Below are 112,921 nucleotides of genomic sequence, written 5' to 3'. Positions count from 1 at the left end.
ATATCGGATCTGTCGGCCTGGTATGCCTCCATCAAGATCACCGCGACGATGCCTGAATGAGACTTGCGATCCAGCGTCAAAATCGCCACATGCGATAGATAACGTTTACGCGAGGCGCTTGGATACCATGGCAGAGACCGTCACCGTCGAGATCCCCCACCGTTTGACGAAGCTTGAGGCACGCCAGCGCCTGGAAGGCGGTCTGCAGCGTGTTCACGAGCAGGTGGCCGGTCGCGCCGTGAATGTCGAGCAGGAGTGGTCCGGCGATCATCTCGATTTTAAGGCCGGCATGATGGGCCAGACGATTTCGGGGCGGCTCGATGTCGAGGACAACGTCGTCAAGCTCGAGCTCGACCTGCCATGGCTGCTCGCCTCGCTCGCAACCACCATCAAGGGCCGGCTTCAGAAGGAGGGCACGCTGCTTCTCGAAAAGAAGTAGCGCTCGCCTTTTCCAGCTGATTTACCGCCAGGGGTTGTACCCCATGGCCGCTTCCTGCAGTCTCGCGCCCGATTTCAGGCCAGACAGCGAGGAAGACCTTATGATCGACCAGATGTCGACGCCCACTTCGGCAATCGATACGGCAAACGCGCAAACGGACATTACGCCCCACGGCTTTACACTGACCGACCCTGATCTCTATCGCGACCGCTCCTTCATCGGCGGTCGATGGGTCAACGGCCAGGACGGTGCCACGCTGGATGTGCGCAACCCTGCCGACGGATCGACCATCGCCACCTTCCAGGTTCTGGGACCGGATGGCGCGCGCGCAGCTGTCGATGCCGCAGACGCTGCCTTCGATGCATGGGCCGACCTTCTTCCGCAGGACCGCATGGCGATCCTGCGGCGCTGGTACGACCTCGTCCTGGCGAACAAGGAAGACCTCGCCCGCATCATGGTGCTGGAACAGGGAAAGCCGATTTCTGAGGCCCGAGGCGAAATCGATTACGGCGCATCCTTCATCGAGTTTTTTGCCGAGGAAGCCCGACGCCCCGACATCATGAGCGTGACCTCGCATCTACCCTCGGCAGAAGTCGAGGTCTGGCGCGAGCCGGTCGGTGTGGCAGCACTCGTCACGCCATGGAATTTCCCCATCGCCATGATCACCCGCAAGGCCGCTGCTGCACTCTCGGTCGGTTGCACAGTGGTTATCCACCCCTCCAAGGAAACGCCGATCTCGGCCTTGGCGCTCGCCGTTCTGGCAGAGCGCGCCGGCTTCCCGGCAGGCGTGTTCAACATTGCCATCGGCGAGCCGGCACCGATCGTCGGAACCTGGACGAGCGACGCGCGGGTCAGAGCGCTGTCCTTTACGGGATCGACCGAAATCGGCCGGTTGCTCTATGAGCAGAGCGCGCCGACCATCAAGCGGCTGAGCCTGGAACTTGGCGGGCACGCGCCGTTCATCGTCTTCGCCGATGCCGATCTGGACAAGGCTGTCGACGAGGCGATCAAGGCCAAATTCGCGACATCCGGACAGGATTGCCTCGGTGCCAACCGCTTCTATGTCGAACGCCCGGTCTATGACGCATTCTGCGAGCGCTTTGCCGAACGTACTAAGTCGCTGACCGTCGGCTTAGGCATGGACGATCCCGACATCGGGCCGCTGATGAACGAGGCCGCAATCGACAAGCAGGTCGAACAGGTCGAAGACGCCCGTATCAAAGGCGCGAAAGTGTTGTGCGGGGGCCAAAAACACGAAGCCGGTCCCCGCTTCTTCGAGCCGACCGTGCTCGCTGACGTGCCGGCCGATGCCAAGATCATGAGCGAGGAAACCTTTGGCCCGGTCGCCGCCATCACGGCATTCGACAGCGAGGACGAAGTGGTTCGGGCGGCAAACGCCACGGAATACGGGCTGATCGCCTATGTCCACACGATGAAGCCTGCCCGCATCTACCGGCTCTCGCGCAAGCTTCAATACGGCATGATCGGCGTGAACAGAACCAAAGTGACCGGCGCGCCAATTCCATTTGGCGGCATGAAACAATCCGGCCTCGGCCGCGAAGGTTCACGCCATGGCATCGAGGCGTTCTCCGACGTCAAATATGTCTGCCGCGACTGGTCCTAACCACCAGCGACTTCCCATTTGTCGAGAAAGTCTTCGATGTCGAGCGTCTGCATGTCCGCAATGGCGGCGTGCAGGCGTTCATCCGGCCAGTCCCACCAGGCGAGAGCCAGCAGCCGATCGATGATCGCTTTCTCGAACCGTGTCCGGAGCGGCTTGGCAGGCATGCCGGCGACGATGGTATAGGGGTCGACGTCGCGCGTGACGACGGCGTTTGCGCCGACCACGGCACCGGTTCCGATCGTGACGCCAGGCATCACCACGGCCCCGTGACCGATCCACACGTCATGGCCGATCGTCACACGCTTCGAGCGGCGACGATCGCGAAACTCATAATCAATGCCGTGAAAGCGGAAGAACTCGTTCGGGCGATAGGTCACCTTGTGCGTGGTCACCCGCTCCATCGGATGTTCGAGCGCATTGATCCGAACATTGGCGGCGATCGAACAAAACCGCCCGACATCGGTGTAGATCGCTTCGCCATGACGCTCGAAATAGGAGTAGTTGCCTACGGTCACATCGCGCATCACGACGCGTTCTCCGATCACCACGAACCGGCCGAACGTGCAGTCCTGCACGGTGGCACTGCCGTGCACCTTGGGTGTCGGGTCCTTGAGGAGGTCATCGTGATCGTCCATGGCCGGCCTTTATTTGCTTCACCGAGCATCGGCAAGAGCACCCCGTCTGGCGCGTCACCGCAAGCCGCGCTAATCTACCGTTATGGATGGAGCCAACATCAACAATCGCGTGCTGATCATCGCGATCGCACTCTCGGCGGTGATGACCGGCGCAGCCTTCGCCGGCTGGTCGGCCTATGGCACGGACATGTTCGTTGCGATGGTGCAGAACGGTCTCGCATGGTGCCTATAGCGCGGTTGTGAACGGCTGCGCCCATTTATCCTACTGACATTGCAGGGATCTGCCTTTAGATCAGGCTCGAAACAAAGCCGCTGAAGGCATCGACGCGCATGGTTTTCTTCCGCACTGCCCTATGGGCACTGGTCATCATCTTCGCCGGCGTTCTCGCTTGGGTGAGCTATCAGTTCACCCGCAGCGCCGGGCCGGGCGGCGAGGAGCCCTATGGCGTGGACTTCGCGCTCGTGGACGCATCGGGCCAGGAGATCACTGAGGAAGCTTTCCGTGGTCAGCCGACGGCCCTCTTCTTCGGCTTCACCCACTGCCCAGACGTGTGCCCGACGACGCTGTTCGAACTCGATGGCTGGATGCAGCAGGTCGACCCAGAGGGTGACGACCTCAACGCCTACATGGTGACAGTCGATCCGGAACGGGATACTCCGGAGCTTCTCTCCGGCTATCTCTCCAACGTTTCGGATCGCATCGGCGGCATCACCGGCGAGCCGGGCGCGGTCGCCGAGATGGTGCAGGGCTTCAACGTCTACGCGCGCAAGGTCCCGCTCGACGAGAACGATCCAGAGGGCGACTACACGATGGACCATACGGCGTCGGTATTCCTGCTGGACGAAAACGGCCGCTTCCGCTCCACCATCGCCTATGGCGAAAATGCCGACACGGCTGTACAGAAACTGCGCAATCTCATCGGCGGCTGAGCTGAAAAAGCGACGCCCGGACGCAGGATCTTCATGTCGCAAAAGCGCCTCTTCGTGAAAACGAGCGAAACTGAAGCTTCGCGCATCCTCGACATTCTCTCAAACGCCTTCGAAGAGGATGGCTTTCCCGTCGCCACGTCGGAAATCGATGAGAAGGCAGATGTCTGGGAAGCATCGATCTACGCTGACGAGAGCGAGATCGCGGATTTGCGCGAACGGGTGGCTGCGGTGCTCGAGCCCGACTTCGGCGCGTTGGCGATCGAATACGAAGACGTTCCAGATATCGACTGGGTCAGCAAGTCTCTGGAGGGCTTGAAGCCCGTGCGCGCCGGTCGTTTCCTGGTGCATGGCTCGCATGACCGCGCCGCGATCAGGCCCGGTGACCTGCCGATCGAGATCGATGCCGGCCAGGCTTTCGGCACGGGCCATCATGGCACCACGTCCGGTTGCCTGGAAATGATCGACGAGGTGGTGCGACGGAGCAAGCCGAAGCGCGCGCTCGATCTCGGGACCGGCAGCGGCGTTCTCGCCATAGCCGTCGCGCAGCTATGCAACGCGCGCGTCGTCGCGACCGATATCGACCCGATTGCAGTGAAGATCGCGGCAGAAAATGCCGCGCTGAACGAAGTCGGTGCACGCATCAAGATGCGCACGGCGCCCGGCTTCCAATCCCGGATCTTTAAGGACGAAGGCCCGTTCGACCTGATCGTCGCCAACATTCTGGCGAGACCGCTGATTTCAATGGCGCCCGAACTCGTGCGCCATCTCGCGCCCGGCGGCAGCGTCATCCTGTCGGGCATTCTTGCAGAGCAGCGCTGGAAAGTGCTGTCCGCCTATAACGGCCAAGCCCTCGCCCACAGAAAGACCTTGTGGCGCGAGGGCTGGGTCACTTTGCATTTGAGCTGAGGCCTGCCGGAGGCTCCGCTTTCACCATCCAAAGATTAGAACGGGAAAGAAGAAGAGCCTTCGCGAACCATGTCTTCGCGGCGGCGACCGAGCGTCTTCAGCGTTTCGTCGTCGAACGACAGCAGAGCGCCGTTGACGTAGCGGCGCACCTGGCGCTCACGAGCTTCGATGACGCGATCGAATGCAGTACGGAAAATGTTCTTGGCCATTTGTCGGTGTCCTTTGGTCCGGCGTTGCTTGGCCTCCCATGCTTCTCAAGATAGAGATTCGTTTCGGGAGTGGCAGGGCCCGAGGCGCATGGGAGCCTTGCATTTATCGCAACTGCGAAGCCGTCATGCTGCAACGCAATATTAACGATGGCCCGTTTTGCCAGCAGGCGGGTGCCATCTCAGGTCGAAGGTTGGACCATGTTTCAGAATTTCTCTGTGCTCTCGTCGCCGGAAACAGGAAAAGATCGCGTCGCGAGACTGCGCGGAAAATTCGACGAGCACGGCATCGGCGCCTTCATCATTCCGCGCGCCGATGAATTCCAGGGCGAATATGTGCCGGCATCAGCTGCGCGCCTGCAATGGCTCACGGGCTTCACCGGCTCCGCCGGCGCCTGCGTGGTGACCCCGAATGAAGCCTTCATCTTCGTCGATGGCCGCTACACGACCCAGGTTCGAATTCAGACCGACATGGACGTCTTCCAGCCCATGGACCTCGTGGACAATCCGCCGCCGGAATGGATCACCGGCAACGCGCCGGCCGGCATGCGCATCGGCTACGACCCATGGCTTCACACGACGGGCGAAGTCGCACGCCTGGAAAAGGCGGCGAAATCGGCAGGCGCCACGCTCGTTGCCGTGTCTTCCAATCCGCTCGATGCGGTCTGGGACGATCGCCCAGCCTCGCCTGTCGGCCGAGTGTCGATCCAGTCGCGCGATCATGCCGGCAAGCTCGCGCATGACAAGATCGCCGAGATCGATGCGGCGGTGACGGCCAAGAAGGCCGATGCCTTCGTCATGACCGATCCGTCCTCCGTCGCCTGGGCCTTCAATATCCGCGGCGCCGACGTACCGCACACGCCGCATCCCCTCGCCCGCGCGATCTTCCAGCCTGGACAGCGCCCGCAGCTCTTCATCGAGGACGCTAAGCTCGGTATCGAGGAGAAGGCCTATCTCACGCAACTGTCGGACCTGAAGGCGCCGGAGGGCTTTGCCGCTGCACTCAACAGCCTTGGCAAGAATGCCGCCAAGGTACTCGTCGACCCTGCTCTGACGCCAAAGGCAATCGCCACGGCCATCACCGCGGCCGGTGGCAGGCTTGTGGAGGATATCGACCCTGCCCGCCTGCCCCGCGCCGTGAAGAACGCCGTGGAGATTGCCGGATCACAGCGCGCGCATCTGGTCGATGGCGCGGCAATGGTGACGTTCCTTGCCTGGCTCGACCGCCAGCAGCCAGGCTCGCTCGATGAGATCACGGTGGCGAAGACACTCGAAGCGACCCGTAGCCGGATCGGCCAGAGCCACCAGCTGCCGCTCAAGGATGTCTCGTTCGAAACGATCTCGGGTGCGGGGCCGAACGGCGCGATCATCCACTACCGCGTCAACGAGCAGACCAATCGCAAGCTCCAGGCCGGCGAACTGTTCCTGCTCGATTCCGGCGGGCAATATGTGTCAGGCACGACCGACATTACCCGCACCGTGGCGATCGGTACGCCGACGGATGAGATGCGGCGCTTCTTCACGCTGGTGTTGAAGGGCATGATCGCGATCTCGGTGGCGCGTTTTCCCGAAAACACCAAGGGCAGTGAGCTCGATCCACTTGCCCGTATCGCGCTCTGGAAGGCAGGCGCGGATTTCGGCCATGGCACCGGCCACGGCGTCGGGTCGTATCTGTCGGTGCATGAAGGCCCGCAATCGATCTCGCGGCGTGGCACGCAGGCCCTTCTACCTGGCATGATCTTGTCCAACGAGCCCGGCTACTACCGCGAGGGCGCGTTCGGCATCCGCATCGAGAACCTGATCTACGTCCACGAGCCTCGCGCGATCGAGGGCGGCGACAAGCCGATGCTCGGCTTCGAAACGCTGACACTTTGCCCCATCGACCGCAGGCTCGTCGAACCAACGCTCCTGACGGAAGAGGAGCACGCCTGGCTGAATGCCTACCACGCCCGCGTTCGCCACGAACTCACGCCGATGCTGGAAAGCGCGGAAGACCGGGCCTGGCTCGACGCTGCGACAGCGCCGCTCTGATCAGCCGATCAAAGCGTTTCCAGGTGAAGTGGATACCGGTTCACCGTTCGGAAACGCGCCAGATCAGAAACTTGATGTCATTGAGCTTATCAAGGATAAGCGAAATCACATTAAGGCGCGCAGTGCCACCACGATCGCCGTGCCGATGAAGACGGTCGCCAGCATCGGCAGGCCCAGTCCGATGAGGATCGCGGCCGCCATGGTCAGGGCCTCTGCCGTGCCGTTGAAGACCGCGGCCGGCGCAAAGAGCGTCGTGAGAACGGCTGCCGGAACCGCATTGAGCGCTGCCTCGACGCGCGGATGCAGCCGTTCGAACCGCGACAGGATCAGATGACCGCCGATCCGCGTCGCATAGGTCGCGAGCGCGGCTGCGAGGATGATCCAGACATTGACGCTGAAGCCGTCCATCACCGGGAAGCCTCGCTGCCGACGGGGGCTTTGACGTTCTGAGGCGGCCTCGTATCCGCGATGATCGCGGCGACGGCGATGCCGATGATCGCGCCGATCGAGACGTGCCAGGGCGAGCCGATGAAATGGAAGCCGGCGATCGATCCGAGCCCGCTGGCAAGCACCACCGGCAGCCAGTTCTTGCGCGAGCGGAACCCAAGCACGAGAGCCATGAAGTAAAGCGGCAGCAGGAAGTCGATGCCGAATTCTTCGGGGTTTTCGATCAAGCCGCCGAAGACGGCGCCGAGATAGCCCTCCGCCACCCAGGACAGATAGACCGGCAGGCCGATCCCGAGATACCAGGCGAAGGTCATCGACTTGCCCGCTTCGCTGCGCCGCTCGGTTTCAGCATAGACCGGATCGATGAGCAGGAAGAACGCAACCGCCTTCTGCCACAGCGAGAAGTGGCTGATACGACGTCCGACCGCTGCCGAATACAGAACGTGGCGGAAGTTGACCGCGAAGATCGACAGAACGATCAGCCAGGGCGCGGCCGATCCATTGAAGAGATCGATGCCGACCATCTGGCTGGCGCCCGCATAGATCGTCGCGCTCATCAGCACCGCCTCGCCGACGGTCAAACCGTTGTCGACGGCAAGCGCTCCGAACAGGAGGCCGAAGGGTGCGGCGGCTACCACCACCGGAACGCATTGACGCATACCGGCGAGGAAATCGCGCTTGAACGAGACGGTCATGATGGTCCGATCGAGAGTATCAGCAGAGGCGAAGTTTCATCGGTGAAACCCCGAAACGGCGCATGGCCGTGAGCATGCGCACTATCTTTCCGTCGCCATGGTCAAGTCAAATGAAAAGGCCTGACGCTCGCTTGCATATTGCTGATGCTAACGATGCCAGTTCTCAGGCGCCGATCAGCGTGAACCAGCCATCCTCGTCGGTCGTCTCTACGCCCAGTTCCTGCGCCTTTTTCAGCTTCGATCCAGCGCCCAGGCCCGCCACCAGAAGATCGGTTTTCGCGGAAACCGACCCGGCGACTTTCGCGCCGAGCCGCTCGGCCATCGCCTTGGCCTCATCGCGCGTCATCCGCTCCAGCGCACCCGTGAAGACCACTGTCTTGCCGGCAACAGGAGAATCGCTTTGCGGCTTCTCGGCCTCCTCCACGGTGAGTTCCGCGACGAGCGCGTCGACCATCGCGACATTGTGCGCCTCGCCGAAAAAGCGCCCGACGGCGTCGATGACGGCGGGGCCGATATCGTCCAGAGCGTCCATCTCTTCGCGTGCCTGCGCGTCCCCTGCCGCAACCGCGTGCGCGGCCTGCTGGAACCCGTCCCAGTTTCCGTAAGCGCGCGCGAGCGTCTTCGCGGTCGATTCCCCCACATGCCGGATGCCGAGCGAGAAGATCAGCCGCTCGAGCGGCACCGTGCGGCGCGCTTCGATCGCATCGAACAGCTTCTGCGCCGAGGTGGCTCCATAGCCTTCACGGTTCTTGAGCTTGCGCAGATCTTCGACAGCATCACGCGCCTTCAGCGTGAAGATGTCCGCAGGCTGGCGAACGAAGAGCGTCTCGTCGTCGAAGAAATACTCGATCTGCTTCTCGCCGAGGCCATCGATGTCGAACGCCTTGCGCGACACGAAGTGCTTCAGATGCTCCTTGCGCTGATAGGGACAGGCAAATTCGCCCGAACACCGGCGCACCACGCCCTCGACGCCGCCAGCCGTCTCTTCGCGCACGATCGGCGTCTTCAGGTGACAGGGGCAAATGGTCGGAAACTCGAATGCCACCGCGTCTTCCGGGCTCTTCTCGACCCGCAACACCTGCGGGATGACGTCGCCGGCCCGTTGGATCTCGACCGTGTCGCCGATCTTGACGCCGAGCCGGGCGATCTCTTCCGCATTGTGGAGCGTCGCGTTTGTCACGACCACGCCGCCGACGGTGACCGGTTCCAACCGTGCGACCGGCGTCAGCGCGCCGGTGCGGCCGACCTGGATGTCGATGGCGTTGAGGATCGTGAAGGCCTTCTCGGCCGGAAATTTGTGCGCGATCGCCCAGCGCGGCGAGCGTGACACGAAGCCAAGCCGCTGTTGCAGCGCGATCTCGTCCACCTTGTAGACGACGCCGTCGATGTCATAGGGCAGTTCGGCGCGCACCCGCTCTATGGCGTGATAGTGCTCCAGCAGGTCCTCGACGGTGGAGAGCCGTCGCATCAGATCGTTGGTGTGGAAGCCATAGTCGGCCAGTGTTTCGACCATGGCATACTGGGTATCGGCTGGCAGACCGGGCAGCACTTCGCCCCAGGCATAGGCGAAGAATTTGAGCGAGCGCTCGGCCGTCAGCGACGCATCGAGCTGGCGTAGCGACCCGGCAGCCGTGTTGCGCGGATTGACGTAGGTCTGCTTTCCGAGTTCCGCTTGGCGCTGGTTGAGCGCGACGAAATCTTCGCGCGTCATATAGACCTCACCACGCACTTCGAGCACGGCCGGCGCGCCCTTCGGCAGCGTTGTCGGAATATCCTTGATCGTGCGGGCATTGGGCGTGACGTTTTCGCCAACGGCACCGTTGCCGCGGGTGGCCGCCGTGACCAATTCGCCGTCTTCGTAGCGCAGGGAGAGCGACAGGCCATCGATCTTCGGCTCGGCCGTGAAAGCCAGTTCGGTGTCGGAGCCGATCCGCAGGAATCGCCGCACCCGCTCGACGAAATCGGACACATCCTCATCGGAAAACGCATTGTCGAGCGACAGCATGCCGACGCGGTGGACCACCTTGCCGAAACCCGTTGCCGCTTCCGCGCCAACCTTGTCGGACGGCGCCTCGGCGGGCTTCAAATGCGGGAAATGGGCTTCGATCGCGAGATAGCGCTGCTTCAGCGCATCGTAATCTGCATCCGAGATGACCGGAGCGTCTTCCTGGTGGTAGCGCTTGTCATGCTCGGCAAGTTCCGCCGAGATGCTTTGTAGAAGTTCGGCGGCCTCGGTTTCGTCCATCTTGTCGATCGGGGTCTTGCGGACATTCGGATCGAACGAGGTCGGCATCTGCTGGCGCTCCAGTGACTGGTCTAAACGCCCATTCCATATGGCAGGTCAGGCCGCGAAAACAGCCCTCATCGGCTCAAGCCTCAGGCGTTTTCCGACAGCAGGCGTGCTGCTGCCGCCCGCGCCTCTGTCGTCACGGTCGCGCCGGCCAACATGCGGGCAATCTCTTCTTGGCGGCCATCGGCGTCGATTTCGGTGACACGCGTTGCAATGGCGTTGGAATCGTTCGGCCCCTTGGCGATCAGAAGATGCGTCGAGGCACGTGCGGCCACCTGCGGCGCGTGCGTCACCGAAAGCACCTGCACCTGACCCGCCAGCCTGCGCAAACGCTGGCCGATCGCATCGGCGACCGCACCGCCCACACCGGTGTCGATTTCATCGAAGACCAGCGTCGGTGCCGATCCCCGATCGGCAAGCGCCACCTTCAGCGCAAGCAGGAAGCGCGAAAGCTCGCCACCGGAGGCAACCTTCATGATCGGACCGGCGCGCGTGCCCGGGTTGGTGCGCACCTGGAACTCGACCCGATCGATCCCGTCAGCCGTCGGCTTCTCCGGATCGCTGTCGACTTCGATGAGGAATTCGGCCCGCTCCAGCTTCAGGGCCGGCAGTTCGGCCATCACGGCAGCGGCAAGCGCCTTGGCCGTATGACCGCGCTTGTCTGACAGCGAGCGCGCGGCCGCATCGAAATGCGCGCGGGTTTCCCCTACGGCTGCTTCGAGATGCTGCAGCTTTTCCTCGCCTGCATCGAGATCGGCGAGATCGTCCATCATGCGCTGGGCGAGCGCGGGCAGTTCGGAGACGGGAACGTTGTGCTTGCGGGCGGCGGCACGCAGCGCGAACAGCCGCTCTTCCGTCCGCTCCAGTTCGGCCGGATCGTAATCGGCCTTCCGCATGGCAGCCTCGATCGCCATCTGAGCCTCGCCAAGGGCTGCAAGCGCCGCATCGAGTGCCAGCACAGTTTCCTCAAGCAGCCCCGGGGCTTCCTGGGACTTGCGCTCAAGGCGCCGCACGAGCGAACTCAGGAGCGGCACGGGAGACCCCTGCCCGGAAAGCACGTCCTCGGCTTCCTTGATGTCGCTGGCGATGCGCTCGGATTTCATCATGTCTGCCCGGCGACCGGCCAATTCGTCCTCCTCGCCGTCGAGAGGCGACAACTGATCGAGCTCGGCAAAGGCCGCGCGCAAATAATCGGCTTCGCGTGCCGCGGCATCGACCTTGGCGCGATGGATATCGAGCGCCCGGACGGCATCGCGCCAACGCCGATAGAGACCGGCAAGCGCTTCGGCCTCGCCGGTCAGTCCGCCAAAGGCATCGAGAAGAAGCCGGTGCCCGTCCGTGTCGATCAGGGCGCGATCATCGTGTTGGCCATGGATCTCGACGAGCAACCGGCCGATGTCACGCATGGTGGCGACGCTGGTCGGCTGGTCGTTGACAAAAACCCGCGTGCGGCCGTCGGCACTTTGGATGCGCCGCAGGATCAGGTCGCCATCGTCATCGAGACCATTTTGACGCAGGAGCTGGCGCGCTGGATGATCCTGCCCGACATCGAAGACGGCCGTCACTTGGCCGCGTTCGGCACCCTGGCGCACAAGGCTGCCATCGCCGCGCGCGCCGAGTGCGAGCGAAAGGGAGTCGAGAAGAATGGACTTCCCTGCGCCGGTTTCCCCGGTCAGCACGGACAGGCCGCGCTCGAAGTTCAGGTCGAGCCGCTCGATCAGAACGATATCGCGAATCGACAGCTGTGCCAGCATGAACCTTCGCTCGGAGAGTCGGCAAAAACGGATGAACGATCAGCAGACGAAGAACCCACCAAACCCTTCTTGGGCCGGTGGGTTCCGAAGATCAAGCATCCGGGCCGATAAGGGCTGCGCCGGCCCGTGAAATCCAGGAGCCGGTGTTTTCACGCGGCTGCAGCCCGCCGGTCTGCAGCAATGCGTAGGAATCCGCATACCACTGGCTGTCCGGATAGTTATGGCCAAGCACCGCAGCAGCCGTCTGCGCTTCGTCAGTCAGGCCGAGCGCGTAATTCGCTTCGACGAGACGGGCGAGCGCTTCCTCGACCTGGCGCGTGTTCGGATAGCGCTCGACGACGTTGCGGAAGCGGTTGATGGCGGCGACATATTCGCGACGCTCGAGATAGTAGCGGCCGACCTGCATTTCCTTGCCGGCGAGCTGGTCGCGGGCGAAACGGATCTTGGCCTGTGCGTCCTCGACATATTCGGAGTCGGGATAGCGATCGACGACGGCCTGCATGGCCTGAATGGCGCGGGCCGAATCGCGCTGATCCTGCGTCACGTCGCGGATCTGCCGGAAATAGGACAGGCCGATGATGTACTGCGCGTAAGCAGCATCTTCGTCGCCCGGATAAAGGCTGAGATAGCGGCTCGCACCATTCACCGCTTCGTCGTAGTCACCCTGGCGATACTTGACGAAAGCGTTCATGACGAGCGCACGCCGGGCAAACTCCGAATAGGGATGCTGGCGATCGATCGCTTCGAACTTGCGCGCAGCCTCGGTCAGGCGCCCGCCCTGCAGGTTCGCCAGGCCCTGGTTGTAGAGAACATCCGGCGGATCGATGTCGCTCGCAAGAGCGGTGATATCGATATCGGGTTCCGTCTGGCAGCCTGCAGCGACGCCCGCGACGGCGACCAGAAGACCAAGCGCCGCGCTTCTCGCAAGCGAGCTCCCGGACTGTTGCCGAACCTTGACTGTCATGCGCGCCAAAACCCTTTCAAGATGTCCAATGCGAACCTTGGCCTTCTAGCGGCATTCGCCGCTGGCCTCAATGCCTGAGCCGGCCCGTAACTGTGCCGATATTGGCGCATTTTTGTGACGGCAGCGGTTTGGCGCTACGACTAATGCGCCCATGGAGTAAATGAGGGCGATACCGCAACCAGATCCGCCCTGCGAAAGCGCTGAGCCCCGGCCGACGGCGCTTCGACGATATCGTAGGCGGATAGATCGTCGAGCAGCGCTTTCAGCGCGATGGCGTTCAGCTTGTGCCCGCCGCGATAGGAGCGGAAGCACCCGATGATCGGCGCGCCGGCGAGTGCCAGATCACCGACGGCATCGAGCGTCTTGTGGCGCACGAACTCGTCGGAGTAGCGCAAACCCTCGGCGTTGATGACGCTGTCATCGTCGGAGACGACCACGGCGTTTTCGAGCGATGCGCCGAGCGCAAAGCCGGCGGCCCACAGCTTTTCCACGTCGCGCATGAAGCCGAACGTGCGCGAACGGGCGAGTTCGGAACGAAACACGCCAGCGGTGACGTCCCCTGCCCACACCTGACGGCCGATCGCGGCGCTGTCGAAGTCGATCGTGACCTCATAGCGCGTCGTTCCATGCGGCAGAAATTCGCCCCAGGACCCGCCCATCTCGACACGCACGGGCTTGCGCACGCGAATGAAGCGGCGGCGTGCCTCCAGTTGGACGATCCCAGCCTCGTCGATGGCTTCGACGAACGCCCGGGCCGAGCCGTCCATGATCGGCATCTCGGCGCCGTCGACTTCGATAATAATGTTGTCCACGTCGAGAGCGGCGATGGCTGCCATCACATGCTCGATCGTGCCGATGGTCGCGCCGCTGACGCTGCCGATGACGGTGCAGAGATCCGTCGCGACGACCTTCGACGACACCGCACGAATGTCTTCTCGGCGGCCGTCGGCAAAGACGCGGCGGAAGATCACGCCGCTGTCGATGTCACCCGGGTGAAGACGAACGGTCACTTCGGCACCACTATGAACACCGATGCCGGAAAGCGAGACGTGGTGCGCAATGGTGGTCTGGTTGCCGGAAGAAATTGAAATCATAAAATTGCCCGCTGCGTTGTCGCGATCGATCCCTTCGCGGTTCGATCGTCTGTAGTCCCAAGGGCATTCACGCAGTTCGAACGTTCGCCAGCCCCAGCCTCCCGGTGGATGCGGAAGATACGGGCGAGGCTCAGGCCGGCAAAATCACGGATTGTTTCGAAATCTTGCAACCCGTCTTGTCGGAATTCTAAAGCATTTACAATGACTTGCGAGATGGAGACCTTCCGGCAGCATCAGAGAAGGATGCTGCCGGAAGGCGATACTGTGGCGCGACTCAGTTGGCCTGACGGCGCAGGAAGGCCGGAATTTCCAGCTGGTCGTCGTCCTGGGAAACGCGCTTGGCCTGAACCGCGCGGCCCTGGTCGTCGAGCTGTCCACGACGCGGCGCGTAGAGGCTCGCCTCTGGCGAGAGGCTGCGACGCTCCTCTGCGGCCGGCGCACGGGGCGCTGCACGCGGTGCTTCTTCCTCGTCGCGACGGCCAAGGCTGTTCGACAGGCGCTTCAGAAGGCCCATCGGGCCACGCTCGTCGGCAGCAGGCTCGGTCCGCGGAGCCTGGCGATGCTCCATCTCGGCCTGAACGACCGGCGGGAAGTCTTCGACCCGCGGCATGCGTGCCGGCTCGACCGGAGCCATCGCCTGCGGAGCCGGAGCCTCGACAGGACGCGGCGTCGGCGGAACATGATAGCCAGCCATCGGACGCGGTGCCGGAGCTTCCGGCTGCGGTGCGTTTGCAAAGAGGCGGCTCTGCGGCACGAAATCGTCGGCCTGTGCGATCGGCTCGATGCGCAGTTCGCGCTCGATTTCCGCTTCGGCAGACTTCAGCGAGGCTGCAAGCGTCTGCTCGGACACCACTTCGCGAACCGGTGCGGGCTGATGCTGGACCGGCGCAGGGGCAACCGCACGCGGAGCAGCCGGCTGGGCAGCCTGAGGTGCGGCAACGCGCTGGGCGGGACGCACTTCCTGACGCTGCTGTCCGGCCTGAGCACCGCCGATTTCGGCTGCAGCCTTGTCGATGCCGGTGGCAACGACCGACACGCGAATGAGGCCTTCGAGTTCTTCGTCGAACGTCGCGCCGAGGATGATGTTGGCATCCGGGTCGACTTCTTCGCGAATGCGGGTCGCTGCTTCGTCCACTTCGAACAGCGTCATGTCACGGCCGCCGGTGATCGAGATCAGCAGCCCTTGTGCGCCCTTCATGGAGGTTTCGTCGAGCAGCGGGTTGGCGATTGCAGCTTCGGCAGCGGCCATGGCGCGGCCTTCGCCGGATGCTTCGCCCGTACCCATCATCGCCTTGCCCATCTCACGCATCACCGAACGAACGTCGGCGAAATCGAGGTTGATGAGGCCTTCCTTGACCATGAGGTCGGTGATGCAGGCGACGCCCGAATACAGCACCTGGTCGGCCATGCCGAAGGCGTCGGCGAATGTCGTCTTCTCGTTGGCGATCCGGAACAGGTTCTGGTTCGGGATGACGATCAGCGTATCGACGCAAGCCTGCAGCTCTTCGATGCCGGCATCGGCAACGCGCATGCGGCGGCCGCCTTCGAAGTGGAACGGCTTGGTGACGACGCCGACCGTCAGAATACCCTTCTGACGGGCTGCCTGCGCGACGACCGGAGCAGCACCGGTGCCGGTGCCGCCGCCCATGCCGGCGGTGACGAAGCACATATGCGTGCCGTTCAGGTGATCGACGATCTCGTCGATGCACTCTTCGGCGGCAGCGCGGCCGACTTCCGGACGCGAACCGGCGCCGAGGCCTTCGGTGACTGCAACGCCCATCTGGATGATGCGCGTGGCCTTGGTCATCGACAGCGCCTGCGCGTCGGTGTTGGCGACAACGAAGTCGACGCCTTCAAGGCCTGCATTGATCATGTTGTTGACGGCATTGCCGCCGCCGCCGCCGACACCGAAAACGGTGATCCGTGGCTTCAGCTCGGTGATGTCCGGCTTCTGCAATTTGATGGTCATGGCACCCGATCCTTTCCGTTTTCGGCCAAACGCCGCTTTGGCCAAAGCCCTGATTAAAAACTCTCTTTAAGCCACCGCCCCATACGGGCGATCGTACCTGTTCCTTCGCCGACAAAGCCGGCCCTGCCGGAAGCATGGTCTTCGAGACCTGCAACCTGCGGATAGATCATCAGCCCCACCGCGGTGGAGAAGGCCGGGCCCTTGGCTGCTGCAGGAAGACCCGCGACACCCATGGGACGGCCGATACGCACGTTGCGGGCGAGGATACGCCTGGCGACGTCCGCCATTCCCGTCAGTTGGCTTGCGCCGCCTGTCAGGACGATGCGCTTGCCGACCGCGCCGCTGTGGCCGGATTTCTGCAGGCGATCGCGAATCATTTCCAAGGTTTCCTCTACCCGTGCGCGGACGATCTTGACGACTAGAGCACGCGGAACCTGCGTGGGCATGTCGCGTTCGTCGTCGCCGATCGGAGGAATGCTCACCACGTCACGGTCGTCGGTGGAGGTTGTGACGGCCGAGCCGTGCACGACCTTCAGACGTTCTGCATCTTCGACCCGCGTGGAAAGGCCGCGCGCAAGGTCCATCGTCACGTGATGGCCACCGAGCGCGATCGCATCGACATGCACGAGCCGGCCTTCGGAAAAAAGTGAAATGGTGGTCGTGCCGCCGCCAAGATCGATCGTGACGCAGCCCATCTCGGCCTCGTCGTCGACCAGCGCGGCAAGCCCGCTCGCATAGGGCGTCGCGACCATGGCTTCGACGGAGAGATGAGCCCGGTTGATGCAGAGCTCCAGATTGCGCAGCGGCGCGCGTTCGGCCGACAGAATGTGCATGTCGACCGACAGACGATCGCCGAACATGCCCGTCGGATCTTCGATGCCGCGCTCGCCATCGAGCGTGAAGAGGGTCGGGAGCGAATGGATGACGCCGCGATCGGCAAGCGCCGACTTCTGCGCCGCTGCCGAGAGCACCTTCCGCAGATCGGCGGAATTGACTTCGTGCCCGCCGAGATCGATCGAGCCCGAGTAGGTGTCGCTCTTCAGTCGGCCCGCCGAAACGTTAACGATCAGCGATTCGACCGTCAGCCCGGCCATGCGCTCGGCCGCGTCGACCGCCAGCCGCACTGCGCCTTCGACCGCGTCGAGATCGGCGATGACGCCGGCCTTCATGCCGCGGGACTTCTGATGGCCGATGCCGACAATTTCGATCCGGTGCGTACGGCCTGGCAGAAGCTGGCTTTCCGTGCGTGGCGTCAGCCGGCCGATCATGCACACGACCTTGGATGATCCGATGTCGAGCACCGAGACCGTGGTCGTGCGCTTGGCCGAGAGCGGACGCATGCGCGGGACGCCGAAGGAGCTGGACCCGAAGATGCTCATGTACGCCGCTCCATCGCCTTCAATGCCTTGCTGCGCTCTTCCCACGCTGCCTGCCGGCGCTCGAGCGCATCCGGCGTCAGGCGGATGGCGATGCGGTCGGAAAGCCTCAGATCCACCGCAGCGATGTCGCGCGACAGGATTTCTTCGGTACGGTCGAGTTCGGCAAGCGTCGCCAGAGCTTCCTTGGTGCCGCGCTCGGGCAGCCGAGCCACGATGCCGTTGCGGAAATAGAGGTCCCAGCGGCGCTCCGCGACGCGGACGGCGGCGCGCATGCGCCGCTGCAGATCGGGATGCTCGGAAAGCATCTTGTCGAAGCCGGCAGCACCTGAATCGGCGCCGAGCCCGACGAACAGCGGCAGCATGTTGAAGCGGGCATCGTTCATCGGGGTGATGATGTTGCCGTTCCGCTCGATCAGGAACAGGTCCTTGCCGTTCTGCCAGATCCCGAAGGCCTGCCGTTCCTTGACTTCGACCGTCACGCCGTCCGGATAGACCTTGCGAACCTGGGCGTCGCGGACCCAGGGAAGCTCAAGCAGAGCATTCCGCGCATCAGCCGCATTCATCGCCATGACGGACGTCGCGCCATCAAGGCCGAGCGTCGTCAGAATATCGATTTCGGACGTCTGGACATTGCCCTCGACGGTGACGTTATCGATCGCAAAGCCGAGCGCGGCCGTGCCGTCATTGACGACTGCGGGGCCGTGCCCGCCGACGACGGTGCCATAGACGAGCGTGGAACCGAGGAACACCAGCGCGAGAACCGATCCCAGGTGACGGGGGATCGCAAGTTCTTCAAGCGCAGGCGATTCGAGATAGCGCACTACCCGGCGAAAGGGGCGCGGCAGTACCGGAACGACACGGGCCGACGCAGCCGCAACCGCCGCCGAACTCCTCCACGCACGTTTACCGATCAACGCAAACAAGATGCGTCCTCCACCATCCAAGCCAAGAATTCGCCGAAGTCATGCCCTGCATGCTGGGCGAGTTCGGGCACCAGCGAGGTTGGTGTCATGCCAGGCTGAGTGTTGACCTCCAGCCAGATGACCTCGCCCTCTTCGGAAAATCGGTCGTCGTAACGGAAGTCTGATCGACTGACGCCGCGACACCCGATTGCCCTGTGTGCCTTGAGCGCCAATGTCTGTATTTTTTGGTAAATATTTGGTGAAATTTTTGCGGGGTATTCGTGTTTTGATCCGCCGGGTACGTATTTGGAATCAAAATCATAGAAGGTGTGGCCCTGCGGGATGATTTCGATCACCCCAAGCGCCACATCGCCCATCACGGCGCAGGTCAATTCACGGCCTTCGATGAATCGCTCCACCATGATTCGGTCGCCATATTTCCACTCCGACGAACCGATGACCTGCGGAGGATGGGTCTGCCCCTCGCGCACGATGACGACCCCGAAGCTCGACCCTTCATTGACCGGCTTCACCACATAGGGCGGCTTCATCGGATGGTTCGAGCCAATGTCGTGGCGATCCATCACGCGGGATTCGGCAACCGGCACGCCGCCGGCCTTGGCGACCTTCTTGGCTTGATCCTTGTCCATGGCGAGCGCGGAAGCGAGCACGCCGGAATGGGTATAGGGAATCTGCAGATATTCGAGGATGCCTTGGATCGTTCCGTCTTCGCCGAACGGCCCGTGCAGGGCATTGAAGACGACGTCGGGCTTCAACTCGTGAAGAACGCTTGCGACATTGCGATCGACATCGATGCGGGTCACGCGATAGCCGACGCCTTCGAGCGCATCCGCACAGGCGGCACCCGACGACAGGCTGACCGGTCGCTCCGAGGAGAACCCGCCCATAAGAACGGCCACGTGGCCTTTCGACATACTGATCCCCTCTGATCATCCCTCAAAGCACAGGACGCACCGAAACCGCGCGCGACAAGGCAGCCGGCCCCGGACCAGCAAACCTTGGCGACGTCATGCCGCGACTCAGTGACGAATGTGCTTGATCCCAAGGAATCAGAACGGGGATTCCGTGACAACCCCACATGGACTCCCTTGGAATCACATGTGATTTCAAAGGCGCGTCGGTCGAATGTTCAAGCGTGGAAAATCGAGGACCTACTCGGCGCCGAGAAAGGGCTGTACCACCCGGCCATCAGCGAACTCACCGAGACGGCGGATTTCCCAATGCAGGCGAACGCCACTCGCTTGCGCAACGCGTGCGCGAACGGTCTCGCCGAGAAACTCCAGGTCGTAGCCGCTCGCCTGCCCCGTATTGATCATGAAGTTGCAGTGCATCGGCGACATCTGCGCGCCGCCGATCGTCAGACCACGACAACCTGCCCGGTCGATTTCCTTCCAGGCCGACGAATCCGGCGGGTTCTTGAAGGTCGAGCCACCGGTCTTTTCGCGGATCGGCTGCACCGTCTCACGGTGATGCTGGACCGCGTCCATCTCCGAACGGATCACTGCCTGATCGGCCGCGTAGCCCTCGAAGATCGCATGGGTGAAGATCAGATCGTCGGCCGCCCCGCTGTGGCGGTAGCTGTAGCCCATGTCGGCATTGCTCAGCACATGGACATTGCCCCGCCGATCGAGCGCGTGCACTTCGACGACACGATCCTTCGTCTCCACGCCGTTCGCGCCGGCATTCATCCGAAGCGCACCGCCGATGCCGCCCGGGATGCCGTGGTAGAAATGCAGGCCACCGATCGAGGCGTCGAGTGCCGCTGCCGCGACACGCTTGTCGGGCGCGGCCGCACCCGCCTTCAGCCGCGTCTCGCCCACCTGTTCGATGTCACCGAAGCCCTTGGCAGACAGTCGCACGACGGCGCCGCGAATGCCGCCATCGCGCACCAGAAGGTTCGAGCCGATACCGACGACCATCAGCGGCACATCTTCGGGGAGCGCCTTCAGGAATGCGGCAAGATCATCCCGGTCGGCCGGCTGAAACAAAAGATCGGCCGTACCCCCCGCCCGAAACCAGGTGATCTTGTCCATAGGCGCATCGGGGGTCACGCGGCCGCGAAGGCCGTCGAAAACCGAGCCAAGGGAGTCCAGAAGCCGCGCACCGTGCTGGGGATGCTGCATCATGCGTCTCCGGACAATGCTGCGAGCTCACCTCCGAGCGCAGCCGCCCAATAGGTGATTGAGCCCGCGCCAAGGCACACCACGTAATCGCCTTTCGAGGCCGTCGCAGCCACGATGGCTGCCAGTTCCCCCGGCGCCTCGATCAGGCGCACGTCGCGGTGCCCGCCGGCCTTCATGCGCTGTGCCAGATGGGCGGAATCGATGCCCTCGATCGGCTGCTCACCTGCCGTGTAGACCGGAGCGAGGATGACCGTGTCGGCATCGTTGAAACATGCGGCGAAATCGTCGAACAGGCTCGCCAGTCGCGTAAAGCGGTGCGGCTGGACGATGGCGACGATGCGACCGTCACAGGCGTCTCTTGCGGCTCTGAGCACCGCCTTGATCTCGACCGGGTGATGCCCGTAATCGTCAAAAATCTCCACGCCCTTCCAGCTGCCCACATGGGTGAAGCGCCGCTTCACGCCGCCGAAGGAACCAAGGCCGGTCTTGATCTGCTCCGGCGTCACACCGAGTTCGATCGCGACGGCGATCGCCGCCGTGGCATTGGACACATTGTGACGGCCAGGCATCGGAAGACGCAGGTCGCGGATGTCGATCGTCTCGCCGGTCTTGCGGCGGCGGATCAGAACGTCGAACACCGAGACCGGGCCGTCCATGCGGTGGTTGAGGAAGCGCACGTCGGCTTGAGGGTTCTCGCCATAGGTGACGACGCGGCGATCCTCGATCTTTCCGACGAGCGACTGCACTTCCGGATGATCCAGGCACATGACGCCGAAGCCATAGAACGGCACGTTCTCGACAAACTGCGCGAAGGCCGCGCGAACCGCCTCGAACGATCCGTAATGATCGAGATGTTCGGGATCGATATTCGTAACCACAGCGACGTCGGCGGGCAGCTTCAGGAACGTGCCATCGCTCTCGTCGGCTTCCACCACCATCCAGTCGCCTGCCCCCATGCGGGCGTTGGTCCCATAGGCGTTGATGATGCCGCCATTGATGACGGTCGGGTCGAGATTGCCGGCGTCGAGCAAGGCGGCGACCATGGAGGTCGTCGTGGTCTTGCCATGCGTGCCGCCGATCGCGACTGCGTTGCGGAAGCGCATCAGCTCGGCAAGCATTTCGGCGCGGCGAACGATCGGCAGCAGCTTTTCGCGCGCCGCAACCAGTTCCGGATTGTCCTTCCGGATCGCCGTCGACACCACCAGCACCTCGGCATCGCCCAGATTTTCGGCCGCGTGACCGACGCTGACCGGGATACCCTTCTTGCGCAGGCGCTCCACATTGGCGCTTTCCGACTGGTCGGAGCCCTGTACGCTGTAGCCGAGCGTATGAAGCGCTTCGGCAATACCGCTCATGCCAATGCCGCCGATGCCGACGAAATGGACGAGGCCGATGGTCTGCGGCATCTTCATGCGCGGTTTTCCTTGAATTTTCCGATGCTCATGCGGCCCGCAATAGCCTCTGCAAGATCGGCGAGCAAGGCGGCGGCATTCGGCCGGCCGGTCGCCTTGGCGCTGGCAGCCGTGGCCGCAAGCCTGGCAGGCTCGCTCATGGCATTTGCGATCAGGCCGGTCAGCCGCGGCTGGTCGAGTGCCGATTGCTGGATGACCTCGGCGCCGCCCTTCGCCATGAGGGCCGCCGCGTTGGCGGCCTGGTCATGGTCGAGTGCGTGCGGATACGGAACGAGGATGGCCGGTCGACCGATGACGGCGAGCTCCGACACCGTCGACGCGCCAGAGCGGCTGATGACGAGATGCGCGGCAGCGATCCGCGCCGCCATGTCGGAAAAGAACGGCGACACTTCCGCGGTGATACCAAGCGCGCGGTAAGCCGCGACGACCTTGTCCGCATCCTCCGCCCGCGCCTGTTGTGTGATGGTCAGCCGAGCGCGCAGATCCGGCGCGAGCTTCTCGATGGCGGCCGGCAGCGCCTCACCGAAGAAGCTGGCGCCCTGGCTGCCGCCGAAAATAACGAGATTGAAGGGCTCATCAAGCGCAGACGGTCGGTATGGCACCTGCGAAGCGTCGATCACGGCGGGGCGGACGGGATTGCCGGTCGTGACGGTTCGCGCCGAATGCGGCCCCTCTTCCGGCAGGAAGCCGCCTGCGATCGCATCGACCCGCGGCGCGAGCAGCCGGTTCGCCCGGCCCATCACCGCGTTTTGTTCGTGGATCAGGGTCGGTGCACCGAGCCGCGTCGCGGCGTATACCGGCGGCAGCGTCGGGTATCCGCCAAAGCCGATCACGGCCGCGGGTTTCAGCCGGTTGATCAGGCGCTTGGCCTCGCCGACGCCCTTGACCAGTGTGATCACCGACTTCGCGACGGCGACCGGGTTGCGCGAACCGATCGTTGCGGAGCGAACCACATGCACCGCATCGGCCGGGAACTGTCCGGCGAACCGCTCGGCGCGGGTGTCGGTCACGAGGTCGACCCGGTGGCCGCGGCGTCTCAGCTCATGAGCCAGCGCCTCGGCCGGAAAAAGATGGCCCCCGGTTCCCCCGGCCGAAAGCAGAAACAGTTTGCTCAAGAAGCGATCCCTTCAGGTCTTTGCTATTCGGCCGGCACGCGGAAGCCGAAATCGCCGAACAGGCTGCGTTCCGACGAGCGCTTTTCCGGCCTGCGCCGCGTCAGCGCCAGAAGGAAGCCGACGGAGATCGCCACCGCGATCATCGACGAGCCGCCATAGGAGATCAGCGGCAGGGTCATGCCCTTGGCAGGCGCGAGTTCGAGATTGACCGAGATGTTGATCAGCGACTGCAGCCCGATCAGAAGCACGAGGCCGGAGATGGCGAGCCGGGTGAAATCGTCACGCTCGCGGCTGGCATGGGTGAGACCGCGCAGCACGATGAAGGCGAAGATGACGACGAGTGCCATGCAGAAGATGATGCCGAACTCTTCCGCCGCCACCGCGAAGATGAAGTCCGTATGGCTGTCGGGCAGGATTCGCTTGATCGTGCCTTCGCCCGGACCACGGCCGAACCAGTCGCCGCGAATGATGGCTTCGCGGGCGGTGTCGACCTGATAGGTGTCGCCCTCGCCGGTCAGGAAGCGATCGATACGGCCCTGCACGTGCGGGAATGCCGTGTAAGCGCCCAGAATGCCGCCGACGCCGACGACGCCGAACAGAATGATCCAGAACCAGGGCATGCCGGCCATGAAGAACATGCCGCCCCAGATCGCCGCCACCAGAACGGTCTGTCCAAGGTCGGGCTGGGCGAGCAGCAGGGCCGAGATGATGACGAAGAGGATGATCGCGAAGAGGTTGCCGGGGATTTCTGGCTGACGGCTATGCTCGGAAAAGAGCCACGCACACAGAATGACGAAGGCCGGCTTCATGAACTCCGACGGCTGGATGGAGATACCCGCAAGGGCGATCCAGCGCCGCGAGCCCTTCACTTCCACGCCGATAAAGAGTGCGAGCACCATCAGCAGCGTCGATAGGCCGAAGATGAAGAGTGCCGCCCGTCGAACCTGCCTCGGCGTTAAAAACGATACGCCGATCATCACGACCAGCGTGGGCAGCAAAAATACCGCATGGCGCTTCACGAAATAGAAGCTGTCGAGCCCGATGCGCTCGGCAACGGCCGGGCTGGCGGCGAAAGACAGCATGAATCCGAGCGCCATCAGGAGAACGAACGCGATCAGGAACACGCGGTCGATCGTCCAGAACCAGTCGGCAACAAGTCCCCGTTCCGCTCGGCTTACCATCTCAGTCGCTCTCCTTGGCGAAAGGCACCAGCATCTCGACACCGTCGAGACCAGCTACGGCCGCGACGAACGCATCGCCGCGCACCTCGAAATTCCTGTACTGATCGAAACTTGCGCAGGCCGGGCTGAGCAGCACGACCGGCGCGCCGGCGGCGCTCTCACCAGCGTCGCGCGCGGCATGAACGACGGCGAGGTCGAGTGTGCCCGAGATTTCGTAAGGCACGGCCTCACCCAGGGTGGCGGCGAAATCGGGCGCGGCCTCACCGATCAGATAGGCTTTGGATATCCGGCCGAAGAACGGCTGCAGCGACGTGATGCCGCCCGCTTTCGGCAGGCCACCGAGGATCCAATGGATATCGGTGAAGCTCGACAGCGCCGGCGCCGCCGCATCCGCATTGGTCGCCTTGGAGTCGTTGACGAAGACGACCGCGCCGCGACGGCCGACCGGCTGCATGCGGTGCTTCAGGCCCGGGAAAGTGCGGATGCCGGCTTCGATCTCTGCCTCGGTCAGGCCGACGGCGAGGCAAGCGGCAATGGCAGCCGCCGTGTTCTGGGCATTGTGAGCGCCCTTCAACGTCGGGTGACCGGCGAGATCGACGACCGTGCGTTCCCCGGCGCTGCCCGCCTGCACGATGCGGCTCGATTGCGCAAACAGGCCATCGGCGAGCACACGCTCCTTCGAGATCCGCACCAGCTTTGCCTTGGACGTCCCGATCCGCTCTGCGATGGCCGTCGAGAAATCGTCGTCGACACCGACAATTGCAACGTTGGAACCGGCCACGAGCCGTTCCTTGATCGCCGCGTAGTTTTCCATGCCGCCATGTCGATCGAGATGATCCGGTGACAGGTTGAGAAGGATACCAGCGGTTGGATCGAGGCTCGGTGCCAGATCGATCTGATAGGAAGAGCATTCGACGACGTAAAAGCGCTCCGGCGCTGGCGGATCGAGCGACAGCACGGCCGTGCCGATATTTCCGCCAAGTTGCGTGTCGCGGCCGCTTGAAGCGAGAATATGCGCGATCAGGGCCGTCGTGGTGGATTTGCCGTTGGTACCGGTGATGGCAACGAACGGCGCATTCGATTGGCCTGCGCGGCGTTCGCGGCAGAAGATTTCAATATCGCCGATGATCTCCACCCCTGCCTGGCGGGCGAGGTCGACGCTCCAGTGCGGCTTCGGATGGGTGAGCGGAACGCCGGGCGAGAGCACGAAGGAAGCGATTTCGGACCAATCGATCTCGCGCAGATCATGCGTGACGATGCCCTCATCGCGTGCCCGCTGCACCGATTCCGGATTGTCGTCCCACGCAACGAGGATCGCGCCGCCGGCAACGAGGGCGCGGGCGGTGACGATGCCCGAACCGCCGAGACCGAACAGCGCGACCTTTTGACCGTTGAATGTGGTGGCCGCGATCATGGCTCAGCGCAGCTTCAGCGTTGCAAGGCCGACGAGGGCCAGAATGATGGCGATGATCCAGAACCGGACGACGACCTGGCTTTCCGTCCAGCCCTTCTTCTCGAAGTGATGGTGGATCGGCGCCATGAGGAAGACGCGCTTGCCGGTAAGCTTGAAGACGCCCACCTGGATCATGACCGACAGGGCCTCCATGACGAAAAGGCCACCGATGATCGCCATGACGATCTCGTGTTTGGTGGCGACGGCAACGGTGCCGATCAATCCGCCAAGCGCGAGCGATCCCGTGTCGCCCATGAAAATGGCGGCGGGCGGCGCGTTGAACCAGAGAAAGCCGAGCCCTGCCCCAATGACGGCGCCAAGCACGACGGCAAGCTCGCCAGTGCCGGGCACGAAATTGATCTGCAGATAGTCCGAAAAAAGCGCGTTGCCGGTGAGATACGCGATCACGCCAAAGGCGCCTGCAGCGATCATCACCGGGCCTATGGCAAGACCGTCGAGACCATCGGTCAGGTTCACCGCGTTGCCGGCGCCCACGATCACGAACGCACCGAAGACGACGAAGAAGAGTCCGAGATCGAGGAAGAAATCCTTGAAGAACGGAAAGGCCAGCGAAGACCCGAAGGTCAGGCTATCGGCGGCGGTCGATGCGAGCGTCGTGCGCATGATGAAGTAGACCGCAATGCCGGCGATGACAAACTCGATGCCGAGACGCGCCTTGCCCGAAAACCCCATATGCGACTGCTTGGTCACCTTGAGATAGTCGTCGTAAAAGCCGATCGCGCCAAAGCCGATCGTCACGATCAATGTGACGAGCACGTAGATCGACGACAGGTCTGCCCAAAGCAGCGACGCACCAATGATGCCCGACAAGATCATCAACCCGCCCATGGTGGGCGTGCCGGCTTTCTTGAAGTGGGTCTGGGGCCCATCGGCACGGATCGGCTGGCCGCGACCCTGGCGGATGCGCAGCGAGGCGATGATTCGGGGTCCGAACAGGAAGACGATCAGGGCCGAGGTGAAGAGCGATCCACCCGTTCTGAACGTTATGTAGCGGAAAAGATTGAAGACTTGCAGTTCATCCGCCAGTCCTACAAGCCACATCAGCATGGGTGTGTCGTCCTTTGCCTCTTCAATCGCCTGAATCGGCTTCCGGCACGGCCGGAAACTTGTCAAGCAAGGCGGAAACGACCGCGCCGAAGCCGATCCCGAGTGATGATTTGACCATGATGGCATCGCCCGCATGGACGGCCTTGGTCACGAGAGGCACGAGTGACGCGGTAGTCTCGCGATACTCGCATGCGATTTCAGGCGGCAGCGCCTGTTCCAGCGCCTTCATTTCCGCCCCGGCAAGATAGACCCGATCGATCTTCGCCTTCTTCAGCGGCTCGACGAGTTCCTCGTGGAGCTTGGGAGAAAAGCGGCCAAGCTCCAGCATATCACCGAGTACGGCGATCCGCCGCCCGTTCGGACCGAGCGTCGCGTGGGCGAGCAGCGCGATCGCCGCCCGCATGGAAGCGGGATTGGCGTTGTAGCTCTCGTCGATCAGCGTGAAGTTGCCCGACCCGTTCTTCAGCCGGTACTGTGCGCCACGCCCCTTCTCTGCCCGGAAGTCGGCCAATGCGCCCGCAACCTTCGCCAGATCGGCACCGACGAGATAGGCAGCGCCGAGCACGGCCAGAGCATTTTCGACGACGTGCCGACCGGGGGTGCCGATTTTCACGGCGACATCCTCGTCGCCGATCCGCGCTGTCAGGCAGGAGCAGGTCGCATGAAGCTGGACCCGTTCAAGCCGGAAGTCTGCCTTCCGGCTTTCGCCGAAGCTGTGAATATGCGCGATACCGGCTGCGTCGGCCGCGTCCTGCAAAACCCCGAACTTCTCGTTGTCGCGGTTGAGAATGGCATGGCCATCCGGATCGACGCCGAGGAAGATTTCCGCCTTGGCAGCGGCAATCTCGTCGAGGCTCTTGAAGTTACCGAGATGGGCGGCGGCAATCGTCGTGATGATCGCCACATGCGGGCGGACCATCTTGACGAGTGGCGTGATCTCGCCCGGATGGTTCATGCCGATCTCGAACACGCCGAAGCGGCAGTCGGCCGGCATGCGCGCAAGCGTCAGTGGCACGCCCCAGTGATTGTTGAAGGATGCAACGGCCGCATGGGTCGATCCCACGGCCGAGAGGCAATGCTTCAGCATGCCCTTGGTCGTCGTCTTCCCGACGGAACCGGTGACGGCGATGATCTTCGCCTTGCTGCGCGCCCTTGCAGCCTCGCCGAGGCGACGAAGCGCATCGAGCACGTCGTCCACCACCACCATCGGCGCCTGAATGTGCCCCAAGGCCGGCAGCTTGTCCTCGCCGACGACCAGCACGGCGGCACCATTGGCAACAGCTGCGCTGACGAAGTCGTGCCCGTCGAACCGGTCGCCCTTGATCGCGAAGAACGCGTCGCCCGAGCCTGCCGTCCGGCTATCGATGGAAATGCCGGTGATGCCGCTCGGCATGTCGCCGACAGGGCGTCCATTCGTTGCTTCGATGAAAGTTTTGAGCGTCCAGAGCGGTGTCATTGCGCATGCGCTGCGAGTGCAGCCCTTACCTGTTCGTGATCGGAGAATGGCAGTGTCTTGTCGCCGATCGTCTGGCCGTTCTCGTGGCCTTTGCCGGCGACGATGAGCGTGTCGCCCTTCCTGAGGAGGCCGACAGCTGCGCGGATCGCCTCTGCCCGGTCGCCGATCTCGGTTGCGCCAGGAGCAGCAGCCAGGATCTCGGCACGGATTTCGGCAGGCACTTCCGAGCGCGGATTGTCGTCCGTGACGATCACCACATCGGCAAGCCGGGTTGCGATTTCGCCCATGATCGGGCGCTTGCCGCGGTCTCGGTCCCCGCCACAGCCGAAAACGACGACGATGCGGCCCGTTGTGAACGGCCGCACTGCTTTCAAGACATTTTCCAAGGCTTCCGGCTTGTGAGCATAGTCCACATAAGCGGGCGCGCCTTCCTGTGTGGTGCCGACAAGCTCCAGTCGCCCCGAAGCGCCTTCAAGTCGCTCCAATGCCGCCATCGCCTGCTCTGGCGCAACGCCTGTCGAGATTGCAAGACCGGCCGCAACCAACGCGTTCGACAATTGAAAATCGCCGGCGAGCGGCAGGTCGATCTCGTAGATCTTGCCGGCATGGTGGACTTCGGCGAGCTGCCGCTGGCGCTGATGCTCGACACGCTTCAGAGCAAGGAAATTGCCGCCCCGGCCAACGGTGCGCACATCGAGCCCGGCATCGCGCGCGGCAGAAATGACCGGATCGGAATAGGCGTCGTCGGAGAAGATGATCGCGGGCGCGCCCTTCGGCAAGAGAGCCGTGAACAGGCGCAGCTTGGCGTTCAGATAGTCCGTGATGTCGGCATGATAATCGAGATGGTCGCGGCCGAGATTGGTGAAGCCGCCGGCCTGCAGCGTCACGCCGTCCAGCCGGTGCTGGTCGAGTCCGTGGCTCGAAGCCTCCATCGATGCATGCGTCACACCTTCGGCGGCAAGCTCCGCCAAAAGGCGATGCAACTCGACCGGATCCGGCGTGGTGAGTGAGCCATAATCATTGCGGGATGGCGACACGATACCTGTCGTTCCGATCATCGCGGCCGGCAATCCAACGCTCGCCCAGATCTGGCGCGTGAAGGATGCAACGGACGTCTTGCCTGCCGTCCCTGTGACGGCAACCATCGTCTTCGGCTGAGCGCCTGCGAAGCGTGCCGCAGTCCTTGCCAGAAACGCACGTGGTTCCTTCACGCGGATTGTCGGTGCCGTTACGGTCAGGGCTGCATCGTCAGCGGCGACGATGGCAACAGCGCCCCGCGCCAGCGCATCCGCGACATAGAGCGCGCCATCGGCCTTGGAGCCGGCAAGCGCCGCAAAGAGATAGCCGGGCTGAACCTTGCGGCTATCTGAAGCGATGCCCGCAACCTCCGGATTCCCGTCCATCCCCTCCGGCGTCTCGATACGCGCTTGCGCGTCGATGCCGACGAGTTCGTGAAGTCTCATAGCCCACGTCCACTGGTTGCCGCCCCGCTCGATGCGCGCCGCGATCCGCGCGACGGGGCGTAAGTCTTGAAAGATCTGACCGCTTGAAGCCGTCAGATCATGTACGCGTCAGGGCGCCGTTCATTGGCGCTCAATAAGACACCAGCATGGCAGAGCCATCCCGTCCGTATTTGGGCTGCACGCCGAGCAACGACGCCGAGCGGCGAATGATTGCCGACACGGTCGGCGCGGCATTCAAGCCGGCGGTTGCCGCGTGCTGGCCTTCCTCAGGCTTCGGTTCGTCGATGACGACCAGGACCACATATTGCGGCGCATCCATCGGGAACGCGGCGAGATAGGCGTTGAAACGCACGTCGCTGGAATAGCGGCCGTTGACCACCTTTTCCGCCGTGCCTGTCTTGCCACCCACCCGGAAGCCTTCAACGTCGGCGCGCCGGCCTGAGCCTTCGAGCGAATTCAGGCGGAAGAGTTCGCGCATGTCGGCGCTGGTCTGCGGACTGACAACCTGCACGGCGTGGGCCGCCGCCTGTTCTTCCGTGCGCGGAAGGAACGTCGGAGGAATGAGCTCGCCGCCGTTCATCAATGCCGCGGCCGCGACCGCCGTCTGCAACGGCGTCGTCGTAACGCCATGTCCGAAGGAAATCGTGATCGAGTGAATCTGCTTCCAGTCGCGCGGCTGGAGCGGCATCGCCACTTCCGGCAGTTCGGTCTGCATACGGGTCAACAGGCCGAGACGGGTCAAAAACTCCCGGTGGCCAGCCACACCAACCGCTTCTGCCATCTTCGCAGTGCCGATGTTCGACGAGTAGATGAAGATTTCAGGCACACTCAGCACGCGGTGCTTGCCGTGGAAGTCGCTGATGGTGTGGCCGCCGATACGGATCGGACGCGACGCATCGAAGCTGTCGCCCATCCGCACCCGGCCGCTATCGAGCGCCATCGCCGTGGTGAAGGTCTTGAAGGTCGAGCCCATTTCGTATGTGCCCGCCGACATGCGGTTCATACGATCCTTCTCGAGAGCCTGAGACGGGATGTTCGGATTGTAGTCGGGCAGCGACGACATGGCGATGACTTCGCCGGTATGAATATCGAGCACCACGGCGCCGGCCGCAATTGCATCGTACCGTTCCATCGCAGCAGCCAACTCGTCGCGCACGATGTGCTGAACGCGCAGATCGACCGACAGCGCGACCGGCTCCATCTCCTCGTCGACCGTCATGCCGAGGTCGAAGAGATCGGCAAGCCCCTGGCTGTCGAGATACTTTTCCATACCGGCAATGCCGCGATTGTCGACATTGACGTGGCCGACGATATGCGAGGCTGTCGTTCCACCTGGATAAAAGCGGCGCTTCTCGGGACGGAAGCCAATGCCCGGAATGCCGAGCGCCATGATATCGGCCTGCTGCTTCGGCGTAAGCTGACGACGCAGCCACTGAAAGCCCGAATCCGACGACAGCTTGCGATGCGTCGTGCGGATATCGAGATCCGGCAGCACGGTCTGCAGTCGTTCGATCGCCTCGTCGGCATCGACGATGCGGCGCGGTTCGGCATAGAGCGAGACGGTGCGGATGTCGGTTGCAAGGATTTCGCCATTGCGATCGACAAGGTCCGGGCGCGATGCAAGCAGCATGTCCGCCCGCGGAATGCTCGCGGTCGCCTGATCGTCAGCCATGCCATATTGCACAAGCCGGCCGCCGATGACGACATAGAAGGCGCAGAAGCAGAACATCGCGATCATGACGCGCGACTTCGCCTCGCGGCCGCTGCCCTTGCGCGCCGTCAATGCCGCCTGACGGCGCTTTTCCAGCATGCGGTTGAAGATGTCGGGCTTCTTCATCAGCGCACCACCGAGCCTGTGATCGTGGGATCTGCGAAATCGTCGAAATCCTGCGCGATGAGTTCTTCGATCTGCAGCAGTTTCTGCGGCAGCTCGTTCGGCTGCGCAATCTGCGGCGGATCGATGTTGCCAAGCTGCAGGTCTTCCTGGAACCGCGCGACGAGCTGCTCGAGCCGGACCGGCTGGTTCAGCAGGCTCCAATCGGCTTCGAGCAGATCGATCGTCTGCCGCTCGAGCTGGATCTGCGCCTGCAGTGCACGGACTTCACCTAGCTTCTCCTCGGCACGATGCTTGATCTGATAGGTAACGGTCGCCGCCCCGATCATCGCCACCACCAGGAAAAAGTTGAAGGGCTTCAGCATCGTCTCATCCACCAATCGCATTAAGTTCGGCAAGGTCCGGCAGGCCAAACACGGACATGTCCGCGCGCTGCGCTTGCGCCTCGGTCCGTTGACCGCTTCTCAATTTCGCCGAGCGCGCGCGGGGGTTATCCGACAGTTCCTCGTCACCCGGCGTGACCAACCCTTTGCCCACGGGCACGAAGGTTGCCGCAATCAGTTCGACCTGCGGCAGATGGCGCGAGCCGCCGGCCTTGCCGCTGCGTTCGGCAAAGAATCGCTTCACGATCCGGTCTTCCAGCGAGTGAAACGTCACGACCGCGAGCCGCCCACCGGGTTTCAGCGCGCGTTCCGCAGCGATGAGCGCCGCGACGAGTTCGCCAAGCTCGTCGTTGACGTAGATGCGCAGCGCCTGGAACACGCGGGTTGCTGGGTGGATTTTGTCCTTGGCCTTGCGCGGCGTAACGGTTTCGATCAGTCGGGCGAGATCGCGCGTGGTGCTGAACGGTTCTTCGACGCGCCGTTTTTCGATGGCGCGGGCAATGCGCCCGGCTTGGCGCTCTTCCCCGAGGAACCCGAAGATACGCGCGAGATCGCCGGCCTTCAGGCGGTTGACGACATCAGCCGCTGAAACGCCCGCGCGCTCCATGCGCATGTCGAGTGGACCATCCTTCTGGAAGGAGAAGCCGCGATCGGCCTCGTCGATCTGCATGGAAGACACGCCGATATCGAGAACGACGCCGTCCAGGCCACCCTTTGGCGCGAATTGGTCGAGAAGCGAGAACCGGGACTGGTGAAGTGACAGCTTGCCTTTCCAGGCATCGACCAGCGGCTGGCCACCCGCAACCGCACCAGGATCACGATCGAGCGCGATGACATCGGCGCCGCGCTCGAGCAACGCCGTGGTGTAGCCGCCTGCCCCGAACGTGCCATCCAGGATCACCTTCCCGGCTCCGGGTTGCAGCGCATCGAGCACTTCCTGAAGAAGAACCGGGGTGTGACGGGCCGGTCCGCCATCAGCGTCCGGCCGGCCGTGGCCGGCGAAATCGCCTGTGCCCGCCATCACCCCGTAGCTCCCGCCGATGCGATCTGCGCCCGCGCCGCATCCTGCATGCGCTGGAAAGCCGACGGCTCCCACAGCTGGAAATGATCCGACCGCCCGACGAAGGTGACCTCGTCTGAAAGATTGGCATAGTCGCGAATAAGGTCCGTGATCATCAGTCGCCCTTCCCCATCCAGTCGAAAGAACGAACCGCCGCCGTGAATGAGCAGCGACAATTGCTGTGCCCGCGGAGAGAAAGGATCGAGCGTCGAGATCTGCCGCTCGTAGCGGTCGAGAATATCCGGCCCGCCGAAGCAGAACGCCGGATAGAGAAAATCCTGAAAGCCGTAGAGATCCTCGATCGACTGCCGCGCCATGACCGTGCGGAAAATCGCCGGCACGGACACCCGCCCCTTCGCGTCGATCTTCTTGGTCTGGCTGGACAAGAACCGGTTCATCGCTTGCCGCGTTCATGTCCTGCTGCACGGCCCATGCCATAAGTCCCCCGAAACGCCGACGATGACACACGCAAACGACACCACCCGAGACACTCGCAAGCCCCGGCCGCCCCAACGCATCCGTACGGAATATGAACAATGATCGGGCAGCGACGCGCCCTTCAAAACTGTGCATTTGGGATAACATGGGACATTTTGGGCGTCAATGGGAACGCTCCTTGAAGTGGCGACGCAACAGCACGGATTCCGGCATTCGCGATGATGCGAAAACATGCTTAAGGAACGGTTACGAAGAGCCGGCAAACCGTTGCTCCGACGACGTTTGCCGCCGAAGTCGGACCGCTTACGCGCTCTGTTTTGCAGGGAATTTGCCAGTCGGCCTGTAAGCCGGGTTCTGTATGGCCCGACGCCCGTTGGGACGCCGAACGCGGCAGCCATTCATCTGGGACGGAACTCGCGTTCCGCCTCGCGCAACCCACCCGGATGACCGGCCCGGAAACGGGCTGGCTGCCCTCGCGGGCGGCCGCGTCATCCCTATTCGGTCTTGCTCCCGGTGGGGTTTACCGTGCCGTCCCTGTCGCCAGCGACGCGGTGGGCTCTTACCCCACCCTTTCACCCTTACCTCGCCTGAGCGAGGCGGTTTGCTTTCTGTGGCACTTTCCCTAGGGTCGCCCCCGCCGGACGTTATCCGGCACCGTGTTTCCGTGGAGCCCGGACTTTCCTCACCCCGCGGCCTTTCGACCTTTTGCGGAGCGCGGCTGCCCGGCCGACTGGCGGCTCCTGATAGCCTTGAAAGCCATCTCCGGTCCAGCGCGTTCCGACCGTTCGGGCTGCAAAAACGGAACCGGGCCCCTCCGTGAGGAGAGACCCGGCCTGTTGCCCCAGACATCCGAGCGCGAAGCGGTTAAGCCTCGCGCCCGAATTCGGGTATCGAAAATCCGTCAGAGATCACTGAAGAAGTGCACTCACCTTGCTGCAATAGCGCGCCGAAACCGGGTTCATACGCTTGGCACCATGGCCGGCATTATACTTCAAGATCGTTCCGCAGGTCGAGCCGTCGCTGAGGCTCTGTGCCTTTGCGAGGTAGCGCATTCCGTACTTGATGTTGGTTTCCGGATCGTAAAGAGCGCTGCGCGAGCCGGAGTAGCCCATCATCCGTGCCGTCGACAGTTTCAGTTGCATGAGGCCGATCTCGCCAGCCGCTCCGGTCGCGTCCGAACGGAAGTTGCTTTCGACGCGAACCACGGCGTGTGCGAGGCTCTCCGAGATGCCATGCGCTTCAGCATAGCTCGAAATCAGGCTGCCATACGGATTGGCAGCGTAACCGGAAACGCGGGTCTGCTCCTGGATCGGCTTCTCGGTCGTTTCAGTTGTTGCGCCCTGGCTGGATGCAGCTTCCGTCGCCGCATCGGCTTCTCCAGCATCTCCGCTTTCAGCGGCTTCCTGCCCAGGCTCGGCGGCGGGACGAGTCGGACGTTCGACATAGCTGTCCATGACGGGTCCGTGCTGCGACTGGTGGAACATCGGCTTGACCGCCCGTGCCTCGGATGACGCCGCTGCGGCTGTTTCTCTCGCTTCGCCAGCTGCATCGGTCTCTGCCAATGCCCAGCCTGCGACAAGCACGTTCAAAAGGGCTGCCGACGTCGCCGTCAGTACAAATTTCATCAGTAATATACTCCACAGAACAGGAACGAGCCTGCCCTATGGCAATAGGCAACGCCCCCGAAACACCCAGTTCAGACCAGTCACAACCACGATGCCCCGAGGTCTCGTGACCGGCCACGACAATGGCGAGGGATGTATAGGGCTCTGGAGGGCGAGTTTATGACCCGCCAAATAACAACATGTTGCAGAATGTTAAATCGCCTATTGTGCATATGACGATGCAGCGAATTTATCTGTATTTTGGCAATGCCTGAAGCAAGCGATGCAATGTATCTATCGTTGAGCTGTCGGCAATTCCGTCAACCAGAGCGGGCCGGAAATGGCGCTGGAACGCTTTGGTTACCTGCTCGGTCGCGATGCCGAACACGCCATCGATTTCAACGCTGTAGCCATAAAGAGCGAGCATTGACTGATAGGCCTCGATCGGCGCACCGGCATCGCCACGCTGAAAGAAGCGCCCGCCGGTGATGGGCGCCGGCTCGACATAATGCCCGATGCCTGCCCGAAACAATTCGGCCCAGGGAAATTTTTCGCCAGGATCCTGTTTTCGGGATGGCGCGACGTCGCTGTGGGCCAGAATCCGCTCAGCAGGAATGTGGCGACGCCGGCCACAGTCGATGGCAAGCGCCTTGATCGTCTCGATCTGGGGCGCGGCAAATTCGGGATATCCGAAATCATGCCCGGAATTAGCGATCTCAACGCCGATCGACCGGCTGTTGATGTCGGGCACACCATGCCACGCGCTGATGCCCGCATGCCAGGCGCGCTTGTCCTCCGGCACGAACTGCAACAGCGTGCCATCGAGCTTCACGAAGTAATGGCAGGAGACGGAGCTTTCGGCGATCGTCAGCCGCTTGATGGCGGCATCTTCATCTTCCATCCCGGTATAATGCAGGAGCAAGACGTCGATCGGACCGCCATCCACACGATCGTTGAAATTCGCGGCAGGGTGCACCGCGCTGACAAGATCGCAGTCGGGGGAGAAGGGTTCCAAATGACTTTCACTCATGCAGCGATGCGGTCTCGCTCGATCGCTTCGAAGGCTGCGTTGAGCTTCGCGGTGCGGTCCGTGGCGATGGTGATGAACTCTTCCGGAACGCCGCGTGCCAAGAGCCTGTCAGGATGGTTTTCTGCGACAGCGCGGCGATAGCGCCTCTTGATCTCGGCGAGGTCGGTGTCTCGTGTGACGCCAAGGATCAGATAAGGATCGAAGCCATCGACATGGACGTGCCGCGCCATGATGCGGGCGAACTGGTCTTCATCAATGCCGAAGATCTCGGCGACCCGCTGCAAGAACCCAAGCTCGCGCTCGTGGATGGCGCCGTCGGCCTTGGCGATGTGGAACAACCCGTCGAGAATGTCCTCGAGAATGAGACAGCGCTCTTCGCCGCCTTCGCAGAGCCCGCGCAGCCGTCGCGCATAGTGCTCAAAGCCCGCAACGTCCTGCTTGGCGAGGTTGTAAAGCCGCGCGACGTTCTCTTCTTCCTGCTGAGGGATCGAGAATATGTCCCTGAAGGCCTGCACTTCAGCATTGCTGACAACGCCGTCGGCCTTCGCCATCTTGGCGGACAGCGCGATCATCGCCACGGAAAAGGCGACACGGCGGCGCGTCTCCGGATCTCCTTCGAACAGCGTGCGCACAGCTTCGATGACGCGAGAAATGGCGTCAGAAGCGGCGTCGCCGACGAGTTCGATGAGTCTGGCCCAGAAAGACATCGCCAGAAACTATTCGATTTGAGGGGACGAATCGAGATGGAAAGTTGCCTCACCTGCCGCATCGCAGCAGAGCGCGGAAGAACACAAAAAAGGCCGGCGCAAACGCCGGCCTATCTTGGCTATCCGCCGAAGCGGAAAGCGAAGGGTATTACTGTACCGGTGCCGGTGTAACGGCCGGATCGTCAGCCGGTGCGGCCGGGGCTGCAGGCTGTTCCATCGGCGCCGTGTTGTCGACAGAACCCGTTGCATTTTCGTCGACGTTGTCGCTGCAGGCCGCAAGGCCCAGCGTGGAAACGACAAGCGCGGCAGAGATCAGAAACTTACGCATTTTATTGCTCCTTTTTCTGTATTCGATAGCGCTACAACGACAGATGTAGTGATGCGTTCCCTTGAAAACAGACGGCGTCACAACAACAGAGGTTACGCATCGAAATATTACCCTAAGTAATATCGCGTGAGGCTACCGACGCGGAAACGCACCGCTGGACAGGCGCAGCATGGCGGGGCATCACAAGCAAAACAGGGAACGCGGGACAACGAGCTTATGCAGGCTGAGTGGGACTTCTGGATCGATCGCGGCGGCACCTTCACGGACATCATCGGGCGATCGCCGGACGGCATGCTGGTGCAGAAGAAGCTGCTTTCGGAAAATCCCGGCGCTTATGCTGATGCCGCGATCGAAGGCATTCGCCAATTGCTGGGTCTTGAAGCCGGTACACCGCTGGCAGCCGACCGCATCGGCCGGGTCAAGATGGGCACAACCGTTGCGACCAATGCCCTATTGGAGCGCAAGGGCGACCGCACGGCTCTTGTCATTACCAAGGGGTTCCGCGATGCGTTGCGCATCGCCTATCAGGCGCGGCCGGATATCTTTGCCAAGGAGATCATCCTGCCCGAGCAACTCTACGCCCGCGTGATCGAGGTCGACGAGCGCGTTCGCGCCGACGGCACTGTCGAGCGTGTGTTCGATCCCGCATCGCTCGAGGCCGAGTTGCAGGCGGTGCGAGACGACGGGATCGATGCGGTCGCGATCGTCTTCATGCATGCCTGGAACTTTCCGGCGCACGAAGCGGCGGCAGAAGAACTTGCGCAGTCGATCGGCTTTTCGCAGATCTCGGTCAGTCACAAGGTCTCGCCGCTCGCGAAACTCGTTGGCCGTGGCGATACCACGGTGGTCGATGCTTACCTTTCGCCGATCCTGCGCCGCTATGTCGACCGCGTCGCAGGCGAGATTGCCGCCGGAAACGGCGCCGAATTCGACCGCATGCGCCTGCAGTTCATGATGTCTTCCGGTGGGCTCGCCGCAGCCGATTTCTTCCAGGGCAAGGATGCAATACTGTCCGGGCCGGCAGGCGGCGTCGTCGGCATGGTCGAAACCGCGAAAGTCGCTGGCTTCCGGCGGGTGATCGGCTTCGACATGGGCGGCACCTCCACCGACGTCGCTCATTATGATGGAGAATATGAGCGGACCTTCGATACGGAAGTGGCCGGTGTGCGCGTGCGCGCGCCGATGATGCGCATCCATACCGTCGCCGCAGGCGGCGGATCGATCCTGCATTTCGAGGCTGGCCGTCTTCGCGTCGGCCCGGATTCGGCGGGTGCCGACCCGGGGCCGGCCTGCTATCGCCGCGGCGGCCCGCTGGCCGTCACTGACGCCAATGTCATGCTTGGCAAGCTCCAGCCTGATCATTTCCCGTCGATCTTCGGCCCGAACCAGAACGAGCCGCTGGACGTGGATATCGTCGCCGCCCGCTTCGGGGAACTGGCCGACAAGATCGAGCAAGTGACGGGCGAACGCCGGTCGCCGGAACAGATCGCCGATGGCTTCGTCAAGATCGCGGTCGAGAACATGGCCAACGCGATCAAGAAGATCTCGGTCCAGCGCGGTTACGACGTGACGCGCTACCTGCTCAATTGTTTCGGCGGCGCCGGCGGCCAGCACGCCTGCCTCGTTGCCGATGCGCTCGGCATGGAATCGATCCTCATCCACCCTTTCTCGGGGCTTCTCTCTGCCTATGGCATCGGCCAGGCGACGCTGTTTGCCTCGCGCGAGCAGGCGCTGATCGTTCCTCTTAAGGCTGAAAGCGTCGATCGCACCACGCAGGAGATCGAACGCCTCTCGGCCGAGGCCACCAGGGAAATGATCGCGCAAGGCGCGACGGACGCCAGGATCGAGACGCGCGCTCTGCTGCATCTTCGTTATGATGGCACCGACACCGCGCTGCCGGTCGTCTTTTCGGGCGACATCGATGCTGCGCGCAAAGAGTTCGAGCAAGCGCACAAGGCGCAGTTCGGCTTCATCTACCCCGACAAACCGGTGATCATCGAGGCGGTCGCCGTCGAAGCAAGCGAGCGCCCGGCGGTCGCAACGACGACAGAGGCATCCGCCGCAACGACGCGTGGTGTCGGCGATGGCCCCACGCGCCGGCTCTATTCCGCGGGCGCGTGGCATGACGCCCGCATCGTTCGGCGCGAGGAACTCGCTCCCGGCGCCAGCCTGCGCGGCCCAGCACTTCTGATCGAGCCCAACCAGACGATCATCATCGAGGACGGCTGGAGCGCGACCGTGACGCCCGGCAACGACGTTCTGCTCTCGCGGCACGAGAAGATGCAGCGCGCCAACGCGATCGGAACCGAAAAGGCCGATCCGGTCATGCTCGAAGTGTTCAACAACCTCTTCATGGCGATCGCTGAAGAGATGGGCATCACGCTTCAGAACACGGCCTATTCCGTCAACATCAAGGAACGGCTCGATTTCTCCTGCGCCATCTTCGACCGCAGCGGCGCCCTCGTCGCCAACGCCCCGCACATGCCGGTGCATCTCGGCTCGATGGACCGGTCCGTCGAGACGATCATCCGGCTGAACGGCAGCGCGATGCGCCCGGGCGACGTCTTCGCGCTCAACGCTCCGTATAATGGCGGCACCCACCTGCCGGACATCACCGTCGTGACGCCTGTGTTCGACGACGCGGGCGAAGAGATCCTCTTCTATGCAGCGTCGCGCGGCCACCATGCCGATGTCGGCGGGTCGGCGCCGGGCTCCATGACGCCTCTGGCCACGACAGTGGACGAGGAAGGCGTGCTGATCGACAATTTCAAGCTCGTGGATCAGGGGCGCTTCTGCGAGGACGAGCTCGTCGAACTTCTGACGGAGCACCCCTACCCGGTCCGCAACGTCCACCAGAACGTCGCCGACCTGAAGGCGCAAATCGCCGCCAACGAGAAGGGCGTCGCCGACCTGCGCCGGATGATCGCCAATTTCGGGCTGGATGTCGTGGAAGCCTATATGGGCCACGTCCAGGACAATGCCGCCGAAAGCGTGCGCCGCGTGATCGAGGCCCTCTCCGACAGCGAATACGAGTACCCGACCGATACCGGCCAGGTGATCAAGGTCAGGATCAGCGTCGATCGGGAGAAGCGGGAAGCGACGGTCGATTTCACCGGCACGTCTCCGGTCATGGCCAACAACTTCAATGCGCCGGAACCCGTGACGCGGGCTGCCGTCCTCTATTGCTTCAGGGTGATGGTCGAGGGTTCGATCCCAATGAATGCGGGGTGCCTGCGGCCGATCAACATCATCATCCCTGATGGCTGCATGCTGAAGCCCACCTACCCGGCCGCCGTCGTTGCCGGCAACGTGGAGACGTCGCAGCACGTGACGAATGCGATCTTCGGGGCTTTGGGCGCCTTGTCCAACAGCCAGGGCACGATGAACAATCTGACCTTCGGCAATGAGACCTACCAGTACTACGAGACGATCTGCTCCGGCTCGTCCGCCGGTTACCGCGCAGACGGCAAGGGTTTCAACGGAACATCCGGCGTCCATACGCACATGACCAATTCGCGCCTGACGGACCCCGAGATCCTGGAAATGCGCTTCCCGGTGCTGCTCGAGGATTTCCACATCCGCGCGGGTTCCGGCGGCAAAGGCGCGTTCCATGCGGGCGACGGCACCAAGCGGACCCTGCGCTTCCTGGAGCAGATGGACTGCGCGATCCTCTCCTCGCACCGGAAGAACCCGCCACGCGGCATCAAGGGCGGCGGCGACGGCGAATGCGGCAAGACCGAAGTGCGCCGCAAGGACGGATCCACCGAAACGCTGCGCGCCTGCGACCAGACAGTACTACAGCCTGGCGAAGCCGTGATCGTCACGACACCGACAGCAGGCGGCGCAGGCAGCACGGCATAAGCCGGCAGAACCATAGTTCGCCACGGGCTCGCTACGCGATGCCCGTGGCCATGATCGATAGATCTCAGGTTTGCAACTGGAGTTCGGCTAACCAGCCAAAAGAGCTTCTGATCAGGCCTGATAGCGCTTGGGAAGCTTGACGATGGCGGCGCTGGCGGCAGCAGCGGGCGATGCATCGTTTTTGCGTTGCCGATGGCGCGTCTCGGCAATGACGGACGGCACCTGGTCCACGGGTACGGGCCTTGAGAACAGGAATCCCTGGACATCGCCGGCGCCTGCCTTGCGGATGAATTCCAGTTGGCTTTCGGTTTCGACGCCCTCCACCGTGGTGGAGATATCGAAGGCCTGCGATAGCTTCATGATGACGCCGACAAGTTCCGCCTCGCGCTCGTCCGTCAGCATGGATTCGGTGAACGACCGATCGATCTTCAGCGTGTCGAGCGGGAAGCATCGCAAGTGGCTGATGGACGAAAAGCCGGTGCCGAAATCATCGAGCGCCAGCTTCACGCCGAGCGCTCTGAGGCGGGAAAGACTGCCGCGCACCAGATCCACGTCGACACTGAAGAGAGATTCGGTGAATTCGATGGTGAGCCGCCGCGCATCGAGGCCGGTTTCGGCGAGCGTCCTCTCCACCATCGCCACAAAGCCCACATCCTTGAACTGCTCGCCCGCAACGTTCACCGACACGCCGACATCGGCAGGCCACAGGCTTGCATGGCGGCAGGCTTCCGCAAGCACCCATTTGCCAAGCGGCACGATCAGGCCCGATTTCTCGGCGACGGGAATGAACATGTCGGGACGAACGACGAGGTCGCCGCGCTGCCACCGCACCAGCGCCTCGAAGCCTTTGACCCGGCCGGTCTCCAGATGGACGATCGGCTGATATTCGAGGAAGAAATGCTGCTCCTCGATGGCGAGCCGCAGGTCCTTTTCCATCATCATGCGCTGCTCGGCCTCGTAGGCGAGCGTGCTATCGTATAGAACGAAATGACTGCCGGGCACTTCCTTTGCGCGGTAAAGTGCCAGATCGGCGCGGCGCAACACATCCGACATGGTCTTGTCGTCGGGGCCGAGCCACGTCACGCCGATGCTGCCGCCGGTCGCAAGCCGCAGGTCTCCCAGTTCGAACGGAAACGAGATCAGCGAAACGAGCGCATCGCAGAACGCATTGATGACCTTGGCAGACGGTCCACCACTCCATAGAATGACGAATTCGTCGCCTCCGAGCCGGTAGATGCCCTGCTCCGGACCGCTGGCCGCCCGCAGCCGATCGGACAGCGCAAGCAGGATCGCATCGCCGACATTGTGCCCCATCGTGTCATTGATGAACTTGAACTTGTCGAGATCGAGCAGCATCAGCGCCGGGCGATTGTTCGGCCCGACACCCTCGGCGATCCGATCGAGAACGTCGCACTCCAGCGCGTGCCTGTTCTTCAGCGATGTCAGGGAATCGTGAAACGCATTGTGCTCGAGCGTGTGTTCGGCTTCGATGCGGCGCTCCAGCTCGGCAACCAGCCGTGCGCGGGATTCGCCGACCTTGAAGAAAGTGTAGCCCATCATCGCCGGGAAGAGCGCCACGGCCGTGTAGACGGGATTGGTCTGGACCAGCGACGTGAAAGGCTCAGCGCTCTGGATCACCGCTGCATCGTAGGCGAAGGCCGCTGACGTGAAAATCGAGCCGAAAGCCGTGCCAGCAAAGGCATAGCGCGCTCTTATGCTCGTAATAACGTCTGAAAGCATCCACCATCCCGATCTTCATGATCCCGATCGTGAAAAAGCTACCATTTCAAGCATTAAGCATTGGTTAGCGTAGAAACTGGATAAAGTTTGATGAAGTGTTAAAGCAAGCCTCGAAATTTTAGAGGATGCTTGGACACATCATCGACTTCCGTCGCGCCCGGCTGCGCCGTCACAGGGCTGTAATGTCGCCCCGCTAGGCAGTTTTCCCATCGAAGCGCGAGGGAGAATCGCCTGCCATGACCGGTATCACGCGAGGCCTGCCCGGCCGGAAGACCCGCCATATCCGCGACGCCGTGTTGCGTCACTCGCCGATCAGCAAAGCCGGTCTTTCCGAGCGCCTCTTTGCCTTCGTGTTTTCGGGTCTCGTCTATCCCCAGATCTGGGAGGACCCGGAGGTCGACATGCAGGCCATGGCCCTGACGGCGGAAAGCCGCATCGTCACCATCGGTTCGGGCGGCTGCAACGTTCTGTCCTATCTCACACGGGCACCGGCGCGAATAGACGTGGTCGATCTGAACCGCGCGCATATCGCCTTGAACAAGTTGAAGCTCGCCAGTGTCGCGCATCTTCCGAGCCAGAGCGACTTCTTCCGCTTCTTCGCAGGCACGCACCAGTCACACAACAGCCTTGCCTACCACCAGTTCGTCGCACCGCATCTGGATGCGCAAAGCCGCGCCTACTGGGAAGGTCGCGGGCTCAACGGGCGGAAACGCGTCACGATTTTCGACCGCAATTTCTACCGAAGCGGGCTTCTCGGTCTCTTCATTTCCGCCGGCCATCTGGCCGCACGGCTCCATGGCGTGAACCCCGCAGAGATCATGCAGACGCGCTCCATGCGCGAGCAGAGACACTTCTTCGACGAGCAGCTCGCGCCGCTCTTCGACAAGCCGCTGATCCGCCTGCTGACGCGCAGCAAGGCATCGCTGTTCGGGCTCGGCATTCCGCCCGCTCAATATGAAGAGCTGGCTGCGGCCGATGCGGAAATGCGCGTGACAAACGTCTTGCGGACACGCCTCGAAAAACTCACCTGCCAGTTTCCTCTAGAAAACAATTACTTCGCCTGGCAAGCATTTGCCCGGCATTACCCCGAGCCGGACGAAGGCTCGCTGCCGCCCTACCTGCAAGCCCAGCATCATGCGCCACTGCGAGAGAACGCCGGTCGCGTCTTCGTCCACCACCAAAGCTTCACGGCGCTGCTCGCCGACAAGCCTGCGTCGTCGGTCGATCGTTACGTCCTGCTCGACGCTCAGGACTGGATGAGCGACGCGCAGCTGAACGCGCTCTGGACGGAAATCTGCCGGACGGCCGCACCAGGTGCGCGTGTGATCTTCCGCACGGCCGGCGAACCGTCCATTCTTCCAGGCCGTCTCCTGCCCGTCCTTCTCGACCAGTGGAATTACAATGAAGCCGCCAGCGCGGAAGGCTACGCGAGCGATCGATCCGCCATCTATGGCGGCTTCCATGTGTATGAGCGCAAAGGCGCATGATGGGGCTGGAACGCGCGCAATCCGCCGAGCACGCGGTGTTGATGGACGGCGTCTACCGCTATCAGCGCCACATCTACGATTTGACGCGCAAATACTACCTGCTTGGACGGGACCAGATGCTAGACGCGTTGGCAGCCCCGACCGGTGGCACGGTGCTGGAGCTCGGCTGCGGCACCGGACGCAACCTCCTGGCCGCCGCGAAGCGCTATCCCGATGCGCGCTATTACGGCATCGACATATCGCCGCAGATGCTGGAGACCGCGCGAGGCAACATCAATCGGTCCGCACACTTCCGAAAGATCATCGTCGCAGAAGGCGATGCGACAGATTTCGACTGCCAGGCGCTCTTCGGCTTCGACAAGGCCGACCGCGTGTTCATCTCCTACGCCGTCTCGATGATCCCGAGCTGGCAGCAGGCGATTGCCGCAGCACTCAAGGCCACCAAACCCGGTGGCTCCGTCCACATCGTCGATTTCGGCCAGCAGGTTGAATTGCCGCCGGCATTTCGCCGACTGTTGAAGGCGTGGCTGGCGCGGTTCCACGTCACGCCGCGCGCCGATCTTTTCGACGCTGCCAAACTGGCTGCGGCCGGCGAAGGCGCGCATGTGGAAGCCCGAACCCTCTTCCGCGACTATGCGAGGATCGTCGTCATCACGCGGTCGAATGGTCGCTGAGCTGCCGCTTTAGTCGGCGGATACGAGCCGTTAGGAAGGGAGCGATGATTCCCCTCCTGATTCGCGGAGCCTAGATGATAAGACGCGCCGGCATTCTCCTGATCCTGGTCATGACGGCCGCTCTTTCAGCCTGCAGCACCACCGCTACCGATATCCTGAACATCTCTCCGGTCAACGCTCCCCGCTTCGGCGACAACGACCCGCAAGATTTTGCCCGGTCGCCGTCGACCTATGCGGTCCACGGCATTGACGTGTCGAAATATCAGGGCACGATCGATTGGAACACGGCCAGCGCCGCGGGGGTCTCCTTCGCCTTCATCAAGGCAACAGAGGGCGGCGACATGTTCGACCCGAAGTTTGAGGAATACTGGGCAGGCAGTCGCGCAGCCGGCATTCCGCGCAGCGCCTACCACTTCTTCTATTTCTGCCGTCCGGCGATCGAACAGGTGCAGTGGTACATCCGCAACGTTCCACGCGAGCGCGATGCCCTGCCGCCCGTGCTCGACATGGAGTGGAACCACCTGTCGCCCACATGCCGCCTGCGCCCGCCGCCTGAAAAAGTGCGCAGCGAAATGCAGGTGTTCCTGAACGCGCTCGAGCGGCACTACGGCAAGCGCCCGATCATCTATACGACAATCGACTTTCACCGGGAGAACATCGAGGGCCACTTCCTCGACTACCCGATGTGGCTGCGCGCCGTCGCGGAGCATCCCGATACGCTCTACCCCGGACATTCCTGGACGTTCTGGCAGTATACGGGCACGGGCATCGTGCCGGGCATCACAGGCAACACCGACATCAACGTCTTCAACGGTACCATCGAGCAATGGCGGCGTTGGCTGTCCAATGCGACGAGCTGAGGCAAAGCGAACGACCTGCCACAACTGAGCCAATATCCGCCTGCATTGCGAGCGCGGGACATCGACGGATACCAGCTGGGGAACCAAGCCTATGACGATCACGACATCTGCCAGGAAGAGCCTTCTCGGCATCGGAACCGGACTTCTCGCAACGCTCATGGCAACGAGCGCCTTCGCCCAGCAGTGTGGCGGAGATTTCGGGCAGTTCCTGCAGGGCGTACGCGCCGAAGCGGTCGCTCAGGGCCTATCGCCGGAAGCAGCGGATCGGGTGCTTGGCAGCGCGCGCCAGGATCAGCAGGTGCTGAACCACGATCGCAGCCAAAGCGTCTTCCGCATGAACTTCATCGAGTTTTCGCAGCGGATCATCAGCAACAATCGCATGCAGCAGGGCCAGGCCATGCTGCAGCGCCATGCCTCCGTCTTCGCGCGCGCAGAACAGGAATTTGGTGTACCCGGACCGGTTATTGCCGCCTTCTGGGGCCTGGAAACCGATTTCGGTGCCGTTCAGGGCGACATCAACACCGTCAATGCGCTTGCGACGCTTGCACATGATTGCCGTCGTCCCGCGCTCTTCCGTCCGCAGCTGATCGGCGCCATTGCCATGGCCGAACGCGGTGACCTCGACCCCGCGACGATGACGGGCGCCTGGGCCGGCGAGATCGGACAGGTCCAGATGCTGCCGGCCGACATCATCCAATTCGGCGTCGACGGCGATGGCGATGGCCATGTGAACGTCAAGACGAGCAGTGCCGACGCGATCCTGACGGGCGCCAACTTCATCCGCAGCCTCGGATGGCGCGCTGGCGAACCTTGGCTCCAGGAAGTCACCATTCCGCAAAGCTTGCCTTGGGAGCGCACCGGTCTTTCCGGCGGCGCGACCGTCGGCGAATGGCAGTCGCTCGGCGTTTCCGCGCGCAACGGCTCCCTGCCGGATGCCAGCATGCAGGCGCGTCTGATCATGCCGCAGGGTCGCTTCGGGCCAGTCTTCCTGGCCTACCCGAATTTCGACGTCTATCTCGAGTGGAACCAATCCTTCATCTACACGACCTCGGCGGCCTATTTTGGCACCCGCCTTGCTGGAGCCGATCGCTATGCATCCGGCAATCCCCCGGCTGGCTTGAGCCCGGAACAGATGATGGACCTGCAGCGCCGCCTTCAAGCGCGTGGTTACAATGTCGGCGACATTGACGGCATTCTCGGTGCGGGCACCCGCGATGCGGTGCGCGCCGAACAGCTTCGCCTCGGCATGCCCGCAGACGCATGGCCGACGCCGGAACTGCTCGCTCAGCTCTGACGGAGCGTCATTCCATCTCAAGCAACAGCGGCCGGTGGTCTGAAACCTCCGGCCGTTCGACCACGTCGAAGCTAACAACCTTCACCGCGCTATTGGTGAGCATGTAGTCGGCAAAGCGCACGTCCTTCGAATAATGGGAGGTGCGCGTGTCGGTAAATCCTCTCGCGGTTACCAGATCGGCAAGCCCAGCCTCGCTGAGGATCTCGAAGGTGCGGCTGTCCGGCAAGACGTTGAAATCGCCGCATACGATCAGCGGTTCACCCTCCGCCCACACCTGCCGGATCAGACGCAAAAGCGATCGCGCCTGCGCATCGCGTTCTTCCGTATCGGACTTGCCGGCCAGATCGCGCAGGCCATGCATATGGCAGACGGTGAGCGTGCGGCCGCCCGCCGCCTCGTAGAGCCGCACGCAATGGGCGTTGCGCGGCCTCGGATGAGCACCGAACCCCTCGGCCGAAAACGAGCCGTGAACGAAATCGGTGGCTTGTCCGACCACGGCCAACGTTCGGCGCACGAAGGTTGCAAGCCCGAAGAAGGTCGGAACCCGATCGACACCGACGAAGAGGTCGCCGGTCGCGTTTGGTGCAAAGAAGGCATCGTGCTCGGGCAGCGCCGCGCGGATCTCCTCAAGGAGGTTCGTGCGCTGGGCAAGTTCGTGAGCGCCGTCGCGATAGGCGGACCATTGGGACATCGTCGAAGCCGGATCTCGCACGATCTCCTGCAGACAATAGATATCGGCGTTACATGCAGCGAGATAGTCGAGAAGCGGCCGGTGGAGCCGGCCGCCCCAGGCGTTGAGCGAGACGATCCGCAGCGCCATGGCTCAAGAGGCCATCGTTTCCAGGCTGGCGAAGCCTTCCGGCGCGCCCTCGTCGCCGAACGCGGTCGTGACCTCCACGAAATCGTCCGGATAGAAGCCGTTAAAGCGCGTGCGCAGCGACAGCGAATAGGCGCCGATATGGCCGATCTCGATCCAGTCGCCCGTGTCCACCGTTTCCGGCAACCAGAACGGCCGCGAAAGGATGTCGACACTGTCGCAGGTGGCGCCGCAGACCTTGAACGGCACGACGTTTTCCGGATCGCCATTGCGTGATTTGCGGGCAGGATCCGGGATGAAACGGGCCGGCAGCGTGATCTTGCCGGTCCAGCTGTCAGACAGCGACGCCCAGATGCCGTCATTGATATAGAGCCGCCGGCCCTTGCGCAGCAAAACCCTCACGACCAGCGAAAACGACCGCGCGACGATGGCTCTGCCGGGTTCGGCGACAAGCGGCAGCGTCTTGAAGCCCCATTCCGTCAGAATGAGATCAAGCCGCTCCAGAAGTTCGTCGATGGTCGGGATATCAGGCTTCTTGCGGTTGGGATCATGGCCGTATTCGGCGGGAAAGCCGCCGCCGACATCGAGGCCGGCGAGAGAAACGCCAGCGCGACTGCGCACCCAATCGGCCGATGCCAGCGCGCGTTCATAGGATTCCGATTCGGCGATCTGGCTGCCCACATGGAAGCAGAGACCGACCTTGAAGCCGATGCGATCCAAACGCTGAACCAGTTCCACCGCATGGCCGGGTGCTGCGCCGAATTTCTTGGAGAGTTCGTAGGCCGCGTGGCCCTTCGTCTGAAGCCGGACGAAGATGGTGAAATCCGCAGGGTCAAGGTCCAGCGCGCGCACGATGCGCAGCACCTTGGCGATCTCGTCCTCATGATCGAGCGACATCACCCGTATGCCGTAGGTCTCGAGCGCAAGGCGGATGTCCGACTGCGCCTTGACCGGATGCATGTAGAGCATCTCGGCATCCTTGGAGGCGGCGCGCACGGCCGCGAATTCGGCGGGGGAAGCGACGTCGAAGGTCTTTACGCCAGCCTTGACCAAAGTTTCCAGCACCATCGGCTCGCCGTTGGTCTTCACCGCATAGGCCGTCTCACCCGGAAATTGCCGCATGAAACGTTGCGCATCCTCGATGAGAACCTTCGGCCGGAAACAGTAGAGCGGCGCATCTGGTCTCAGCGAGAGCGCCGCCTCGGTTCCGGTGGTGAATCGCTGCATGGGTCGGCTCCTGATGATGGCGGACGCTATCAGTTTGTCGCTGAGGGTAAAGATCGGCATGCGCGTTGCGGCCCGCACGACGCAGCGCGGAAAGATTATCCACTCTTCCTACGCCGGCGACGATGGCAACAAGATGAAAACAAAACAGCGCCCTAGCGGTGAAAATGAAATCATTCGTATCGTGCGCTCTCGCACTGCAGCAACGAATTCCCTTTTCGCGATACGTGTTAACACCTATTATCAGGAGGTTAACTGCGAGGAGGTGACCATGAGACTGACGCAACAGTTCAATGTTGTCATGATCTGTGCCGCGTTCGCCTTCATCGGGAGCATGCTCTTCATCTGAAGGGACATTCACCTGAAGGGACCAGGGCCCGAAAGCGCCTTCATTACGTAGACCCAGCAAGAATAGGAAAAGGGGATCGTCTCGTCGGCGATCCCCTTTTTCCATTGTGAAGTAGGCGTCCGATGACGCCTTCTTAGCCTACGATCAGGCCGCGGCCACGGCCTTGTCCTCCGCCTGCGGCGCACGGCCGCGAAGACCGAGGAGATGGCAGATCGCATAGACGAGCTGGGCCCGGTTCATCGTGTAGAAATGAAAATCGTGGACGCCGCGCTCGACGAGATCCATCACCTGATCGGCCGCGAGTGCGGCTGCGATCAGCGAGCGGGTCTGGGCGTCGTCTTCCAACCCTTCGAATCGCTCGGCCAGCCATGTCGGGATCGACGCACCGCACATGCCGGCAAACCGAGCGACCTGCCCGAAATTGTGGATCGGCAGAATACCCGGGACGATCGGGATGTAGATCCCTGCCCGGCGGACACGCTCAACGTAGCGCTCATAGGTGTCGTTATCGAAGAAGAACTGCGTGATCGCCCGCGTCGCGCCATTGTCGACCTTGCGCTTCAGCATGTCGATGTCGGTCATGAAATCCGGGCTCTCCGGATGCTTCTCCGGGTAAGCGGACACCGAAATCTCGAAATCGGCAAACGCCTTCAGGCCTGCCACCAGCTCTGCGGCATTGGCATAGCCATCCGCGTGCGGCTTGAAGCGCGTGCCGATGCCACCCGACGGATCGCCGCGCAGGGCCACGAAATGACGCACGCCGACATCCCAGAACTCGCGAACGACCGCATCGACCTCTTCGCGGCTGGCATCGACGCAGGTCAGATGCGCCGCAGTCGACAACGTGGTCTCGCGGTGGATGCGGCTGACGGTGTTCAGCGTCGGCTGCTTGGTCGATCCGCCTGCCCCATAGGTCACCGAAACGAAATCCGGATTGAAAGGCGCGAGCTTCGACACGCTTTCGAAAAGCTGCGTCTCCATGTCCCCAGTCTTCGGCGGGAAGAACTCGAAGGAGACATTGATCCGGTCGGCGCTGAGCGAAGGGCTTGATCTTCTAAGGAGCGACATGGTCAGGCAAGTCCCTTGGTGACATCGGCGCTCTCGTCGCCGGCAATGAGAAGACGCGGATCGCGTGCGAGCCAAATGGTGACGGTCAGCGTTTCGCTGCCCTCCTCTTCCGGCTCAAGATCGACGATCCGTTCGATGGACAGACCGGCCGAGCGCAGCGCCTCGCCGATCGTCTGGTGCGCAAATCCGAGACGCACATGGGCATGCTCTTCCCGCAACCGCTCCAGTTCGTGCGGCGCGAAGTCGACGATGATCAGCCGCCCACCGGGCCGCAGCATGCGCGCTGCCTCCGCGATCGCGTCGTCTGGTGACTGCAGGTAGTGCAGGACCTGATGGATCGTCACGAGATCGAAGGTCTCGCGGTCGAGCGGCAGGTTGAAAATGTCGCCATGGCGCACCGAGGCGTGGCTGAGCCCGTTGCGATCGAGATTGGCACGCGCGACGGCCAGCATGTCACGGCTTGCATCCACGCCGATGCCACGCCGATAGAGCCCTTGGAAAAGCTGGAGAATGCGGCCCGTACCGGTGCCAAGATCGAGCATCGAATCGAAAGGCGTCGTGCCGACCAGTTCCGTCAGCGCCGCCTCGACGCGATCGTCGCTCACATGCAGCGAACGCAGGTCGTCCCAGCTTTCGGCATTGCGCGAGAAGTAGGACTGCGCCTTTTCCGCCCGCACCTTCTGAACTGCGCGAAGGCGTTCCGCGTCGCGCGCCAGGATGGCATCATTGGCCGAGATGGCATCGATCAAAAGGCGCGCAAGGGCAGCCGCCCGCCCTTCGCTGGTCAGCCTGAAATAGGCCCAGGCACCCTCCTGGTAGCGCTCGATGAGGCCGGCTTCGCCGAGAAGCTTGAGATGGCGCGAAATGCGGGGCTGCGATTGACCGAGAATATCAGTAAGATCGGTTACTGTGAGGTCGCTCGTCGCCAGCAGCCAGAGCAGCCGCATGCGCGTCTGCTCACCTGCAGCCTTCAACAGGTCGACGATTTCGTCGAGACCGAGCTTGTAGTGATCGAGCATTCGCAACATCCAAAAACGATATAAAGATATCTTTATATGTTTCTGGGCGCTGTTGCAAGCCGCTCGGGATGCCTGATTGCAGCGACACCTGTCAGCCGCGATAGATCCACTGCTCCGGCACGTGAACCTTCACGCTCTCGCCAACACTGATCCGCCCGGGCTTTTCGACCCAGGCAACCAGCCCCCGGCGACGCTTGGCGGCGTCCTTGAAAGACAGCGCGAGTGCGGTGTGATCGTGATCGGGAAAATGATCCGCGATCGAGTTGCCGGACAGCCGGCAAGGCGCGTTTTGCCCGTCGATCTTCAAGGTGACACCGTTTGCGAAGAATAGCAGTGTGCGCGGCGGCAGCATCGAAAGCTGCGGAACACCGTCGAGCAAGAGATTGGCACCGATCCATTCAGGCCGGATGCGATCGACGCCCATATCGACTGCCGCCATCGCCAGCTCGTCCGCGGCGACGATGCTGAGCTGACGCTCGTTGCGCATCTCGGTACCGCGGGGATACCATGGCTCACGTCCACCGGAGCGCCGAGTGGCACCCGCATGAAAATCGCCGACGATGCCGTCGAAGGTGAGGTCGAGTGACGACACCGGCCCGCTGATGAAATCGTCGCCCGTGGCCGCGAAAAGCCCACCAACGGTCGCGGAAAGACGGCGTCCAGAGGTAATCTCGGTCGGAAGGTCGAACATCTGCCCCTGTACGCTCACGGATAGTCCTCCTGCTTGCAATGGATCCTGTGACAGCCCTGCGACCGCTCACCAGGCAACTTCGCTACCGTTATAAGCAAAGAATCGACCGGTTCGCTCAAGATCGAGCGTTTGGGCCAGCTGCAGGATCCCGCGGGCGCTTGTCTCAGCGTCAATATCCGCGCCTGCGCCACCCATGTCCGTTCGGACCCAGCCGGGATGGACGGCAGCAACGGCAACGCCCTGTGGCTTAAGATCGGTTGCGACCCCTTGCAGCACCTTGTTCAACGCAGCCTTCGAGGCGCGATAGGCGATGTGGTCTGATTTGGCGTAGGACAGCGACCCCATCCGGCTGGAAAGGACCAGGATGCGACCGCGTTCTGCAGCGAGGATCCTCGGCAGGAACGTTTGAATGACCCGAAGCGGAGCCATCACATTAACAGCCATGGTCTGCTCGAAGCCAACGAAATCCATGTCGAGCGTCGACTGGCGCTCAGGACCGATAATGCCGGCGTTGTGGATCAATACATCGATCGGAAAGCTTATAGCGGCTGCGACCGCTTCGATGGCTTTCCCGTCCGTAACATCGAACACGACAGGTTCGAAGCGGTCTCCGAGTTCTGCCTTGAGTTCCTCGGCGCGCTCAGGCGAGCGGACCGATCCGATCACGCGGTTCCCGCGCGCCAAAGCCTGGCGCGCGAGTTCGTAGCCAATCCCACGACCGACGCCGGTGATGAGACAGTTCGGCATCGTCCTAGCGCGTCAGGCGCTTGTAGGTCATGCGGCGCGGATTGACGCTTTCGACGCCGAGACGACGGACCTTGTCCTTCTCGTAGTCTTCGAAATTGCCTTCGAACCACTCGACGTGGCTGTCGCCTTCGAACGCCAGGATGTGGGTCGCAAGCCGGTCGAGGAACATGCGATCGTGGCTGATGATGACGGCGCAGCCGGCGTAGCTTTCCAGCGCATCTTCGAGCGCAGCCAGCGTTTCGGTGTCGAGGTCGTTCGTCGGTTCGTCGAGCAGCAGAACGTTGCCGCCGGTCTTCAGCATCTTGGCAAGATGCACGCGGTTGCGCTGACCGCCCGACAGATTGCCGACCTTCTGCTGCTGGTCGCCGCCGCGGAAATTGAAGGACGAGCAATAGGCGCGCGTGTTGGCCTCATGCTTGCCGAGCTTCACCACTTCGGCACCGCCGGAAATTTCTTCCCACACGGTCTTGTCCGGATCGAGCGCGTCGCGGCTCTGGTCGACATAGCCGAGCTTGACGGTCTCACCGACGCGGACATCGCCATTGTCCGGCTTTTCCTGGCCGGTGATCATCTTGAAGAGCGTCGTCTTGCCGGCGCCGTTCGGTCCGATGACGCCGACGATGCCGCCGGGTGGCAGCTTGAACGACAGGTCCTCGATCAGGAGGCGGTCGCCGAAGCTCTTGGAAATGCCATTGACCTCGATGACGACATTGCCGAGGCGATCGCCATGGGGAATGACGATCTGCGTGTCGGTCGGGCGACGGTTGTCAGCCGCTGCAAGCAGATCCTCGAATGCCGCGATACGGGCCTTCGACTTCGACTGCCGCGCCTTGGGGCTCGATCCCATCCACTCGCGTTCGCGGGCGATCGCCTTCTGACGGGCGTCATCCTCGCGGCCCTCCTGCTTGAGCCGCTTGGCCTTGGCTTCGAGGTACTTCGTATAGTTGCCTTCGTACGGAATGCCGCGCCCGCGATCGAGCTCGAGAATCCAGCCGGTGACGTTGTCGAGGAAGTAGCGATCGTGGGTGATGATCATCACCGCGCCCGGATATTGGCGCAGGTGCTTTTCAAGCCAGGCCGTGGTCTCGGCGTCCAAATGGTTGGTCGGTTCGTCGAGCAGCAGCAGGTCGGGCTCGCGCAGCAGAAGCTGGCAAAGCGCGACACGGCGGCGCTCACCGCCCGAAAGCGTCGTGACATCGGCTTCCTTGGGCGGGCAGCCGAGCGCTTCCATCGCCATCTCGACCTGCTGTTCGAGATCCCAAAGGTTCAGCCGGTCCATCTCGTCCTGCAACTGGGCGGATTCGTCGGCCGTTTCGTCGGAATAGTTCATCATCAGTTCGTTGTAACGGTCGATGATCGCGGTCTTGCGCGCCACGCCCGTCATCACGTTGCCGAAAACGTCGAGTGCCGGATCGAGGTCGGGCTCCTGCGCCAGATAGCCGACGGTGGCACCTTCGGCGAGCCAGGCTTCGCCTGAATATTCCTTGTCGATGCCGGCCATGATCTTGAGCACGGTCGACTTACCGGCCCCGTTGGGACCGAGGATGCCGATCTTGGCATCGGGGTAGAAGGACAGGTGCAGATTCTCCAGCACCTTCTTTGCGCCGTAGGCCTTGTTGAGGCCGGCCATGTGGTAGATGAATTGACGTGCCATGAGGGCGCGATCTTTCCTGTAACGAATGAGGGGACTGCGGGCGCGCTTTGCGATTGGCCCGCTTTTATGCAATCCGGCCGCCGCTATCAATGCGTATCGGCAATTAGCTGGCCGACTTCATCTCCGCCAACAGCGCATCGTCCTTTTCAGTGGCCCGCTTGTAGGCCGGACGATCGGCGAGCCGCTTGGCATAGGCTTCAAATTCCGGACGCTGCTCGAACGTGCCGAACTGCAGACCCCACAACACTTGTGCACCGACATAGACATCAGCTGCGGTGAACCGATTACCGGCAATGTACGGCCCGCGTGAAAGAGCTTTGGCAAGCGTGTTCATGACGGCAGCGAAGTTCCCGTATCCCACGAACCCCTGCTTTTCATCGGGCACGGCCACTTCCAGGCTCTTGTTGGTGACGGCGGCTTCGAGCGGACCGGCGGCGAAGAAAAGCCACCGATAATAGTCGGCCCGGTCGGTGAGCGCCGGCGAAAGCCCCGCCTGTGGAAACGCGTCGGCGACGTAAGCACAGATGGCCGCGCACTCGGTCACCACGCGGTTGCCATGCTTGACCGCCGGCACCTTGCCCATCGGGTTGATGGCGAGGTAGTCGGGGCTCTTCATGTCGGGCCCATAACCGAGCGCGCGCGTCTCGTAGTCCACACCCGCCTCTTCGAGCATCCAGCGCGCGATCCGCCCGCGCGACATAGGGTTGGTGAAAAGAACGAGATCGTCAGTCATGGCGCCACCTCATTTCCGGGAGGCCTCTATTTAGCGGCTTGCTCGGACTGCCTCAAGCGAGCGGCTCCGCGATGATCATCACGGCGATTGCGGGCAGACTGCGGCTCGCCTATGCATGGCGGCCATGACGTCCAGCTTCGAAGAGGCATATTCCATTGACAGCCCGACCGGCGCGACGCTGAGCGCGCGGCACCAGCCGGCGGTTGGACCTGCGCGCGGGATCCTTCTGCTGTCGCACGGCCTGGCCGAGCATTCGGCGCGCTATGCGGCCTTCGCGCGGTCGATGGCTGCCGCCGGTCTTGCTGTCTACGCCCACGATCATCGCGGCCATGGAGAAACCGTCGCTGCTGATGCGCCGATCGGCCGCTTTGCGACCAGCGACGGGCGCCGCAAGGTTCTCGCCGACGTAATGGCGGTCCGCGCCCATGCGCTCGAAGCTCATCCGGGGCTGCCCGTCATCCTGTTCGGGCACTCCATGGGCGGCCTGATCGCCTGGAACAGCGTGATCTCGAACCCGGCGGCCTTCGACGCCGTGGCGGTCTGGAATTCCAATTTCCAGGCGGGCGCGGCCGGCCGCGCGGCACAGGCAATCCTCGCCGTCGAAAAGGCGATGAAGGGTTCCGACGTGCCGAGCGGGATCCTGCCGAGGCTGACGTTCGAGGCCTGGGGCAAGGCGGTGCCGGACCGCCGAACACTGTTCGACTGGCTGTCGCACGATCCGGCCGTGGTCGACGCCTATATCGCGGATCCGCTTTGCGGCTTCGATGCGTCCGTGTCGCTTTGGCAGGACCTTTTCGGCCTGATTTATCGCGGCGGAAATTCGAGCAACTGGTCGGGCATCGATCGCAATCTGCCGATCCATCTCGTCGGCGGCACGGAAGATCCTGCGACGAACGGCAGTAAAGCCGTCGACCAGATGGCGCATGATCTTCGCAAGGCCGGCTTCCGCGATGTGACGCTTGCCCTCATCTCCGGCTTCCGCCACGAGACGCTGAACGAAATCGGCGCCGCGCAACCGATCGAGGCATTTCGATCCTGGGTCGACCGTGTCCTCGCGCATCCGCGCCGCCAAGAACGATAAAAAGCCTCAGGAATGAAAAAAAGGAACACACGATGAGAACCGGCGGACAGCTGATTGTCGACGCATTGGTGGCCAACGGCACGAAGCGGCTCTTCTGCGTGCCGGGCGAGAGCTATCTTGCTGTGCTCGACGCGCTGGTCGATGCCGAGATCGGCGTGACCGTCTGCCGCCAGGAAGGCGGCGCGGCAATGATGGCCGACGCCTGGGGCCGCCTGACCGGCGAACCGGGCATCTGCTTCGTGACGCGCGGCCCCGGCGCAACCAACGCCTCCGCCGGCCTCCATATCGCGCGGCAGGATTCCACCCCGATGATCCTCTTCATCGGCCAGGTGCAGCGCGAGGCGCGCGAGCGCGAAGCCTTCCAGGAAATCGAGTACCGGCGCGCCTTCACCGAATATGCGAAATGGGTCGGCGAGATCGACGATGCCCGCCGCATTCCGGAATTCGTGACGCGCGCCTTTGCCGTCGCAACGTCCGGTCGGCCCGGCCCGGTGGTCCTGACGCTTCCGGAAGACGTGCTGCGCGATATCGTGGAGGCACCCGAGCCAAAGCCATACACACCCGTCGAGACCTATCCGTCGCACCAGCAAATGGAAGAGGTCGAGCGGCTGATCACTGAGGCCGAACGCCCCTTCGCCATTCTCGGCGGATCACGCTGGACGGCGGAAGCGGTCAGCCGGTTTGCGAGCTTTGCCGAGCGCCACGAACTGCCCGTCGGCTGCTCCTTCCGCCGACAGGCGCTCTTCGATCACCTGCACCCCTGTTATGCCGGCGATGTTGGGATCGGCATCAATCCGGTCCTGGCTGAGGCCATCAAGCAGTCCGACCTCGTTCTGCTCCTCGGTGGGCGCTTCTCGGAGATGCCGTCGTCCAATTACACGTTGCTGGAAAGCCCCTACCCGCGCCAGAAGCTGATCCATGTGCACCCGGATGCCGCCGAGCTTGGCCGCGTCTACCGGCCTGATATCGCCATCAATGCAAGCCCTGCAGCCTTCTGCGCCGCCTTGCCTTCGACGGCGCATAATCCGGCACCTGCGAGTGCGGATCGCGCCGCCGCCCTTCACGATGCCTACCGAACCTGGTCCACGCCGCCCACGGAAGGCCCCGGAAAGGTGCAGATGGGCGCCATCATGAATTGGGTCGAGGAGAACGCGCAGGCCGATACGATCTTCACCAACGGTGCCGGCAACTACGCCACATGGCTCCATCGCTTCCATCGCTTCCGGGGCTTTGCGACCCAGGCCGCGCCGACCTCCGGATCGATGGGCTACGGCATGCCCGCCGCTGTCGCTGCCAAGCAGCTCTTCCCCGAACGCGACGTGATCTGCTTTGCCGGAGATGGCTGCTTCCTGATGCATGGCCAGGAATTTGCGACCGCCGTGCGCTATGACCTGCCCGTGATCGTGCTCGTCATCAACAACGGCATGTACGGCACGATCCGCATGCACCAGGAGCGTGAATATCCAAGCCGCGTCAGTGCAACGGATCTCACCAACCCCGATTTCGCCGACTATGCCCGCGCCTTCGGCGGCCATGGCGAAACGGTAACGGAGACTGCGGAATTTGAGGCCGCCTACGAGCGCGCGAAGGCGAGCGGCAAGCCCGCGATCATCGAAATCCGCATCGACCCGGAAGCGATCACGCCGACCCGCTCGCTGAGCGACATCCGCAACGCGGCCAGAGGCTAGAAGAAGAGCGCCCCCTGCGGGCGCTATACCCTCAATTGCGGATGTGCCGGGTCAGTTCGTAGATCTTCGTCGAGCGCGCGCCGGAGCGGCAATAGCCGAGCATCGGGCGGGGCATCTCGTCCAGGCAGTCGACGAATGCGTTGATCTGGTCCTGCGAAACGCCTTCGGCGCCGAAGGGCACGTGGCGGATTTCGAGGCCGAGCTTTTCGGCCTCGGCCTTCACGGAAGCAAATTCCGGCTGGCCCTCGGCTTCGCCGTCCGGGCGATGGCAGACGATGGACTTGAAGCCCATCTCCTTGATCTCCTTGACGTCCTCGGCGGTAATCTGGGCTGCGACGGAGTACTCGTCGTTGATCTGGCGGATGTCCATCGGGCGACCTCTTCATTCCTGCAGCGCGAACGCGCGGCTTGCTCCATGGCGTCAGTGATAAGCGGCCTTCGGGCGTGAAATCAAGCGATGGATCGATTGACCGAACTCGATCTCGTCGCGAAAAGTGCAGCAAGGCGCACCAAGGAGACCGAGATGCTGAAGTCCATCCCGACGATGATCGATGCGGAACTGCTATGGATCCTGCGCTCGATGGGCCATGGCGACACGCTCGTCATCTGCGACGCCAACTTTCCCGCGACATCGGTAGCGCTCCATACGGTGACGAAGAAGCTCGCCCGGCTCGCAGGCGTCGACACCACAGAATTTGCCGAAGCGCTCTTCAAGCTCTTCCCGCTCGACAGCTTCGTCGATCACCCGATTGCGCACATGCAGGTTGTCGGCAAGCCCGGTGAACGGCTGCCGATCCACGAGGAGTTCAAGGCAGCAGCCGACCGCGCGGAAGCCGGTGACATCGGCATGACGTCGATCGAGCGCCACGCCTTCTACGATGCGGCCCGACAAGCCTATGCCGTCGTGCAGACCAGCGAAGAGCGGCCCTATGGCTGCTTCATCGTCACCAAGGGCGTGATCTTCGACTAGATCGACCTTTTTAGCGGTCGCTCGTCTTCCAACGTGGGTTGATCCAGGGCTCGGCATTTTCCGGCGCGAGCGGCTGGCGACCGAGAATGTGATCCGCGGCCTTCTCGCCGACCATGATCGACGGGCCGTTCAGATTGCCATTGGTGATCTGCGGGAAGATCGAGCTATCGGCCACGCGCAGGCCGTCGACGCCGATGACGCGGCATTCGGGATCGACCACCGCCATCGGATCATCCGCGCGCCCCATCCGGCACGTGCCGCATGGGTGATAGGCGCTTTCAGCGTGGTCTCGAATGAAGCCGTCGAGGTCGACATCCGACTGTAGATTGATGCCGGGCTGGATCTCCTTGCCCGCGTAATCGGCAAAGGCCGGTTGCCCGAAGATTTCGCGCGTCAGGCGGATGCAGTGGCGGAAGTCCACCCAATCTTTTTCATGGCTCATATAATTGAACCGGATAACGGGCTTGTCCTTGGCCTCGCCGCTTCGCAACGTCACCGAACCGCGCGAAGGCGAGCGCATGGGCCCGACATGGGCCTGAAACCCATGGCCTTCGGCAGCCGCCTTGCCGTCGTAGCGCACCGCCATGGGCAGGAAGTGGTACTGGATGTCCGGATAATCGACGCCGGGAGCCGAGCGCAGGAAAGCGGCGCTTTCGAACTGGTTCGATGCGCCCAGACCCGTCTTGAACAGAAGCCATTGCAGACCGACGAGACCCTTTCCGATCAGATTGTAGTGCTTGTAGAGTGTGATCGGCTGAAGCGATGCGTACTGGATATAAAGCTCGAGATGGTCCTGCAGATTGGCGCCAACGCCCGGTCGATCGGCGACAGGCGCGATGCCGTGCTCGGCGAGATGCGCGGCCGGACCAATGCCGGAGAGCATCAGGAGTTTCGGCGAATTGATCGACGATGCAGCGATGATCACCTCGCGCCGCGCTTTCACGATCTCGATGGCGCCGCCGAGTTCGATCTCGACGCCGGTCGCCTTGCCATTCTCGATGATGACGCGGCGGGCGAAACACCGGACGAGCTCGGTGTTCTTCTTCTTTAGCGCCGGCCGCAGATAGGCATTCGCCGTGGACCAGCGGCGGCCTTTCCAGACCGTCTGCTCCATCGGGCCGAAGCCCTCCTGCTTTTCGCCATTGTAGTCGTCCGTCGCCTCGAAGCCTGCCTGCTTTCCGGCCTCCACGAAGGCGCGGTAGAGCGGGTTCTTGCGCGGGCCGCGGGTGATGTGCATCGGCCCGGAACGGCCGCGCCAGGATGGATCCCCCGAGCCGGAATCAGCGAATGGCCCGCCGGCGTGCCAGTGCTCCATGCGCTTGAAGTAGGGCAGCACGTCCGCATACGACCAGCCTTGAGCGCCGAGATCCGCCCAGGTGTCGAAGTCGCGCGCATGGCCGCGCACATAGACCATGCCGTTGATGGAGGACGAACCGCCGATCACCTTGCCCCGCGGCGTCGCAAGCCTGCGATTGCCGAGATGCGGCTCCGGCTCGCTCTCAAAGCCCCAATCGTAGATGCCCATGTTCATGGGATAGGAGAGTGCCGCAGGCATCTGGATGAACGGGCCGATGTCCGTGCCGCCATATTCCAGCACGAGCACGGAATGGCGCCCGTCCTCGGCCAGCCGATAGGCGGTGGCGGCGCCGGCCGAGCCCGAGCCAATGACGACGAAATCCGCTTCCATAGTCATCCGCGCGGCCCCATCAATACGGCGCGTCCTGCGGGCCGAGGCCCACATAGACGCTCTTGATCTGCGTGTAGTGTTCCAGCGCCGCGCGACCGTTCTCGCGACCGACGCCGGACATCTTCATTCCGCCGAAGGGCATTTCCACCGGTGTCAGATTATAGGCATTGATCCAGCAGGTGCCGGCTTCGATACGGCCGATGACACGGTGGCCGCGGGTGAGATCGGCCGTGTAGACCGCGGCCGAGAGCCCGAACTCAGTGCCGTTCGCTCGCTCGACGACCTCGTCCTCGTCCTCGAAATCGAGGACGCACATGACAGGGCCGAAGATTTCCTCCCGCGCGATGGTCATGTCGTCAGTCACGTCGGCAAAGATCGTCGGCGCAATGAAGGCCCCGTCCTCTAGCCCCTCCGGTGCCACCCTCTCACCGCCGGCGACGAGGCGCGCGCCTTCCGCCTTGCCCTTTTCGATATAGGCCTCCACCTTCTCGCGCTGGGCGTGCGAGACGAGCGGTCCCATCTGGGTTTCCTCATTGCGTGGATCGCCAAGGACGATTGATGCGGTGCGCTCGGCAAGACGGCTCAGGAAGCGTTCCTTGATCGAGCGATGGACGAAGACGCGGGTGCCGTTCGAGCAGATCTGCCCGGTCGAATAGAAGTTGCCGAGCATGGCGCCGCTGATGGCATTCTCGATATCGGCATCATCGAAGACGATGATCGGCGACTTGCCGCCCAGTTCCATCGTCACATGCTTGATGCCGGCGGCAGCGGCCGCGTAAACCTTCGAGCCGGTCGGCACCGAGCCCGTCAGCGACACTTTATCGACCGCAGGATGCGACACGAGCTTCGCCCCGACTGCGCCGAGGCCTTGGACGACGTTGAAGAGGCCCTTGGGCGCGCCGGCTTCGATGAAGATCTCCGCAATCTTCAGCGCGCAAAGCGGCGTCATCTCGGAAGGCTTGAAGATCATCGCATTGCCGCCGGCCAGCGCCGGGGCGGCCTTCCAGCAGGCGATCTGCGTCGGATAGTTCCAGGCACCGATCCCCACGCAAAGCCCGAGCGGCTCGCGTCGCGTATAGGCGAAATCGCGCCCGAGCGGGATCGTCTCGCCGTTGAGGGAGGCGGCGAGCCCGCCGAAGTATTCCAGGCAATCTGCTCCCGATGACGCGTCGGCGACGATCGTTTCCTGGATCGGCTTGCCCGTATCCAGCGTCTCCAGTTCCGACAATTCGCGATTGCGCGAGCGGATGATATCGGCGGCGCGGCGCAGCACGCGCCCGCGCTCTACGGGCGCAAGTGCCGCCCATTCCTTCTGGGCCCGACGACCCGACGCGACCGCTTCCTCGATGATCGCATCGGTCGCGGCGTGGAGCTTCGCGATCACCTCGCCGGTTGCAGAGAAGACATTTTCGAAAACCTCACCTGCCGTATCCTCGACATAGCGTCCGTCAACGAAATGGGATGCTTGGGGCTGGGCACGCATTATTCACCTCGGGGAAAGCGGTTGTCGTGTTCGACGACGTTCAGGTCCATGTGGTTGCGCATGTAGCGCTCGGATGCCTTGCGCAGCGGCTGGTAATCCCAGGGATAGTAGCTGCCGTTGCGCAGCGCCTCGTAGACCACCCAGCGCCGCGCCTGGCTTTGGCGGACGGCCGCATCGAATGCGGCCATGTTCCATTTGCCGGCGATGACCCCGGCAAGCCGCGCGGCCGTCTCCGCATGGGCGGGATCGGCAGCCAGATTGCTGAGCTCGTGCGGGTCGTTCGAAAGGTCGTAAAGCTGCGGCGGATCGACCTCGCAGTGCACATACTTCCACTGCCGATCGCGGATCGCGACCAAAGGCGCGATCGACGCTTCTGCCGCGTACTCCATCGGCACGGGGCTGGAACGCCTGGTCCCGCCGGCAACCGGCACGAGGCTTTCGCCATCGGTCCAGGGCATGATGTCGTCGAGCGAAATCCCGGCGAGCTCGGCGAGTGTCGGCGTGACGTCGAGCGTTGAAACAGGTTCTTCGACCAGGCCAGCGTTGAGACCGGGCGCCGCGATCATCAGCGGCACGCGCGCCGAACCCTCGAAGAAGTTCATCTTGTACCAGAGCCCACGCTCTCCAAGCATGTCGCCATGGTCCGACAGGAACACGACGATCGCGTCCTGCCGCGTGGCCTCAAGCGCATCGAGCAGCGCCCCGATCTTTTCATCGAGATAGGAGAGGTTGGCGAAATAGGCCTGCCGCGAGCGGGCGATATCCGCGTCGGTGATCGTATAGGACCGCCAGTCATTGGCATCGAAGATCCGCTTGGAATGCGGATCGTGCGCCTCGTAGGGCATAGCCGGCACGTCCGGCTGCAGATGCTGGCAGTCCTCGTAGAGATCGAAGAAGCGCTTGCGTGCCACATAGGGATCATGCGGGTGCGTGAAGCTGACGGTCAGATGCCAGGGGCGATCATCCTTGGCCCTGGCGAGATCATAGATCTTGGCCAGCGCGTGATGGGCAACCTCATCGTCATATTCAAGCTGGTTGGTGATTTCGGCAACACCAGCACCCGTCACCGATGCCATGTTGTGATACCACCAGTCGATCCGCTCGCTTGGCTTGCGGTAGTCCGGCGTCCAGCCGAAATCCGCCGGATAGATATCCGTCGTCAGCCGCTCCTCGAAGCCGTGCAATTGATCTGGCCCGACGAAGTGCATCTTGCCCGAAAGACACGTCTGGTAGCCGGCGCGTCGCAGATGATGCGCAAATGTGGGGATGTCGGACGCGAACTCGGCAGCATTGTCGTAAACGCGGGTGCGGCTCGGCAACTGCCCGGACATGAAACTTGCCCGGCCGGGCGCGCAGAGCGGTGAAGCCGTATAGGCATTGCGAAAACGTGCGGAACGCGCGGCAAGCCGCTTCAGGTTCGGCGCATGAAGCCAGTCCGCCGGCCCGTCCGGAAAGAGCGTGCCGTTCAGCTGGTCGACCATGATGGTGAGAATGTTCGGCCTCATCGGGCACGCTCCGCGATCAGCAGGTTGTCGATGAAGGTCTCCACCAGGCGGATGGCGTCCTTGGGTGATGCGGGACCGGGCCTCAGCGACTGGCGAATGTAGAGACCATCGATCAGCGCGCCGATCATTTCGGCCGCGTCTTCAGGGCGTTGGCTCAACTGCCTCAGCGCAAAAAGGAGGTTGCTCCGCAGACGACGGGTATAGACGTTCAGGAGCGTGTAGGCCTCGGAAGACTTTCGGGTCTCCGCATAGAAGGCGAGCCAGGTCGCAACCGTCGCATCGCTGAACTGTTCGACGCCGAAGCTCGCTTCGACGATTGCGCTCAGCCTTTCGCGCGGGGTCTGCCCCGCCCGCATACGCCTCTTGGCGATCGCGTTGAACTCCCTGAGGAGGTGCCGCATCGTCTCGATCAGGATCTGCTGCTTATTGCCGAAATAATGGTGTGCGAGCGCGGCAGAGACGCCTGCTCGCTTGGCGATCTGGCCGACCGTGACGTCGAGGCCGCCTTTCGCCCCGATTTCGGCAATGGCCGCATCGATCAATGCGCGCCGCCGGATCGGCTCCATTCCCAGTTTCGGCATCACCAACTCCAAAAAAATGCAAAAAGCACTTGCATTCCGGGGCTAATTTATTTTGATTGATGCGTCAATCAAGAAAAATTTGCCGCTTCTAGCTGGGGCGGCGGAATGCTAACGTCCATGGCTCGCGCTGTCGAAGCGCTTGATGCAATTCCAGAAAAAGGGAACAGATACCTATGGCACGCCACGCGAAAATCGCAGGAGCCCTGCTCGTCTCGACCATACTCGCCGGGCCGGCATTGGCGCAGGATGCCTGCTCCTCGCTGACCTTCTCCGATGTGGGCTGGACGGACATCACCGCCACCACAGCCGCCACCACGCTCGTTCTCGAAGCGCTGGGCTACGAGACCCGCACGAACATCCTGTCCGTCCCGGTCACGTTCCAGTCGATCGCCGATGGCGACACCGACATCTTCCTCGGCAACTGGATGCCCGCACAGGAAGGCGCCATCCGTCCCTACCTCGACGAAGGCACGATCGAGGAAGTGGCCACCAATCTTGAGGGGACGCAGTACACGCTCGCCGTTCCGAAATACACCTACGACAAGGGCCTCACCACTTTCGAGGACATCGCAACGTTCCAGGAAGAGCTCGACGGCCGGATTTACGGCATCGAGCCCGGCAACGAAGGCAATGGCTACATCATCAGCCTGATCGAAAACGACACCTTCGGTCTTGGCGAATTCGAGGTCGTGGAAAGCTCCGAGCAGGCCATGCTTGCCCAGGTCGGCCGCGCCGTGAACTCCGAAGACGACGTCGTCTTCCTAGGTTGGGCGCCACATCCAATGAACAGCAACATCGAGATGGAATATCTGACAGGCGGCGAGGAATGGTTCGGCGATGTCGGCACCGTCCACACCGTCACGCGCACCGGTCTCGCCGAGGAATGCCCGAACATCGGAACCTTCCTCACCAACCTCAAGTTCACGCTTGAGATGGAGAACGAGATCATGGGCGCCATTCTTGACGATGGGGAAGATGCCCGTGCCGCCGCGCAGGAGTGGCTGACCGCAAACCCGGATACGCTGGACGCATGGCTGGATGGCGTCACGACCGTCGATGGCGAAGAAGGCCTCGCGGCCGTTCGCGCCGAACTCGGCCTCTGATAGCGCATATCCCACCGGGCGATCCTCAAGGCTCGCCCGGTGGGCACCTGTTTTACAAGACGTTGCGCGGCTGGGGGTGAGGGCCAGCCGCCGCGACGGGATGAATCGGCGAATGCCGTGGGCCGACTTTGCCGCTCAAGTCATGGTCGGCAGGACTGGGGACAATCTCGATGGAATGGATAGCCGACAACAAGATCCCCGTGGGGCGAACGGCAAGCGACGTCGTTGACTGGCTGACACGCAATGCCTCATGGGTCTTCGACTTCATCGCCGGCATCATGGAAAGCATCATCGACAGCGTGCTCTGGGTGCTTCAGACGCCTCATCCGCTGGTGATGGTGCTGATCTTCACGGCACTCGCCTATGTGCTGCAGCGCTCGTGGAAGGTGGCCGCTCTGACGTTCGTCGGCTTCCTGTTCGTCATCAACCAGGGCTATTGGCGTGAGACGACCGAAACGCTGACGCTGGTTCTCTCCGCCTGCGCGCTCTGCATGGGCCTCGGCGTCCCGATCGGCATCGCATGCGCCCACCGGCCGAAGCTCTACGCCTGGGTCCGGCCGATCCTCGACCTCATGCAGACCTTGCCGACCTTCGTGTATCTGATTCCGGCGATTGTCTTTTTCGGCATCGGCATGGTGCCTGGCCTTATCGCGACGGCAATCTTCGTCATCCCGGCGCCGATCCGACTGACCCATCTCGGCATCTCATCGACCCCCCCGGCGCTGATCGAGGCTGGCCGTGCCTTCGGGGCAACGTCGCGCCAGATGCTCTGGAAGATCGAGCTACCCTATGCCCTGCCCCAGATCATGGCCGGCCTGACCCAGACGATCATGCTCTCGCTGTCGATGGTCGTCATCGCGGCGCTCGTTGGCGCAAGCGGTCTCGGCGTTCCGGTCGTGCGGGCGCTGAACTCGGTCAACACGGGCCTCGGTTTCGAATCCGGTCTCGTCATCGTCGTGGTCGCCATCATCCTCGACCGCATCTTCCGCCGGGAGAACGAGGTATGAGCAGAGAGCCGATGATCCGATTCGAAGACGTCTGCATCGTCTTCGGTGACAATCCCAAGATCGCCCTGCCGCTGATGGACAAGGGCATGAAGCGCAGCGAGATCCAGCAGCAAACCGATCAGGTCCTGGGCGTCCACAACTGCTCGCTGGAAGTCGGCGAAGGCGAGATCGCCGTGCTGATGGGCCTGTCCGGGTCGGGCAAATCCACCCTGCTGCGTGCCGTCAATGGCCTCAACAAGGTGGCGCGCGGTTCGGTCATGGTCGAAACCGGCAGAGGCATGGTCGATGTCGCCAAGGCGGACCGCAAGACGCTGCGGCAGCTACGCACCGAGCGCGTGTCCATGGTGTTCCAGCAATTCGGCCTCCTGCCCTGGCGCACGGTTGCCGAAAATGTCGGCTTCGGCCTGGAGCTGTCGGGCATGCCGGCAAGTGAACGCAAGGAGCGCGTCGCGGCTCAGCTCGACACGGTCGGCCTCACCGATTGGGCAGACCGCAAGGTTCACGAGCTTTCCGGCGGCATGCAGCAGCGCGTCGGCCTCGCCCGCGCTTTTGCCACGGGCGCGCCGATCCTGCTAATGGACGAGCCCTTTTCAGCTCTCGACCCACTGATCCGCACGAAGCTGCAGGACGAACTGATCGAGTTGCAGCAACGCATGAAGTGCACGATCCTCTTCGTCAGCCACGACCTGGAGGAGGCGGTGAAGATCGGCGACAAGATCGCCATCATGGAAGGCGGGCGCATCATCCAGGCGGGAAAGCCGGAGGACATCGTGCTGCGTCCGGCCAACGATTACGTCGAGGAATTCGTCGCCCATCTCAATCCGCTCGGCGTACTCTGCGCGGAGGACGTCATGCGTCCCGGTCAAGCAGGCGCCAAGGAAGCGATCGGGGGATCCGTCAAGCGCCGCACGCCGGTCAAGGACATGCTGAGCACACTGGCCAACCACTATCCGAGTTCGCTCGCAGTGGTGGAGAATGGCGGCATCGTTGGCGTTGTCAGCCCGGCCGACATCCTGAACGCGCTCGTCAAGCGATAGCGTGATGTCTCGCCGACACCTGCTCGATGAGGCGCACGAAGGCACGGCCGGCAATTTCCGGAGCGCCATTGTTGTCGATGATCGTCAGGTCCGGCGTATCGAGCGCAAACCGCTCCGCACGCTGAAGCCGCGCCGCGATCTCGGCCTCGCTTTCGCGGCCACGCGCGGCAATGCGTGCCGCCAGCACATCCGGAGCGACCGCTAATGTGACCGGCACGAGCGTCGGATAGCGTCGCCGCAGATCGGGCAAGGTCGCACGCGATCCGTTGGCGATCGCGATGCCGCCTAAGGCAAGATGGCCGTCCATCGAGCTCGGCAAGCCGTAACTCAGGCCATGGGCCTTCCAGGTGAAGGCGAAGGCGCCCGCCTGTTCGGCGGCCAGGAACGCGGCCTCGTCAAGCGTGTCATGATCTTCAGCCTGAACGGCAGCGTCGCGGGTCACCACCCGGCGCACGAACAAGACATCGCTTCGGCCTCGAAGCGTCTCGCGCGCAAAATCGATGATCGTATCCTTACCCGACCCGCTTGGACCGAGCACGACGATCAAGGTTCCCGCAGGATCTCTCGGCGACCGTTCCGCCATCAGATGACGCGGCGTCCTTGACGCCATACGGTCCGGACGATCGGCAATTGATCGAGATTGCGAACACGGAGCAGATCGGCGCGCTTTCCGACGGCGACGATGCCGCGGTCGTCCATCCCAACGGTGCGTGCCGGCGTGGATGTGACGAGCGCCACAGCCTGCGGCAGCGAAATCGCGTCGACATCGTCAGCCAGCTTGAACACCGCCTGCAAGAGGCTCGACGGCACGTAATCGGAGGACAGAACGTCGAGGATACCGGCTTCGGCAAGGTCCTTGGCGGCGATGTTGCCGGAATGCGATCCGCCGCGCACCACGTTCGGCGCCCCCATCAGCACGCTCATGCCGGCTTCGTGCGACGCGCGTGCGGCTTCCTTCGACGTCGGGAATTCTGCAAGGCCCACGCCATCGGCAATCGCCTCGTCGACATGGTCGAGCGTCGCATCGTCGTGGCTCGCGAGCGTCACGCCGGCACCCCGGCAATGCTCGGCGATCGCGCGGCGATGCGGTGCGGAATAACGGGCCGACTGCTCCTGCCGCTTGGCGACGAACACCTCAAACTGTTCGTCCGTCAGTCCGCGCTTCGTCTTGTAGTAAAGCGTGTACTGATCCATCGTCTGGAACTGCCGCTGGCCGGGCGCGTGGTCCATCAGCGAAGCGAGCCGCACGCGGTCGTCGCTGCGGAACTTGTCGAAGGCATCCAGCACATCGGCCGCCGAAACCTCGCATCTGAGATGCAGGAAGTGGTCCGAGCGCAGCCGATCCTCGCGCTGCGCCTGCTCGATCGCATCGGCCAGTTCGCGCATTTCGCCCGGCTTGAAGCCACCGTCCTCGTCGGACCCCATGCGCAGGCAATCGAACACCGTGGTGATGCCCGACGCGGCGATCTGCGCGTCATGCGCCTGCACAGCCGCGATCGCATTCCAGCGCACGCCTGGTCGCGGGCCGTAGTGGCCTTCGAGGTGGTCGGTGTGAAGCTCGACGAGGCCCGGCATCAGATAGTCGCCGTCGAGATCGTCTCCGGGAGCCGATGTCGTTCCCTCGCCAATCTCCGCGATCATCCCGTCACGAATGACGAGATGGCCCTCAACCACCCGATTGGCCAGAACCAGCATCGCATTCTTTAAGATCGTCTCGGTCACCGTGCTCATCCGTGTCTGCAAGTTCTTGTCGTGAAGTGTCATTGTGCGGCTGTCCGTCTCGCAGCCTTGAAGGATCCGAGTGGATGCAGCGAATCCACCGAGAACGCTGCGCCTTTTTCCGGCTCCACGAAGAGTGCCAGATTGCTGACGGATACAGGCTTGTCCAGGAAGGGTGCAAACACCTGATGCAGCGCCGCCTCGACCCGGTCTGCATCGCCGGCATCGACAGGCCCGGTCAGCGTCATGTGGAAGCGGAATTCCTCGAAGACGTAAGGGTAGCCGAAGCTGTCCAGATACGCCACCTGCCGTTCCGACAGCCGATCGACATTGCGCCTCGCCCGATCGGCCTCGCTCACCGGCGCATGGTACCGGTTGAAGCGACGAACGACGGCATCGGCGAAGCCCTGGAGCGCGGGCGACGGCGCACTCGGCGTCAAGGCGAAGAACGGGCCGAGCCGCTCGATGCGGAGCGGCGGCAGTTCGAATGGCTCGAGTTCGCCGCAAAAATGCATGATCTCCGACAACAGATCAGCCTTCGTCAGCCCATCCGCCAGAGCAAAGGGTGCCTTGATGGTGGCATGGAAACCGTATCGGCGCGGCGCTTCGGTAATCGCAGCGATCTCATCGATGCCGAGGCCCGCATCGTCCGGATGGTCGAGCGCGGCGCCCGAAAACGCGTTCCGGCCGAGCCAGCGCGATGCGGTGCGCTGCAGCGCGTCGCTCATCGGCGGCGTGAAATAGAGCGCATAACGCATGGTGAATCAGTCTCCGAAAGTGGTCTTCGTTGACGAGAGGCCGAGGCTATGACCGATAACCATGACAGATTGACGAAAGGAAGAACGGAAAACGACATCCTCCCCAATGATGTCCCAAGCTTCCTAGCGGGCGAGTTCCTTCAGCCTGTAGGCATTGCGGAGATCGGCTATCTGATCCAGCGCTTCGTGGAACTCGCTCCAGTCGTCGTCGGTATCGATACCGGACCAGATACGCTCGACATCGTCGATCAGCACGGTCACCGGCGAGAGCGCGGCGAGCGACGGATGCGCGAGATCGATATCGGCGCGGGTCTGGTAACGGTCGATGAGCGCGCGGGTCTGAGCGAAGGTCTCGCCCGCATATTCGGCCGCGACCGGGCTTCGGCCAGCACGATCCGGCACGCCGCCGAACCAGTCGAAGAAGGCCTGCTCGAACGGCATCGCGCTTGCGGCGAGAAACTTCCAGAAGCTTTCCGCGAGTTCTCGGTCGGTAGCGGCATCGAGCGGTTCGAGACCGAGGCGCGCGACGATCTTCCGGTCGAAGGCTAAGCGGTAGTGATCAGGAAACGCGCGCACGATCGGCTCGACATCTTCCAGTGGCGCGAGCGGCAGCAGGCATTCCGCCAGCCGCGCGAGGTTCCAGAAGAGCGTTTCGGGCTGCCGCCCGAAAGCATAAAGACCCGTCTGGTCGAAATAGGCGGCGGTGAAGGATGGGTCGAGAACCGGCAGGAAGCGCCAAGGGCCGTAATCGAAGCTCTCACCGGTGATGTTGATGTTGTCGGTGTTGAGAACGCCATGCACGAAGCCTGCGGCCATCCACTGCGCCCCGGTGCGCGCCACGTTCCGGCAGACCCGGTCCAGGAACGCGAGAGCCGTGTCTTTCGTCTCGGCGTGGGCACAATCGGGCATGTAGTTGGCGACCGCATGGTGCAGCAGCGCCTCGATGCGGTCGGGCTGTTCCAGATAGGCAAAGCGCTGGAATGTCCCGATGCGGATGTGGGAATGGCTGAGCCGCACCAGAACCGATGAGCGTGTCGGTGAAGGCTCGTCGCCCCGCATCAGTTCTTCGCCGGTCTCGACGAGGCTGAAGGAACGCGACGTGTTGACACCAAGCGCTTCCAGCATCGTGGTCGCCAGAACCTCGCGCACGCCGCCTTTCAGCGTCAGGCGGCCATCGCCCTGGCGCGACCATGGCGTCTGACCGGATCCCTTCGTGCCGAGATCCAGCAGCCGGTCGTCCCGGTCCAGAAGCTGGGCGAAAAGAAACCCGCGGCCATCGCCGAGGTCTGGATTGTACTGGCGGAACTGGTGGCCGTGATAGCGCAGCGCGAGCGGCTCCGGCAGATTGTCCGGAAGCGGCTCGAAACGCCCGAAATGATTCACCCATTCCGCATCGCTCAAACCGGACAATCCGACCTCGGCAGCGGCGTCTCGGTTTCGGTATCGCAGCGTCGTCGATGGAAAGTCGGCGGCTTCGACCGGGTCGAAGAAGTCACGGCCAAGCGCCGGGTGGCGCGGTGCGGCGCGGTAGGTCGGGTCGATCGGCATCGAAAAACTTTCGGGTTCAGGTGGCAGTCGCTGGACGTCCAAGCCTGCGAGCGGCCTTTCGTTCCAAGGCATTGAGCGCGTCATAGGACAGAACGGCGATGATAGCGACGATCACGCCGCCCTGCAGCACGAACGCGGTGTTGCTGGACAGAAGTCCAGCGATAATCACCTCGCCCAAGGTTGGTGCTGCAACCGTGGAGCCGATCGTCGCCGTTCCGAGCGAAATCACGAAGGCGAGCCGCACGCCTGCAAGAATGACCGGAAAGGCCAGCGGAAGTTCAACGCGCGTCAGCCGCTGCCAGCCGGTCATGCCCATGCCGCGTGCTGCCTCACGCACGCTTGAAGGCAACGTCGTCAGACCCGTCAGCGCGTTCTCGAAGACCGGCAGAAGCGCGTAGAGGAACAGCGCGATAAGCGTCGGCCTGGTCCCGAAACCAACGATCGGCACTGCGAGTGCCAGCACGGCGACGGGCGGAAATGTCTGGCCGATATTGGCAATCGATCGCGAGAGCGGCAAGAATTCGCGGCCGAAGTCTCGGGTGACGATCACGGCGAGCGCGACGGAAAGCACTGTAGCGGCCAGCGTCGCGGCGATCGTGATGCCGATATGGCTGAGCGTCAGCGAAAGCAGGCTGCCCTGATTGTAGATGGCCGGCGCGCGCGGACCTGCCACCGGGCGCAAGAGCGGCTCGAAAACCGACGGCACAAACAGGAAGGCGAGCAACAGAACCAGCGCAACGAGCCGTGCCGCCATGGCAACCGTAAGCCTCATGCCGGGCGCGCTGCCAGACGGGAGATGGTGGCAAGGCGCACCTGACCGATGGCGGCGCCCGATGCATCGACGACAGGCAGCGCCTCCCTGCCCTGCCACAGCATGTTGGCATAAGCCTCGCGAAGCGACGTTGACGGCTGGACGGGCTCGCCTTCGGCTCCGCCCGGTTCCATCACGTCGTCGACCTTGCGCAGCGATAGAAGCCGGAACGGTCGATCCGCCGTGCCGACCAGATTGTCGACGAAGTCGGTCGCCGGCTTCACCAGCAGCGTCGCCGGGTCGGCATATTGCACGACCTTGCCCTCGGCCATTACCGCGATCCGGTCGCCGAGCCGCATGGCTTCGTCCATGTCGTGCGTGACGAGCAGCACCGTAACGCCTGTCTTGCGCTGAATTTCCAGCAGATCGTCCTGCGCCTTTGCACGAATGATCGGATCAAGGGCGCCGAACGGTTCGTCCATCAGCAGGACGTCGGGCTCGGCAGCCAGTGCACGGGCCACACCGACGCGCTGCTGTTCGCCACCGGACAACTGCACGGGATGTCGGTCGCGATAGTGCTGCGGTTCCAACTGAAACAGAGACAAGAGCTCATCGACCCGCGCGTCGATGCGGGCACGGTCCCACCCCGCAAGATGCGGGACGGTCGCGATATTCTCCGCCACCGTCTGGTGCGGGAAAAGGCCATGACCCTGGATCGCATAGCCGATCTTCCGCCGCAGCTGGTAGGCCGGCATGTCGCGCGTGTCGTGACCGTTGATCAGGATGCGGCCTTCACTTGGCTCGACCAACCGGTTCACCATGCGCAAGAGCGTCGTCTTGCCGGAGCCGGACGTGCCGACGATGACGGCGATCTGGCCCTTGTCGACCCTCAGGCTTACATCGTCGACGACGGTGTTGTCGCCGTAACGCTTGGTTACGTTTTCGATCTCGATCATCGAGCAGTCTCCTTGAGCCCGGCAGGCCGGACCATGTCGATGATGGCGTCGAGCAGCACGGCCGCCGCCAGAGCCAGCGCCACCGTCGGCAACGCACCGAGCAGAACCAGATCCATCGCCGTCTGCCCGACGCCCTGGAATACGAACACGCCGAACCCGCCGCCGCCGATCAGCGCCGCAATCGTCGCAAGTCCGATATTCTGGACGAGCACGATGCGGATGCCGGTCAGAATCACCGGAAAAGCGAGCGGCAGCTTGATCCGGAAGAGCCGCTGGCGTTCCGTCATGCCCATGCCCGCTGCAGCTTCCGTGACGGCGGGCGAGACGCCTGCGAGCCCGACTACCGTGTTCGCCACCACGGGCAGCAGCGAATAGAAGAACAGCGCGATGAAGGCAGGCGCCGCGCCGATGCCGCTGATGCCGATGTCGCGCAGCACCGGGACCGCGTTCGACAGCCAGGACAAGGGCGCGATCAAAAGCCCGAAAAGCGCGATCGACGGCACCGTCTGCAGGATGTTGAGCACGCCCAGCACCGGGCCCCGCACAGCCTTGACCTCATGGCAGAGAATACCGAGCGGGATGCCGACAAGCGCTGCGACACCCAGCGACCCGAGCGCCAGGAACAGATGCCGTTCCGCTTCGCGGCCGAAGCTTGCTGCGCGGTTCTGATATTCGCGCATGACCGAGAGATCGTTCCACAATCCACTGCCAAGGCAGATGGCCAAGGCCGCACCAGCAAGAACGACCAGCAGAATACGCCGGATCGGCGGGAGCTTCAGCCGGGCCAGCGCATCCATGGCAAGCAAGCCGAACAGGGCGAACAAGAGCCAGAAGCCCGATGCGGGTGAAACACGGGCTACGGTGTCGCCCTCTTCCACCAGCCCCGAAGCCGCGGCGCCGACGCAAACTGCCAGCAACGCGATGCCCGCAAGACTGGCTGAAAGCCTTAGCCATACGGGCGAGCGCACGACGGCGATGAGAGCAACGGCGACGGACGCAAGAACGAGCCCATAGGCCCACGCACCGGGAAGCGCCTCGGCGACGCCTAGGCCTTCGCCGAGAACGATGCGATTTGCAGCAAAGGTGACAAACGGCGCGAAGAAAAGGACCAGACCGACCCCAGCCGCAATCAGGACGCCGAGCTTGTCCAAACGGACCCATTCCGGCGTCTCTTCATCCAATACAAATGCCGATGCGGTCATTGCGCCTCGCAATTCTTATGAGCTGCCGCGATGGCAGACCGCATCTTCACGTCATTCAGACGCAACGGCAGAAACCGCCCTATCGGTCAGTCCAGAAAGCCGTTCGACGTCAGGAAGTCCTCGGCAACGGCGCTTGCCGCCTCACCACCGACCTGCACCCGTCCGTTCAGCTGCTGGAGAGCCTCCAGCGAAAGCGACTCGAATACCGGCGTCAGCACCTCTTCGATTTGCGGATTGGCCTCGAGAACTTCCTCGCGGATGATTGGCGCGGGGTTGTAGACGGGCTGAACGCTCTGGTCGTCTTCAAGAACGACAAGACCGGAAGGCGCAATACCGCCGTCCGTTCCGTAGACCATCGCTGCATTGGCCCCATTGGTCTCGCGTGCTGCGGCCTGGATGGTCGCGGCCGTGTCACCGCCCGACAGCGTGATCAGCTGGTCGCCGGTGAGTTCAAACCCGTAGACCTCCTGAAAGGACGGAAGTCCGGCTTCTGAATTCACGAACTCGGCGGATGCGGCGAGCACGGCTTCACCGCCGCCATTCACCCACGCCGCGAAATCACTCATCGATGCAAGGTTGTTTTCGGTCGCCACATCCTCGCGGATCGCGATCGCCCAGGTGTTGTTGGCAGGTGCAGGCGTCAGCCAGACGATCTGGTTTGCCTCGTAGTCCAGCGACTTGGCTTCCTCAAAACCCGCATCGGCGTCGCGCCAGATGTCATCCTCCGCGCGGTCGAAGAAGAACGCGGCGTTGCCGGTATATTCCGGATAGATGTCGATCTCGCCAGCGGTAATCGCCTCGCGCACGACAGGCGTGCCACCGAGTTGCAGGCGGTCTTCTGTCTCGATCCCGGCATGCTCGAGGACCTGGATGATCATGCTGCCGAGGACGCCGCCCTCGGTATCGATCTTCGATGAGACGACGACCTGTGCATGGGCGGTACCCATGAGGAGCGTCGCCCCGAAAAGGCTGGCGGTGACGAGTGCGAGACGGGTCATGAGCGGCTCCTGTAGCGTGGATTTCGGCCCAGCGATGCGTGCCGATTTGAGGTGCGATCGGCCGGCTGTCTTCGGCACCGGAACAAACGCTCGAAGCGCCATTATGTTGCGGAAGCTTCGGCACGTTCAAGGCGCTCGTCACTTTTTTGCCGCATGCGCCTCGCGCGAAAAGCGCCTTCGGTTCGTTTCGGCGGCCTGCGATCTGGCGCCTCACGCTGATCAACCGTCAGCCAGAGTGCATCGGCAGCGGCGAGCAGAAATTCATCTTTCGTCAATATCTCCAGCCCTCTAGCGGCGTTTGCTCATAACGGCTCGCTAACCATCCGTAAACTTCCCCACGTCAGCATCATCGACAAGCGGGATGCGATTCGCAGCCGCTTGGTGCTGGATCGTGCGGGTCAAGAAGTGGGCACGCATCCGGCAGAAATGGCATGGGCAGTTCAGCGTTTTGAGGAATGCGAAGCGGCTCCTTGTGTTGGGTATGCCTGGGCATGATTGTCGGGCGTTTTGGGGCGATGACGATGACGACGATGACGGATGAGAGCAATGCGGGCAGCTTTGGTGAACTCGCACTGTTCCCGCTGACGAGCCAGGCGCGCCGCGTGCGCGAAGCCGCAGCGCAACTGCTCAAGCGGCGCACGACCGCAGCGGCCAACCGCTACCGGCAGGAACTCGCGGGCGGGATCTTCAACGAGCTTTCAGCGCTGGGCTTCAGCGAAGAGCAGCAGGACGAGGCCGTTGGCGCGTTTCTCACCGAGGTCGAGCGCGAACTCGCCGAAATCCACTATCAGCGCATCCGGCTTCTGGTGTGACGCGTTTCCAGGTGAGTTGGATTCCGGTTCATCGTACCGAAACGCGACCAAGCCATGACCCTAGCCGCCGCTGATCGCGGTGATCACATACACTTCGTCATGATGAGACAGCGGCGTGTCGAGCGTCGCCCGCTCCCCATCCACGAAGACGTTCATGTGTTTTCGGATCGCGGGCCGACTGTCTCTGATCCGGTCGCCCATTCCAGGGAACTGCTGATCGAGCGCATCGATCATCTCGCCGACACATTGCGCTTGGACCGTGAACTCGCGCGGCGCGCCGGGGAAAAGATCGGCAAGCACGGCCGCGATCTTCACCGTGACGACCGGGCGTGCCGCTGACGCATCCATGGCCGATCACGCGACCATGGTTTCGACGGAGACGACCGGCGGGAGGTTCTGCGCAATCAGCGTCCAACCCTCACCCTCATTGGCGCTGCCATAGATCGCGCCCGAAGCCGCGCCGAAATAGACACCCGCCGGCGACAGGCTGTCGGTCGAAAGCGCCTGACGGAGCACGTTGAAGTACACGTCCTGCTGCGGCAACCCATCGCGCAAATCAGCCCATGTCTTCCCGCCATCCCGCGTGCGCCATACCGCGGCTTTGGCATCCGGCATGTAGCGCCCCTTGGTGTCGCCATTGAGCGGCACCATGAACACCGTATCCGGATCCCGCGGATGCGCAGCTGCCGGAAATCCGAAACTCGACGGGAGGCCATCCTCGATGCTCTGCCAAGTCTTTCCGGCGTCGTCGCTGCGATACATGCCGCAATGGTTCTGCTGATAGAGCCGCCCGCTGCCGCCGGCTGCCCGCACGAGGTTGTGCACGCACTGGCCGACTTCGGGATAGCGCTGGTCCTCGGGCATGTAATCGGCGCGCGTACCCTTGTTGCGCGGCTCCCAGGTCTGGCCGCCATCGGCAGAATGGAAGACGCCCGCCGAAGAGATGCCCACATGGATCGACTGCGGGTCTTCCGGATCGACAAGCAGAGAATGGAGGATCAAGCCGGCGCCGCCGGGCATCCAGCGCTCGCGGCTCGGATGGTTACGCAGCCCGTCCAGATGGACCCAGCTTTCACCGCCATCGGTGCTTTTGAACAATCCGGCAGGTTCCACCCCTGCATAAATGGCATCAGGCGCCACGCAGAGGCTCCAGACGGCCTTCACCGGATCCTCCCCCTCCGCATAGGCCAATCCTTTGCTTGAATGCGTCCAGCTCTTGCCGCCGTCTGTCGACTTCCAGACGGCCGGCCCGAACCACTCATTGCCGCCGGCGGCGTAGATCGCGCCGGTCTTGGGATCGCCGACGACATGGTTGGTCGGCCAGGTTTCGCAATGCGGCCCCGACATCTCCCAGCTGCGCCGGTCCTCGTTGCTTTTCAGGATGAAGGCACCTTTGCGGGTGCCGATCAGCAGATTGATGGATTGTGTCACGACGAGCCTCCCAACTGCGCTGGACATTTACGTTGATATCAACATTATATCGTCATGTCAAAATCGGGTGATTTGCCGTTCTCAACCACCATCGAAGTGCGCGACCGCTGCCTGTGCCTGCGGGTGCAGCGTGCGGCGCGCCGTTTGGCCCGCCGCTTCGACGAGGCGTTGCGCCCGTTCGGCCTCACACATGGCCAGTTCTCCATCCTGATGGCGCTGAACCGACCGGCCCCGCCGACGATCGGACAGCTCGCGGATTTCCTGGCGATGGACCGCACCACACTGACGGCCAATCTGAAGCCGCTGCATCGGCGCGAGCTTGTCACGCTCGCCGTCGACAAGGGCGACAAACGCAGCCGCCTGCCATCGCTGACCGACGAAGCGAGAGCCCTGCTGGCAGAGGCGGCTCCCATCTGGCGCGCGACCCACGACGATCTGGATGCCGGCCTCACCGATCCCGCGGAGCTGCGCGAGCGCCTGGCCGAGATCGCCTGACCGCCACTGTCCCGCCTTGACCGTGCTTTGGCTTCTGACTATCGATACATGCAAATGGATATTTCTCGGCTGGGAGAGGTTTGGCATCTGCCAAGATTGCCGGGATCAAGGGAGGACGATCATGAAGAAGCTCACGCTTATTGCATCCGCATGCCTTTTGCTGACAGGCCCTGCGCTCGCGCAGGAAACGACCTTGCGCGCCGTCTCGGGCTTCGCGACCGGCACTGCCTTCTCCCGTCCCTATGAGGCTTTGGTCCAGTGGATCAACGAGAACGGCAAAGGCGTGCTTCAGATCCAGAGCGTCGGCGGGCCCGAATCCATTCCTCCGTTCGAAGTCGGAAATGCCGTGTCGTCCGGCGTCGTCGATATGGCGAACGTGACGGCGGCCTTCTACACCAATGTGCTGCCGGAAGGTGATGCACTGAAGCTTGCCCAGACGACCATCCAGCAGCAGCGCGAAAATGGCTGCTACGAGGCTGTCGATACGCTTCACCAGGATAAGATGAACGTCAAATATCTCGGCCGCACCGGCGATGGCGTGAACTTCCACCTGTATCTGACGAAACCGATCGAGAGCGCCGACCTCAGCGGGCTCACCATCCGCACGACCCCCGTCTACCAGGCCATGTTCGAAGCGCTTGGCGCCACGCCCGTCACCACTGCTCCCGGCGATGTCTATACGGCGCTCGAGCGCGGCACGATCGACGGATATGGCTGGCCGATCCAGGGTGTGCTGGACCTTGGTTGGGACGAGCAGACCAACTACCGCGTCGACCCAGGCTTCTATCAGGTCGACGTCGAAATCCTCGTCAATCTCGACAAATGGGAAAGCTTGACCGACGAGCAGCGCGCATTGCTCGAGGAAGGCATGGCGTGGCTGGAAGAGCAGAACGCCAACAATGCCGAGCTGAACGAGAAGGAACGCGCGGCGCAGGCGGAAGCCGGCATCGAGACCATCGAGCTCAGCGAGGAAGCCTCGGCCACATGGCTTCAGGCCGCGCAGGATGCCGGCTGGGAAAGCGCGATGGCCGTCAATCCGGAGTTCGCGGAAACGCTGCAGGGCTGCTTCCAGGAATAAGCTTCGTTCATGCGCACGCTTGCCCGCCTGCAGGACGCGACGATCCACGCTTTCGCCGTGTTGGCGGGGATCGTCTTCGTCCTGATCACGCTCGTCCTCGTCCTCAATGTTGGCCTGCGCTTTTTCGCGGGCAAGAACGTCTACGGCATGATCGATGCGATCGAGATGGGCTTGATGGCCGCAACCTTTCTCGGCGCGCCGTGGGTCCTTCGCAAGAATGCCCACGTCTCCGTCGACATTGTAATGTCCGGCCTTTCCCCAGCGCGGCGACTGCTCGTCGATCGGCTGACATCGCTTCTCGGCGCCCTTTTGTCTGCGCTGTTCACTTGGGCGACGTTGAGCGCCTTGATGATTGCGCTGTCACGCGGGTCGATGATGCGCGGCGTCCTCGTCATCCCGGAATGGGTTCCGCTTCTCGCGCCCTTCATCGGCGGACTTCTCCTGACGCTGGAATTTCTGAGACGCGCCGCGGTCGGCCCCGAAACTGAAGCGCATCAGGCAGGGCTCTGACATGGATTGGGCGCTCACCTTATCGCTGATGCTCGGCGCGCTTATTCTGCTGCTCGCCACGGGCCTGCCGGTCGCGTTTGCTTTCATCGCCGTCAACGTCGTCGGCGCCTATTTCATCCTGGGCGGCGAAAACGGCCTGATCCAGATGGCGCGAAACGCCTTCCAGTCGGTCGCGAACTATTCCCTCGCACCGATCCCGCTCTTCATCCTGATGGGAGAAATCCTGTTCCAGTCGCGCGTTGCGCACCGGGCGATCGATGCGGTGGAGCGGCTCGTCACTCGCATTCCCGGACGTCTTGCAGTCGTCACCGTATTCGGCGGCACGATCTTCGCCGCCCTTTCCGGCTCGACCATCGCCAATACGGCCATGCTCGGCTCGACGCTGATGCCGAGCATGCTGAAGAAGGGCTACCATCCGACGCTGGCGATGGGCCCGATCATGGCATCCGGTGCCATTGCGATGCTGATCCCGCCCTCTGCCTTGGCAGTTCTTCTGGGCAGCCTTGCCGGCATTTCAATTTCGCAGATCCTCGTTGCCGGCATCATTCCCGCGCTCATCTTGTCGGCGGCGTTCGTCGTCTTGATCGTTGTGTCGGCCTTGATGCGACCCGATCTGGCACCGTCCGAAGAGCTGCCGCAGATGACGATGTGGGAGCGCTGGCGGCCGTTTTGCGTCTACGTTCTGCCGCTGTCGGGCATCTTCGCAACGGTCATAGGTAGCCTTATCGTCGGCATCGCATCCCCGACCGACGCTGCCGCGCTCGGATGCCTTGCCGCCGTGATCGCGAGCCTTGCCTACCGATCCTTGACCTGGGCAAACCTCGTCGAAGCTGTGATGGAGACCGTCAAGCTCACCGTGATGATCATGTTCATCATCGCGGCCAGCCAGACCTTCAGCCAGATCCTGTCGTTCAGTGGGGCGACCAGCGGCCTCATCGGCCTGATCAATGGTTGGGAACTGACGTCGATACAGGTCCTGATCGGAATGATCCTGCTCCTGCTCTTCCTCGGCTGCTTCATCGATCAGGTGAGCATGTTGATGATCACGATCCCGATCTTTATCCCGCTCGCCAACTCGGTCGGGATCGATCTGCTCGTGCTGGGCGTCATCTATCTCCTGACGATGGAGATCGCGCTTCTAACGCCGCCCTTTGGCCTTTTGCTGTTCGTCATGCAGGGCGTCGTCCCTTCATCGATCACGATGAAGCACATCTATGCCGCAGTGACGCCCTTCGTCATGATCAAGCTGGTCGTGCTGGCATTGATCGTCGCCATTCCAGAACTCGGCACCTGGCTGCCCGGCCTTCTGGCGCGCTAGCCTACCAGCGGTCGAGCCTGCGATCCCATAGCTGGTCCGGTCGCTGCACATCCGGATCGGGCATGGGGATGTCTGTGGCAACGGCCTGAGACGGCACGATCAGATCGCCGTCGCCGATCAGGACACGCGGCTCCAGAGAACCTTGGGCCGTGGGCGCTTGCGGGTCTGTGTCAAGATTTGGGCTGGTCATTTGCTCGCACCTCGTTTGCGCGGTGATTGGCAAAACAACACCAAGGTCTGGGCAATTGTTCCGCTCCACCAAAACCGGCGGAGCGGAACGCCTTGAGCGAGCCTAGAGGGCCGGAAGATGGTCGAGCAGATCCTCCAGATGGATCGGGAATTTCCGGGTCCGATAGCCTGTCGCCGCATAGACGGCATTGGCAATCGCCGGCCCTGTTCCGCAGATGCCCAGTTCGCCAATGCCCTTGCTGCCGAGCGGGTTGGAGTTCTGGTCGAACGTATCGAGCATCTTCACCTCAAGCCGCGGGACGTCACGGTTGACGGCGATGTGGTACTCGGCAAGGTCCCGATTCATGAACGACCCGAACCGCATGTCCATCAGGCTTTCTTCCATCAGCGCAGCGCCAAGCCCGAAGATCATGCCGCCCATCAGCTGCGAGCGCGCGGTCTTTTCATTCAGAATGCGGCCCGCATCGAATGCGCCAGCCAACCGCCGAACCCGGATTTCGCCGGTATCGGCGTTGACGGACACCTCCGCGAACACGCCGCCATAGGAATATTGCGCGAGGTCTTCATGCGCCTTGCCGGGCTCGACTTGCCCTTTGCCCTTGAAGCTGTCGCCGCCGATGGCATCCAGTATGGATCCAAGCGCAAGGCTGCGTCCGGCAACGACGGCATTGCCGTTTTCGATCCGCAGATCGCCTGAATTGACGCCGGCCCAATCGCTGTCGAGCCGCGCCGCGCGTTCGATGATGGTGTCGCGGATCAATGCGCACGCCTTGGAGACCGCCGTGCCCGTGCTACCGGCACCGAACGAGCCGCCTGACCCGCATGTCTTGGGGTAGTCGGTATCGCCCAACCGTACCGCGATCGCGTTTGGATCCAGACCAAGCGTTTCGGCAGCGATCTGCGTCAGGATGGTGTAGGTACCGGTGCCGATATCCGTCATGTCGAGTTCGACACTGAGGCGCCCATCCCGATCGAGTTCCGCTGCAGCCTCCGCCGGCTGCATCATGTTCGGCCGGATCGCTGTTGCAAGTCCGCGCCCGATCAGAAGCCGCCCTTCACGCGAGGCACCAGGTTTCACTGGTCCCTTCTCCCAACCAAAGAGCTCTGCACCTTCACGCAGGCAGCGCGCGAGCGTACGGGTGGAAAATTCCTTGCCGGATGCGGGCTCCTGCTCAGGCTCGTTCTTAAGGCGAAACTCGAGCGGGTCGATGCCGCACTGAACGGCCAGCTCATCGATGGCGCTTTCATAGGTGAGCGTACCGATCGCCTCGCCCGGTGCGCGCATGGAGTCCACGTGAGGAATGTTCGCCGCAACCACGCGGTGGCGGATTTTCATCGCCTCGGCAGCGTAGCTTGCCATGGTGGGTGAAGCGGCCGCCTCGGCGAACGGGTAATCCCGCGACATGGCGCCGAGGGTTTCATGGGCGACGCTCAACAGTTTGCCATCGGCCGATGCACCCAGGCGAATGCGCTGGCGATGGTTGGTGCGGTGCGGGCCGTTCGAGAACACATGGCGGCGCGTCTGCGCGATCCGCACCGGCCGCTGAAGCTTGCGGGCTGCAAGTGCGGCAAGCACGCCTTCGCTATGCACGCCGAGCTTGGAGCCGAAGCCGCCACCGACGAAAGGCGTGACGATGCGCACATTGGCCGGATCGATCTTGAGCGTGTTGGCGAACGCCTTGCGCGCCGACGACAGGATCTGCACCGCGATGTGGACGGTCAACTTGTCGCCGTCCCATTCCGCCACGGTCGCATGGGGCTCCATCGCCGCGGCATGCTGCGCGGCGGTGTGGAAAGTGGCGTCGAGCGTCTCGGCACTTTCGGCGAAGACGGCATCGAAATCGCCCTTGTCGACGTCAGCTTCCTCGGCACCATCGAGGCTGTCGGGCGCAAAAGCATCGTCTTCATGCTCGAATGCGTCGAAGACGCTGCCATCGGCCTGATACGTGACCTTGATCAGCCCTGCCGCGTGGCGCGCCTGTTCGAGCGTGTCGGCGACGATGAAGGCGACGGGTGCTCCGTAATAGCGCACCTCGTCATTCTGAAGGACGGCATGCGACATGCCGAACCGGCCGGCATCCGCATTGTCGCCGAAGGGTGCCTGCTCCGGCGCGTTCTGGTGCGTCATCACCAGGTGCACGCCGTCGGCTGCTTCCGCATCGGCGGTCTCGATCTGCGAAACCTTGCCGCTGCCGATCGTCGCCTCAACGATGAAGCCGATCGCAGCCTGCTGATCGCCGCGGTAATCGGCCGAATAGGTCGCCGCACCGGTCACCTTCGCCGGGCCGTCGACGCGATCGAGGGGCTGTCCGATCCATTTGGTGGTCGGTTGATCGTTCATGCCGAGTGCTCCTTGGACAGGTCCGTGACATCGCGCAGTGCTGCAACGATGAGGCGGCGCACGAGGGGAATCTTGAAATCATTGTCGCCGCGCCCGACGGCACCCTGAAGTTCGGCCTCCGCAGCCTGTGCGAAAACGCCGGTATCGACAGAAGCCCCTTCCAGCGCGCGTTCGGCTTTTTCCGCACGCCACGGCTTGTGTGCGACACCGCCGAGCGCGATGCGGACGTTCTTCATCACGCCGTCCTCGACATCCAGGGCGACGGCGATCGAAACGACGGCGAAGGCATAAGACGCGCGGTCCCGCACCTTGCGATAGAGCTGGCGGGCGGGCGGGTTGGCGGGCAGCCGCACTTCCACGATCAGTTCACCGTCATCCAGCACATGGTCGCGTTCGGGCGCATCGCCCGGAAGCCGCAGCAGATCGGTGGCTGGTATCGTCCGGTCCTCGCCGTTCGCCTTGATCGTGTGCACTTCGGCATCGAGCGCCGCCATGGCGACAGCCATGTCGGACGGATGCACGGCAATGCAGTGCTCGCTGGCACCGAGGATCGCGTGGAAGCGGTTGTGGCCGTCAAGCGCGTCGCAGCCGCTGCCGGGCTCGCGCTTGTTGCAGGCACGCGCTGTGTCATAGAAATAGTGGCACCGTGTCCGCTGCAGGAAATTGCCGCCGGTCGTCGCCTTGTTGCGCAGCTGTTGTGTTGCGCCGGACAGAAGTGCTGTCGAAAGCAGCGCATAGCGCTCACGGATCAGCGGATCCGCCGAAAGCGCCGCATTGGTGACGCTTGCGCCGATAACGATCGCGCCATCGGTTTCGCTGATGTCGCCGGGCAGGCGCGAGACGTCAACAAGGCGCTCCGGCCGCTCGATCTCAAGTTTCATGAGGTCGACGAGATTGGTGCCACCACCGAGATAGCGGGAACCGGCCGAGGCGGACGCGTTTTCGGCTCGTTCGAAGGAAAACGGGGTCATCGGGCAGCCTCCCCGCCTTGCGCAGCCGCTTCGACGATGGCGTCCACGATGTTGTTGTACGCGCCGCAGCGGCAGAGATTGCCGCTCATGCGCTCGCGGATTTCCTCTTCACTCAAGATGATTTCGCCGTTGCTGACGACGCTCGGCTCGCCGGCCTCGATCTCCTTCAGGAGTGCCGTCGCCGAACAGAGCTGTCCCGGCGTGCAGTAGCCGCACTGGAAAGCATCATGGGTGATGAAGGCGCGCTGCAGAGGCGACAGCGCCTCACCGTCTGCAAGCCCCTCCACCGTAACGACGTCGTCGCCTTCATGACTGGCGACGAGCGACAGGCAGGAATTGATGCGCCGGCCATTGACGATGACGGTGCAAGCGCCGCACTGGCCCTGGTCGCACCCCTTCTTTGTCCCGGTCAGGTTGAGGTTCTCGCGCAGCGCATCGAGAAGCGTGGTCCGAATATCCGCATCCACGGTTTCGCGGCGCCCGTTGATCGTGAGCTGGGTCGAGTGCATGGGAGTCCTTGTCGATTGAGGCTCGCATCCGCGCGAAGGGCGGACCTGAGACCTAAACCAAGCATCTTCGCCGAGGTTCCAGCGACGGTGCTCATGTTCCATGCCTAGCCAGAAAAACTCCTGCGGCATCGGTCATGCCGCGGGAGTTGAGTGATTGGCAGGACAGAAAGCGCAGCAAGTACCGCCCATTCGAAAGCGCTGCGTCGAGGTGCTCGACCAAACTTGCGCTCGCCCATTTGAAACAGCAGGCGGCCTGAGGCCGAAGCACGGCTTGCTTCGACAACCGCAAGTCTGTTCCATCGCAATGCAAGGGGCACGCGATCGCGCTAGGGTGTTCAAGGCGGCATGGTCCGCCATTGGACGAATCGCGTCATGGACATGCTCATCGCCCGCCTTGGTCTGTCACTCGCCATCGGCCTCCTGGTCGGGCTCGAGCGGGGCTGGCGCGAACGCAGCGAGCCCGAAGGCAGCCGCACGGCGGGAATACGCACATTTGGCGTAGTCGGGCTGCTCGGCGGTGTACTCGCAGCCCTGTCCGATGCTTCTGGAAGCGCTGCGATTTTCATTGCGGGTTTTCTCGGCTTCGCTGTGATCTTCGGCTGGTTCAAGTTCGCCGAAGCGCAGCATGACGGCAGCTTCAGCGTCACAGGCACAATTGCCGCGCTCTGCGTCTTTGCCCTGGGTGGCCTTGCCGTTTCCGGCGACTACCGTGCAGCGGCCGCAGGCGGGGCAGCACTCGCCGCAGTTCTTGCCAGCCGTGATGCACTGCACGGCATGCTGCGCCGGCTGTCCTGGATTGAATTGCGCTCCGCCATCGTCCTGGCGGTCATGACGGTCATCATCCTGCCGCTTCTGCCAAACCGCACGCTCGATCCCTGGGGCGGCTTCAACCCCTGGCAGATCTGGTTCTTCACGGTGCTCACGGCGTCGATCTCCTTTGCCGGATACATCGCCACGCGCCTTCTTGGGTCCGCGCGCGGCCTGCTCGTGAGCGGGCTTGCCGGCGCGATCGTGTCGTCGACAGCGGTGACGGTCGCCTTCGCGCGGTCGGCAACAGCCAGCGAGCATCGTCGCGCCTATGCAGGGGCTGCGACCCTCGCCGCGATGATCTCCATCGGTCGGGTCATCCTCATCGTCGCCATCGTCTCGCCGCTTGTCCTTGGCTCGATGGTTCTGCCGGCGTTGGCCGCTGCCATCGCTTTCGGCCTGGCGGGAGGGCTCATGCTCTTCAGGGCTGGCGCACACGACACGGCATCCGAGCCGACCAACCCGTTTGAATTGACCACGCTTCTCCTCTTTGCCATCGCCTTCGCCGTGGTGGCGACGGCAAGTGCCGCCCTTTCGAGCCGGTTCGGCGACACGGGACTGGTGGCGACCTCCGCCCTGTCGGGCACTTTCGATGTAGACGTCGCGGTACTGAGCGCGCTGCGGCTCGCGGCCCAGAACATCGGCCTCGAAACAATCGGCAGCGCCGTGCTCGCCGCCCTCGGCGCCAATGCCGTTGGCCGCCTCGCCCTCGCCATCGCCGCAGGACCCCGCGCATTCTGGGTTCCGCTGCTCATGACAAACCTGATCGCCGCCGCTGCCGGAACAACCGTATGGCTTATGGCGTGATGCAGGCGGCAAGCACGTCCGCTTCTATAACCCCTTCGGGTGGGCCATGAATTCCTCGATGATCTCGATAGGTGGCTTCACGTAGTCCGAGGTGCGGCTGATGCCGAGGCCGGTCAGGTTTTTCAGCTTTACGGCCATTTCCGCCAGCTTGATGACGATCGGGATGCCGTTGATCACCGGGGCGCCGTCGACACGGTGGTCATGGAGCTGGGAGAACAGAAGCATGGGGATGCCGCCACCGGGGATCAGCACATCGACGCCCTCCTCGACCAGCGGTCGCGCTTGCTCCTCGAACAAGGCCCTGACAGTCTCGAGCTTTTCTTCCGAGCCGAAGGCATCCAGGATCTGGCCGGGTTCGAACTGCATTGCATGCACGCCGGTCACCCGCTCCTTCAGGCCGTACTTGCCGATCTGGTGGTGAAACCAGGGGATGTAGCGCCTGTTGATCGTCACGATGCCGGAGCGCTGGCCGAGCTGGCAGGCATGCAGCATCGATGCCTCGCCCATGCCGAGCACCGGAATGTCGACCACCGATCGCGCCTCGTAGAGACCCGCATCCTGGAAGTGCCCGATGATGAAGGCATCGTAGCCTTCCCGCTCCGCACGAACCGCGTTGCAGATCACTTCTCGGGCGCAGCGAAACTCGACGATGGCATGCGCATAGGAATCGTGTGGCGTGATCCCCTTGATGTCTATCTCGGTGCCGGGATCGATGATCTGGTCGAGATGCTTGCGCAACTCGTCCCAGTAGCTCGCACCATGTTCGTAATCGACATAACTTTGATACCAGATGCGCATTGTCAGTACCTGATCATGCTGGGCAGCCACAGGGCGATCTGCGGCCAGATGACGAGAAGCACGACGAGAAAGAGCGTGCATCCGATATAGGGCAGCGCCGCCCGGGCGACCTCGCCGATCGTGGTGCCCTTGGGTGCGACCCCGACCATGACGAACAGCAAAAGCCCAAACGGCGGCGTCACGAGGCTAAGTTCGAGCACCAGCAGCATGATGATGCCGAACCAAACGGCATCGAAGCCGGCGAGCGCCGAAAGCGGCATGAAGATCGGAAGCGTCAGCATCATGATCGAGAGTGGATCCATGAACATGCCGAGCACGATCAGCACCAGCACCATCAGCGTCAGCAGCACATAGGGCGAAACATCGAAGCCGGTGGCAAAGCCGATGAGCCCCTGCGAGGCGCCCGAGAAGGCGAGGATCTGCGAAAACGTCGTAGAGCCGACGATGATCATCAGCATCATCACCGAAACAGCGAGCGTGCCCTTCATCGACTTGACGACTGCTTCCCAGCTCAGCTTGCCGTAGAGCGCGGCAAGAACGATGACGGCAAGCGCCCCGAATGCCGCGGACTCCGTCGGTGTTGCCCAGCCAAGCAGGATCAGACCAACGACGGCGAAGACGACGATGCCCATCGGTGCCACATCGACGATGAGCGCGCGTGCGATCTCGCGTCCCGTGGCGCGCTTGGCTGCGTAGCCGGGTGCCGCCTCTGGATCGATGGCGATCTGCAGCCTGATCGTCAGCGCGAAAAGGAGCGCCAGCACGAGGCCCGGTATCAGGCCCGCGATCAGCAATGACCCTACGTCGATCCGCCCGAGCGAGCCGAGAAGAACGGCGAGCGATGATGGCGGGATGATCATGGCGAGGCCGCCTGTCGCGAGAATAGGCCCCATGATGATGTGCTTCTTGTAGCCCCGCTTGATCATGTCCGGCATCAGCGTGGTGCCGAGCATGGCGGCGTTGGCCATCGAAGAGCCGGACAGGGTCGCGAAGATCGTGCCGCCGCCGACGGTCAGATAGGCGAGCCTGCCTCGGATGTTGCCCATGCATTTGTCGAGCGCGTCGAAGACGCGGAACGCAAGGCCCGTGTGGAACAGCAGTTCGCCCATGATGAGGAAGAGCGGCACCGGAACGAGCGCGAAACTCGTGATCGAGGTCGTGGCGTTTGCGACCAGCTGATCGATGCCGACGATCCCGCCCATGAAGATCAGGACGCCGATGATGTTGATGACTAGAAAGGCGATTGCGACCGGCATGCCGATGAGCATCAGCGCCAGCAGGCCGCCGATCATGATCAGCGTGGCGTCATACCAAGGCATCATGTCAGTGTCCCCCGCCCGCGCCGCTATAGGTTTCGCCGCGCAGCAGAATGCGCAGGAACTCGATCGCCATCAAAAAGAAGCCTCCGCCCAGCATCGCGTAGAGCACCCAGGCCGGGATGTTGATCGAGCGCATGTCCACCGATCGCGTGGCGATCATCTCCATGCCGACGGCGGCCGATCGCCAGGTGAGAAGACCAAGCGCGAGGATGCAAACCACCAGAACGAGGCGGCCCACAGCCACGCGCAGACCATCGGGAAGCTTGGCGACGAAGGAGCCGATCGCCACATGCCCGTTCTCGCGCACCAGCCAGGGCGCTGCCGCCATGGTGGCGAACAGCATGACATATTCGACGATCGCGCTCGTCGATTGGAACGGCCTGAAGCCGGTATTTCGCAGGATGACGTCGACGATGATCAACGCCGTGATGGCCGCGAGGCTGAGAGCCCCGAGAACCGCCAGGCCAACGATCAGCCGGTCATAGAATCTCATCATGGTCTTGGCGCCCGTTCCATTGGAAACGAAAGCCGGGCGAGGCGCTTGGCCCCGCCCGGTTATCCCATTACTCAGGATAGTAAGCCGAACGCAGCGCGTCGTAATGCTCGCTGCCGGCGGCCTGCATGCGCGCCCAGGCGCTCTCGAACGCCATGCGGCGGAACTCTGCCGCCTGCTCGTCCTCAAGCTCGACGACGGTCATGCCCTCCTCGCGCACGGTGGCATCCGTTTCGGAAATCACCTGCTGGAAGTTCTCATAGGACGTCTGCTCGTATTCGGCAGCAGCTTCCTCGATGATCGCCTTGGCCTCATCCGAGAGGCCTTCCCACTTCGCCGGGTTGATCACGACGGCGAGATCGGTCTGGAAGACGCCGGGATCGATGCGGTAGCGCAGGAAGCGATCCCAGGAGAGATCCTTGATGCCGACGATCGGCCAGCCCGAACCATCGAAGGTGGAGCGCTCGAGGCCGGTGTAGACATCCGGCACCGGCACGGAAACCGGGATCGCGCCGATCTCCTCGAAGAAGGCGTTATAAATTGGCTGGGAACGAATGCGCAGGCCGGAAAGATCGACGCCGCCATCCTCGGTCCGCCGCGGCTCCTGGATCGTATAGACGTGGAACTCCACGCCGGTATCGAGATGTGCCAGAAGCTCGACGCCGAGCTTTTCACGGAAAGCCTGCTGCATGATCCCGAAGCCGCCATTCTCGCGCGCTTCCGCAGCCGTCACGGTCGAGCCCACCCAGGCATCGGCTTCCGGCATGGTGCCGAGATAATAGGACGCCGGGCCGTATTGCATGTCGATCACGCCGCGGCGAACAGCGTCGACCTGCTGGTTCGGCGGAAACATTTCCGGGCCGCCGGCATAGGTGATCTGGACGACGCCTTCACCCTTCTCGTTCACCAGATCGACGAAGCCCTGAAAGCTCTGGGAAAAGGCCAAAGCCTGCGGGAAAGCGGAAATCGCCCGGATCTGCTCTTGCGCATGAGCGGCGGAAGCGCCGAGCGCAAGCATCGATGCGGTGGTCATGATGGCGAATTTTATACGCATTTTCTTCATTTTGAGTACCCTCTGTGGATCTTTGAACCAACTGCCGGCTTGTTACCGATCTGTCATGAATTGCCCGCGAGAACCGGAGGGCGAACAAGCCCTGAAGCTTCGAGGGATCGTAGGAAATCGGCCATGCGTTTCTGCCGGTAGGCAGCCACGTCCATGCCCTCGTAGTCGAAGAAGCCGGCACCGGTTTTCAGCCCGATCCTGCCTTCTTCCATGTTGCGGCTGATGATCGCCGGCGGCGCGAAGCGCTCGTCCTTGAAGGCGTCGCTCAGATAATTCGATGCGTAAAAGAGAATGTCGCCGCCGCCCCAGTCGATGAACTCGAGCAGACCGAGCACGCCGAAGCGAAAGCCGAAACCGTAGGTCACCGCCTTGTCGACATCCTCTGCGCTGGCAACGCCTTCCTCCACAAGCCGGGCCGCTTCGTTCATCGCCAGCGCCTGGATGCGCGGGACGATGTAGCCGGGCGACGCCTTGCAGGTGATCGGCACCTTGCCGATGGATTCCAGGAACCCGCGCACCGCAGCCAGCGCCTCATCGGCCGTTTCATCGGCTGGAGAGAGCTCGACCAGTGGCATCAGAAATGCCGGGTTCAACCAGTGCGCATTGAGGAAACGGCTCGGATGCCGCGTGAATGCAGCCAGATGCGTCGACAGCATCGTCGATGTCGTGGAGGCAAGAACGGCGCCCTCGCCTGCATGTTCATCGAAGACAGCGAAGGCATCGCGCTTCGCTGTCTCGATCTCGGGCACAGCTTCGAAGACGATTGCAGCCTGCGCCAACGCCTCGGCCGCCTGGTCGGACGGAAGCACCTGAACACGTGCCATGATCTCGCCGATGGCGGACGGATCGAAGGCGCCGAGCGACGCGATCGATTTAAGTCCCGCCTCGATCTCGCCAAGCGTCTCGGCCTTCAAAGCCTTGAAGGCAGAAGCATCGCGCGGCTTGGCATCGAGAAGCCGGATGTCATGCCCGGCATAGGCGACGCACTGCGCGATGCCGCGTCCCATGCGGCCGGCGCCGATACAGGCGATGATCTCCCCAGCCATCAGAGGCCGTCCTGCAGCATGGACTGGACCTCGGCGGGGCTTCTGTCGGCAAGTCCGATGGTCTCCATCGTTCGGCCATGCGCGCGGAAATCCTGTTCCGCGACTGCACCGGCGATCGCGAGAAGGCCCTTGGCGACCGGACACGGCACCCCGGCCCAATCACCGACCGACACGAGGAAGGCGAGCCCGAGACCAACATCCTCGGTCATGTAGCGATGGTTCTTGAGATCGAGCGTTTCGTGCCAGTCGCCCGAACCGACCAGCTTGTCATGGGCAAGATTGCCGTACATCCAGTCGCTGGTCTCGTAGTGATCGGCGAGCGGGAAATGCGGTGCGCCATAGCCGAGCTTTTCGCGGATCGCGATGCGCTCGTTGTCGAGTGCGGCATGCGTGCGGCGGATCGCCGGCTGCGTGCCCTCGTTATGAATGTCCCACTTGTCAAAATGCTCGATCGGTCCGGCATTCATCAGGATCAGCGGCGGATGGATGATCGGTCCGGCATTCATCAAAGCGCCGGAGAGCGCGTCTTCCACCCGCTCGATCGCTCCGGGGAATGCAGCCGAGATGATCTCGATGGCCTCGTCCGTCTTGCGGGCCGGCAGAACGCCGGTCGGCAGGCGCGAGGCGCGCGTCGTGATGCGAACCTCAAGCGCATTCTGCTTGCGGCAAAGCCAGGGCAGCGTGCCGGTTTCGGCAATTGCGATATCGGCCGTCGAGCCCGCATCGCGGATGCGCTTCATCATGATGTAGGACCCGAAGGTGCCCGGTGGCAGATAGATCACCTGTCCGTCGATCAGATGCGATGCGAGCGCGTCGGCCATGTCGGCCTGGGCGAATGCGGGCGTCGGCGCGACGATCAGAGCCGCGCCGTCGAGCGCTGCATCAAGATCAGCGGTGGGAGACACCGGCACTTTCCGGCTGCCCTTGTGGTCTGTGACGGTGATCGCGCCCGCGGCGGCAATATCGGAAAAGCTCGATGCTTCGCGACGCCACCACGCAACCTCGTGGCCTGCCTCGGTAAAATCGGCTACCGCCGCATAGGACCCGTTGCCCCCACCCAGAACCGCAATCTTCATAAACACACTCCCTGCTTCTGAACGTCTTGAACGAAGCTGTTCGCTTCGAATGTCCTCGGCGAGGTCGCTGCAGTTCTGCGCATCGGCCTCACCGCTCCTCGTCGATTGTCTGGGCAGACGGCCGATCTCCGGAACGGGCTTCCGGACCGTGCAGATCGATGATGCGCGCCAGCACACCCTTCAGGATCTCCGCCTGGTCCGGCGAAATCTGTTCGATGATCTCCGCCTCGTGCGCACGTGCCTCCGTGATGAGCTCAGCGGCGAGCTTCCTGCCCTTCTTCGTGAGGTAGACCCTCACACGCCGACGATCGCGCTGGTCGCTGCGCCGGCTCACCAGGTCCTTCTCGGCCATCTGGTCGATGATCTTCGTTAGCCGCGACTGTTCCATCAGCGCCAGCGCAGCGAGTTGGGTCACCATCTGCCCTTCCTCGTCGGCGAGGCAGGCCAAGACCCGCCACTCGGGCACGCGCACGCCGCGGGCTCGGATCAGGGCATGGAATTCTGTCGACACGCCATCGCTGGCTGCGGCGAGCAGATAGAGGAGATAATTGCTGACAAAGCCCCGATCGGCAGGCTTTGCGGGTTCGGCGACAAGGTCAGAAGCGCGCTTTGTTGCAGTCATTGGATGCTCACATCGATTGCGGGATGATGAGCGCCAGACCTGGCACAAAAATCAAAAGAGCAAGACGCACGATGTCGACTGCGACGAAGGGAACCACACCGGCATAGATGCGCTCGATCGGGACTTCGGGTGCGACCGAGCGCATGACGAAGATGTTCATCCCGATCGGCGGCGTGATGTAGGAAAGCTCCGTCGCGATCACCACGAAGATGCCGAACCAGATGGGATCGAAGCCGAGACCAACCACGATGGGAAAGAAGATCGGCACCGTCAGCGTCACCATCGACAGGCTTTCCAGAAGGCAGCCGAGGATCAGGTAGATGATGACGATCGAGAAGATGACCTGATAGGGCCCGACACCGAGAAGGTTGATCCACTCGCGCAGATCCGTCGTGAGGCCGGAAAAGTTCACGTAGTTCAGGAAGAACAGCGCTCCGAACAGGATGAAGAACATCACTGCCGTTGTCTTCGCGGTATCGAAGAGCGTGGCGAGCGTGTCGCGCAGCGTCAGCCGGCCCCGGGCGGCCGTTAGAAGAAAGGCTCCGCCGGCACCCATGCCTGCCGCCTCTGTCGCCGTGAAGGCGCCGACATAGATGCCGCCCAAGACGAATACGAACAGAGCCAGCGCCCAGAAGACGCCCTTCAGAGCACGGAAACGCTCGATCAACGGCAGCTTCGGCTGAACCGCCAGCTCTTCCTTGTACATCACCAGCGAGAGCCTGACGGCGAAGATGTAGAAAACGATGCCGACGAGCCCGGGAAGCAGGCCGGCCAGAAACAGCATGCCGATGTTCTGCTGCGTGAGGATCCCGTAAATGACCAGGATGACCGACGGGGGAATAAGGATGCCAAGCGTTCCGCCGGATGCGATCGAGGAGGACGCAAGGCGATCGGAATAGCCGAATCGGCGCATCTCGGGCAGCGCGATGCGCGCCATCGTGGCTGTCGTCGCAAGCGACGAGCCGCACACCGACGAGAACCCGCCGCAGGCGACGATCGTCGCCATCGCAAGTCCGCCCTTCCGGTGGCCAAGCCAGGCATTCGCCGCCTTGAAAAGCTCTGCCGCGACACCTGACTGGACGACCAGATTGCCCATCAGCAGGAACAGCGGAACGACTGACAGCGTATAACTTCGGCCGCCATCGAAATAGGTCTGGCCGATGAGAGAAAGCGTCGGCGTCCAGCCGATGATCGAGGCGACCCCGACGAGGCCCACGCCCGCCATGGCGAAAGCGATCGGCACACCACAGAAAATGAGACCGAGGAGCAGGGCAACGCCGATCGGCCAATCCATTATACGGCCCCCTCTCGGCCTTTGGACAGCCGCATGACGGCCATCACGAAGGTGACGACGGAACAGGCGCCGGCGATGATTGCGGCAGCCTTCGAAAAAGGCCCGATCGGCGCGCGCAGATAGACCGTGACCTCGTTGTAGCTTGCAAGCTGGCTGCCGTGCTTCCAGAGCTGCCATGCGATGACGGCAAGTATGACGCTCACGAAAAGCCGCGCGATCAGAAGCTGCGCGATCTCGGCCCAGCCCTTGAGCCTCGACGTGATGAGATCGACGGAGATGTGCCCGTCATCCAGACAGACGGCCGGCAGCCCGCAGAAGATGATCGCCATCAGCAGGAGCTCCGTATATTCGGATGCGCCCGGCAACGGACTGGACAGGAAATAGCGCCCGACCACATCGATCACCGTGACGCATGTCAGGGCGATCAGCAGCGCTCCGCAGAGCACTGCCGTAATCATGCGCAATCCCCGCCGAGCCCTTGTGAAGAAGGCCTCGGAAGCGGGTGTCATCACTCGCTCGCGACAGCTTGCACTTCGGTTTCGAGCTTGGAGAGGATGGCGTCGAAATCGACGTTCTTGGCCTCGTAATTGGCCTTGATGCCATCGAAGATCGGCTGCGCTGCCGTTCGCAGCTCCTCGACCTCTTCCTCGGTCGCGTCATGGAATGTGACCGTTTCACCGATCACTTCCATGCCGGCCGCATCCGCCGCATCCCAGGCCTGACCGGCCATGCGGGCGAAAGCCTCACCGGAAATCTCTTCGATCGCCGCCTGGTCTTCGGCAGACAGGCTGTCGAACTTTGCCTGGTTCATGACGAAGAAGAACGAGACGTTGTAGAGCCCGCCGGGCACGCGAAGCGCCGTATCGACCAGGCTCTCGAGCTTGAAGAAGGGGATCGATTCCACCGGGAAGAAAATGCCGTCGGCAACTCCACCCGAGAGGATTTCGTAGGATTGCGGCGACGGCGCCTGGATCGACACCATGCCGAGACCTTCGGCAAGCACGTTGGTGATGTTGCCGGCAACGCGCACCTTCTGGCCGGAAAGACCTGAAATCGGGGTGACCGGCTGGCCTTTGGTGAAGAGCATGCCCGGGCCATGCGCGAAGACGCCGAGCACCTTGGTTCCGCGATGTTCGTCCGCGGCGGCAAGATCGCTTTCGTAGACGCGCTGGAACGCGACGGAAAGGCTTTCCGACGTGTCGGCGATGAACGGCAGCTCGGCGATTTCGGTCAGCGCGAAGCGGCCCGGCGTATAAGAGTGGACACCGAAAGTGAGATCGGCGACGCCGTTGGCGGCCAAGTCGAAATGGGCGGGCGGCGGTCCGAGCGGCGCATCGAGAATCTGAACGCTCACGCGTCCGTCCGTCGCTTCCTCAAGCTGCTCCGCCCAAGGGATCATCATGTCCTTGACGATCGGGTGAGAGGTCGGAAGCCAGTTTGACATGCGAAGGACAGTCTCTTGCGCAGACGCGGAAACGCTGAGCGCAAGCAGCGATATAGATGCATATGCAAGTTTCTTGAGCATGGCGGTCACCGTGGTTCCCCTTGTTATCGGACGCCTTACAAACGAAATGCTGACACAGGTTTTCGATCCCTTCAAGCTTGAAAAGATGAAATTGCATAAGTTCATGCCTGAAGGTTGACAGGTGAAAACATGATAATTCATATTCTTTCAGTCGACGCTGCGAGTGCCGCCGACGAGATGGCCGAAGCCGAAAGCGGAGGTACTGCGCATGTCGCAACTGCGGCTGAAAGTTTCTTCTGTTGAAGCGCTGACGGACAAGATCCGGGCGGTCACGCTGACATCCGCCGATGGCCGCAAGCTTCCCGGATACCAAGCCGGCGCTCATATCAAGATCACGCTCCCGACCGGTGGCGAGCGCCACTACTCGCTGATCAATTCCGATGCCGAGACAGACCCTTCCCACGGTACGGACAGCTATCGGCTCGGCATTCTGAAGGAAGCGGCCAGCAAGGGCGGCTCGCTGTTCATGCATGCGCTTGCGCCAGGCGACACGATCGACACATCGGCCCCAAAGAACGATTTCGCCCTCGCCTCGCATGACGGTCCGGCCATCCTGCTGGCCGGGGGGATCGGTGTCACGCCGATGATTTCGATGGCGGCCGAACTGCAGCGGTCGGGCCGACCGTTCGAATTCCACTATTCCGGCCGATCACGTCCGCTGATGGCATTTGTCGATGAGATCGAAGCGGCTTGCGGTGACGCACTGAAGGTCTATTGCGACGACGAGGCGGAACGCTGTCTCGACCTTACCGGTCTCATCGAACGAGCGCCGGCCGATGCCCATTTCTACGTCTGCGGGCCCCGCGGCATGATCGAAGCCGTACGCGAACGCGCGCTCGCCAAGGGGTTCGACAAGGAGCGCGTGCATTTCGAACTGTTCGACCAGCCGGAGGAGCAGGCCGGCGACCAGCCCTTCGAAGTTGAAGTGAAGTCGACCGGTGAAGTTTTCACCGTTGCACCCGGCCGGACGATCATCGAGGTTCTGGAAGAAGGCGGCGTCGATCTCGTCTATGACTGCCAGCGCGGCGATTGCGGCATCTGCCAGACCACCGTGCTCGAAGGTGTTCCGGACCACAGGGATGTCATTCTGACCGACGAGGAGCGGGCGGCCAACGACATGATGCAAATTTGCGTATCGCGCTCGAAGACCCCTCGCCTCGTGCTCGATCTCTAGGAGGAAGTTCATGAGCCGCCATGCCAATGACCGCTCCGCCATCGCCGCCCTGGTGCGTCCGACGGAAGTTCACCGTGACATCTACATCGACGAGGATGTGTTCCAGCTCGAGATGAAGCATCTCTTCGCCAATTGCTGGGTGTTCGTCGGCCATGACAGCCAGACACCGAACAAGGGCGATTACTTCACGACCGAGATCGGCACGCAGCCCGTCATCATGGTGCGCCATTCGGACGACGAGATCTACGTCCTGCACAATCGTTGTCCGCACAAGGGCACCAAGATCGCCATCGACCGCGCCGGCCACACCGGCAAGTTCTTCCGCTGCCCCTACCATGCATGGTCGTTCAAGACGAATGGCTGCCTGCTCGCGATACCGCTGCGCAAGGGCTACAAGGACACCGGGCTCGAAGAGAGCGAAAGTGTCAAGGGCATGGCGCCCGTCGGCGCCGTCAAGAACTACCGCGGCTTCGTCTTCGCCCGGCTTGCGCCGGAAGGCGTGTCGTTCGAGGATTTCTTCGGCTCATCCTTGAGCTCGATCGACAACATGGTCGACCGTTCACCGGCCGGGCGGCTCGAGGTGGCAGGCCCGCCTTTGCGCTACATGCACCGGTGCAACTGGAAGATGCTGGTCGAGAACCAGACGGACACCTGCCATCCCATGGTTGCCCACGAAAGCTCCGCCGGCACGGCGATCAAGCTGTGGGAAGAGATGGAAAAGCCCGAAGGCACGAAAAAGCCGATGGCCATGGAGGTCATCGCGCCATTCATGTCGTCCTACGAATTCTTCGAGAACATGGGCATCCGCACCTGGCCGAACGGGCACGGCCATACCGGTGTGCACCATTCGATCCACTCCGACTATTCCGCGATCCCCGGCTATTTCGAGCAGATGTGCGAAGCCTATGGCGAAGACCGCGCGCGGGAAATCCTGGGCGAAAACCGGCACAACACGGTCTATTTCCCAAACATCATGATCAAGGGCCCGATCCAGCAGCTCAGGCTCTTCAAGCCGATCTCGGCGAACAAGACGCTGGTGGAAAGCTATATCTACCGGCTCGTCGATGCGCCCGACATGCTCCTCCAGCGCACGGCCATGTACAACCGACTGATCAACGCCCCCACCTCGATGGTCGGCCACGACGATCTGGAAATGTACGAGCGCGCGCAGGAGGGGCTGCATTCGGACGGTCTCGAATGGGTCAATGTCCAGCGTCTCTATCAGCCGGGCGAGAGCTTCGAACAGGAGGCAATCGAGAACGGCACCACCGAGCGCCAGATGCGCAATCAGTTCGACGCCTGGACGAAGTACATGACGATGACGATGGACGAGGCCGCCCGATGAGTGCGCCAAGCAAGGACGATCTCATCGATTTCATCTACGAAGAAGCCCGAATGCTCGACGATGGGCGGTTCGACGAGTGGCTGGACCTCTGGACGCCCGACGGCATCTACTGGATGCCGCTCGAATACAACCAGCAGGACGAAAACCTCGTCACGTCGCTGCTGCATGAGGATTTCTTCATGATCAAGCTGCGGGTCGAACGCTTCAAGGGCGAGCGCACCTTCTCGCAGAAGCCGAAGACACGTTGCCACCATGTCATCCAGCGTCCCTTCGTCGACAGACTGGACGTCGACGCCGGCGAATTCGTGACCCACACGGCGTTTCACTATGTCGAGACGCGGCTGGATGACCAGACTCTTCTGGCCGCGAATGCCCGGCACGATCTGGTGCTGGTGGACGGCAAGCTGAAGATCAAGCGCAAGCGCGTCGATCTGCTGAATTCCGACGCCGCCTTCGGCAACATCCAGATGTTTCTGTAGAAAACGCCATGATCGAGATCGCGCCGCACGCCACAGTCTTCACCGCACTCCGGTCTGCTGCAGAACGCTGGCCCGACCGCCCCTTCCTGAACGTGCTCGAAGAGACGGCCCGCATCTACGGCATCGATGCGCGTGAATGGACCTACGCCGAAGCTCTGCGTGAAGTCGAATGCCTGCGCGATGCCTATGCCGCTGCCGGCTATACGGCAGGTGGTCGCGTCATGCTTCTTATGGAGAACCGACCGGCCTTCTTCCTTCACTGGTTCGCGTTGAATGCGCTGGGTCTGTCGGTCGTGCCGGTCAATCCGGACCTTCAATCGTCCGAACTCCAATACATGGCTGGACACGCAGAGCCGGTTCTGGCCGTCGCCATTCCCGCGCGTATTGCCGATCTTGAAAAGGCATCTTTAGCGTCAGGAGTCGGCTTTCCGGTCATCGCTCCGGACGCCACGCCGCCTGAACTTTCAGCGGAGCTGGCCAGGCGGATCGTCGCGCCAACAGGTGATCCGCTTACGCTTGAAGCTGCCATGCTTTATACGTCCGGCACGACCGGCAAGCCGAAAGGCTGCGTGCTCTCCAACCTTTATTTCCTCGCCGCCGGCCGCTGGTACGCCGAAGCCAGCGGGCTTTGCACGCTGCGCGAAGACGGCGAGCGGATGATCACGCCCCTGCCGATCTTTCACATGAACGCGATGGCCTATTCGCTGATGGCGATGATCGCCGTCGGCGGCTGCCTGACGGCGCTCGATCGTTTCCATCCGAAAAGCTGGTGGCAGAGCGTACGTCAGTCTCGCGCGACCTGCCTCCACTATCTTGGCGTCATGCCCTCCATCCTCATGAAGGCCGAACCGGCTGATACCGACCGCGATCACGATATCCGCTTCGGCTTCGGCGCCGGCATCGATCCCAAGCTGCAAGGCTTGTTCGAAGATCGTTTCGGCATCCCGCTTGTCGAAGCCTGGGCCATGACGGAGACCGGCGCCGGTGCCGTGATCGCTGCCAACATCGAGCCGCGCAAGCGCGGAACGAGCTGCCTCGGCCAGCCGCGCGGCGGCGTCGAGGCGCGCATCGTCACCGACGCGGGCAATGACGCTGCAGGCAACGAACCGGGCGAACTCCTGGTCCGGCACGCCGGCGACGATCCGCGCTACGGCTTTTTCTCCGAGTACTATAAGAATCCGGAAGCGACGGCCGAAGCGTGGGCGGATGGCTGGTTCCACACGGGCGACATCGTTCGGCGTGACGAAGATGGCGACTTCTTCTTCGTCGATCGCAAGAAAAACGTTATCCGTCGATCCGGCGAAAACATCGCCGCCGTGGAGGTGGAATCGATCCTGATGCAGCACCCGGATATCAAGGCAGCAGCGGTGGCCGCCGCACCGGACGATATCCGCGGGGACGAGGTCTTTGCCTGTCTGGTCGTTGACGGCGATCGCACGGATGCAAAGGCACGTGCCATCGTCGCCTGGTGTCTGGAGCGTGTCGCCTATTACAAAGTGCCCGGCTACATTGCTTTCCTCGATGCCCTGCCGCTGACGGCAACGCAAAAGATCCAGCGCGGCGAGTTGAAGACGCTCGTGCCGCAGCTCATGACGGATCCGGCAACGGTCGACACGCGGTCCATGAAAAAGCGGCAGGCTGCCTGATGGCGCGTTCGCGGCAAGCCTATGATGGCGTGGTGCTCGCCGCTCCAACCACGATTCCATATCAACGCTTCTCGACCGACACGGCCCATTGGTGGATCGCCCGCGCGCTTGCGGAATGCCTGAAGACCGCAGGCATACGGCCTGCCGAACTCGATGGTTTCGCCGTGTCGAGCTTCAGCCTTTTTCCCGATACCGCGGTCGGACTGACCCAGCATCTTGGGCTCACGCCACGGTGGCTCGACCACATCCCCATGGGTGGCGCCAGCGGGATCGCGGCCCTTCGGCGTGCAGCGCGCGCCGTGCAAGCGGGTGACGTCGATGTGGTCGCCTGTGTTGCCGGCGACACGAACCAGGTCGACAGTTTCCGCCGCATGCTCTCGAGCTTCTCGCGCTTTGCGCAGGATGCCTCCTACCCATACGGCGCCGGCGGCCCCAACGCGTCCTTCGCTTTGCTGACCGACCACTACATGCAGAAGTTTGGCGCGACGCGCGACGATTTCGGCCGCATCTGCGTGGCGCAGCGCGACAATGCGCTGAAGAACCCGCATGCGGTGATGAAGGCGCCACTGACGCTGGACCAGTATCTTTCGGCTCGAATGATTTCCGACCCAATCGCCCTCTTCGATTGCGTGATGCCTGTCGCAGGCTCGGAAGCATTCCTCGTGATGCGCGAAGACCATGCCCGCACTGCCGGTCTGCCTCACGCGCATATCCGCTCGACCATCGAACGGCACAATGCTTATCCCGAGGATGCCATCCAGATGCGTGGCGGCTGGGCGATGGACATCGGTGAACTTTACGCCATGGCGGATGCCAAACCTAGCGATATCGATCTTCTGCAGACCTATGACGACTATCCCGTGATCTCGATGATACAGTTCGAGGATCTGGGTTTTTGCGCAAAGGGGGAAGGCCCCGAATTCGTGCGCGGCAAGGATCTCACCATCGGCGGCGACTTTCCGCACAACACCTCCGGCGGCCAGCTCTCGGCCGGCCAGGCGGGCGCGGCCGGCGGCTATATCGGTCTCGTCGAAGCAATCCGACAGGTCACCGGCACGGCCGGCCCGACGCAGGTGGCCGGCGCGAAAACCGCGATGGTCTCTGGTTTCGGCATGATCAATTACGACCGCGGCGTCTGCTCCAATGCCGCGATCATCTCGGGAGCGGGTGCATGACCGATCCGCTCTCGCCGCCACCAAAGAAAGACCCGCAAAAGCGCACGCGCGTTCCGGCGCTGCCATCCGGCATGCGCAGCCGTGCCGCGCTCTTGCTGGCGGTCGCGGCCGCGGAAGGCCGGTTCATGCTGCAGGGCTGCGAAGCCTGCGGCGCGCTGCAGTATCCGCCGCGCGATGCCTGCTCGACGTGCCTTTCCGTCGACCTCAAATGGCGCGACGTCGAACCGACCGGCCAGCTGATCGCGGAGACGACGGTTCGAACGTCGACCAGTGTCTATTTCCGTGAGCGGACGCCATGGCGCGTCGGCTCGGTGAAACTCGATGCAGGGCCATCGGTGATGGCGCATGTGCACGGTGATGTCGCGCGCGAAGCGGCCGTGCGGCTCATCAATCGCCTCGACAAATCGGGCCAAGGCGTCTTCTTCGCTCTGCCCGTGGATGGGAGTGCCAACATGGCGGACGATCCTCAACTGCGCGAACTGACCGCCGATCCGAAATTCCGCCGTGTGCTCATCACCGATGCGCGCAACGAAAACTCGGTGGCGCTCGCCAAGGCGTTTGCGGATGCGGGCGCCACGACCATCTTCGTCGGCGAGCCGGAAGGCTGGCGGCCCTACCCGCATCGTGCTGCACTTGCGGCCATCGCCAATGTCGCGATCGTTCCGCTCGATGTCACCGACACGCAATCCGTGACCGAGCTTGCCGGCGAGATCGGCGGCAAGACCGACATCCTCGTCAACAATGCGCGCTTCATCCGCCCGGGCGGGATCATGGACCGCGGCGACACCGTCTTCGCCCGCGACGAATTCGAGACCAACGTGCTCGGCCTGATGCGGCTGGCACAAGCCTTCGGCCCCGCCATGCGGAACCGGAGCGCCGACGGCGTCAACAGCGCTGCCGCCTGGGTCAACATCTTGTCCGTGTATGCCTACGCCAACATGCCGGCCTATGGTGTGTTCTCGGCGTCCAACGCCGCTGCGCTGTCGCTGTCTCAATGCCTGCGGGCGGAGATGGCGCCGGGTGGCGTGCGCGTCCTCAACGTCTATACCGGCCCCACCGAGGACGAATGGCACCAGCCACTGCCGCCCCCCAAGGTCGCGCCATCCGCGCTTGCGCGATCCGTCGTGGCAGGCCTGAAGGACGGGCTGGAGGACGTCTATGTCGGCGACGTCGCCAAGGATCTGATCGAGCGCTGGCGCCAGGGTCCGAAGCTACTGGAGCGCGAGATGATCGCCGAAGCGGGAGAAGGCCGATGAACGCGGTCGATACCACAAGCGTCGATCTGCTGGCGCAGATGGCGGGCGCCATCGCCTCCGGCAGCATCGAGGTGGTGGATCTCACCCACACGCTCGACCAGGACTTTCCGGTGATCGTTCTGCCACCGGAATTCGGCCAATGCGCCCGCTTCCGCATGGAGGAAATCTCCGCCTACGACCATCGCGGGCCCGCCTGGAAGTGGCACAATATCAGCCTGTGCGAGCATACCGGCACACATTTCGACGCGCCGTCGCACTGGATTTCCGGCCGCGATATCCCGAACGGCAATGTCGACGAAATCCCGGTCGATCGCTTCGTCGGTCCGGTCTGCGTGATCGATTGCTCGGCGGGCGCGCGTGAGAACGAAGACTTCGAGCTGACGCCCGAGATCATTCTCGATTGGGAAAAGTCCCATGGCCCCATCCCGGCCGATTCGTGGGTGCTGATGCGCACGGACTGGTCGAAACGGCGCGGTGCCGATTATCTCAACATGCGCGATGACGGTCCCCATTCGCCTGGCCCGACACCCGACGCGATCAGGCTTCTGGTCGATGAGCGTGGCATCCGCGGCTTCGGCACGGAGACAGTCGGCACGGATGCCGGCCAGGGCATACACTACACCCCGCCCTACCCCGCGCATTTCATCCTGCATGGCGCGGGCCGCTATGGGCTGCAGTGCCTCAACAATCTCGACCGCCTGCCGCCGACCGGCGCGGTGATCGTGGCGACCCCGCTCAAAATCAAAAAGGGCACGGGCAGCCCGCTGCGCGTCATCGCGCTCGTTCCAGGAAAAGCTGCATGAGCAAGCCTCAGTTCACGGCCGTCATCACCGGCGGCAACAAGGGCATCGGCGCAGATCTTGCCGACCGCCTCCTTGAACAGGGCTACACTGTGGTTTCCGTCGCACGCCGCGCGCCGGAAAAATCGCATGACCGGCTGTTTTCGGTGGAAGCCGATCTGCTTGATGCGGAAGCGGTGAAACAGGCTGCCGCGATGATCGCGAAGGATCACCAGATCACACATCTCATCCACAATGCCGGCCTGATCTGGCCGAACCTGATCGAGGATGCGAAGCCGGAGGACATCACCGGTCTCGCGCAGCTTCATCTGGGATCAGCGCTGACCCTGCTTCAGGCGTTTTTGCCGGCAATGAAGGAACAGCACTTCGGCCGCGTGATGTTCAATGCTTCGCGCGCCGCGCTCGGCGCACCCACGCGCACGGCCTACAGCGCCTCCAAGGCCGGCATGATCGGCATGGCGCGCACCTGGGCGCTGGAATTGGCCAAACACGGCATCACGGTCAACGTCGTCGCACCGGGCCCCATCCTGACCGACAATTTCTGGGGCATCATCCCCAAGGACAGCGACCGCGAGGCGGAACTTGCCACGAAGATCCCCGTCGGCCGCCTCGGCACGGTGGAGGATGTGACCAATGCATTTCTCTTCTTCTGCGATCCGAAATCGAGCTTCGTGACCGGCCAGACACTCTATGTCTGCGGCGGCGCCAGCGTCGGTGGTTCGATCCTTTAAACGACCGCCACTGAAACGCATCGCTTTGTTGCACTTCATTTGAGGCGAGCGTTGTCCGAAAACGCTGACGATCCCCACATTTTTAGGCATCGCCTTAAGGTGTTTTAGATACGCCTGTTGTACGTTGACGTTGGATCGACCGGCCACATCGTGCCGGCGGCATCAGGCCATTCGGTCCACGCCGTTGAATACGGCATGCCGGTCTCATCCCCCACATCCGTTTGCCCTTGAAGGCAACCCATAGGTGTCATCATGCGAGCCAAAGTTCTCGCCAGCGCCGCTGCACTTGCAATGCTTTTCTGCCAGCCAGCCCTGGCACTCGATGCCCCGACTGACCCCGTCATCCTCACCATCACCGGCGCCATCACCGACACCAACAGCGATGGCGCTGCCGTTTTCGACCTCCCCATGCTGCAGGACCTGCCCGGCCGCACCGGAACCATGGAAACTCCGTGGACCGAGGGCGAGACCGCTTTTGATGGCCCGCTTCTGCGTGCCCTTCTTGAGGAAGTCGGCGCGCACGGGAAGACGCTTCGGGTCACCGCGCTCAACGACTACTCCGCGGAAGTGCCCGTATCCGATGCAACGGACTACGAGACCATTCTCGCGCTTGCGATGAACGGCAAGCCGATGTCGATTCGCGACAAGGGCCCGCTGTTCATGGTCTACCCGTTCGACCTCAACCCTGAGCTCTATAACGAAAAGTACTTCTCCCGCTCGGTCTGGCAAATCAAGGCGATCGAGGTCATCGAGTGACACCAGCGCTGCGCCACAGCCGAAGGGCCATCAAGCGCGCCGGCAGGGAGACGACCTTTCTCGTCATCCTGTCGGCGGTGTTGATGGCCGTTCTCGTGGCGACATTCGGCTATCTCTACGCCCGCCAGAACGCGCTGCAGGACGGCATTCGCGAAGACGCGCTCTGGGCCGTCTATCAGCTCGATCGCGAAGCGCGCACGCTTGCCCACGCCATGAGCGCGGCCCAGTCCCAATGGCCAGTGGAAGCATCGAGGATCGCGGAGCTCTCTCTGCGCTACGACATCCTCTATTCGCGCCTGTCGATCCTGAACAACGCAAAATACGAAACGTCGCTTGCATCGAGCGCCGGCTTTGTCGGAAGCCGTGCTTCGATCCGAGACAGGGTCCTCGGTCTTGAACCGTTCTTCAACGGCATGGCTTCATCGGCGCCCCTCGATCGCGAGGAGTTCGCCGTTGCCACGTCCGACCTCTTGGCTCTTATTCCCATCACCGAGCGCATGTTGACGGACACGAACACCTCCGTTTCCGCGGTGCGCGCGGATGCCCGTGCCGAGGTCATGCGCATCCAGCAGGCGACCGCACTTCTGGTTCTGATCATTGCTGTCTCCATCGCTCTGCTCATCCTCAATCTGATGCGCCAGCTGAAACTGACCCGCCGCACCACCGGCCAGCTGGAAGAGGCCGCTAACGAAATTTCAAAGGCCTACGATGCGGCAGAGGCCGGCAACCGGGCGAAATCGGAATTCATGGCAGTGATGGGCCATGAGATCCGCACGCCCTTGAACGCTATCCTCGGCATGACGGAGCTGCTGGCCCATGCCGATCTGCCGGAAGAAGATCGCCGTGGCGTGAAGGTCATCGCGAGTTCCGGCCAGGCGCTTCTGGAGATCATCAACGAGATCCTCGACTTCGCGAAGATCGAGCATGGCGACCTCGTGCTCGATACGGTTGCCTTCGAGCCACAGAAGCTCGCCGAAGACGCTATGGAGGTCGTCGCCGGTCGTGCCGCCAATCAGGGCGATCGCCTGGAACTGGAGATATCAGGCTCCCTGCGAGGTCTTGCCGTGCTTTCGGATCCGACGCGCATCCGCCGGGTGCTTTTGAATTTGCTTTCGAACGCTGTGAAGTTCACCCAGAACGGAGATGTACGGCTGCACGTTTCGCTGCCCGCACCGAACCGCATTCGTTTCGAAATCGCCGATACCGGCATCGGCATATCGGCCGAAGCGCTCCCGCGCCTGTTCAACCCCTTCACTCAGGAAGACGGCACGATCAGTCGTCGTTTCGGCGGAACGGGTCTGGGGCTCGCGATCTGCAAAAAGACGATCGAGGCCATGGGCGGGGATATCGGTGTGCAAAGCACCGCGGGGTCCGGAAGCGTCTTCTGGTTCGAGGTGCCGGTCGAAACGGTGCAGGCACCGCTGACCGACACCGCATCGATCGACCCAAGCGCCGCATTGCCGGTGCGAGACATCCTCGTTGTCGAAGACAATGCCGTGAACCGCGATGTCGCGCAGCGTTTCCTGAAGAAGCTTGGCCAGCGGGTCACCATGGCGATCGATGGGCTGGAAGGTGTCTCCCAGGCGAAGGCGGGCGATTTCGACCTCATTCTCATGGACATGCAGATGCCCGTGATGGATGGCCTCGCTGCTACCCGGGAGATCCGCGCGCGGGAACGTGAAACTGGCAAGCGCGCGTGCATCGTCGCCATGACCGCCAACGCCTCCGACACCGACCGCGCGCTTTGCATGGAAGCCGGAATGGACGCCTTCGTCGCCAAGCCGATCACACTCGCCCGGCTGGCCGAAATCGTGCGTGGCCCTGAAGCGTTCGTACAGCCCCCGATGAGCGGCGAAACACGTAGCGATCATCCGGTCATCGATAGGGAACGCCGCCTCGAACTGACGGAAGCCTTTGGCGCCGACGGCCTGAAGGAGCTCGACGATAGCTTCTTCTCCGATGCTGCTGGGATTCTTCGGGCGTTCCATGCGGCCTTGAGCGCCGGCGACGCCGCATCCGCCGACAGGGCGCTTCATTCGCTGAAAGGAGCCTCCGCGAATTTGGGGTTCGTCGATTTCTCCACTTTTACCGAGAGAGCACGCAGCGACACCTTGAGGGCCGATCTCGGGACAGAAATCGAAAAGCGCTTGGCCACCATCCGCGAAGCAGGGGAGCAGGCGCACGCCGCCTGAGCACGATGAAGACGAGCGTTCTGATCGTGGAAGACAACCGAACGAACCTGATGATGATGGAGCGTCTTGTCCTGCAGGTGCCGGACTGCGTGGCCCTGACCTTCATGGATCCCGTCGAGCTCCATGTTGGACTGGCTGGCGTGTCCTACGACATCGCGCTCGTCGACTACCAGATGCCGGGAATGAACGGCATCGATCTTTTGAAGGCGCTGCGCGCCGCCCCCTCCTATCGCGACCAGCCGCTGGTAATGATTACGGCCGATCAGGAAAAGGCGATCCGCATCGAAGCTCTCCAGGCGGGCGCGGTCGAATTTCTGCACAAGCCGATCGATCCGGTCGAGTTCAAGGCAAGGCTGGCGAACATCGTCCGGCTAAGCATTGTCCAGCGCCAGCTTGCGGATCGCGCAGCATGGCTTCGTTCGGAAATCGAAAAAGCCACGGCCGAGCTTCGCGAACGTGAAGAGGAGATCGTCCACCGGCTCGCCCTGGCTGCAGGTTACAAGGACCGCGAAACCTCCGAGCACACGGTGCGCATGGCGCGCTATTGCCGCCTGGTCGCAGAAGGCCTCGGTCTCGACGACGAGCTCTGCCGGGACATCGAGCTGGCCGCGCCGATGCACGATATCGGCAAGGTCGGAATTCGCGATGCGGTGCTGCTGAAGCCCGGCGCACTTGATGCCGAAGAGCGCGCTCACATGAATGAGCACACCGCCATCGGCGCCGCTATTCTGGCAAATTCCAAGTGTCGGCTGATGAAACTGGCTGCGGAAATAGCCGAAGCCCATCATGAACGCTGGAACGGCACCGGCTATCCCCACGGCCTTGCCGGCGATGCGATCCCGCTTTCAGGCCGCATTGCCGCCGTCGCCGATGTGTTCGACGCGCTGACGACCGAACGGCCCTACAAGTCGGCATGGACCATCGACCAGGCCTTCGACTATCTGGATCAAAAAGCCGGTGTGGAATTCGACGCAGCCTGCGTTGCTGCCCTTAAATCCGCGAGGGACCGGATCGCTGCTCCACCTCGCGACGAGGCCAATTTGAAGCCGGCCGCTTGAAACAGTTCCAGGTGAACGGGTACCTATCTCGCCTGGAAACGCCTGAGACGGTATTGCAAAACGCCCCTGCCCCGCTTGGCACTGCAGGCGGCGCGTCATAGGGTCGGCCTTCCTCCAACAAGGCATTCGACTCAATGGCGACGAAGTTCATTCTCGGCTGCGACCTTTCCTATGAAATCCAGTCCGAGGCCGTATTCATTTTCAACTTCGAGGTCGCCAGGCTCGCCCGACATCTGGATGTCAGCGAGACGCTCACGATCTCGGCGGGCGAGAACCGGCGGACCTACATCGATCCGACCTCGCTCAACCGCTTTCTCAGCATCACGGCACAACCCGGCCCGCTGAATGTCCGCTACCGGGCCGAAGTGACCCTCGACCCCTATTGCACGGATCCGGCCACGATCGAGGAGACGCCGCTCGGCGAGCTACCGCTGGAGATCATGCCGTTCCTGCTCCCCACGCGCTTCGTTTCGTCCGACAGGCTGGCCGCTTTCGCCAATCGCGAATTCGGCCACATGATGCGCGGCCACAGCCTCGTGACCGCGATTTGCAACTGGATCTACGAGAACATCGATTACGAGCGTGGATCATCCGATTCGCAAACCACGGCAGATGAAAGCCTCATCCTGCGCGCCGGTGTGTGCCGCGACTTCGCGCATCTCGGCATCGCCTTTTGCCGCGCGCTGAACATCCCCGCCCGCTTCGTCAGTTGCTATGCGCACGGTCTCCACCCATCCGACTTCCATGCCGTCTTCGAAGCCTATCTCGACGGACGCTGGTGGCTCTTCGATGCCACGCGCCAGGCCCATCTCGATGGGCTCGTGAGGATCGGCGTCGGCCGCGATGCCGCCGAGGTGGCCTTTGCAACGCCTTTCGGCGAGGTCGAGCCCGGCCCGGTCACCATCATGATCGAACGAACCGACGGCATCGCAGACCCGGACCTGCGGACCTCCGATGCGGTGAGCACCGAATAGATCCACAGACGCGCCATCGGATACCTGCCCTTGCACGGTATCCGATGGGATCACTGCGCTGCCGCTAGAGCACTTCGCCAAACCTGACATTCGTCATGTCTTCCGACACGTCCCAGAGTCTGCGCGCAACCTGTTCGTCCGAGGCCTGCGGGATCGGCTTGGCGACGGCCGGATAGCCACGCGTCTCGCTCAGCCGGTGCGGTCCATAATAGCCGCCGGGCTGCGCATCGGGAGCCGCCGCCGCGTAGAGTGTCGGAAGCGCGCCTTGTGCCGCGGGCTGGAACAGGAACCACAGAAAGCTCCGGGCAAAACGGTTGAAGCTGAAGCGACCCGACGCATTGTGCAGGAGATCCGTCCGCGAGACGCCGGGATGCGCGGCAATGCTGGTGATGCCCCAGTTTTCGGCGTTGCTGCGCCGCTGAAGCTCGTATGCAAACATCAGGCAGGCGAGCTTCGACTGGGTGTAGATCGGCATTGGCGTGTAGGAGCGCTCGGCATTGAGGTTCGAGAAGTCGATCGTACCTTGTCTCGCGGCAATGCTCGACAGGTTGACGACACGCGCCTTGTCCCCCCTGGCAAGCAGCGGCATCAAGTGTGCCGTAAGCGCGAAATGGCCGAGGTAATTCGTCCCGATCTGCAATTCGAAACCGTCTTCCGTCATCTGCCGTCTCGGCGGCACCATGACGCCGGCATTGTTGATCAGCACATCCAGATTGCTTCTTGTACGCCTCATGCGCTGGCCGAAGGCGGTGATGGAGGCGAGGCTGGCGAGATCGAGCAGCTCGAAGCTGATGGTTGCACCAGCGACCGCTGCGCGGATCGAATTCAGTGCCTGCTGCCCTTTCGTGGCATTGCGGCCGGCAAGGATGACGTCGCCCCCTGCGCGCGCCAGTGCCAGGCCGCATTCATATCCAAGGCCACCGGTGCCGGTGATGACGAAGCTCCGTCCGGCCTGCGAGGGCATATCGGCGGCAGTCCAATTCGTTTTCATGATCGTGCTTTCCAGGTTTTTGACGCAACGCGGCCTCGGCGGTGGGCTCCACCGCCGAACGCTCTGCTTGAAGATGCGATGATCAGTTCGAAGAGGGTGACTTCGACTGTCTGCGGATGCGGTAGACCGCAGCGGGCGGCAGATTGCGCCAGGTGCCACCCACCCGCTCGGCCTCAAGGCCCAAGCGATCCAGGATCGGTGCGCTGACCGGACATTGCGGGCCGTAGGTGAACTGGTAGAACGCGCCAGATGGGCGCAGATAGGCAAAGACTCCCGACAGGATCGACATCACGGCGCGTGGCGTCATCGACAACAGCCCGAGGCCGCTGATCACCGCGCCTGCCTCACCGCGCGCCAGGATCTGCATAGCCTTGAGTTTGGTCGCATCGCCATGCACGATCGTCGCTTGCGGAAAGCGCATGCGAAGCAGAACGGCAAATTCTTCGTCGAACTCGACGAGCCTCAAATCTCTTTCCGCGATGCCGCGATCGACCAAAGCCTGGGTGAAAACGCCGGTGCCGGGTCCAAGCTCCAGGATCGGGGCGTCCTCTATCGCGATGTTCTCCGTCATCAGCCGCGCCAGCGAAGGACCGGATGGGGCGACGGCAGCCACGCGCAAGGGGTCCTGAAGCCAGGAACGAAAGAAGCGCGCGCCGTCCGACGATGCACAGGGCATGCGGTCTTGTTCGTGGAGCCGAGGCGACATGGGGAACCCTTGAGTTGATCATGTGAGACGACTATGGCGGGCACCGCTTCAATGTTCGCGCTTGAACCCACAAAAAACTTGCCTGATCCTCCAAGCCACTTTCGTCCCGATGAAGCTTTCTCTACGCTTCGAAGATCACAGCCCGACGAGGACGGAAGCGCATGGCAGACCTGACGCAAACAGTGGCGCGCTATGTTGCGGCGAATGAAGGACCGGATGCGGTGTCTGCAACGCCGATCCAGGGCGTCAGCATCATGTGCAGCACGCAGGAGCGTATGCCCTTCCGCCACATCTACAAGCCTTCCTTGTGCGTCGTGGTCCAGGGGGCAAAGAAGATCGAGCTCGAAGACCAGACCTTCGACTATGCGGCGGGCACAGCGCTTGTCGTCAGCGTCGAATTGCCGGGCTATGGAAGCGTGGTCCAGGCGTCCAGGGCCGAACCATTTCTCGGTATGACCATCGAGTTCGACATCGGCCTCATGCGCGACGTTCTGGAACAGATGGCCAAGCCGCCTCGGCCGGCCGGAGAGCGTCTCGGCGTCTTCGTCGAGCAACTTTCAGAGCCGGTGAAAGACTGCATCGACCGCCTCGTGCGGCTGTTCGACAGCCCGGAAGCCGTCCCGGTGCTTTACCCGTCGATCATGAGGGAGCTTTACTACTGGCTGCTGACCGGCCCGAACGGTCGTGAGATCTGCAAGATCGCCCACGGCGACAGCCACACGCAGCGCATCGCCGACGCGATCTACCTGATGCGGCAGCATATTGCGCGTCCACTCAGCATCGAGGACATGGCGAGCGCCGCCCGCATGGGCGTGTCCTCGTTTCACCAGCACTTCAAGATGCTGACGAGCATGACCCCCCTCCAGTACCACAAGCAGCTGCGGCTGCTCGAGGCGCGCCGGCTGATGGTCGCCGAAGCCGCCAATGTCACGAGCGCCGCCTTCCATGTCGGGTACGAAAGTCCATCGCAGTTCAGTCGGGAATATGCCCGCCTCTTCGGGCAAGCCCCGAAGCGCGACGCCATGGCCCTCAAATCGCTCGGCGCGACTTTGTAGCAGGTTCAGCTTGCAGTTGCCCGACCCCGGTGACAGTGTCCGCCAGCGAATCCGCCCAGCTCAGAGAGCCCTGTGCCCGATAAAACCCTCTTCATCGTCCAGCAGTTTGAAAAGCAGGGCAAAAAGCTCGTCCAAGGCCGACAGATGGAGCTGCCCTCCGCCGAACAGGCCATCGCGCGCGCCGACCGCGACGCCGGCCGCTTCGCCGGCGTCATCGCCGTGGCGCAGACCGTCGACACGGAAACCGGCGAAGTCCTCGACGACCCGGTCATCCTCGCCCACCACGGCGAACTGCCGGCAGGCATGATCGGGGAAGATTGAGGGCGCAGCGCCACAGGCCGTTGCTCAAACCCAGGCGGATCAGCATTCGCTACAATACATCTAAGTCATTGATTTCATGCAGATATTTTGGTGGGCCCGGAGGGACTCGAACCCCCAACCAAGCGGTTATGAGCCGCCGGCTCTAACCATTGAGCTACAGGCCCCACCTTCGGGCGCTCCGCCCGGTTCATGGTGTAAAGCACACTCGGCGTAGCGCAGACAAGTGTGGATGAAGAAGCGCGAAGCGGCGCCGCAACCAGACGCCGCAATTGTCCCACAATCCGCGATCAACACTGGCGCCTCATGCGGCGCGCCGTTCGGCGCAAACGATCAATCGAGGAGCCCCAATGATCGCCAAAATGAACGTCCTTGCCATCGCCTCTGCCCTTGCGATCGTGGCAGCTCAGCCGGCCTTCGCGCAAAACGCGACGAATGACGACGAGAAGCGTCCGGCGACGATTTCCGTCATGGGCGAAGGCGAAGCGGCAATTGCGCCCGACATGGCCATCGTCACCTTGACCGTCG

At 62.7% G+C, this 112,921-nt stretch carries 108 protein-coding genes, 1 tRNA gene, 1 other RNA gene and 1 pseudogene (2 of these 111 cut by a window edge); 41 read left to right on the top strand and 70 right to left on the bottom strand.

Features of this window, described 5'->3' with window-relative positions; all coding sequences use genetic code 11:
• From PU133_RS08310 to PU133_RS08300, 3 genes are all read left to right on the top strand, one after another.
• On the top strand, positions 1–60 hold the final stretch of the coding sequence (locus PU133_RS08310; protein WP_404864248.1) for a c-type cytochrome. 267 nt of this gene lie to the left of the window's left edge; the window shows 60 of its 327 coding nt (coding positions 268–327); its start codon lies off the left edge, out of view; the stop codon is at positions 58–60.
• Between the two features lie 67 nt (positions 61–127).
• The gene (locus PU133_RS08305; protein ID WP_126009474.1) at positions 128–439 is read left to right on the top strand and encodes a polyhydroxyalkanoic acid system family protein; all 312 of its coding nucleotides are present in this window, start codon (positions 128–130) and stop codon (positions 437–439) included.
• Between the two features lie 100 nt (positions 440–539).
• Positions 540–2,063 (top strand): NAD-dependent succinate-semialdehyde dehydrogenase, encoded by a 1,524-nt coding sequence (locus tag PU133_RS08300; RefSeq protein ID WP_404864247.1) that lies wholly within the window; start codon positions 540–542, stop codon positions 2,061–2,063.
• Here the strand turns inward: PU133_RS08300 and PU133_RS08295 are convergent.
• On the bottom strand, positions 2,060–2,698 hold the full coding sequence (locus PU133_RS08295; RefSeq protein ID WP_126009470.1) for a DapH/DapD/GlmU-related protein: 639 nt from the start codon (positions 2,696–2,698) through the stop codon (positions 2,060–2,062). The two genes, PU133_RS08300 and PU133_RS08295, sit on opposite strands and share 4 nt — an antisense overlap.
• 82 nt (positions 2,699–2,780) lie before the next feature.
• Between PU133_RS08295 and PU133_RS08290 the strand changes: the two genes are divergently transcribed.
• The 3 genes from PU133_RS08290 to PU133_RS08280 all read left to right on the top strand — a co-directional run bounded on the left by PU133_RS08290 (position 2,781) and on the right by PU133_RS08280 (position 4,534).
• Positions 2,781–2,930 carry a hypothetical protein gene (locus PU133_RS08290; RefSeq protein ID WP_404864246.1) on the top strand — a complete coding sequence of 50 codons (150 nt, stop codon included), beginning with the start codon at positions 2,781–2,783 and terminating at the stop codon, positions 2,928–2,930.
• Between the two features lie 98 nt (positions 2,931–3,028).
• Positions 3,029–3,628, top strand: a complete 600-nt coding sequence (locus tag PU133_RS08285) for an SCO family protein (protein WP_404864245.1) — start codon at positions 3,029–3,031, stop codon at positions 3,626–3,628.
• 33 nt (positions 3,629–3,661) lie between these two features.
• Positions 3,662–4,534 carry a 50S ribosomal protein L11 methyltransferase gene (locus PU133_RS08280; protein ID WP_404864244.1) on the top strand — a complete coding sequence of 291 codons (873 nt, stop codon included), beginning with the start codon at positions 3,662–3,664 and terminating at the stop codon, positions 4,532–4,534.
• Between the two features lie 35 nt (positions 4,535–4,569).
• Here the strand turns inward: PU133_RS08280 and PU133_RS08275 are convergent, their stop codons facing one another.
• Positions 4,570–4,743 carry a hypothetical protein gene (locus PU133_RS08275; RefSeq protein WP_164527824.1) on the bottom strand — a complete coding sequence of 58 codons (174 nt, stop codon included), beginning with the start codon at positions 4,741–4,743 and terminating at the stop codon, positions 4,570–4,572.
• Positions 4,744–4,941: 198 nt separating this feature from the next.
• On the opposite strand from PU133_RS08275, the gene PU133_RS08270 reads away from it, so the two are divergent.
• The gene (locus PU133_RS08270; protein WP_404864243.1) at positions 4,942–6,771 is read left to right on the top strand and encodes an aminopeptidase P family protein; all 1,830 of its coding nucleotides are present in this window, start codon (positions 4,942–4,944) and stop codon (positions 6,769–6,771) included.
• Between the two features lie 105 nt (positions 6,772–6,876).
• On the opposite strand, the gene PU133_RS08265 is transcribed toward PU133_RS08270, so the two are convergent.
• The 27 genes from PU133_RS08265 to PU133_RS08135 all read right to left on the bottom strand — a co-directional run bounded on the left by PU133_RS08265 (position 6,877) and on the right by PU133_RS08135 (position 36,941).
• On the bottom strand, positions 6,877–7,179 hold the full coding sequence (locus PU133_RS08265; protein ID WP_404864242.1) for an AzlD family protein: 303 nt from the start codon (positions 7,177–7,179) through the stop codon (positions 6,877–6,879).
• On the bottom strand, positions 7,179–7,913 hold the full coding sequence (locus PU133_RS08260) for an AzlC family ABC transporter permease (RefSeq protein ID WP_404864241.1): 735 nt from the start codon (positions 7,911–7,913) through the stop codon (positions 7,179–7,181). Before PU133_RS08260 ends, PU133_RS08265 begins: the two co-directional genes overlap by 1 nt.
• 163 nt (positions 7,914–8,076) lie before the next feature.
• Positions 8,077–10,206, bottom strand: coding sequence for an NAD-dependent DNA ligase LigA (gene ligA, locus PU133_RS08255; protein ID WP_404864240.1), 2,130 nt, complete (start codon positions 10,204–10,206; stop codon positions 8,077–8,079).
• 83 nt (positions 10,207–10,289) lie between these two features.
• On the bottom strand, positions 10,290–11,957 hold the full coding sequence (recN, locus tag PU133_RS08250) for a DNA repair protein RecN (protein WP_404864239.1): 1,668 nt from the start codon (positions 11,955–11,957) through the stop codon (positions 10,290–10,292).
• A gap of 91 nt (positions 11,958–12,048) precedes the next feature.
• Positions 12,049–12,921: an outer membrane protein assembly factor BamD gene (locus PU133_RS08245; RefSeq protein WP_404864238.1), complete on the bottom strand. Its 873-nt coding sequence runs from the start codon at positions 12,919–12,921 to the stop codon at positions 12,049–12,051.
• Positions 12,922–13,061: 140 nt separating this feature from the next.
• Positions 13,062–14,015 carry a UDP-3-O-acyl-N-acetylglucosamine deacetylase gene (lpxC, locus tag PU133_RS08240; protein ID WP_404864237.1) on the bottom strand — a complete coding sequence of 318 codons (954 nt, stop codon included), beginning with the start codon at positions 14,013–14,015 and terminating at the stop codon, positions 13,062–13,064.
• A gap of 274 nt (positions 14,016–14,289) precedes the next feature.
• Positions 14,290–15,984: a cell division protein FtsZ gene (gene ftsZ / locus PU133_RS08235; RefSeq protein WP_404864236.1), complete on the bottom strand. Its 1,695-nt coding sequence runs from the start codon at positions 15,982–15,984 to the stop codon at positions 14,290–14,292.
• Positions 15,985–16,037: 53 nt separating this feature from the next.
• Positions 16,038–17,363: a cell division protein FtsA gene (ftsA, locus tag PU133_RS08230; protein ID WP_126009448.1), complete on the bottom strand. Its 1,326-nt coding sequence runs from the start codon at positions 17,361–17,363 to the stop codon at positions 16,038–16,040.
• The gene (locus PU133_RS08225) at positions 17,360–18,286 is read right to left on the bottom strand and encodes a cell division protein FtsQ/DivIB (RefSeq protein WP_164527823.1); all 927 of its coding nucleotides are present in this window, start codon (positions 18,284–18,286) and stop codon (positions 17,360–17,362) included. Before PU133_RS08225 ends, ftsA begins: the two co-directional genes overlap by 4 nt.
• Entirely contained in the window at positions 18,274–19,200 is a 927-nt protein-coding gene (locus tag PU133_RS08220; RefSeq protein ID WP_126009444.1) for a D-alanine--D-alanine ligase, read from the bottom strand. The genes PU133_RS08225 and PU133_RS08220 overlap by 13 nt, the downstream gene beginning before the upstream one ends.
• Before the next feature lie 237 nt (positions 19,201–19,437).
• The gene (murB, locus tag PU133_RS08215) at positions 19,438–20,412 is read right to left on the bottom strand and encodes a UDP-N-acetylmuramate dehydrogenase (protein WP_404864235.1); all 975 of its coding nucleotides are present in this window, start codon (positions 20,410–20,412) and stop codon (positions 19,438–19,440) included.
• Entirely contained in the window at positions 20,409–21,821 is a 1,413-nt protein-coding gene (murC, locus tag PU133_RS08210; protein WP_404864234.1) for a UDP-N-acetylmuramate--L-alanine ligase, read from the bottom strand. Before murC ends, murB begins: the two co-directional genes overlap by 4 nt.
• Complete coding sequence (gene murG / locus PU133_RS08205) at positions 21,818–22,936, bottom strand: undecaprenyldiphospho-muramoylpentapeptide beta-N-acetylglucosaminyltransferase (RefSeq protein ID WP_404864233.1); 1,119 nt, start codon at positions 22,934–22,936, stop codon at positions 21,818–21,820. The genes murC and murG overlap by 4 nt, the downstream gene beginning before the upstream one ends.
• A gap of 23 nt (positions 22,937–22,959) precedes the next feature.
• Complete coding sequence (gene ftsW, locus PU133_RS08200) at positions 22,960–24,117, bottom strand: putative lipid II flippase FtsW (RefSeq protein ID WP_404864232.1); 1,158 nt, start codon at positions 24,115–24,117, stop codon at positions 22,960–22,962.
• A 1-nt stretch (position 24,118) separates the two neighbouring features.
• Entirely contained in the window at positions 24,119–25,531 is a 1,413-nt protein-coding gene (murD, locus tag PU133_RS08195; protein ID WP_404864231.1) for a UDP-N-acetylmuramoyl-L-alanine--D-glutamate ligase, read from the bottom strand.
• A gap of 3 nt (positions 25,532–25,534) precedes the next feature.
• Positions 25,535–26,638, bottom strand: a complete 1,104-nt coding sequence (gene mraY / locus PU133_RS08190) for a phospho-N-acetylmuramoyl-pentapeptide-transferase (protein WP_404864230.1) — start codon at positions 26,636–26,638, stop codon at positions 25,535–25,537.
• A gap of 22 nt (positions 26,639–26,660) precedes the next feature.
• Positions 26,661–28,094, bottom strand: a complete 1,434-nt coding sequence (locus PU133_RS08185) for a UDP-N-acetylmuramoylalanyl-D-glutamyl-2,6-diaminopimelate--D-alanyl-D-alanine ligase (protein WP_404864229.1) — start codon at positions 28,092–28,094, stop codon at positions 26,661–26,663.
• Complete coding sequence (locus tag PU133_RS08180; RefSeq protein WP_404864482.1) at positions 28,091–29,497, bottom strand: UDP-N-acetylmuramoyl-L-alanyl-D-glutamate--2,6-diaminopimelate ligase; 1,407 nt, start codon at positions 29,495–29,497, stop codon at positions 28,091–28,093. Before PU133_RS08180 ends, PU133_RS08185 begins: the two co-directional genes overlap by 4 nt.
• Positions 29,498–29,687: 190 nt before the next feature.
• Positions 29,688–31,367, bottom strand: a complete 1,680-nt coding sequence (locus tag PU133_RS08175) for a peptidoglycan D,D-transpeptidase FtsI family protein (protein ID WP_404864481.1) — start codon at positions 31,365–31,367, stop codon at positions 29,688–29,690.
• Between the two features lie 26 nt (positions 31,368–31,393).
• Positions 31,394–31,756, bottom strand: a complete 363-nt coding sequence (locus tag PU133_RS08170; protein ID WP_126009426.1) for a hypothetical protein — start codon at positions 31,754–31,756, stop codon at positions 31,394–31,396.
• A gap of 4 nt (positions 31,757–31,760) precedes the next feature.
• A complete protein-coding gene (gene rsmH / locus PU133_RS08165) occupies positions 31,761–32,795 on the bottom strand; it encodes a 16S rRNA (cytosine(1402)-N(4))-methyltransferase RsmH (RefSeq protein ID WP_404864228.1) in 1,035 nt (344 codons plus the stop codon).
• Positions 32,795–33,232: a division/cell wall cluster transcriptional repressor MraZ gene (gene mraZ, locus PU133_RS08160; protein ID WP_404864227.1), complete on the bottom strand. Its 438-nt coding sequence runs from the start codon at positions 33,230–33,232 to the stop codon at positions 32,795–32,797. Before mraZ ends, rsmH begins: the two co-directional genes overlap by 1 nt.
• A 367-nt stretch (positions 33,233–33,599) precedes the next feature.
• Positions 33,600–34,006, bottom strand: an RNA gene (gene rnpB, locus PU133_RS08155) — RNase P RNA component class A.
• Between the two features lie 174 nt (positions 34,007–34,180).
• Positions 34,181–34,756: a lytic transglycosylase domain-containing protein gene (locus PU133_RS08150; RefSeq protein ID WP_404864480.1), complete on the bottom strand. Its 576-nt coding sequence runs from the start codon at positions 34,754–34,756 to the stop codon at positions 34,181–34,183.
• Between the two features lie 370 nt (positions 34,757–35,126).
• Positions 35,127–35,906, bottom strand: coding sequence for an N-acetylmuramoyl-L-alanine amidase (locus PU133_RS08145; protein ID WP_404864226.1), 780 nt, complete (start codon positions 35,904–35,906; stop codon positions 35,127–35,129).
• Complete coding sequence (locus tag PU133_RS08140; RefSeq protein ID WP_126009418.1) at positions 35,903–36,613, bottom strand: DnaJ family molecular chaperone; 711 nt, start codon at positions 36,611–36,613, stop codon at positions 35,903–35,905. Before PU133_RS08140 ends, PU133_RS08145 begins: the two co-directional genes overlap by 4 nt.
• 148 nt (positions 36,614–36,761) lie before the next feature.
• Entirely contained in the window at positions 36,762–36,941 is a 180-nt protein-coding gene (locus PU133_RS08135) for a hypothetical protein (protein WP_404864225.1), read from the bottom strand.
• Between the two features lie 216 nt (positions 36,942–37,157).
• Here PU133_RS08135 and PU133_RS08130 point away from each other — a divergent pair, with 216 nt between their 5' ends.
• Positions 37,158–40,802 carry a hydantoinase B/oxoprolinase family protein gene (locus PU133_RS08130; RefSeq protein ID WP_404864224.1) on the top strand — a complete coding sequence of 1,215 codons (3,645 nt, stop codon included), beginning with the start codon at positions 37,158–37,160 and terminating at the stop codon, positions 40,800–40,802.
• A gap of 111 nt (positions 40,803–40,913) precedes the next feature.
• Here PU133_RS08130 and PU133_RS08125 read toward each other — a convergent pair whose 3' ends face one another.
• Positions 40,914–42,542, bottom strand: coding sequence for a putative bifunctional diguanylate cyclase/phosphodiesterase (locus PU133_RS08125; protein WP_404864223.1), 1,629 nt, complete (start codon positions 42,540–42,542; stop codon positions 40,914–40,916).
• 236 nt (positions 42,543–42,778) lie between these two features.
• On the opposite strand from PU133_RS08125, the gene PU133_RS08120 reads away from it, so the two are divergent.
• The 4 genes from PU133_RS08120 (at position 42,779) to PU133_RS08105 (ending at position 46,857) form a co-directional block, all read left to right on the top strand.
• Positions 42,779–44,029: a DUF3419 family protein gene (locus PU133_RS08120; RefSeq protein ID WP_404864222.1), complete on the top strand. Its 1,251-nt coding sequence runs from the start codon at positions 42,779–42,781 to the stop codon at positions 44,027–44,029.
• Complete coding sequence (locus PU133_RS08115) at positions 44,026–44,703, top strand: class I SAM-dependent methyltransferase (RefSeq protein WP_404864221.1); 678 nt, start codon at positions 44,026–44,028, stop codon at positions 44,701–44,703. Before PU133_RS08120 ends, PU133_RS08115 begins: the two co-directional genes overlap by 4 nt.
• Before the next feature lie 74 nt (positions 44,704–44,777).
• Complete coding sequence (locus tag PU133_RS08110; protein ID WP_404864220.1) at positions 44,778–45,563, top strand: GH25 family lysozyme; 786 nt, start codon at positions 44,778–44,780, stop codon at positions 45,561–45,563.
• A 97-nt stretch (positions 45,564–45,660) separates the two neighbouring features.
• A complete protein-coding gene (locus tag PU133_RS08105) occupies positions 45,661–46,857 on the top strand; it encodes a lytic murein transglycosylase (RefSeq protein WP_404864479.1) in 1,197 nt (398 codons plus the stop codon).
• Between the two features lie 7 nt (positions 46,858–46,864).
• On the opposite strand, the gene PU133_RS08100 is transcribed toward PU133_RS08105, so the two are convergent.
• A complete protein-coding gene (locus PU133_RS08100) occupies positions 46,865–47,677 on the bottom strand; it encodes an endonuclease/exonuclease/phosphatase family protein (protein WP_404864219.1) in 813 nt (270 codons plus the stop codon).
• A 3-nt stretch (positions 47,678–47,680) separates the two neighbouring features.
• Entirely contained in the window at positions 47,681–48,901 is a 1,221-nt protein-coding gene (locus PU133_RS08095; protein WP_404864218.1) for an alanine racemase, read from the bottom strand.
• On the opposite strand from PU133_RS08095, the gene PU133_RS08090 reads away from it, so the two are divergent.
• Positions 48,900–49,247, top strand: coding sequence for a hypothetical protein (locus PU133_RS08090; RefSeq protein WP_404864217.1), 348 nt, complete (start codon positions 48,900–48,902; stop codon positions 49,245–49,247). The genes PU133_RS08095 and PU133_RS08090 overlap by 2 nt on opposite strands.
• 144 nt (positions 49,248–49,391) lie before the next feature.
• Here PU133_RS08090 and metF read toward each other — a convergent pair whose 3' ends face one another.
• From metF to PU133_RS08060, 6 genes are all read right to left on the bottom strand, one after another.
• The gene (gene metF, locus PU133_RS08085) at positions 49,392–50,315 is read right to left on the bottom strand and encodes a methylenetetrahydrofolate reductase [NAD(P)H] (protein ID WP_126009398.1); all 924 of its coding nucleotides are present in this window, start codon (positions 50,313–50,315) and stop codon (positions 49,392–49,394) included.
• A 2-nt stretch (positions 50,316–50,317) separates the two neighbouring features.
• Positions 50,318–51,334 (bottom strand): ArsR/SmtB family transcription factor, encoded by a 1,017-nt coding sequence (locus PU133_RS08080; protein ID WP_404864216.1) that lies wholly within the window; start codon positions 51,332–51,334, stop codon positions 50,318–50,320.
• 91 nt (positions 51,335–51,425) lie between these two features.
• Positions 51,426–52,025: an MOSC domain-containing protein gene (locus PU133_RS08075; protein WP_404864478.1), complete on the bottom strand. Its 600-nt coding sequence runs from the start codon at positions 52,023–52,025 to the stop codon at positions 51,426–51,428.
• Positions 52,026–52,091: 66 nt separating this feature from the next.
• Positions 52,092–52,772, bottom strand: coding sequence for an SDR family oxidoreductase (locus PU133_RS08070; RefSeq protein WP_404864215.1), 681 nt, complete (start codon positions 52,770–52,772; stop codon positions 52,092–52,094).
• A 4-nt stretch (positions 52,773–52,776) separates the two neighbouring features.
• On the bottom strand, positions 52,777–54,426 hold the full coding sequence (gene ettA / locus PU133_RS08065; protein WP_126009394.1) for an energy-dependent translational throttle protein EttA: 1,650 nt from the start codon (positions 54,424–54,426) through the stop codon (positions 52,777–52,779).
• Between the two features lie 103 nt (positions 54,427–54,529).
• Positions 54,530–55,159: a glutathione S-transferase family protein gene (locus PU133_RS08060; RefSeq protein WP_404864214.1), complete on the bottom strand. Its 630-nt coding sequence runs from the start codon at positions 55,157–55,159 to the stop codon at positions 54,530–54,532.
• A gap of 124 nt (positions 55,160–55,283) precedes the next feature.
• On the opposite strand from PU133_RS08060, the gene PU133_RS08055 reads away from it, so the two are divergent.
• The gene (locus PU133_RS08055) at positions 55,284–56,240 is read left to right on the top strand and encodes an alpha/beta fold hydrolase (protein ID WP_404864213.1); all 957 of its coding nucleotides are present in this window, start codon (positions 55,284–55,286) and stop codon (positions 56,238–56,240) included.
• 32 nt (positions 56,241–56,272) lie between these two features.
• Entirely contained in the window at positions 56,273–57,928 is a 1,656-nt protein-coding gene (locus tag PU133_RS08050) for a thiamine pyrophosphate-binding protein (protein ID WP_404864212.1), read from the top strand.
• Between the two features lie 31 nt (positions 57,929–57,959).
• Here PU133_RS08050 and PU133_RS08045 read toward each other — a convergent pair whose 3' ends face one another.
• The gene (locus tag PU133_RS08045) at positions 57,960–58,298 is read right to left on the bottom strand and encodes a TIGR01244 family sulfur transferase (protein WP_126009384.1); all 339 of its coding nucleotides are present in this window, start codon (positions 58,296–58,298) and stop codon (positions 57,960–57,962) included.
• A gap of 87 nt (positions 58,299–58,385) precedes the next feature.
• Here PU133_RS08045 and PU133_RS08040 point away from each other — a divergent pair, with 87 nt between their 5' ends.
• The gene (locus PU133_RS08040; RefSeq protein ID WP_404864211.1) at positions 58,386–58,898 is read left to right on the top strand and encodes an RbsD/FucU family protein; all 513 of its coding nucleotides are present in this window, start codon (positions 58,386–58,388) and stop codon (positions 58,896–58,898) included.
• A gap of 10 nt (positions 58,899–58,908) precedes the next feature.
• On the opposite strand, the gene betA is transcribed toward PU133_RS08040, so the two are convergent.
• From betA to betI, 4 genes are read right to left on the bottom strand one after another with little or no spacing between them, the layout of a single operon-like run.
• Positions 58,909–60,591, bottom strand: a complete 1,683-nt coding sequence (gene betA, locus PU133_RS08035) for a choline dehydrogenase (RefSeq protein WP_404864210.1) — start codon at positions 60,589–60,591, stop codon at positions 58,909–58,911.
• Between the two features lie 13 nt (positions 60,592–60,604).
• Complete coding sequence (gene betB / locus PU133_RS08030) at positions 60,605–62,068, bottom strand: betaine-aldehyde dehydrogenase (RefSeq protein WP_404864209.1); 1,464 nt, start codon at positions 62,066–62,068, stop codon at positions 60,605–60,607.
• Positions 62,068–63,573, bottom strand: coding sequence for a choline-sulfatase (gene betC, locus PU133_RS08025; protein ID WP_404864208.1), 1,506 nt, complete (start codon positions 63,571–63,573; stop codon positions 62,068–62,070). The genes betB and betC overlap by 1 nt, the downstream gene beginning before the upstream one ends.
• Positions 63,570–64,154: a transcriptional regulator BetI gene (betI, locus tag PU133_RS08020; protein WP_404864207.1), complete on the bottom strand. Its 585-nt coding sequence runs from the start codon at positions 64,152–64,154 to the stop codon at positions 63,570–63,572. Before betI ends, betC begins: the two co-directional genes overlap by 4 nt.
• A gap of 173 nt (positions 64,155–64,327) precedes the next feature.
• Between betI and choX the strand changes: the two genes are divergently transcribed.
• From choX to choV, 3 genes are all read left to right on the top strand, one after another.
• Positions 64,328–65,257, top strand: coding sequence for a choline ABC transporter substrate-binding protein (gene choX, locus PU133_RS08015; protein ID WP_404864206.1), 930 nt, complete (start codon positions 64,328–64,330; stop codon positions 65,255–65,257).
• A 170-nt stretch (positions 65,258–65,427) separates the two neighbouring features.
• Positions 65,428–66,264 carry a choline ABC transporter permease subunit gene (gene choW, locus PU133_RS08010; RefSeq protein WP_126009368.1) on the top strand — a complete coding sequence of 279 codons (837 nt, stop codon included), beginning with the start codon at positions 65,428–65,430 and terminating at the stop codon, positions 66,262–66,264.
• An 11-nt stretch (positions 66,265–66,275) separates the two neighbouring features.
• Complete coding sequence (choV, locus tag PU133_RS08005) at positions 66,276–67,301, top strand: choline ABC transporter ATP-binding protein (RefSeq protein WP_126009365.1); 1,026 nt, start codon at positions 66,276–66,278, stop codon at positions 67,299–67,301.
• On the opposite strand, the gene phnN is transcribed toward choV, so the two are convergent.
• The 8 genes from phnN to PU133_RS07965 form a co-directional block, all read right to left on the bottom strand.
• Positions 67,291–67,884 (bottom strand): phosphonate metabolism protein/1,5-bisphosphokinase (PRPP-forming) PhnN, encoded by a 594-nt coding sequence (gene phnN / locus PU133_RS08000; RefSeq protein ID WP_126009362.1) that lies wholly within the window; start codon positions 67,882–67,884, stop codon positions 67,291–67,293. The genes choV and phnN overlap by 11 nt on opposite strands.
• Positions 67,884–69,065 carry an alpha-D-ribose 1-methylphosphonate 5-triphosphate diphosphatase gene (locus tag PU133_RS07995; RefSeq protein ID WP_404864205.1) on the bottom strand — a complete coding sequence of 394 codons (1,182 nt, stop codon included), beginning with the start codon at positions 69,063–69,065 and terminating at the stop codon, positions 67,884–67,886. Before PU133_RS07995 ends, phnN begins: the two co-directional genes overlap by 1 nt.
• Positions 69,062–69,778: a DUF1045 domain-containing protein gene (locus tag PU133_RS07990; protein ID WP_404864204.1), complete on the bottom strand. Its 717-nt coding sequence runs from the start codon at positions 69,776–69,778 to the stop codon at positions 69,062–69,064. The genes PU133_RS07995 and PU133_RS07990 overlap by 4 nt, the downstream gene beginning before the upstream one ends.
• A 123-nt stretch (positions 69,779–69,901) precedes the next feature.
• Positions 69,902–71,326: a protein adenylyltransferase SelO gene (locus PU133_RS07985; protein ID WP_404864203.1), complete on the bottom strand. Its 1,425-nt coding sequence runs from the start codon at positions 71,324–71,326 to the stop codon at positions 69,902–69,904.
• 16 nt (positions 71,327–71,342) lie between these two features.
• Positions 71,343–72,098, bottom strand: coding sequence for an ABC transporter permease (locus tag PU133_RS07980; RefSeq protein ID WP_404864202.1), 756 nt, complete (start codon positions 72,096–72,098; stop codon positions 71,343–71,345).
• A complete protein-coding gene (locus PU133_RS07975) occupies positions 72,095–73,033 on the bottom strand; it encodes an ABC transporter ATP-binding protein (protein ID WP_404864201.1) in 939 nt (312 codons plus the stop codon). The genes PU133_RS07980 and PU133_RS07975 overlap by 4 nt, the downstream gene beginning before the upstream one ends.
• A complete protein-coding gene (locus tag PU133_RS07970) occupies positions 73,030–74,235 on the bottom strand; it encodes an ABC transporter permease (protein WP_404864200.1) in 1,206 nt (401 codons plus the stop codon). Before PU133_RS07970 ends, PU133_RS07975 begins: the two co-directional genes overlap by 4 nt.
• Before the next feature lie 86 nt (positions 74,236–74,321).
• On the bottom strand, positions 74,322–75,233 hold the full coding sequence (locus PU133_RS07965; RefSeq protein ID WP_404864199.1) for an ABC transporter substrate-binding protein: 912 nt from the start codon (positions 75,231–75,233) through the stop codon (positions 74,322–74,324).
• A 521-nt stretch (positions 75,234–75,754) separates the two neighbouring features.
• On the opposite strand from PU133_RS07965, the gene PU133_RS07960 reads away from it, so the two are divergent.
• Positions 75,755–76,045, top strand: coding sequence for a DUF6074 family protein (locus tag PU133_RS07960; protein ID WP_404864198.1), 291 nt, complete (start codon positions 75,755–75,757; stop codon positions 76,043–76,045).
• Positions 76,046–76,105: 60 nt separating this feature from the next.
• Here PU133_RS07960 and PU133_RS07955 read toward each other — a convergent pair whose 3' ends face one another.
• Both PU133_RS07955 and PU133_RS07950 read right to left on the bottom strand, forming a co-directional pair.
• Entirely contained in the window at positions 76,106–76,393 is a 288-nt protein-coding gene (locus tag PU133_RS07955; RefSeq protein ID WP_126009342.1) for a MoaD/ThiS family protein, read from the bottom strand.
• Positions 76,394–76,399: 6 nt separating this feature from the next.
• A complete protein-coding gene (locus PU133_RS07950; RefSeq protein WP_404864197.1) occupies positions 76,400–77,476 on the bottom strand; it encodes a WD40/YVTN/BNR-like repeat-containing protein in 1,077 nt (358 codons plus the stop codon).
• 54 nt (positions 77,477–77,530) lie between these two features.
• Here PU133_RS07950 and PU133_RS07945 point away from each other — a divergent pair, with 54 nt between their 5' ends.
• From PU133_RS07945 to PU133_RS07930, 4 genes are all read left to right on the top strand, one after another.
• Entirely contained in the window at positions 77,531–77,971 is a 441-nt protein-coding gene (locus PU133_RS07945) for a MarR family winged helix-turn-helix transcriptional regulator (protein ID WP_404864196.1), read from the top strand.
• A 121-nt stretch (positions 77,972–78,092) separates the two neighbouring features.
• A complete protein-coding gene (dctP, locus tag PU133_RS07940; protein ID WP_126009334.1) occupies positions 78,093–79,049 on the top strand; it encodes a TRAP transporter substrate-binding protein DctP in 957 nt (318 codons plus the stop codon).
• Between the two features lie 9 nt (positions 79,050–79,058).
• Positions 79,059–79,559, top strand: a complete 501-nt coding sequence (locus tag PU133_RS07935; RefSeq protein WP_404864195.1) for a TRAP transporter small permease — start codon at positions 79,059–79,061, stop codon at positions 79,557–79,559.
• A 1-nt stretch (position 79,560) separates the two neighbouring features.
• The gene (locus PU133_RS07930; protein WP_404864194.1) at positions 79,561–80,877 is read left to right on the top strand and encodes a TRAP transporter large permease subunit; all 1,317 of its coding nucleotides are present in this window, start codon (positions 79,561–79,563) and stop codon (positions 80,875–80,877) included.
• Between the two features lies 1 nt (position 80,878).
• Here the strand turns inward: PU133_RS07930 and PU133_RS07925 are convergent, their stop codons facing one another.
• From PU133_RS07925 to PU133_RS07910, 4 genes are all read right to left on the bottom strand, one after another.
• On the bottom strand, positions 80,879–81,067 hold the full coding sequence (locus tag PU133_RS07925; protein ID WP_404864193.1) for a hypothetical protein: 189 nt from the start codon (positions 81,065–81,067) through the stop codon (positions 80,879–80,881).
• Between the two features lie 102 nt (positions 81,068–81,169).
• Positions 81,170–83,407 carry a xanthine dehydrogenase family protein molybdopterin-binding subunit gene (locus PU133_RS07920; protein WP_404864192.1) on the bottom strand — a complete coding sequence of 746 codons (2,238 nt, stop codon included), beginning with the start codon at positions 83,405–83,407 and terminating at the stop codon, positions 81,170–81,172.
• Positions 83,404–84,378, bottom strand: a complete 975-nt coding sequence (locus PU133_RS07915; protein ID WP_404864191.1) for an FAD binding domain-containing protein — start codon at positions 84,376–84,378, stop codon at positions 83,404–83,406. Before PU133_RS07915 ends, PU133_RS07920 begins: the two co-directional genes overlap by 4 nt.
• A complete protein-coding gene (locus PU133_RS07910; protein WP_404864190.1) occupies positions 84,375–84,887 on the bottom strand; it encodes a (2Fe-2S)-binding protein in 513 nt (170 codons plus the stop codon). Before PU133_RS07910 ends, PU133_RS07915 begins: the two co-directional genes overlap by 4 nt.
• A gap of 372 nt (positions 84,888–85,259) precedes the next feature.
• Here PU133_RS07910 and PU133_RS07905 point away from each other — a divergent pair, with 372 nt between their 5' ends.
• Entirely contained in the window at positions 85,260–86,501 is a 1,242-nt protein-coding gene (locus PU133_RS07905; RefSeq protein WP_404864189.1) for an MgtC/SapB family protein, read from the top strand.
• Between the two features lie 24 nt (positions 86,502–86,525).
• Here the strand turns inward: PU133_RS07905 and PU133_RS07900 are convergent, their stop codons facing one another.
• From PU133_RS07900 to PU133_RS07855, 10 genes are all read right to left on the bottom strand, one after another.
• Positions 86,526–87,299: an aspartate/glutamate racemase family protein gene (locus PU133_RS07900; protein ID WP_404864188.1), complete on the bottom strand. Its 774-nt coding sequence runs from the start codon at positions 87,297–87,299 to the stop codon at positions 86,526–86,528.
• Positions 87,300–87,301: 2 nt separating this feature from the next.
• On the bottom strand, positions 87,302–88,618 hold the full coding sequence (locus PU133_RS07895; RefSeq protein WP_126012943.1) for a TRAP transporter large permease: 1,317 nt from the start codon (positions 88,616–88,618) through the stop codon (positions 87,302–87,304).
• 4 nt (positions 88,619–88,622) lie between these two features.
• Positions 88,623–89,114, bottom strand: a complete 492-nt coding sequence (locus tag PU133_RS07890; RefSeq protein ID WP_404864187.1) for a TRAP transporter small permease — start codon at positions 89,112–89,114, stop codon at positions 88,623–88,625.
• A gap of 67 nt (positions 89,115–89,181) precedes the next feature.
• A complete protein-coding gene (dctP, locus tag PU133_RS07885) occupies positions 89,182–90,174 on the bottom strand; it encodes a TRAP transporter substrate-binding protein DctP (protein WP_404864186.1) in 993 nt (330 codons plus the stop codon).
• Positions 90,175–90,227: 53 nt separating this feature from the next.
• Entirely contained in the window at positions 90,228–91,220 is a 993-nt protein-coding gene (locus PU133_RS07880; protein WP_404864185.1) for a 3-hydroxybutyryl-CoA dehydrogenase, read from the bottom strand.
• Complete coding sequence (locus PU133_RS07875) at positions 91,220–92,296, bottom strand: NAD/NADP octopine/nopaline dehydrogenase family protein (protein WP_404864184.1); 1,077 nt, start codon at positions 92,294–92,296, stop codon at positions 91,220–91,222. The genes PU133_RS07880 and PU133_RS07875 overlap by 1 nt, the downstream gene beginning before the upstream one ends.
• A gap of 88 nt (positions 92,297–92,384) precedes the next feature.
• Positions 92,385–92,918 carry a MarR family winged helix-turn-helix transcriptional regulator gene (locus tag PU133_RS07870; RefSeq protein WP_404864183.1) on the bottom strand — a complete coding sequence of 178 codons (534 nt, stop codon included), beginning with the start codon at positions 92,916–92,918 and terminating at the stop codon, positions 92,385–92,387.
• A 7-nt stretch (positions 92,919–92,925) separates the two neighbouring features.
• Positions 92,926–94,212, bottom strand: a complete 1,287-nt coding sequence (locus tag PU133_RS07865) for a TRAP transporter large permease (RefSeq protein WP_126009302.1) — start codon at positions 94,210–94,212, stop codon at positions 92,926–92,928.
• On the bottom strand, positions 94,212–94,670 hold the full coding sequence (locus tag PU133_RS07860; RefSeq protein ID WP_404864182.1) for a TRAP transporter small permease: 459 nt from the start codon (positions 94,668–94,670) through the stop codon (positions 94,212–94,214). The genes PU133_RS07865 and PU133_RS07860 overlap by 1 nt, the downstream gene beginning before the upstream one ends.
• 50 nt (positions 94,671–94,720) lie before the next feature.
• The gene (locus PU133_RS07855) at positions 94,721–95,656 is read right to left on the bottom strand and encodes a TRAP transporter substrate-binding protein (protein ID WP_404864181.1); all 936 of its coding nucleotides are present in this window, start codon (positions 95,654–95,656) and stop codon (positions 94,721–94,723) included.
• Positions 95,657–95,945: 289 nt separating this feature from the next.
• On the opposite strand from PU133_RS07855, the gene PU133_RS07850 reads away from it, so the two are divergent.
• The 13 genes and pseudogenes from PU133_RS07850 to PU133_RS07790 all read left to right on the top strand — a co-directional run bounded on the left by PU133_RS07850 (position 95,946) and on the right by PU133_RS07790 (position 109,323).
• On the top strand, positions 95,946–96,911 hold the full coding sequence (locus tag PU133_RS07850) for a PDR/VanB family oxidoreductase (RefSeq protein ID WP_404864180.1): 966 nt from the start codon (positions 95,946–95,948) through the stop codon (positions 96,909–96,911).
• 10 nt (positions 96,912–96,921) lie between these two features.
• Positions 96,922–98,256, top strand: coding sequence for an aromatic ring-hydroxylating dioxygenase subunit alpha (locus tag PU133_RS07845; protein ID WP_404864179.1), 1,335 nt, complete (start codon positions 96,922–96,924; stop codon positions 98,254–98,256).
• A complete protein-coding gene (locus PU133_RS07840) occupies positions 98,253–98,735 on the top strand; it encodes an aromatic-ring-hydroxylating dioxygenase subunit beta (protein ID WP_404864178.1) in 483 nt (160 codons plus the stop codon). The genes PU133_RS07845 and PU133_RS07840 overlap by 4 nt, the downstream gene beginning before the upstream one ends.
• 8 nt (positions 98,736–98,743) lie before the next feature.
• Complete coding sequence (locus tag PU133_RS07835) at positions 98,744–100,381, top strand: AMP-binding protein (RefSeq protein ID WP_404864177.1); 1,638 nt, start codon at positions 98,744–98,746, stop codon at positions 100,379–100,381.
• Positions 100,381–101,556, top strand: coding sequence for a thiolase family protein (locus PU133_RS07830; RefSeq protein WP_404864176.1), 1,176 nt, complete (start codon positions 100,381–100,383; stop codon positions 101,554–101,556). Before PU133_RS07835 ends, PU133_RS07830 begins: the two co-directional genes overlap by 1 nt.
• Positions 101,553–102,812 carry an SDR family NAD(P)-dependent oxidoreductase gene (locus tag PU133_RS07825; protein WP_404864175.1) on the top strand — a complete coding sequence of 420 codons (1,260 nt, stop codon included), beginning with the start codon at positions 101,553–101,555 and terminating at the stop codon, positions 102,810–102,812. The genes PU133_RS07830 and PU133_RS07825 overlap by 4 nt, the downstream gene beginning before the upstream one ends.
• Positions 102,809–103,615, top strand: a complete 807-nt coding sequence (locus PU133_RS07820) for a cyclase family protein (RefSeq protein WP_404864174.1) — start codon at positions 102,809–102,811, stop codon at positions 103,613–103,615. Before PU133_RS07825 ends, PU133_RS07820 begins: the two co-directional genes overlap by 4 nt.
• The gene (locus PU133_RS07815) at positions 103,612–104,343 is read left to right on the top strand and encodes an SDR family NAD(P)-dependent oxidoreductase (protein ID WP_404864173.1); all 732 of its coding nucleotides are present in this window, start codon (positions 103,612–103,614) and stop codon (positions 104,341–104,343) included. The genes PU133_RS07820 and PU133_RS07815 overlap by 4 nt, the downstream gene beginning before the upstream one ends.
• 252 nt (positions 104,344–104,595) lie before the next feature.
• Complete coding sequence (locus PU133_RS07810; protein ID WP_404864172.1) at positions 104,596–105,099, top strand: molybdopterin-dependent oxidoreductase; 504 nt, start codon at positions 104,596–104,598, stop codon at positions 105,097–105,099.
• Positions 105,100–105,182: 83 nt separating this feature from the next.
• Positions 105,183–106,445, top strand: a pseudogene (locus PU133_RS07805) (sensor histidine kinase); the annotation flags it as partial.
• A 150-nt stretch (positions 106,446–106,595) separates the two neighbouring features.
• Positions 106,596–107,291: a response regulator gene (locus tag PU133_RS07800; RefSeq protein ID WP_404864477.1), complete on the top strand. Its 696-nt coding sequence runs from the start codon at positions 106,596–106,598 to the stop codon at positions 107,289–107,291.
• A gap of 5 nt (positions 107,292–107,296) precedes the next feature.
• On the top strand, positions 107,297–108,349 hold the full coding sequence (locus PU133_RS07795) for an HD-GYP domain-containing protein (RefSeq protein ID WP_404864171.1): 1,053 nt from the start codon (positions 107,297–107,299) through the stop codon (positions 108,347–108,349).
• A gap of 134 nt (positions 108,350–108,483) precedes the next feature.
• Positions 108,484–109,323: a transglutaminase family protein gene (locus PU133_RS07790; RefSeq protein ID WP_126009272.1), complete on the top strand. Its 840-nt coding sequence runs from the start codon at positions 108,484–108,486 to the stop codon at positions 109,321–109,323.
• 64 nt (positions 109,324–109,387) lie between these two features.
• On the opposite strand, the gene PU133_RS07785 is transcribed toward PU133_RS07790, so the two are convergent.
• Complete coding sequence (locus PU133_RS07785) at positions 109,388–110,314, bottom strand: SDR family oxidoreductase (protein WP_404864170.1); 927 nt, start codon at positions 110,312–110,314, stop codon at positions 109,388–109,390.
• Positions 110,315–110,396: 82 nt separating this feature from the next.
• On the bottom strand, positions 110,397–110,990 hold the full coding sequence (locus tag PU133_RS07780) for a class I SAM-dependent methyltransferase (RefSeq protein ID WP_404864476.1): 594 nt from the start codon (positions 110,988–110,990) through the stop codon (positions 110,397–110,399).
• 191 nt (positions 110,991–111,181) lie between these two features.
• Between PU133_RS07780 and PU133_RS07775 the strand changes: the two genes are divergently transcribed.
• Both PU133_RS07775 and PU133_RS07770 read left to right on the top strand, forming a co-directional pair.
• Complete coding sequence (locus tag PU133_RS07775; RefSeq protein ID WP_404864169.1) at positions 111,182–112,075, top strand: AraC family transcriptional regulator N-terminal domain-containing protein; 894 nt, start codon at positions 111,182–111,184, stop codon at positions 112,073–112,075.
• Positions 112,076–112,147: 72 nt separating this feature from the next.
• Positions 112,148–112,396, top strand: a complete 249-nt coding sequence (locus tag PU133_RS07770; RefSeq protein WP_404864168.1) for a hypothetical protein — start codon at positions 112,148–112,150, stop codon at positions 112,394–112,396.
• 88 nt (positions 112,397–112,484) lie between these two features.
• On the opposite strand, the gene PU133_RS07765 is transcribed toward PU133_RS07770, so the two are convergent.
• Positions 112,485–112,560 (bottom strand) — tRNA-Ile (locus PU133_RS07765).
• Between the two features lie 183 nt (positions 112,561–112,743).
• Here PU133_RS07765 and PU133_RS07760 point away from each other — a divergent pair.
• On the top strand, positions 112,744–112,921 hold the start of the coding sequence (locus PU133_RS07760) for an SIMPL domain-containing protein (protein WP_404864167.1). 575 nt of this gene lie beyond the right edge of the window; only the first 178 of its 753 coding nucleotides appear in the window; the start codon lies at positions 112,744–112,746; its stop codon lies beyond the right edge, outside the window.

The sequence above is a fragment of the Georhizobium sp. MAB10 genome (assembly GCF_045012825.1).
Taxonomy (GTDB): Bacteria; Pseudomonadota; Alphaproteobacteria; order Rhizobiales; family Rhizobiaceae; genus Georhizobium; species Georhizobium profundi.
The sequence above is the reverse complement of the archived record's forward strand: the minus strand, read 5'-3'. Positions and strand labels throughout refer to the sequence as shown.

What these genes read in the sequence shown, in the direction of transcription:
- PU133_RS08305 (WP_126009474.1), top strand. Translation starts at nt 128, where the DNA reads ATGGCAGAGACCGTCACCGTCGAGATCCCCCACCGTTTGACGAAGCTT.
- PU133_RS08300 (WP_404864247.1), top strand. Translation starts at nt 540, where the DNA reads ATGATCGACCAGATGTCGACGCCCACTTCGGCAATCGATACGGCAAAC.
- PU133_RS08295 (WP_126009470.1), bottom strand. Translation starts at nt 2,698, where the DNA reads ATGGACGATCACGATGACCTCCTCAAGGACCCGACACCCAAGGTGCAC.
- PU133_RS08290 (WP_404864246.1), top strand. Translation starts at nt 2,781, where the DNA reads ATGGATGGAGCCAACATCAACAATCGCGTGCTGATCATCGCGATCGCA.
- PU133_RS08285 (WP_404864245.1), top strand. Translation starts at nt 3,029, where the DNA reads ATGGTTTTCTTCCGCACTGCCCTATGGGCACTGGTCATCATCTTCGCC.
- PU133_RS08280 (WP_404864244.1), top strand. Translation starts at nt 3,662, where the DNA reads ATGTCGCAAAAGCGCCTCTTCGTGAAAACGAGCGAAACTGAAGCTTCG.
- PU133_RS08275 (WP_164527824.1), bottom strand. Translation starts at nt 4,743, where the DNA reads ATGGCCAAGAACATTTTCCGTACTGCATTCGATCGCGTCATCGAAGCT.
- PU133_RS08270 (WP_404864243.1), top strand. Translation starts at nt 4,942, where the DNA reads ATGTTTCAGAATTTCTCTGTGCTCTCGTCGCCGGAAACAGGAAAAGAT.
- PU133_RS08265 (WP_404864242.1), bottom strand. Translation starts at nt 7,179, where the DNA reads ATGGACGGCTTCAGCGTCAATGTCTGGATCATCCTCGCAGCCGCGCTC.
- PU133_RS08260 (WP_404864241.1), bottom strand. Translation starts at nt 7,913, where the DNA reads ATGACCGTCTCGTTCAAGCGCGATTTCCTCGCCGGTATGCGTCAATGC.
- ligA (WP_404864240.1), bottom strand. Translation starts at nt 10,206, where the DNA reads ATGCCGACCTCGTTCGATCCGAATGTCCGCAAGACCCCGATCGACAAG.
- recN (WP_404864239.1), bottom strand. Translation starts at nt 11,957, where the DNA reads ATGCTGGCACAGCTGTCGATTCGCGATATCGTTCTGATCGAGCGGCTC.
- PU133_RS08245 (WP_404864238.1), bottom strand. Translation starts at nt 12,921, where the DNA reads ATGACAGTCAAGGTTCGGCAACAGTCCGGGAGCTCGCTTGCGAGAAGC.
- lpxC (WP_404864237.1), bottom strand. Translation starts at nt 14,015, where the DNA reads ATGATTTCAATTTCTTCCGGCAACCAGACCACCATTGCGCACCACGTC.
- ftsZ (WP_404864236.1), bottom strand. Translation starts at nt 15,984, where the DNA reads ATGACCATCAAATTGCAGAAGCCGGACATCACCGAGCTGAAGCCACGG.
- ftsA (WP_126009448.1), bottom strand. Translation starts at nt 17,363, where the DNA reads ATGAGCATCTTCGGGTCCAGCTCCTTCGGCGTCCCGCGCATGCGTCCG.
- PU133_RS08220 (WP_126009444.1), bottom strand. Translation starts at nt 19,200, where the DNA reads ATGTCGAAAGGCCACGTGGCCGTTCTTATGGGCGGGTTCTCCTCGGAG.
- murB (WP_404864235.1), bottom strand. Translation starts at nt 20,412, where the DNA reads ATGATGCAGCATCCCCAGCACGGTGCGCGGCTTCTGGACTCCCTTGGC.
- murC (WP_404864234.1), bottom strand. Translation starts at nt 21,821, where the DNA reads ATGAAGATGCCGCAGACCATCGGCCTCGTCCATTTCGTCGGCATCGGC.
- ftsW (WP_404864232.1), bottom strand. Translation starts at nt 24,117, where the DNA reads ATGGTAAGCCGAGCGGAACGGGGACTTGTTGCCGACTGGTTCTGGACG.
- murD (WP_404864231.1), bottom strand. Translation starts at nt 25,531, where the DNA reads ATGATCGCGGCCACCACATTCAACGGTCAAAAGGTCGCGCTGTTCGGT.
- mraY (WP_404864230.1), bottom strand. Translation starts at nt 26,638, where the DNA reads ATGCTGATGTGGCTTGTAGGACTGGCGGATGAACTGCAAGTCTTCAAT.
- PU133_RS08185 (WP_404864229.1), bottom strand. Translation starts at nt 28,094, where the DNA reads ATGACACCGCTCTGGACGCTCAAAACTTTCATCGAAGCAACGAATGGA.
- PU133_RS08180 (WP_404864482.1), bottom strand. Translation starts at nt 29,497, where the DNA reads ATGGACGGGAATCCGGAGGTTGCGGGCATCGCTTCAGATAGCCGCAAG.
- PU133_RS08175 (WP_404864481.1), bottom strand. Translation starts at nt 31,367, where the DNA reads ATGCTGGAAAAGCGCCGTCAGGCGGCATTGACGGCGCGCAAGGGCAGC.
- PU133_RS08170 (WP_126009426.1), bottom strand. Translation starts at nt 31,756, where the DNA reads ATGCTGAAGCCCTTCAACTTTTTCCTGGTGGTGGCGATGATCGGGGCG.
- rsmH (WP_404864228.1), bottom strand. Translation starts at nt 32,795, where the DNA reads ATGGCGGGCACAGGCGATTTCGCCGGCCACGGCCGGCCGGACGCTGAT.
- mraZ (WP_404864227.1), bottom strand. Translation starts at nt 33,232, where the DNA reads ATGAACCGGTTCTTGTCCAGCCAGACCAAGAAGATCGACGCGAAGGGG.
- PU133_RS08150 (WP_404864480.1), bottom strand. Translation starts at nt 34,756, where the DNA reads ATGTTCCACCAGTCGCAGCACGGACCCGTCATGGACAGCTATGTCGAA.
- PU133_RS08145 (WP_404864226.1), bottom strand. Translation starts at nt 35,906, where the DNA reads ATGAGTGAAAGTCATTTGGAACCCTTCTCCCCCGACTGCGATCTTGTC.
- PU133_RS08140 (WP_126009418.1), bottom strand. Translation starts at nt 36,613, where the DNA reads ATGTCTTTCTGGGCCAGACTCATCGAACTCGTCGGCGACGCCGCTTCT.
- PU133_RS08135 (WP_404864225.1), bottom strand. Translation starts at nt 36,941, where the DNA reads ATGCGTAAGTTTCTGATCTCTGCCGCGCTTGTCGTTTCCACGCTGGGC.
- PU133_RS08130 (WP_404864224.1), top strand. Translation starts at nt 37,158, where the DNA reads ATGCAGGCTGAGTGGGACTTCTGGATCGATCGCGGCGGCACCTTCACG.
- PU133_RS08125 (WP_404864223.1), bottom strand. Translation starts at nt 42,542, where the DNA reads ATGCTTTCAGACGTTATTACGAGCATAAGAGCGCGCTATGCCTTTGCT.
- PU133_RS08120 (WP_404864222.1), top strand. Translation starts at nt 42,779, where the DNA reads ATGACCGGTATCACGCGAGGCCTGCCCGGCCGGAAGACCCGCCATATC.
- PU133_RS08115 (WP_404864221.1), top strand. Translation starts at nt 44,026, where the DNA reads ATGATGGGGCTGGAACGCGCGCAATCCGCCGAGCACGCGGTGTTGATG.
- PU133_RS08110 (WP_404864220.1), top strand. Translation starts at nt 44,778, where the DNA reads ATGATAAGACGCGCCGGCATTCTCCTGATCCTGGTCATGACGGCCGCT.
- PU133_RS08100 (WP_404864219.1), bottom strand. Translation starts at nt 47,677, where the DNA reads ATGGCGCTGCGGATCGTCTCGCTCAACGCCTGGGGCGGCCGGCTCCAC.
- PU133_RS08090 (WP_404864217.1), top strand. Translation starts at nt 48,900, where the DNA reads ATGGGTCGGCTCCTGATGATGGCGGACGCTATCAGTTTGTCGCTGAGG.
- PU133_RS08095 (WP_404864218.1), bottom strand. Translation starts at nt 48,901, where the DNA reads ATGCAGCGATTCACCACCGGAACCGAGGCGGCGCTCTCGCTGAGACCA.
- metF (WP_126009398.1), bottom strand. Translation starts at nt 50,315, where the DNA reads ATGTCGCTCCTTAGAAGATCAAGCCCTTCGCTCAGCGCCGACCGGATC.
- PU133_RS08080 (WP_404864216.1), bottom strand. Translation starts at nt 51,334, where the DNA reads ATGCTCGATCACTACAAGCTCGGTCTCGACGAAATCGTCGACCTGTTG.
- PU133_RS08075 (WP_404864478.1), bottom strand. Translation starts at nt 52,025, where the DNA reads ATGTTCGACCTTCCGACCGAGATTACCTCTGGACGCCGTCTTTCCGCG.
- PU133_RS08070 (WP_404864215.1), bottom strand. Translation starts at nt 52,772, where the DNA reads ATGCCGAACTGTCTCATCACCGGCGTCGGTCGTGGGATTGGCTACGAA.
- ettA (WP_126009394.1), bottom strand. Translation starts at nt 54,426, where the DNA reads ATGGCACGTCAATTCATCTACCACATGGCCGGCCTCAACAAGGCCTAC.
- PU133_RS08060 (WP_404864214.1), bottom strand. Translation starts at nt 55,159, where the DNA reads ATGACTGACGATCTCGTTCTTTTCACCAACCCTATGTCGCGCGGGCGG.
- PU133_RS08055 (WP_404864213.1), top strand. Translation starts at nt 55,284, where the DNA reads ATGACGTCCAGCTTCGAAGAGGCATATTCCATTGACAGCCCGACCGGC.
- PU133_RS08050 (WP_404864212.1), top strand. Translation starts at nt 56,273, where the DNA reads ATGAGAACCGGCGGACAGCTGATTGTCGACGCATTGGTGGCCAACGGC.
- PU133_RS08045 (WP_126009384.1), bottom strand. Translation starts at nt 58,298, where the DNA reads ATGGACATCCGCCAGATCAACGACGAGTACTCCGTCGCAGCCCAGATT.
- PU133_RS08040 (WP_404864211.1), top strand. Translation starts at nt 58,386, where the DNA reads ATGGATCGATTGACCGAACTCGATCTCGTCGCGAAAAGTGCAGCAAGG.
- betA (WP_404864210.1), bottom strand. Translation starts at nt 60,591, where the DNA reads ATGACTATGGAAGCGGATTTCGTCGTCATTGGCTCGGGCTCGGCCGGC.
- betB (WP_404864209.1), bottom strand. Translation starts at nt 62,068, where the DNA reads ATGCGTGCCCAGCCCCAAGCATCCCATTTCGTTGACGGACGCTATGTC.
- betC (WP_404864208.1), bottom strand. Translation starts at nt 63,573, where the DNA reads ATGAGGCCGAACATTCTCACCATCATGGTCGACCAGCTGAACGGCACG.
- betI (WP_404864207.1), bottom strand. Translation starts at nt 64,154, where the DNA reads ATGCCGAAACTGGGAATGGAGCCGATCCGGCGGCGCGCATTGATCGAT.
- choX (WP_404864206.1), top strand. Translation starts at nt 64,328, where the DNA reads ATGGCACGCCACGCGAAAATCGCAGGAGCCCTGCTCGTCTCGACCATA.
- choW (WP_126009368.1), top strand. Translation starts at nt 65,428, where the DNA reads ATGGAATGGATAGCCGACAACAAGATCCCCGTGGGGCGAACGGCAAGC.
- choV (WP_126009365.1), top strand. Translation starts at nt 66,276, where the DNA reads ATGATCCGATTCGAAGACGTCTGCATCGTCTTCGGTGACAATCCCAAG.
- phnN (WP_126009362.1), bottom strand. Translation starts at nt 67,884, where the DNA reads ATGGCGGAACGGTCGCCGAGAGATCCTGCGGGAACCTTGATCGTCGTG.
- PU133_RS07995 (WP_404864205.1), bottom strand. Translation starts at nt 69,065, where the DNA reads ATGACACTTCACGACAAGAACTTGCAGACACGGATGAGCACGGTGACC.
- PU133_RS07990 (WP_404864204.1), bottom strand. Translation starts at nt 69,778, where the DNA reads ATGCGTTATGCGCTCTATTTCACGCCGCCGATGAGCGACGCGCTGCAG.
- PU133_RS07985 (WP_404864203.1), bottom strand. Translation starts at nt 71,326, where the DNA reads ATGCCGATCGACCCGACCTACCGCGCCGCACCGCGCCACCCGGCGCTT.
- PU133_RS07980 (WP_404864202.1), bottom strand. Translation starts at nt 72,098, where the DNA reads ATGAGGCTTACGGTTGCCATGGCGGCACGGCTCGTTGCGCTGGTTCTG.
- PU133_RS07975 (WP_404864201.1), bottom strand. Translation starts at nt 73,033, where the DNA reads ATGATCGAGATCGAAAACGTAACCAAGCGTTACGGCGACAACACCGTC.
- PU133_RS07970 (WP_404864200.1), bottom strand. Translation starts at nt 74,235, where the DNA reads ATGACCGCATCGGCATTTGTATTGGATGAAGAGACGCCGGAATGGGTC.
- PU133_RS07965 (WP_404864199.1), bottom strand. Translation starts at nt 75,233, where the DNA reads ATGACCCGTCTCGCACTCGTCACCGCCAGCCTTTTCGGGGCGACGCTC.
- PU133_RS07960 (WP_404864198.1), top strand. Translation starts at nt 75,755, where the DNA reads ATGACGACGATGACGGATGAGAGCAATGCGGGCAGCTTTGGTGAACTC.
- PU133_RS07955 (WP_126009342.1), bottom strand. Translation starts at nt 76,393, where the DNA reads ATGGATGCGTCAGCGGCACGCCCGGTCGTCACGGTGAAGATCGCGGCC.
- PU133_RS07945 (WP_404864196.1), top strand. Translation starts at nt 77,531, where the DNA reads ATGTCAAAATCGGGTGATTTGCCGTTCTCAACCACCATCGAAGTGCGC.
- dctP (WP_126009334.1), top strand. Translation starts at nt 78,093, where the DNA reads ATGAAGAAGCTCACGCTTATTGCATCCGCATGCCTTTTGCTGACAGGC.
- PU133_RS07935 (WP_404864195.1), top strand. Translation starts at nt 79,059, where the DNA reads ATGCGCACGCTTGCCCGCCTGCAGGACGCGACGATCCACGCTTTCGCC.
- PU133_RS07930 (WP_404864194.1), top strand. Translation starts at nt 79,561, where the DNA reads ATGGATTGGGCGCTCACCTTATCGCTGATGCTCGGCGCGCTTATTCTG.
- PU133_RS07925 (WP_404864193.1), bottom strand. Translation starts at nt 81,067, where the DNA reads ATGACCAGCCCAAATCTTGACACAGACCCGCAAGCGCCCACGGCCCAA.
- PU133_RS07920 (WP_404864192.1), bottom strand. Translation starts at nt 83,407, where the DNA reads ATGAACGATCAACCGACCACCAAATGGATCGGACAGCCCCTCGATCGC.
- PU133_RS07915 (WP_404864191.1), bottom strand. Translation starts at nt 84,378, where the DNA reads ATGACCCCGTTTTCCTTCGAACGAGCCGAAAACGCGTCCGCCTCGGCC.
- PU133_RS07910 (WP_404864190.1), bottom strand. Translation starts at nt 84,887, where the DNA reads ATGCACTCGACCCAGCTCACGATCAACGGGCGCCGCGAAACCGTGGAT.
- PU133_RS07905 (WP_404864189.1), top strand. Translation starts at nt 85,260, where the DNA reads ATGGACATGCTCATCGCCCGCCTTGGTCTGTCACTCGCCATCGGCCTC.
- PU133_RS07900 (WP_404864188.1), bottom strand. Translation starts at nt 87,299, where the DNA reads ATGCGCATCTGGTATCAAAGTTATGTCGATTACGAACATGGTGCGAGC.
- PU133_RS07895 (WP_126012943.1), bottom strand. Translation starts at nt 88,618, where the DNA reads ATGCCTTGGTATGACGCCACGCTGATCATGATCGGCGGCCTGCTGGCG.
- PU133_RS07890 (WP_404864187.1), bottom strand. Translation starts at nt 89,114, where the DNA reads ATGATGAGATTCTATGACCGGCTGATCGTTGGCCTGGCGGTTCTCGGG.
- dctP (WP_404864186.1), bottom strand. Translation starts at nt 90,174, where the DNA reads ATGAAGAAAATGCGTATAAAATTCGCCATCATGACCACCGCATCGATG.
- PU133_RS07880 (WP_404864185.1), bottom strand. Translation starts at nt 91,220, where the DNA reads ATGGCTGGGGAGATCATCGCCTGTATCGGCGCCGGCCGCATGGGACGC.
- PU133_RS07875 (WP_404864184.1), bottom strand. Translation starts at nt 92,296, where the DNA reads ATGAAGATTGCGGTTCTGGGTGGGGGCAACGGGTCCTATGCGGCGGTA.
- PU133_RS07870 (WP_404864183.1), bottom strand. Translation starts at nt 92,918, where the DNA reads ATGACTGCAACAAAGCGCGCTTCTGACCTTGTCGCCGAACCCGCAAAG.
- PU133_RS07865 (WP_126009302.1), bottom strand. Translation starts at nt 94,212, where the DNA reads ATGGATTGGCCGATCGGCGTTGCCCTGCTCCTCGGTCTCATTTTCTGT.
- PU133_RS07860 (WP_404864182.1), bottom strand. Translation starts at nt 94,670, where the DNA reads ATGATTACGGCAGTGCTCTGCGGAGCGCTGCTGATCGCCCTGACATGC.
- PU133_RS07855 (WP_404864181.1), bottom strand. Translation starts at nt 95,656, where the DNA reads ATGTCAAACTGGCTTCCGACCTCTCACCCGATCGTCAAGGACATGATG.
- PU133_RS07850 (WP_404864180.1), top strand. Translation starts at nt 95,946, where the DNA reads ATGTCGCAACTGCGGCTGAAAGTTTCTTCTGTTGAAGCGCTGACGGAC.
- PU133_RS07845 (WP_404864179.1), top strand. Translation starts at nt 96,922, where the DNA reads ATGAGCCGCCATGCCAATGACCGCTCCGCCATCGCCGCCCTGGTGCGT.
- PU133_RS07840 (WP_404864178.1), top strand. Translation starts at nt 98,253, where the DNA reads ATGAGTGCGCCAAGCAAGGACGATCTCATCGATTTCATCTACGAAGAA.
- PU133_RS07835 (WP_404864177.1), top strand. Translation starts at nt 98,744, where the DNA reads ATGATCGAGATCGCGCCGCACGCCACAGTCTTCACCGCACTCCGGTCT.
- PU133_RS07830 (WP_404864176.1), top strand. Translation starts at nt 100,381, where the DNA reads ATGGCGCGTTCGCGGCAAGCCTATGATGGCGTGGTGCTCGCCGCTCCA.
- PU133_RS07825 (WP_404864175.1), top strand. Translation starts at nt 101,553, where the DNA reads ATGACCGATCCGCTCTCGCCGCCACCAAAGAAAGACCCGCAAAAGCGC.
- PU133_RS07820 (WP_404864174.1), top strand. Translation starts at nt 102,809, where the DNA reads ATGAACGCGGTCGATACCACAAGCGTCGATCTGCTGGCGCAGATGGCG.
- PU133_RS07815 (WP_404864173.1), top strand. Translation starts at nt 103,612, where the DNA reads ATGAGCAAGCCTCAGTTCACGGCCGTCATCACCGGCGGCAACAAGGGC.
- PU133_RS07810 (WP_404864172.1), top strand. Translation starts at nt 104,596, where the DNA reads ATGCGAGCCAAAGTTCTCGCCAGCGCCGCTGCACTTGCAATGCTTTTC.
- PU133_RS07795 (WP_404864171.1), top strand. Translation starts at nt 107,297, where the DNA reads ATGAAGACGAGCGTTCTGATCGTGGAAGACAACCGAACGAACCTGATG.
- PU133_RS07790 (WP_126009272.1), top strand. Translation starts at nt 108,484, where the DNA reads ATGGCGACGAAGTTCATTCTCGGCTGCGACCTTTCCTATGAAATCCAG.
- PU133_RS07785 (WP_404864170.1), bottom strand. Translation starts at nt 110,314, where the DNA reads ATGAAAACGAATTGGACTGCCGCCGATATGCCCTCGCAGGCCGGACGG.
- PU133_RS07780 (WP_404864476.1), bottom strand. Translation starts at nt 110,990, where the DNA reads ATGCCCTGTGCATCGTCGGACGGCGCGCGCTTCTTTCGTTCCTGGCTT.
- PU133_RS07775 (WP_404864169.1), top strand. Translation starts at nt 111,182, where the DNA reads ATGGCAGACCTGACGCAAACAGTGGCGCGCTATGTTGCGGCGAATGAA.